Annotated in this window: 91 protein-coding genes, 1 pseudogene and 2 riboswitches (2 of these 94 cut by a window edge); of the genes and pseudogenes, 49 read left to right on the top strand and 43 right to left on the bottom strand. The window is 63.5% G+C overall.

The genetic code is table 11. The features are described from left to right. Positions 1–367, top strand: the end of a protein-coding gene (gene clpA / locus QD172_RS07995) for an ATP-dependent Clp protease ATP-binding subunit ClpA (protein ID WP_077375333.1). Its footprint begins 1898 nt before the window's first position; 367 of the gene's 2265 nt are visible here — the last part of the coding sequence; its start codon lies beyond the left edge, outside the window; it ends in the stop codon at positions 365–367. Positions 368–1026: 659 nt separating this feature from the next. On the opposite strand, the gene infA is transcribed toward clpA, so the two are convergent. From infA to aat, 3 genes are all read right to left on the bottom strand, one after another. Further along, the gene (gene infA, locus QD172_RS07990) at positions 1027–1245 is read right to left on the bottom strand and encodes a translation initiation factor IF-1 (RefSeq protein WP_024953359.1); all 219 of its coding nucleotides are present in this window, start codon (positions 1243–1245) and stop codon (positions 1027–1029) included. 351 nt (positions 1246–1596) lie between these two features. Next, positions 1597–2400 (bottom strand): arginyltransferase, encoded by an 804-nt coding sequence (locus tag QD172_RS07985; RefSeq protein ID WP_279855412.1) that lies wholly within the window; start codon positions 2398–2400, stop codon positions 1597–1599. 120 nt (positions 2401–2520) lie between these two features. Continuing rightward, on the bottom strand, positions 2521–3243 hold the full coding sequence (aat, locus tag QD172_RS07980) for a leucyl/phenylalanyl-tRNA--protein transferase (protein WP_077375328.1): 723 nt from the start codon (positions 3241–3243) through the stop codon (positions 2521–2523). Between the two features lie 400 nt (positions 3244–3643). On the opposite strand from aat, the gene QD172_RS07975 reads away from it, so the two are divergent. Then, the gene (locus QD172_RS07975; protein ID WP_279855411.1) at positions 3644–7429 is read left to right on the top strand and encodes a DNA translocase FtsK 4TM domain-containing protein; all 3786 of its coding nucleotides are present in this window, start codon (positions 3644–3646) and stop codon (positions 7427–7429) included. A 268-nt stretch (positions 7430–7697) separates the two neighbouring features. Continuing rightward, positions 7698–8294, top strand: coding sequence for an outer membrane lipoprotein chaperone LolA (gene lolA / locus QD172_RS07970; RefSeq protein WP_103751423.1), 597 nt, complete (start codon positions 7698–7700; stop codon positions 8292–8294). 73 nt (positions 8295–8367) lie between these two features. On the opposite strand, the gene QD172_RS07965 is transcribed toward lolA, so the two are convergent. Next, positions 8368–9735, bottom strand: coding sequence for a replication-associated recombination protein A (locus QD172_RS07965; protein WP_279855449.1), 1368 nt, complete (start codon positions 9733–9735; stop codon positions 8368–8370). Between the two features lie 312 nt (positions 9736–10047). Here QD172_RS07965 and QD172_RS07960 point away from each other — a divergent pair, with 312 nt between their 5' ends. The 11 genes from QD172_RS07960 (at position 10048) to QD172_RS07910 (ending at position 22663) form a co-directional block, all read left to right on the top strand. Further along, positions 10048–10596: a hemerythrin domain-containing protein gene (locus tag QD172_RS07960; RefSeq protein WP_077375707.1), complete on the top strand. Its 549-nt coding sequence runs from the start codon at positions 10048–10050 to the stop codon at positions 10594–10596. Positions 10597–10971: 375 nt separating this feature from the next. Further along, a complete protein-coding gene (locus QD172_RS07955) occupies positions 10972–12441 on the top strand; it encodes an NAD-dependent succinate-semialdehyde dehydrogenase (RefSeq protein WP_136938961.1) in 1470 nt (489 codons plus the stop codon). A gap of 75 nt (positions 12442–12516) precedes the next feature. Then, positions 12517–14007, top strand: coding sequence for an aminotransferase (locus tag QD172_RS07950; RefSeq protein WP_279855410.1), 1491 nt, complete (start codon positions 12517–12519; stop codon positions 14005–14007). A gap of 3 nt (positions 14008–14010) precedes the next feature. Then, positions 14011–15135 (top strand): pyridoxal-phosphate dependent enzyme, encoded by a 1125-nt coding sequence (locus tag QD172_RS07945; RefSeq protein WP_279855409.1) that lies wholly within the window; start codon positions 14011–14013, stop codon positions 15133–15135. A gap of 99 nt (positions 15136–15234) precedes the next feature. Further along, entirely contained in the window at positions 15235–16224 is a 990-nt protein-coding gene (locus QD172_RS07940; RefSeq protein WP_279855407.1) for a cyclodeaminase, read from the top strand. A 156-nt stretch (positions 16225–16380) separates the two neighbouring features. Then, positions 16381–17244, top strand: a complete 864-nt coding sequence (locus tag QD172_RS07935) for an HAD family phosphatase (protein ID WP_077375310.1) — start codon at positions 16381–16383, stop codon at positions 17242–17244. A 4-nt stretch (positions 17245–17248) separates the two neighbouring features. Next, positions 17249–18259, top strand: coding sequence for a DMT family transporter (locus QD172_RS07930; protein WP_279855406.1), 1011 nt, complete (start codon positions 17249–17251; stop codon positions 18257–18259). Between the two features lie 264 nt (positions 18260–18523). Next, complete coding sequence (locus QD172_RS07925; protein ID WP_077375304.1) at positions 18524–20011, top strand: SulP family inorganic anion transporter; 1488 nt, start codon at positions 18524–18526, stop codon at positions 20009–20011. A gap of 244 nt (positions 20012–20255) precedes the next feature. Continuing rightward, positions 20256–21146, top strand: a complete 891-nt coding sequence (locus QD172_RS07920) for a universal stress protein (RefSeq protein ID WP_077375301.1) — start codon at positions 20256–20258, stop codon at positions 21144–21146. Positions 21147–21434: 288 nt separating this feature from the next. Further along, on the top strand, positions 21435–21794 hold the full coding sequence (locus QD172_RS07915) for a RidA family protein (RefSeq protein ID WP_279855404.1): 360 nt from the start codon (positions 21435–21437) through the stop codon (positions 21792–21794). Positions 21795–21886: 92 nt separating this feature from the next. Then, positions 21887–22663 (top strand): hypothetical protein, encoded by a 777-nt coding sequence (locus tag QD172_RS07910; protein ID WP_279855403.1) that lies wholly within the window; start codon positions 21887–21889, stop codon positions 22661–22663. 635 nt (positions 22664–23298) lie between these two features. Here QD172_RS07910 and QD172_RS07905 read toward each other — a convergent pair. From QD172_RS07905 to QD172_RS07815, 19 genes are all read right to left on the bottom strand, one after another. After that, complete coding sequence (locus QD172_RS07905) at positions 23299–24231, bottom strand: hypothetical protein (protein WP_279855402.1); 933 nt, start codon at positions 24229–24231, stop codon at positions 23299–23301. Between the two features lie 9 nt (positions 24232–24240). Beyond that, a complete protein-coding gene (locus tag QD172_RS07900; protein ID WP_240499664.1) occupies positions 24241–24780 on the bottom strand; it encodes a heavy metal-binding domain-containing protein in 540 nt (179 codons plus the stop codon). Positions 24781–24972: 192 nt separating this feature from the next. Next, complete coding sequence (locus QD172_RS07895; RefSeq protein ID WP_279855401.1) at positions 24973–26229, bottom strand: beta-ketoacyl-ACP synthase; 1257 nt, start codon at positions 26227–26229, stop codon at positions 24973–24975. Beyond that, positions 26229–27023, bottom strand: coding sequence for a 3-oxoacyl-ACP reductase FabG (gene fabG, locus QD172_RS07890; protein WP_141392798.1), 795 nt, complete (start codon positions 27021–27023; stop codon positions 26229–26231). The genes QD172_RS07895 and fabG overlap by 1 nt, the downstream gene beginning before the upstream one ends. Beyond that, on the bottom strand, positions 27023–27655 hold the full coding sequence (locus tag QD172_RS07885; RefSeq protein WP_279855400.1) for a hypothetical protein: 633 nt from the start codon (positions 27653–27655) through the stop codon (positions 27023–27025). The genes fabG and QD172_RS07885 overlap by 1 nt, the downstream gene beginning before the upstream one ends. Further along, the gene (locus QD172_RS07880; RefSeq protein ID WP_271302139.1) at positions 27649–28950 is read right to left on the bottom strand and encodes a beta-ketoacyl-ACP synthase; all 1302 of its coding nucleotides are present in this window, start codon (positions 28948–28950) and stop codon (positions 27649–27651) included. The genes QD172_RS07885 and QD172_RS07880 overlap by 7 nt, the downstream gene beginning before the upstream one ends. A gap of 23 nt (positions 28951–28973) precedes the next feature. Next, positions 28974–29516, bottom strand: coding sequence for a DUF3261 domain-containing protein (locus tag QD172_RS07875; RefSeq protein ID WP_279855399.1), 543 nt, complete (start codon positions 29514–29516; stop codon positions 28974–28976). A gap of 373 nt (positions 29517–29889) precedes the next feature. Next, entirely contained in the window at positions 29890–31209 is a 1320-nt protein-coding gene (locus QD172_RS07870) for a tryptophan 7-halogenase (RefSeq protein WP_279855398.1), read from the bottom strand. Positions 31210–31293: 84 nt separating this feature from the next. After that, positions 31294–33702, bottom strand: a complete 2409-nt coding sequence (locus QD172_RS07865; RefSeq protein WP_279855448.1) for a hypothetical protein — start codon at positions 33700–33702, stop codon at positions 31294–31296. Next, a complete protein-coding gene (locus QD172_RS07860) occupies positions 33699–34274 on the bottom strand; it encodes a LolA-related protein (RefSeq protein ID WP_084207997.1) in 576 nt (191 codons plus the stop codon). The genes QD172_RS07865 and QD172_RS07860 overlap by 4 nt, the downstream gene beginning before the upstream one ends. After that, a complete protein-coding gene (locus QD172_RS07855; RefSeq protein ID WP_279855397.1) occupies positions 34274–34822 on the bottom strand; it encodes an acyl-CoA thioesterase in 549 nt (182 codons plus the stop codon). Before QD172_RS07855 ends, QD172_RS07860 begins: the two co-directional genes overlap by 1 nt. Then, entirely contained in the window at positions 34819–36426 is a 1608-nt protein-coding gene (locus QD172_RS07850; RefSeq protein ID WP_279855396.1) for an aromatic amino acid ammonia-lyase, read from the bottom strand. Before QD172_RS07850 ends, QD172_RS07855 begins: the two co-directional genes overlap by 4 nt. A 135-nt stretch (positions 36427–36561) precedes the next feature. After that, on the bottom strand, positions 36562–38511 hold the full coding sequence (locus tag QD172_RS07845; RefSeq protein ID WP_279855395.1) for a glycosyltransferase family 2 protein: 1950 nt from the start codon (positions 38509–38511) through the stop codon (positions 36562–36564). Further along, positions 38508–40499 carry an AMP-binding protein gene (locus QD172_RS07840; RefSeq protein WP_279855394.1) on the bottom strand — a complete coding sequence of 664 codons (1992 nt, stop codon included), beginning with the start codon at positions 40497–40499 and terminating at the stop codon, positions 38508–38510. The genes QD172_RS07845 and QD172_RS07840 overlap by 4 nt, the downstream gene beginning before the upstream one ends. Continuing rightward, positions 40499–41110: a hypothetical protein gene (locus QD172_RS07835; protein ID WP_279855393.1), complete on the bottom strand. Its 612-nt coding sequence runs from the start codon at positions 41108–41110 to the stop codon at positions 40499–40501. Before QD172_RS07835 ends, QD172_RS07840 begins: the two co-directional genes overlap by 1 nt. Next, complete coding sequence (locus QD172_RS07830) at positions 41107–41379, bottom strand: acyl carrier protein (RefSeq protein WP_240499665.1); 273 nt, start codon at positions 41377–41379, stop codon at positions 41107–41109. Before QD172_RS07830 ends, QD172_RS07835 begins: the two co-directional genes overlap by 4 nt. Then, positions 41369–41638, bottom strand: a complete 270-nt coding sequence (locus QD172_RS07825) for a phosphopantetheine-binding protein (RefSeq protein ID WP_077375262.1) — start codon at positions 41636–41638, stop codon at positions 41369–41371. The genes QD172_RS07830 and QD172_RS07825 overlap by 11 nt, the downstream gene beginning before the upstream one ends. Positions 41639–41798: 160 nt before the next feature. Continuing rightward, positions 41799–42644 carry a lysophospholipid acyltransferase family protein gene (locus tag QD172_RS07820; protein WP_141392190.1) on the bottom strand — a complete coding sequence of 282 codons (846 nt, stop codon included), beginning with the start codon at positions 42642–42644 and terminating at the stop codon, positions 41799–41801. Then, positions 42644–43351, bottom strand: a complete 708-nt coding sequence (locus QD172_RS07815; protein WP_279855391.1) for a beta-ketoacyl synthase chain length factor — start codon at positions 43349–43351, stop codon at positions 42644–42646. Before QD172_RS07815 ends, QD172_RS07820 begins: the two co-directional genes overlap by 1 nt. Positions 43352–43780: 429 nt before the next feature. Here QD172_RS07815 and QD172_RS07810 point away from each other — a divergent pair, with 429 nt between their 5' ends. Further along, positions 43781–45244 carry a TrkH family potassium uptake protein gene (locus tag QD172_RS07810; protein WP_136938958.1) on the top strand — a complete coding sequence of 488 codons (1464 nt, stop codon included), beginning with the start codon at positions 43781–43783 and terminating at the stop codon, positions 45242–45244. Between the two features lie 102 nt (positions 45245–45346). Here the strand turns inward: QD172_RS07810 and QD172_RS07805 are convergent, their stop codons facing one another. Beyond that, on the bottom strand, positions 45347–46603 hold the full coding sequence (locus tag QD172_RS07805; RefSeq protein WP_077375253.1) for a 1-acyl-sn-glycerol-3-phosphate acyltransferase: 1257 nt from the start codon (positions 46601–46603) through the stop codon (positions 45347–45349). A gap of 54 nt (positions 46604–46657) precedes the next feature. Continuing rightward, positions 46658–47578: a recombination-associated protein RdgC gene (locus QD172_RS07800; RefSeq protein ID WP_176503170.1), complete on the bottom strand. Its 921-nt coding sequence runs from the start codon at positions 47576–47578 to the stop codon at positions 46658–46660. 342 nt (positions 47579–47920) lie between these two features. Between QD172_RS07800 and QD172_RS07795 the strand changes: the two genes are divergently transcribed. The 8 genes from QD172_RS07795 (at position 47921) to rpsA (ending at position 60139) form a co-directional block, all read left to right on the top strand. Beyond that, a complete protein-coding gene (locus QD172_RS07795) occupies positions 47921–49048 on the top strand; it encodes a YHYH protein (protein WP_279855390.1) in 1128 nt (375 codons plus the stop codon). Between the two features lie 180 nt (positions 49049–49228). Then, positions 49229–49720 (top strand): thioesterase family protein, encoded by a 492-nt coding sequence (locus tag QD172_RS07790; protein ID WP_084208007.1) that lies wholly within the window; start codon positions 49229–49231, stop codon positions 49718–49720. Between the two features lie 282 nt (positions 49721–50002). Further along, the gene (gyrA, locus tag QD172_RS07785) at positions 50003–52816 is read left to right on the top strand and encodes a DNA gyrase subunit A (protein WP_279855389.1); all 2814 of its coding nucleotides are present in this window, start codon (positions 50003–50005) and stop codon (positions 52814–52816) included. Between the two features lie 58 nt (positions 52817–52874). After that, positions 52875–53969 (top strand): 3-phosphoserine/phosphohydroxythreonine transaminase, encoded by a 1095-nt coding sequence (gene serC, locus QD172_RS07780; protein ID WP_077375238.1) that lies wholly within the window; start codon positions 52875–52877, stop codon positions 53967–53969. 45 nt (positions 53970–54014) lie between these two features. Beyond that, complete coding sequence (gene pheA / locus QD172_RS07775; RefSeq protein ID WP_077375694.1) at positions 54015–55121, top strand: prephenate dehydratase; 1107 nt, start codon at positions 54015–54017, stop codon at positions 55119–55121. Between the two features lie 38 nt (positions 55122–55159). Next, on the top strand, positions 55160–57409 hold the full coding sequence (locus QD172_RS07770) for a bifunctional prephenate dehydrogenase/3-phosphoshikimate 1-carboxyvinyltransferase (protein WP_084209615.1): 2250 nt from the start codon (positions 55160–55162) through the stop codon (positions 57407–57409). Beyond that, positions 57406–58125 (top strand): (d)CMP kinase, encoded by a 720-nt coding sequence (gene cmk, locus QD172_RS07765; RefSeq protein WP_279855388.1) that lies wholly within the window; start codon positions 57406–57408, stop codon positions 58123–58125. Before QD172_RS07770 ends, cmk begins: the two co-directional genes overlap by 4 nt. A 334-nt stretch (positions 58126–58459) precedes the next feature. Then, positions 58460–60139 (top strand): 30S ribosomal protein S1, encoded by a 1680-nt coding sequence (gene rpsA / locus QD172_RS07760; RefSeq protein ID WP_279855386.1) that lies wholly within the window; start codon positions 58460–58462, stop codon positions 60137–60139. Positions 60140–60393: 254 nt separating this feature from the next. Here the strand turns inward: rpsA and QD172_RS07755 are convergent, their stop codons facing one another. The 5 genes from QD172_RS07755 to QD172_RS07735 form a co-directional block, all read right to left on the bottom strand. Next, the gene (locus QD172_RS07755; RefSeq protein WP_077375227.1) at positions 60394–60603 is read right to left on the bottom strand and encodes a hypothetical protein; all 210 of its coding nucleotides are present in this window, start codon (positions 60601–60603) and stop codon (positions 60394–60396) included. A gap of 334 nt (positions 60604–60937) precedes the next feature. Then, on the bottom strand, positions 60938–61747 hold the full coding sequence (locus QD172_RS07750; protein ID WP_084208010.1) for an RNA methyltransferase: 810 nt from the start codon (positions 61745–61747) through the stop codon (positions 60938–60940). A 312-nt stretch (positions 61748–62059) separates the two neighbouring features. Then, on the bottom strand, positions 62060–63709 hold the full coding sequence (groL, locus tag QD172_RS07745) for a chaperonin GroEL (RefSeq protein WP_065392449.1): 1650 nt from the start codon (positions 63707–63709) through the stop codon (positions 62060–62062). Between the two features lie 56 nt (positions 63710–63765). Beyond that, positions 63766–64059 (bottom strand): co-chaperone GroES, encoded by a 294-nt coding sequence (locus tag QD172_RS07740; RefSeq protein WP_043331438.1) that lies wholly within the window; start codon positions 64057–64059, stop codon positions 63766–63768. A 481-nt stretch (positions 64060–64540) separates the two neighbouring features. Continuing rightward, positions 64541–65083: an FxsA family protein gene (locus QD172_RS07735; RefSeq protein ID WP_077375219.1), complete on the bottom strand. Its 543-nt coding sequence runs from the start codon at positions 65081–65083 to the stop codon at positions 64541–64543. A gap of 565 nt (positions 65084–65648) precedes the next feature. Between QD172_RS07735 and QD172_RS07730 the strand changes: the two genes are divergently transcribed. The 6 genes from QD172_RS07730 to rsd all read left to right on the top strand — a co-directional run bounded on the left by QD172_RS07730 (position 65649) and on the right by rsd (position 72870). Then, entirely contained in the window at positions 65649–66410 is a 762-nt protein-coding gene (locus QD172_RS07730; protein WP_279855385.1) for an SDR family oxidoreductase, read from the top strand. Positions 66411–66606: 196 nt separating this feature from the next. Beyond that, positions 66607–67104, top strand: coding sequence for a peptide-methionine (R)-S-oxide reductase MsrB (msrB, locus tag QD172_RS07725; protein ID WP_176503165.1), 498 nt, complete (start codon positions 66607–66609; stop codon positions 67102–67104). A 139-nt stretch (positions 67105–67243) separates the two neighbouring features. After that, entirely contained in the window at positions 67244–69667 is a 2424-nt protein-coding gene (locus tag QD172_RS07720; protein ID WP_279855384.1) for a Tex family protein, read from the top strand. A gap of 163 nt (positions 69668–69830) precedes the next feature. Continuing rightward, positions 69831–71429, top strand: coding sequence for a glutamate--cysteine ligase (gene gshA / locus QD172_RS07715; protein WP_279855383.1), 1599 nt, complete (start codon positions 69831–69833; stop codon positions 71427–71429). Between the two features lie 260 nt (positions 71430–71689). After that, positions 71690–72250 carry a disulfide bond formation protein B gene (locus tag QD172_RS07710; RefSeq protein ID WP_077375205.1) on the top strand — a complete coding sequence of 187 codons (561 nt, stop codon included), beginning with the start codon at positions 71690–71692 and terminating at the stop codon, positions 72248–72250. Between the two features lie 125 nt (positions 72251–72375). Then, complete coding sequence (gene rsd / locus QD172_RS07705; protein ID WP_077375202.1) at positions 72376–72870, top strand: sigma D regulator; 495 nt, start codon at positions 72376–72378, stop codon at positions 72868–72870. A gap of 175 nt (positions 72871–73045) precedes the next feature. Here the strand turns inward: rsd and QD172_RS07700 are convergent, their stop codons facing one another. Both QD172_RS07700 and QD172_RS07695 read right to left on the bottom strand, forming a co-directional pair. Next, positions 73046–74437 (bottom strand): FAD-dependent oxidoreductase, encoded by a 1392-nt coding sequence (locus QD172_RS07700; protein ID WP_077375199.1) that lies wholly within the window; start codon positions 74435–74437, stop codon positions 73046–73048. Between the two features lie 254 nt (positions 74438–74691). Beyond that, a complete protein-coding gene (locus QD172_RS07695) occupies positions 74692–75348 on the bottom strand; it encodes an HAD family hydrolase (protein WP_077375196.1) in 657 nt (218 codons plus the stop codon). Positions 75349–75608: 260 nt separating this feature from the next. On the opposite strand from QD172_RS07695, the pseudogene QD172_RS07690 reads away from it, so the two are divergent. Continuing rightward, positions 75609–76082 (top strand): annotated as a pseudogene (locus QD172_RS07690) (RNA pyrophosphohydrolase); the annotation flags it as partial. Between the two features lie 193 nt (positions 76083–76275). Beyond that, positions 76276–78579, top strand: a complete 2304-nt coding sequence (ptsP, locus tag QD172_RS07685; RefSeq protein WP_084208018.1) for a phosphoenolpyruvate--protein phosphotransferase — start codon at positions 76276–76278, stop codon at positions 78577–78579. A gap of 91 nt (positions 78580–78670) precedes the next feature. Here the strand turns inward: ptsP and QD172_RS07680 are convergent, their stop codons facing one another. Continuing rightward, positions 78671–79564 carry an NRDE family protein gene (locus tag QD172_RS07680; RefSeq protein ID WP_279855382.1) on the bottom strand — a complete coding sequence of 298 codons (894 nt, stop codon included), beginning with the start codon at positions 79562–79564 and terminating at the stop codon, positions 78671–78673. A 276-nt stretch (positions 79565–79840) separates the two neighbouring features. On the opposite strand from QD172_RS07680, the gene QD172_RS07675 reads away from it, so the two are divergent. The 10 genes from QD172_RS07675 (at position 79841) to QD172_RS07630 (ending at position 92265) form a co-directional block, all read left to right on the top strand. Continuing rightward, a complete protein-coding gene (locus QD172_RS07675; protein ID WP_176493480.1) occupies positions 79841–82726 on the top strand; it encodes a response regulator in 2886 nt (961 codons plus the stop codon). A gap of 93 nt (positions 82727–82819) precedes the next feature. Beyond that, positions 82820–83602: a sulfite exporter TauE/SafE family protein gene (locus QD172_RS07670; RefSeq protein ID WP_077375183.1), complete on the top strand. Its 783-nt coding sequence runs from the start codon at positions 82820–82822 to the stop codon at positions 83600–83602. Positions 83603–83759: 157 nt separating this feature from the next. Continuing rightward, positions 83760–84563: a prolipoprotein diacylglyceryl transferase gene (lgt, locus tag QD172_RS07665; RefSeq protein ID WP_279855381.1), complete on the top strand. Its 804-nt coding sequence runs from the start codon at positions 83760–83762 to the stop codon at positions 84561–84563. A gap of 217 nt (positions 84564–84780) precedes the next feature. Next, positions 84781–85575: a thymidylate synthase gene (locus QD172_RS07660; protein WP_279855380.1), complete on the top strand. Its 795-nt coding sequence runs from the start codon at positions 84781–84783 to the stop codon at positions 85573–85575. Next, positions 85572–86123, top strand: a complete 552-nt coding sequence (locus QD172_RS07655; RefSeq protein WP_077375174.1) for a dihydrofolate reductase — start codon at positions 85572–85574, stop codon at positions 86121–86123. The genes QD172_RS07660 and QD172_RS07655 overlap by 4 nt, the downstream gene beginning before the upstream one ends. Before the next feature lie 103 nt (positions 86124–86226). Beyond that, positions 86227–87042, top strand: coding sequence for a ProQ/FINO family protein (locus QD172_RS07650; RefSeq protein ID WP_279855446.1), 816 nt, complete (start codon positions 86227–86229; stop codon positions 87040–87042). 378 nt (positions 87043–87420) lie between these two features. Further along, positions 87421–88410 carry a TRAP transporter substrate-binding protein gene (locus QD172_RS07645; RefSeq protein ID WP_077375169.1) on the top strand — a complete coding sequence of 330 codons (990 nt, stop codon included), beginning with the start codon at positions 87421–87423 and terminating at the stop codon, positions 88408–88410. A 97-nt stretch (positions 88411–88507) separates the two neighbouring features. Further along, positions 88508–89101 (top strand): TRAP transporter small permease, encoded by a 594-nt coding sequence (locus QD172_RS07640; protein ID WP_084209616.1) that lies wholly within the window; start codon positions 88508–88510, stop codon positions 89099–89101. After that, positions 89098–90483 (top strand): TRAP transporter large permease subunit, encoded by a 1386-nt coding sequence (locus tag QD172_RS07635; protein ID WP_279855379.1) that lies wholly within the window; start codon positions 89098–89100, stop codon positions 90481–90483. Before QD172_RS07640 ends, QD172_RS07635 begins: the two co-directional genes overlap by 4 nt. Before the next feature lie 753 nt (positions 90484–91236). Continuing rightward, the gene (locus QD172_RS07630; RefSeq protein ID WP_065392466.1) at positions 91237–92265 is read left to right on the top strand and encodes a porin; all 1029 of its coding nucleotides are present in this window, start codon (positions 91237–91239) and stop codon (positions 92263–92265) included. Between the two features lie 354 nt (positions 92266–92619). Here QD172_RS07630 and QD172_RS07625 read toward each other — a convergent pair whose 3' ends face one another. The 5 genes from QD172_RS07625 to edd all read right to left on the bottom strand — a co-directional run bounded on the left by QD172_RS07625 (position 92620) and on the right by edd (position 99321). Continuing rightward, positions 92620–93603 (bottom strand): carbohydrate kinase, encoded by a 984-nt coding sequence (locus QD172_RS07625; RefSeq protein ID WP_141392203.1) that lies wholly within the window; start codon positions 93601–93603, stop codon positions 92620–92622. After that, positions 93603–95285: a glucose-6-phosphate isomerase gene (pgi, locus tag QD172_RS07620; protein ID WP_279855378.1), complete on the bottom strand. Its 1683-nt coding sequence runs from the start codon at positions 95283–95285 to the stop codon at positions 93603–93605. The genes QD172_RS07625 and pgi overlap by 1 nt, the downstream gene beginning before the upstream one ends. 214 nt (positions 95286–95499) lie before the next feature. Next, positions 95500–96369 (bottom strand): D-hexose-6-phosphate mutarotase, encoded by an 870-nt coding sequence (locus QD172_RS07615; RefSeq protein ID WP_279855377.1) that lies wholly within the window; start codon positions 96367–96369, stop codon positions 95500–95502. 45 nt (positions 96370–96414) lie between these two features. Beyond that, the gene (glk, locus tag QD172_RS07610; RefSeq protein WP_279855376.1) at positions 96415–97431 is read right to left on the bottom strand and encodes a glucokinase; all 1017 of its coding nucleotides are present in this window, start codon (positions 97429–97431) and stop codon (positions 96415–96417) included. 33 nt (positions 97432–97464) lie between these two features. Then, entirely contained in the window at positions 97465–99321 is a 1857-nt protein-coding gene (edd, locus tag QD172_RS07605; RefSeq protein WP_279855375.1) for a phosphogluconate dehydratase, read from the bottom strand. Between the two features lie 376 nt (positions 99322–99697). Here edd and gap point away from each other — a divergent pair, with 376 nt between their 5' ends. The 4 genes from gap to QD172_RS07585 all read left to right on the top strand — a co-directional run bounded on the left by gap (position 99698) and on the right by QD172_RS07585 (position 105363). After that, positions 99698–100702, top strand: a complete 1005-nt coding sequence (gap, locus tag QD172_RS07600) for a type I glyceraldehyde-3-phosphate dehydrogenase (protein ID WP_077375144.1) — start codon at positions 99698–99700, stop codon at positions 100700–100702. Positions 100703–101398: 696 nt separating this feature from the next. Then, a complete protein-coding gene (locus QD172_RS07595; RefSeq protein ID WP_191237555.1) occupies positions 101399–101797 on the top strand; it encodes a hypothetical protein in 399 nt (132 codons plus the stop codon). Between the two features lie 213 nt (positions 101798–102010). Further along, positions 102011–104431 carry a diguanylate cyclase gene (locus QD172_RS07590; RefSeq protein ID WP_279855374.1) on the top strand — a complete coding sequence of 807 codons (2421 nt, stop codon included), beginning with the start codon at positions 102011–102013 and terminating at the stop codon, positions 104429–104431. 65 nt (positions 104432–104496) lie between these two features. Then, complete coding sequence (locus tag QD172_RS07585; RefSeq protein WP_136938791.1) at positions 104497–105363, top strand: dienelactone hydrolase family protein; 867 nt, start codon at positions 104497–104499, stop codon at positions 105361–105363. A gap of 107 nt (positions 105364–105470) precedes the next feature. On the opposite strand, the gene pncB is transcribed toward QD172_RS07585, so the two are convergent. Together pncB and QD172_RS07575 are read right to left on the bottom strand one after the other, a co-directional pair. Next, on the bottom strand, positions 105471–106655 hold the full coding sequence (gene pncB / locus QD172_RS07580) for a nicotinate phosphoribosyltransferase (RefSeq protein ID WP_084208033.1): 1185 nt from the start codon (positions 106653–106655) through the stop codon (positions 105471–105473). Positions 106656–106787: 132 nt separating this feature from the next. Beyond that, positions 106788–107144, bottom strand: a complete 357-nt coding sequence (locus QD172_RS07575; protein WP_279855373.1) for a DUF4190 domain-containing protein — start codon at positions 107142–107144, stop codon at positions 106788–106790. A gap of 101 nt (positions 107145–107245) precedes the next feature. On the opposite strand from QD172_RS07575, the gene QD172_RS07570 reads away from it, so the two are divergent. From QD172_RS07570 to QD172_RS07555, 4 genes are all read left to right on the top strand, one after another. After that, positions 107246–108535 carry a GNAT family N-acetyltransferase gene (locus QD172_RS07570; RefSeq protein ID WP_254696546.1) on the top strand — a complete coding sequence of 430 codons (1290 nt, stop codon included), beginning with the start codon at positions 107246–107248 and terminating at the stop codon, positions 108533–108535. A 184-nt stretch (positions 108536–108719) separates the two neighbouring features. Continuing rightward, positions 108720–110057 carry a nuclease-related domain-containing protein gene (locus tag QD172_RS07565; RefSeq protein WP_279855371.1) on the top strand — a complete coding sequence of 446 codons (1338 nt, stop codon included), beginning with the start codon at positions 108720–108722 and terminating at the stop codon, positions 110055–110057. A gap of 282 nt (positions 110058–110339) precedes the next feature. Further along, complete coding sequence (locus tag QD172_RS07560) at positions 110340–110708, top strand: phasin family protein (RefSeq protein WP_077375127.1); 369 nt, start codon at positions 110340–110342, stop codon at positions 110706–110708. A 200-nt stretch (positions 110709–110908) separates the two neighbouring features. Continuing rightward, positions 110909–111187, top strand: a complete 279-nt coding sequence (locus QD172_RS07555; protein ID WP_043331408.1) for a peptidylprolyl isomerase — start codon at positions 110909–110911, stop codon at positions 111185–111187. 130 nt (positions 111188–111317) lie between these two features. Here QD172_RS07555 and thiC read toward each other — a convergent pair whose 3' ends face one another. From thiC to QD172_RS07540, 3 genes are all read right to left on the bottom strand, one after another. Then, positions 111318–113327, bottom strand: a complete 2010-nt coding sequence (gene thiC, locus QD172_RS07550) for a phosphomethylpyrimidine synthase ThiC (RefSeq protein WP_136938788.1) — start codon at positions 113325–113327, stop codon at positions 111318–111320. Positions 113328–113453: 126 nt separating this feature from the next. After that, a riboswitch (TPP riboswitch) is annotated at positions 113454–113594 on the bottom strand. Between the two features lie 190 nt (positions 113595–113784). Continuing rightward, complete coding sequence (tenA, locus tag QD172_RS07545; protein WP_077375119.1) at positions 113785–114444, bottom strand: thiaminase II; 660 nt, start codon at positions 114442–114444, stop codon at positions 113785–113787. Between the two features lie 143 nt (positions 114445–114587). Next, positions 114588–114726: riboswitch (TPP riboswitch) on the bottom strand. A 152-nt stretch (positions 114727–114878) separates the two neighbouring features. Then, positions 114879–115343 carry the 3' portion of a TIGR04282 family arsenosugar biosynthesis glycosyltransferase gene (locus tag QD172_RS07540; RefSeq protein ID WP_279855370.1) on the bottom strand. 228 nt of this gene lie beyond the right edge of the window, so 465 of the gene's 693 nt are visible here — the last part of the coding sequence; its start codon lies off the right edge, out of view; the stop codon is at positions 114879–114881.

Here is a 115343-nt window from a genome sequence, read left to right as displayed (position 1 = left end):
GGAAGTCATCCGCAAGACATTCTCGCCGGAATTCCGCAACCGTCTGGATGGCATCATCCAGTTCGGCGCGCTGGATCTCGCCGTGGTGCGCAATGTGGTCGACAAGTTCCTGGTCGAACTGCAGGCGCAGCTGGATGAGAAACGCGTGCAGCTGGACGTGGCGGATGAAGCGCGAGACCTGCTGGCGACTCTGGGCTATGACCCGGCAATGGGGGCTCGTCCGATGGCGCGCGTCATTCAGGAGAAGCTCAAGAAGCCGTTGGCCGAGATGATCCTGTTCGGTGATCTGTCGGAGTCCGGTGGTATCGTGCATGTCACGGTCGATAACGGCGAACTGCACCTGGAGACCGAAGCTGAAATGGCCTGAGGGTCGCCCCGTCTCGTGATGTATTGATGCCCCGCAGCATCATCACAATGAACGGTCAGTGCTCAGGCACTGGCCGTTTTCTTTTGCCCGCAAGAGCGCATTTGCGCAGTGATTCCGCTCCGCCGAGGGTCAAATGCCGACAGCAGGGTCCATGGCGGAAAGGACGGCCGATGGTGCAGTCGAGAGAAGCAAGAGGGCAGGGAAGAAGAGGGAGTGGGGACGGATTACGCAGAAGGGGAAAGGTGAAAGGCGCCCACGCCAAGGCCTCTGCCGCAAGGGCAGCGTGTCATGGCAGGGGCGGGGGCATGGATGAGCCGCTTGTCCTCATGGGATGGGAGCGAAGGCCAGACGGGCGTTCGGGCTCAGGACGCATCCACGGGGCAAAGCGGCATCATCGGAATACTCTGGCGCGCACCATCGAGACGCGCCTTCAATGTCACGAGGAGTCGTGTCACGAAGGGCTGGTGGTGCGCTGTTCCGGGTCCGAGCGGGGGGATCAGGCAGGAAAGGCTTCCATGTCTGAAATGCCAGGACGGCCGGTTCAGCCAGCCGGTGTCACAGGGAGCATTGGCAAGTGGGGTGAGGGCAGATCTTGATTTGCCATGCCCCCGCAGCCTGATGCTCGATGTCGAGTGACCGGCAAGGCAGTCAGACCGTGCTCAGCGCGAACGGTAGACGATACGGCCCTTGGACAGGTCGTAGGGAGTCAGCTCAACCTTGACCTTGTCACCGGTCAGGATGCGGATGTAGTTCTTGCGCATCTTGCCGGAGATGTGTGCGGTCACGATGTGGCCGTTTTCCAGTTCTACACGGAAAGTGGTGTTCGGAAGGGTGTCGACGATGACGCCTTCCATTTCAATATGATCTTCACGCGCCATATAGGCTGATCCTCATCTGATACAGGGAGTAATGCGGTGGGTTCCGAGCCATCCGCGCACAGAAAAGTGCCGGATTCGGGACTTCGATAGGCGATATTGTGCCGCAAGGGCGGCAGCAAGGCAAAGTCGAAGCGAGATTGTACGCTCCTTGAGCGCTCGTGGGCAGGCCGCAGGAGCGATAAAATCGTATCCAGTGCCACCGACAGGTTCCGCTGGTGGCAGGGGCTGCCCCTGTCCACTCTCGAGCTCCCCTTTCGAATCCCCTCTCGAGAACCCGCTGCACCGACGTTGGGCAGCGGCACTGCCATGAGGTTCCCCATCCTTTCAGTGGCGGGAAGGCGAAGGCGGGCCCTAGGCGTCGCGCTGCAGGCTGTCACCAGTCTTGATGAGGCTCAGGGGAAGGTGAGTATCATGGAAGCTGAAGGGGATCCGGCGACGCCAATGGCTGCCATCCAGGTATTCCAGCGGTTGGAAATGCTGCTTGTAGTTCATCTTGCGGCAATCCCGTATCCAGTAGCCCAGATAAAGATGCGCCAGAGCCTCCCGGCGCGCCTGCTCTATCTGCCACAGTACGGCGTAGGTGCCGAGGGAGCGCGACTGGAAGGCTTCATCGGGGTCGTAGAAGGTGTAGATGGCGGACAGCCCATGGCTCATGCGATCCATGGCCGCGACCGCCACCAGCCTGCCATCGAGCCGGAAGCTGATCAGGCGTGCATATTCATCGCGTGACGTCAGAAAGGTACGGTATTGCTCGTGGCTTGGCGGGAACATGTCGCCATCGGCGTGACGGCTACGGATATAGTGCGCATACAGACGATAGTGTTCGGGGTCGAACAGTGCCGGGCCTTCCTCGATGGTGAGGTCGGCATTGCGCTTGAACAATTTCTTCTGGGTACGGTTGGGCGTGAAGTCGGCGATGGGGACTCGTACCGAGATGCAGGCGCGGCAATCGCCGCAGTGCGGTCGATAGAGGTGTGAGCCGCTGCGACGAAAGCCGAGCAGAGCCAGAGCATCATAGACGCCGGAGTTGGGCGCTTCCTGTGGGTCGAGGAACAGCGTGGTCGCCTGGCGTCCCTCCAGGTAGCTGCAGGCATGGGGCACGGTCAGGAAGAAGCGCAGATCGCGTTGCGGTTGTTTGGGGGTATTGCTGCTCACCTTCGCTTCATCTCCCTCACTGCATCAGTGTGGACGCCGGCAGCCCATCGTCGGTGATGACCTGCGCCAGGATGGCGGTATCGTTCCAAGGACCTGATGATCTTCACCTTGCGATATGGCTCACAGGTCTTGATTGCCGTGTTTCAAGGGCTCGGTTGTCAGTGACCACTTGCCCTCATGCCCTTCGCCAGTGGCATACTGGTCAAGATAGCTGATGAATTCGCTGCGAGCGATGCTGCAAGCCCCAAGGCTCTCCAGGTGCGGGGTGTGCATCTGGCAATCGATCAGCGGAAAGCCGCGTGCTTCAAGTTCACGGCACAACACGACCAGTGCCATCTTCGAGGCATCCGTGGTGCGAGAGAACATGGACTCACCGAAGAAGACCCGGCCACAGGCCACGCCATACAGGCCGCCTACCAGGCTGTCACCCTGCCAGACCTCGACGCTGTGAGCGTGACCCATGGCATGCAGAGCGATGTAGGCCTGCTGCATTTCTGGCAATATCCATGTGCCGGCCTGCCCCTCACGGGAAATGCTGGCACAGGCATCGATGACGCCGGTAAAGTCGCGGTCGATGCTGAAGTGGAACCCGCCATTGCGCAGGCGTTTGGCCAGACTGCGACGTACGCGCACCTCCTCGGGTCTCAGCACCATGCGCGGGTCTGGCGACCACCACAGTATCGGGTCACCCGGGCTGAACCAGGGAAAGATCCCGCGAGGGTAGGCCGCCAGCAACCACTCGGGGCTGAGGTCGCCGCCCGCGCACAGCAGGCCATCGGGGTCGCTCAGCGCTTCGCTGGCATGCGGGAAGCGTACGGGGGCAGGAGGAAGCCAGGGCAGCATGGGCAGTCTCTTGTTGGATCGTGAACAGCTCAGTGCAATGCGCTCGTGACACCTGGATGTCATGGGCAGACGTGAATCGGCAATTGTGACGTCACTGCCATCGGATGGTTATGATAACCGGCTGAAGGTACATGGAAAATCGCCCACAAGGTGCAAGGGGGATGGCGACTTGACTGCCAAGAGTGCCAGAAAGACAAGTCGGGATCAGGCGAAGCCGGAGACCCGCAGCCGCCGCGCGGCAGCAACACCGAGAAAGCGTGCCCGCCAGAAGGCGGATGCGCCAGGCTTCTTCGCTCGTCTGCGGGGCGCTTCAGCGGCCAGTAAGCCCGCGCCCCGCAAGACGCCCAGAGTCTCGGGCAAGCCCGCGAAGAAGGACACGAGCAGGAATGAACCGCGCGAGATGAGCGCGGCGGCCCTGCGCCGTGAAGAGCGCCAGGCTGAACGCGAGGAGCGCAAGGCCATCCGTGCCGAACGACGCGCGGAAGCCCAGGCTCGCCCGCCTTCACGACTGACGACCACCTTGCAGGGTGTCAGCCGTGAAGGCGTGGTCATCCTCATGCTCAGCCTGTGCGTCTTCATGCTGCTGGCGTTGTTCAGCTACGCGCCGACGGACCCCGGCTGGTCCTACAGCGGACCTGAGTCGACGACGAGCAACTGGATGGGCAGCATCGGTGCCTGGTTGTCCGACGTCCTGTATTCCCTGTTCGGTGGCAGCGCCCTGTGGTGGCCTGCCATGCTCGGTTTCGGTGCCTGGCGTCTGATGCGTCAACCCAGCACCGAGCTGGTGTGGGATCCGACCACCATCGCGGTGCGTGCCGGCGGGCTCTTCCTGTTGATCATGGCGACTTGCGTGATCGGCGATATCCAGTTCTACAGCCCTGACAGCCAGCTGACCAACGGTGCCGGCGGTATCCTCGGCAAGGGCATCGCAGGAGCGCTCACGCCCTTGATCGGCATGGGCGGCACCGTGCTGGCGTCGCTTGCCAGCTTCCTGTGTGGTTTCACGCTGTTTACCGGCATGTCGTGGCTGACGGTCATGGACGAGCTGGGCAATGGCTGCATGCGCCTTGGCGTCTGGCTGAAGGAGCGACTCAACAGTCGTCGTGATGATGAATACGATGACGAGGCGACCTATGCCGAGGAAGCGCTGACTCACGACGAGAACGATGCCGACAATGAGCCGGAGCGTGATGACGAGCGACTGAGCTGGTGGCAGCGTCTGTTGCCGCGCCGTCGAGACGAGCGTGTCGAGTGGGAAGAAGACAGCGACGAGATACTGCTTGGCGCAGCGCAGGCTGACGACACTCTGGCGGCTGAGCCACGTGGCAAGCGTCGGGTGGAACCCTCGCTTGGCGGTGACGACGATTTCGCCAATGATCGCAGCACGGATATCCCCTGGCAGACAGCCGAGACCACGCCTTCCGCCAAGGTGCCGGGGGCTGCCTACACCGAACGCATGACGGTGCAGAGTGCCACGGTCAACATCGAGGGCGTCGAGCTTGCCAGCGCCGTGCAGGCAGCCGTGGCGTCCCAGGCTGCCGCGGCCCCCAGAACGGCAGCCTCGCTCGAGAGCGCCGCAGACTCACGCGCCGATGTGACCCGCTCGCGCCTGCCGGATGCCTCTGCCATCGAAGCCGAGCGTCAGCGTCACGCCTCGGCGTCCCGTGACGCCGAGGCGTTGACGTCCGGCAGCACGCCGCCAGTCGACAGCTCGGTGAGCGAAACCGCACCGGTGACAGATTCCCGGCCAGCGAAGGAGTGGGACGCTGCGTCTGCCTTCGCACCTGCAGCGCGTCAGGACACTCGCCAGGCAGAGTCGACCTCCCGCGAAGCTGACAAGGCGCCGCAGAGCCAGGCAGACCGTGAGACTGAGGCGGCCCGCGAAGCAGAAGCGGCACGTGAGGCCGAGGCAGCGCGTGAAGCGGAAGCGGCACGTGAGGCTGAAGCAGCCCGTGAAGCCAAGGCAGTCCGTGAAGCAGAAGCGGCACGTCAGGCCCAGCACGAGGCCGAGACCTCCCGTCAGGCCGCCGCGCAGGAAGCCGAACGCGCTCACAAGGCAGCCAATCCGGCGCTTCAGCCGCCTGAGCCGCGTGATGAAGAGGATGCACCGCTACCGAGAGAGTCCTCCCTGGCAGGCGCTGCGGTCGGTGCCGGCGTGATGGCTGCCGGTGTGGCAGCAGCGGCCTCGCGCAAGGCCGTCGTCTCCTGGGATGATGCCTTCGAGGCTCCCACCGGCAAATCCACCGATGCCATACCCACCGCATCGGGTTCGGCAACTGCTGGTGCGAGCGGTGCTGGTGGCGTCTCGACGTCAACTTCGGCTCCGACACCCACACCGGCAGAACCGACGGAGCCGGCGCCACGTGCGCCAGAGCCTGAGCAGGCTTCACGAGAGCCAGCTTCTCGAGAGCTGGCCGCTCGTGAGTCGGCCGCCCCGTTGCAGCCGGCAGAGCCGCAGGTGCCGGAAGACGAGATCGAGCCGCAGCAGGCCCCCGCCAACGCGACGCCTGAGCGTCCGAGCTGGGCCTATGACGGCGATGAGTCCGGCATGGTGCCGGGTGCCGGGCGACTGGCGACGGCGGAAGATGCGCAGGAAGCGGTACGGGATCCCTCCGGGCCGACACTCTGGACCGTGGAGCACCTGCAGAGTCAGCGTCACGAGGGCTCGGATCACGAAGAGGCGCCGGAGGGCGATCTGCCACAGCTCAGCCTGCTGACGCCACCGGATGAGCAGAAGCCCAACTACAGCGAAGAAGAACTCGACCAGATGGCCGAGCTGCTGGTGGTGCGTCTGCGCGAGTACGGAGTGAAGGCCGAGGTGGCGGATGTGTGGCCGGGGCCGGTCATCACGCGCTTCGAGATCCAGCCGGCGCCGGGGGTCAAGGCCTCCAAGATCTCCAACCTGTCGACCGACCTAGCGCGTTCACTGCTGGTCAAGAGCGTGCGGGTGGTCGAGGTGATTCCGGGGCGTCCCACGGTCGGCATCGAGATCCCCAACCCCAACCGCGCCATGATCCGTCTGCGCGAAGTCTTCGACTCGGATGCCTATCAGCTGGCGGATTCGCCGGTCACGCTGGCGCTGGGTCAGGACATCGGGGGCGCACCGGTGGTGGCCAATCTGGGCAAGATGCCTCACCTGCTGGTGGCCGGTACCACCGGTTCGGGCAAGTCGGTCGGCATCAACTCGATGCTGATCTCGATGCTGCTCAAGGCCACGCCAGATGAAGTGCGCATGATCATGGTCGACCCCAAGATGCTGGAGCTGTCGGTCTATGACGGCATCCCGCACCTGCTGGCACCGGTGGTGACGGACATGAAGGAGGCCGCCAATGCCCTGCGCTGGTGTGTCGCCGAGATGGAGCGTCGCTACAAGCTGATGGCCGCCATGGGGGTGCGTAACCTGGCCGGCTTCAATGCCAAGATCGATGAAGCCGAGGCGCATGGCGCCCAGATCGCTGACCCGCTGTGGGAGCCACAGCCCTGGGAGATGCACCAGCATCCGCCGGTGCTCGCCAAGCTGCCCTACATCGTGGTGGTGATCGACGAGTTCGCCGACATGTTCATGATCGTCGGCAAGAAGGTCGAGGAGCTGATCGCACGTCTGGCCCAGAAGGCGCGTGCCGCGGGGATTCACCTGATTCTGGCCACTCAGCGCCCGTCAGTGGACGTGGTGACCGGCCTGATCAAGGCCAACATCCCGACGCGCATGGCCTTCCAGGTCTCTTCCAAGATCGACTCGCGCACCATTCTCGACCAGGGCGGTGCGGAAGATCTGCTGGGCCATGGTGACATGCTCTATCTGCCGGCCGGTGCCGGCATGCCGACGCGTGTCCACGGCGCCTTCGTCGATGATGACGAGGTGCACCGCGTGGTGGATGACTGGAAGCGTCGCGGCACGCCGGAGTATATCGAGGAGATCCTCACCGGCGGCGTGCAGGCGGATGCGCTGGCCGGGCTTGAGGCCGAAGGCGAGGACGGCGATGCCGAGCAGGATGCGCTCTACGATGAAGCGGTCGCCTATGTGGTCGAGTCGCGTCGTGCTTCCATCTCCGCCGTGCAGCGGCGCTTCAAGATCGGCTACAACCGTGCCGCGCGGCTGGTCGAGGCCATGGAAATGGCCGGTGTCGTCTCCGCGATGGGCACCAACGGCTCGCGGGAAGTGCTCGCCCCCAACCATAGCGGCTAGTGCAGCCAAGCGTTTGAGTTGAAACATGAAAGACACGAAGGGGAGCTTTTGGCTCCCCTTCGTGTCAAAGACGTCAGATCACCTGTCAGACTCGCGGCGAGACTGGCAGGCCACAACCCGAATCGCTGACATGAGGTGGATATCGCGCGTCGAGGCCTCAGGCCGCAGCCATGTCCGTCTCATTGCAAGGAGTGTCATGAATACACCGTCACGTTCTTTCGTTTCCTCATTGACCACCCGTCTGGCCAAGGGGCTGGGCGCCGCCTTGATGCTGGGCATGGCCAGCCTGCCGGCCCACGCCGATGACGCCGCCGGAGAGCGTCTTTCTCGCCTGCTGGAGCCCCTCAAGACCTATACCGCCGACTTCGATCAGCAGATTCTCGATGCCTCGGGCCAGCGTCTGCAGGAAGCCCACGGCAAGATGTGGCTGTCACGCCCGGGCAAGTTCCGCTGGAGCGTCGACGCGCCATACCGCCAGGAGGTGGTCTCCGACGGCAAGGAAGTCTATCTGCATGACCCGGATCTGGAGCAGGTCACCGTGCAGCCGCTGGATGAGCGCGTGACGCACACGCCGGCACTGCTGCTGTCCGGGCGTTCCAGCGAATTGACCGCCAACTACGATGTCGAGCGCCAGCAGCAGGGGGCCCGCGAGACCTTCACGCTGACGCCCAAGCAGGCCGACACCCTGTTTGAAAGCCTCAAGCTGACCTTCGACGGCGAGCAGCTCGACATGCTGCAGATGGCCGATTCCACCGGCCAGCGCACGGCCATCGATTTCCATGATGTCCAGTACAACCCGAGTCTGGAGGCCAGTCGCTTCGTGTTCCAGATTCCTGAAGGTGCGGATGTCATTCGCGAGCAGTGATCCGCGAGCAGTGACATGATGATCAGACGACAACGCCCGGGCCAGATGGCCCGGGCGTTGTCGTTTCTGGCGCTCACGACTGGGCGTCAGGCGTGTTCCGGTCGGCGTGGTCATCCAGCTCGCGGCGCCAGCGCTCTATCTCGGCAAAGCGCTTCTCGCCGCCATACTGGGTCGGGCGGTAGAACTGCTGTACCGGCAGTTCCTCGGGCCAGGCGTTGTGCGCCGTGCCGGCGGGATAGCCGTTGGGCTCGTTGTGGGCATAGCGATAGCCTTCGCCCATGCCCAGCTCCTTCATCAGGGTCGTCGGCGCATTGCGCAGATAGACCGGCACCCCGAAATGCGGCTGCTGGCGCACGAAGGCTCTGGCCTCCTTCCACGCCGTGTCGATGGCGTTGCTCTTGGGGGCGATGGCCAGGTGGATCGCCGCATGCGCGATGGCACGCTGGCCCTCGTAGTCGCCCAGGCGCAGATAGGCGTCCCAGGCCGCGATGGTCAGCGGCAGGGCGCGCGGGTCGGCGTTGCCCACATCCTCGGAGGCAATCGCCGCCAGCCGACGCACCACATCCAGCGGGTCCCCGCCGCCATCCATGAACCGTGCCATGTACAGAAGCGCCGCGTCGGGGCGCGAGGAGCGTACCGACTTGTGGATCGCCGACAGCAGGTCGTAATAGTCATCGCCCTGCTTGTCGAAGCTTGAGGCCTGATGGCCCAGCACGGCCTCCAGCGAGCTGTCCTCGAGTATCTCGCGCGTTCCCCCCTGGGCATCTGGCTCACGGCGCACGAAGTCGCAGGCGGTTTCCAGAAGGCCCAGGGCACGACGCGCATCTCCCGAGGCTGCTCGCGCAATCCGGGTCAGCGTCTCGCGGCTGGCGTCGATCTGACGCGTACCGAGGCCATTGACCTCATCGCGCAAGGCACGGGTCAGCACCTCGATCAGATCCTCCTCGTCCAGTGCCTTGAGCACATAGACCCGCGCCCGCGACAGCAGTGCCGAGTTGACCTCGAAGGACGGGTTCTCGGTGGTCGCGCCGATCAGCGTCAGCAGACCCGACTCCACATGCGGCAGCAGGGCGTCCTGCTGACTCTTGTTGAGGCGGTGGATCTCATCGAGAAACATCACCGTCTGGCGCTCGCTGGCCTGATGGTGGCGCGCTCGCTCCACCACCTCGCGGATGTCCTTCACGCCCGCCATCACCGCCGACAGCTGTTCAAGGTGTGCATCACAGCCGTGGGCCAGTATCTCGGCCAGCGTCGTCTTGCCGACGCCCGGCGGCCCCCACAGGATCATCGAGCGCACCACGCCGGATTCCACCATCTGGCGCAGCGGCATGTCAGGCCCGACCAGCGCCGCCTGGCCGATGTACTCTTCCAGCGAGCGCGGTCGCATGCGGTAGGCCAATGGCGCATGGGAATTCGAGGCGGTATCGGCAAAGAGATCCATCGGCGAGTCAGGCTCCGGCAGGCGTGGGCGGGGAATGCGCTCATCATGGCCGATCACGCAAGCCTGTACAAATCAGCAGGGCTGGCGCGGCCTGCCAACGGCATCAGGCCATCCGTGACTTCTTCACGGACTGTCATGTTTTCCTGACAGCATGCCTCGCGCATTCAGGCAATCCCGCCCAACGTCTAACGGGCGCTCATGGGATGTGTCCTACACTTCAGGATGACGACATTGCTACATTCGGTAGCAATGCCCGAGGCGGCAGCGCTGTCTGCCAGCATCGGCCACCTGTTCCGTCAGGAGGAGGAAGTCATGCCCAATGTGACTCAGCTGCGCCAGGACCACGCCAACATGGCGCGTCTATTGCACGTGCTCTCGCATCGCCACAGGACACTGGTCAGTGGCGAACGCCCGGACTTTCGCATGATGCGGGAAGTGGTGGATTACATTCTCGATTACATGCAGGGCTTCATCATTCCGCTGGAGCGTCAATGCACGCAGATGTTGTGCGAGCGCTCCGAGGATGCCTCACCCCTGTGTCAGCGGCTCATCCAGCAGTATCACACTCTGCACGGCCGTCTCTCCAAGCTGTCCGACAATCTCGACAGCATCCTGATGGATCAGATCATACCGATGGATCAGTTCATCCATGATCTGCGCGACTATGTCGAAGCGCATCGTGACTACCTGCGTGCCGAGCGTACCGAGCTGTTTCCGCTGATGCGGGACAATCTCAGTGATGAGGAATGGCAGCAGCTGACCGACGCCATCCCGCATGCCCGTGCAGAGCTTGAGCGTCTGCAGGAAGCCTATCCGGAACTCTACGCCGAGCTGACCGAAAGTGAGGTCGTGACCGCCTGATCCCCTGCACATGAAGGCCCTGTCGTCTCGTGAAGGTGAGGTCGCGCTCCAGAGCACTGCGCCGGAGCGCGCCCCCGTCTGACAGAAAAAAACCGTCATTTCGCCCGCCACAACAGAAAGAACGCCAAGCCTCTGGCGGGCATTCCCGAAAGTCTCCTCCCGTCACATCCCCCACACTGAAGTCACTGAAACGCGTCCTTCGCAGGCCTCGGGCTGCGCGAAGGACACTGCCCATGCAGTGCTCAGTGATGTGCATCCTTGCCGATATCCACAAGGGGCAGATCGTCTGAGTGTCCAGATGACGGCCCTTCGGCCGGGGAGAGCGCCATGAGTGTCCAGACCCTTACCCGTCAGTGGGCCAGCGCCAGCGATGGCATGGCACTGGAAGACCCGCGACTGTTTCGTCAGCTTGCCTACGTGAACGGCTGCTGGGTGCATGGTGAGGCAGGCCGTGAGGAAGCGGTCTTCGACCCCGCCACCGGCGAGCGCCTCGGTCAGGTGCCGTGGCTCGAGTCCACGCAGATCGATGCTGCCATTGCCGCGGCCGATGAGGCCCAGCGGGAATGGCGCAAGCTGCGGGCGGACCAGCGCGGCGAGCTGCTGGATGCCTGGTATGACCTCATCCGCGCCCACAAGCAGGATCTCGCCATGCTGATGACCCGTGAGCAGGGCAAGTCGCTGGACGATGCCCGTGGCGAGGTGGAATACGGCGCAAGCTTCGTTCACTGGTTCGCCGAGGAGGGCAGCCGTGCCTTCGGCGAGACCATCCCCAGTCATATCCCGAATGCCGCGTTGGGCACCGTGCGTGAACCCATCGGCGTGGCCGCGCTGATCACGCCGTGGAACTTCCCGCTGGCGATGATCACCCGCAAGGCCGCGGCTGCATTGGCCGCTGGCTGCACCGTGCTGGTCAAGCCCGCCGGCGAGACCCCGTTCTCGGCGCTGGCGCTGGCCGAGCTTGCCGAGCGCGCCGGGATTCCCGCCGGTGTCTTCAGTGTCATCACCGGCGAGGCCGCGGAAGTCTCGAAGCAGCTGTGTGATGACCCGCGTGTCGCCGGGCTCTCGTTCACCGGTTCCACCCGGGTGGGGCGTCTGCTGCTTTCCCAGTGCGCCGACAGCGTCAAGCGCGTCTCGCTGGAGCTGGGCGGCAATGCGCCCTTCATCGTCGGGCCGGACATGGACCCCGAGGAGGCGGCGCGTGCCGCCGTCGATGCCAAGTTCCAGACCTCCGGCCAGGACTGTCTCGCCGCCAATCGCATCCTGGTGCACGACAGCCTGTATGAGGATTTCCTGAGCCACTTCGTGCGTCTCATGAAGCAGCTCAAGGTCGGCAATGGACTGGTCTCGGGTATCGACATGGGGCCGCTGATCCACCGTGACGCCGTGGCCAAGGCGCAGACCATCGTCGATGACGCCGTCGAGCAGGGCGCGCGGCTGATCCACGGCGATCAGAGCATGGCCCCCGGCCCCAACTTCTTCATGCCGGTGCTGCTGGCGGATGTCACGCCGAACATGCGCGCCTGGCGCGAGGAGACCTTCTCGCCGGTGGCCGGCGTGACGGCCTGGCACGATGAGGAAGAGGTGATCGCGATGGCCAACGACACCGAATACGGCCTGGCTGCCTACGTCTACACCCACGACATTCGCCGCGTCTGGCAGCTGATGCGCGGCCTGCGCTTCGGCATGGTCTCGGTCAACTCGGTGAAGATGACCGGTGCGCCGATTCCCTTCGGCGGCGTCAAGCAATCCGGTCTCGGGCGCGAAGGGGGTCGCCAGGGGCTGGAGGAATATCTGGATATCAAGTACTACTGCCTGGGTGGGATGGAAAGCGCCTCCGGGAGTTGAGACGGACATCATTCATTGTCACGGGCGGTCAGGGCTACGGCGCGATCGCCCCTTGTGGACCATTCGGAGAGTCACATGAGCACCGATAACACCCAACGCCAGTCTGTCGGCTTCGATGACAGCATCAGCACCGACGAGCTGATTCGCCGTGACCGCAAGGTCACCTTCCATGCCTCCACCCACCTGCGTGATTTCGCCCAGGGCGATCTGCCGGGCCGCGTGATCACCGGCGGCGAAGGCATCCGCATCCGTGAGCGCGACGGGCGCGAGCTGATCGACGGCTTCGCCGGCCTTTACTGCGTCAACATCGGTTACGGGCGCACGGAAGTCGCCGATGCCATTCACGAGCAGGCCCTCAAGCTCAGCTATTACCACACCTATGTCGGCCACTCGAACGAGCCGCAGATCGCGCTGTCCGAGAAGATTCTCGAACTGGCCGGGCCTGACATGTCCAAGGTCTATTACGGCATGTCCGGCAGTGATGCCAACGAGACCCAGCTCAAGCTGGTGCGTTACTACCACAACGTGATCGGCAAGCCGGAGAAGAAGAAGGTCATCTCGCGCTGGCGCGGCTATCACGGCTCCGGCATCGCCTCAGGCTCGCTGACCGGCCTGGCGGCCTTCCATGATCACTTCGATCTGCCGATCGCCGGCATCCTGCATACCGAAGCGCCGGACTACTACCGTCGCCCCGCGGAATGCGCCGAGATGAGCGAGCGTGAATTCTCCGCCTGGTGTGCCGACAAGCTCGAGGCGATGATCCAGGCCGAAGGGCCGGAGACCATCGGCGCCTTCATCGGCGAACCGGTGCTGGGCACCGGTGGCATCGTGCCGCCGCCGGAGGGCTACTGGGAGGCCATCCAGGCCGTGCTCAAGCGTCACGACATCCTGTTGATCTGTGACGAGGTGGTGTGCGGCTTCGGGCGCATCGGCAGCCAGTTCGGCTATCAGCACTTCGGCATCAAGCCGGACCTGGTCACCATCGCCAAGGGCTTGACCAGCGCCTATCAGCCGCTGTCCGGGGTCATCGTCGGCGACCGCGTGTGGAAGGTGCTGGAGCAGGGCACCGGGGAATTCGGCCCCATCGGCCACGGCTGGACCTACTCCGGCCACGCGCTGGGCGCAGCCGCCGGTGTCGCCAACCTGGAGATCATTCGTCGTGAGGGCCTGGTGGACAACGCCCGCGATACCGGCGCCTATCTGCAGAAAGCCATGAAGGCAGCCTTCGCCGATCACCCCATCGTCGGCGACGTGCGTGGCATCGGCCTGCTGGCGGCGCTGGAGTTCTCACCGCAGCCGTCAGAGCGCAAGGCGTTCGATTCCGCACTCAAGGTCGGCCCGCGCATCTCGGCGGCGGCACTCGAGGAAGGGCTGATCGCCCGTGGCATGCCCCAGGGCGACATCCTCGGCTTCGCACCGCCGCTGGTGATCACCCCCGAGGAGATCGATGACATCATCGCCCGCGCGCGTCGCGCCGTGGACAAGGTGCATCAGGAGCTTCTCGACAACGGTGATCTGGCCTCTGGTGACCCCGCTTCTGGTGACCCCGCTTCTGGTGACAAGTAGGCCATGGCATTGACCCTGCCCCCGCTCAAGCATCCACGGGAAACGCCGCTGGCGCTGGCTGATATCCATGCCGCGCGCCAGCGGCTGTTTCATTCATCGACGGCCACCGGTGTCGAGCGTACGGCGCTGGTGCCATCCCCGGCGCTGTCGCGACGCTTCGATGCCGAGATCCTGCTCAAGCTGGAAACCCGTCAGCCCACCGGCGCCTTCAAGCTGCGTGGTGCCAGCAACCTGCTGGCGGCCGTGGCCGAGCAGACGTCGGGGGATGCCGTGACGCGCCTGGCGCGCGGCGTGACCACTGCCTCCACCGGCAATCACGGTCGGGCGCTGGCCTATGCCGCGATGCGCCGTGGCTTGAAGGCCATCATCTGTCTCTCCGAGCAGGTACCCGCCAACAAGGTACGGGCCATCGAGGCGCTGGGCGAACTGGGCGGTGCCTCCGGCGGCAGCGTCGAGGTACGCCGTGTCGGCCGCAGTCAGGACGAGGCCTTCCGGGAAGTCCATCGGCTGGTCGAGGAGGAGGGCATGCTGGCGGTGCCGCCCTTCGATGACCCGCTCATCGCGGCCGGTCAGGGCACCATCGGGCTGGAGCTGCTGGAGGATTGCCCGTCGCTTGATCACGTGCTGATCGGGCTCTCCGGCGGTGGACTGCTCGGGGGTCTCGGGGCGGCGCTCAAGGCGATTCGCCCCGAGACCCAGGTGCATGGCGTCAGCCTCACCGAGGGCGCCGCCATGTGGCACAGCCTGCAGGCGGGCGTTCCGGTGGAGGTGGAGGAGGTCGCAAGCCTCGCCGATTCACTGGGCGGCGGCATTGGCCTGGACAACCACACCACGCTGCCGCTGGTGCATCGCGTGATGGATCACCACCATCAGGTCAGCGAGCGCGCCATCGCCCGCGCCATGCTGATGCTGCTGGAGGAAGAGAAGCTTCTGGTGGAGGGCGCTGCGGTGGTCGGGCTTGCCGCGCTCGAGGCCTCGCGGCGAGGCGAGACCGACCCTGCGCTCGCGGAGTCGATCCGTGGCCAGCGCGTCGCGCTGATCATCAGCGGCAACGGCGTCAGCCTGGAAACGCTCGATCAGGCCAGAGCGCTGCTGGCAGACGCTCAGGGGCAAGGCCAGAACGCCTGAAGACACCAGAACGCCTGAAGCACCAGAACGCCTGAAGACACCAGAACGCCTGAAGACAACAGAGCGCTCGATGACACCCGAACCCCCGGAGGAGGACGCATGACGGAACCGACTCAGGACAGCATGCAAAGTTATTCACGCGAACAGATCGCCGAGGTCGTGGGGCTGGATACCACGGCACTCAAGGCCATTCGTGATGCCTTCATCGCGTTGGGGCAGGGCAAGGTGGTGCAGCCGCCGATCCTGTCGATGGCCATCGAGGAGGCCAACGGCGAAGTGGACGTCAAGACGGCCCACATCCAGGGGCTCAAGCACTTCGCGATCAAGATCAGCCCCGGCTTCTTCAACAATCCCGCCCGCGGCCTGCCGAGTCTCAATGGCCTGATGGTGGTGTTCTCCGCCGAGACGGGCCTTGCCGAGGCGCTGCTCAATGATGGCGGCTATCTGACGGCGGTGAGAACCGCGCTGGCCGGTGCCGTGGCCGCCGATGCCCTGTCTCGCCCGGACAGCAAGCGGATCGCGCTGATCGGGGCCGGTGAGCAGGCCGGCCTGCAGCTGGAGGCCTTGCGGCTGGTGCGCGACATCGAGAGTGTCGATGTCTGGGCGCGGGACAAGCAGCGTGCCGAGACCTTCGCGCGGGAGACGGAGGAGCGCCTGGGGCTGACGGTGCGCAGTCATGACAGCCTGCATGCGGTCTGCCAGAACGCCGATATCATCGTCACCGCCACCCCCTCGCGAACGCCGCTGCTGGACTACTCGATGCTGCCGGAGGGCGTGCATGTCACCGCGATGGGCTCCGACAGCCCCGAGAAGCGTGAGCTGGAAGCCGATGTGCTCCTCGAGTGCGATCATTTCGTGTGTGATACCCGCGCCCAGTCCGAGACCAACGGCGAGCTGAAAGGGCTGGAGGCCGAGCAGGCCAGATCGCGTGACGTGCATGAGCTGGGCCGTCTGCTGGCCGAGGGGCGTGATCTGCGTTCAGGCGGGTCGGCCCCGGATACCTGCATCACGGTGGCGGATCTCACCGGTACCGGCGTGCAGGATACGGCCATCGCCAGCCTGGCGCTCTCGCGGCTCGTCCGGCGTTAGTACGGGAAGTGTCGGTACGGAAAACGTCGGTACTGGCAGCGTCAGCGCTGGAGCGCCTGAATGGTGCGGCGGACTTGCCCGCAGCGTCGCCGCATGCGAGGGTCACGCAGGTGACGGCAGGAAGCCGTTGACGCCCCTTGCCACTCGGAGCCTGTCGTGACTCGTACCTCGTCCTCATCTGCCGCCCGGCCGCGTGCCCTGAGCGCTGCGCCCGATGTCGAGATCTGCCGCACACCGCTGGCGGATCTCTGCGCCGACTGTGACGCCGTGACCCTGCTGCCGCCGCTCTCGCCGCCGGAGGAGGGCCATGTGCGCCACCACTGTGCGCTGGATGCCCCGCTGGCGGTGTTCGATCTCGACGATACGCTGCTCGACGGCGACTGCACCGGCATGTGGATGCGCTGGATGGTCGCCTGTGGCTGGATCAAGGATGTCGATGCCTTCATGGCCATCGGCGAGCGCCATCAGGTGCAATACCATGCCGGCACTCTGGACATCCACGAGCACACCGGCCATCTGCTCAGCCCGCTCGTCGGGCGGCATCGTGATGAGGTGCGTCGCGAAGTCGATGATTTCGTGGAAGAAATGGTCATGCCGCGACTGCTGGAAGGTGGCATCGCGCGGCTGGCCGAGCACGGTGAGGCCGGCCATCGCACCCTGATCATCTCCGCCTCCATGCATCATCTGGTCGGGCCCATCGCCAGTCGTCTGACCGCCGATGGGGCGCTGGCCACCCATCCGGCCTTTGATGAGCAGGGCTGCTTCACCGGAGCCACCAGCGGTATCGTCACCTTCCGCGAAGGCAAGCTGGCGGCACTCGATGACTGGCTTGCGGGTGCCGAGCGTATCCATCGCACGCCGCAATCCCTGTGGGGCTATTCCGATTCCCACAATGACCTGCCCCTGCTGGAGCGGGTCGATTTCCCCCACGCCACCCAACCGGACGCACCGCTGCGCCAGCTGGCCGAAGCGCGCGGCTGGCCAGTGGTTGACTGGCGCCTGTCGCGCCTGTCGGACTGACGTCATGAACCCGCTGGCCGGGCGAGAGGCCGCCGCCCGCGCCTCGCGGCAGGCGCGGGGCGTGGCGATGACGGCCTGCGGGGTACTGTTGATCTCGCCGGACGCGCTGCTGCTGCGACTCGCCGATGTCGCCGATGGCCCGCTGGTGTTCTGGCGCGGTCTGCTGACGGCCATCGGCTTTGCACTGCTCCTGCTGGCCCTCCAGCGCGGCACTCCCGCACAGCGCATCACCAGCGCCCTGGCGCGCATGCGTGGCTGCGGACGTACCGGCGTATGGGTCGCGCTGCTGTTCACCGGCTCCACCCTGGGTTTCGTGCTCGCCAACCAATACACCCGCGCCGGCAACGTGCTGATCATCCTCGCCGCCAGTCCGCTGTTCGCGGCGCTGATGTCGCGCCTGTGGCTGGGCGAGCGTCAGCCACGCCATGTGTGGGGCGCGATTCTGGCCTCGCTGGCGGGCATCACGCTGCTGGTGCTCGACGAGGCCGGCAGCGGCACGCTCACCGGCAACCTGCTGGCGCTGGGCTGCAGCCTGTCGCTGGCCGGCAACTTCACGCTGTGTCGCACGCGCCCGGGGCATGACATGAGCCCGATGCTGACACTGTCCGGGCTGGTCACCGCGCTGTGCGGCCTGCTGGCGTGCCTGTGGAGCATGACGCAGGGCGGCGGTGACGTGCTGACGCAGCTGTGGCCTTCGCACGGTGCCGATTTCGCCCAGCGCGCCGGCTGGCTGGTGCTGCTGTGTCTGGTGCTTTCGCCGCTGGGCTTCACGCTGATCCAGCGTGGCCCGATCTATCTGCCTTCCGCGGAAGTGGCGCTGCTGATGTTGCTGGAAAGCGTGTTCGGCATCCTGTGGGTGTGGTGGGTGCTGGAAGAATCGCTCACCCCGCGTGGCTGGGCGGGCGGTGCACTGGTACTGGGCGCGATGCTCATCAAGAGTCTGATCGACCGCCGTCACCGTCAATCGGTGACGGCGAGCGCGCGTTCTGCGGATGCGTCCACCGGTCGCAGCTGATACAATCCCGCCCATCCCCGAGTTTATTCACTGTCAAATGACAGCCCTCTGGACGCCTCACGGCGACCGGAGCGAATAGCTCATGGCGCGAAGAAAGCCACAGGGCGACCGGAAACGACAGCGGCATCACGACGCAAGCCAGGCGCGAGCGGCACTGCCCCTGACGGCAGCGATGAAGATTGCCACAACCGGACGCCAGACTGACTCGACAGCGCCAGGATTCAGCACGCACACCACCTTCCCCAACCTGTTGCGGACGACTCGATGACAAGCAGCCTCAAACAGCAGTGGCTTTCCAACCTCCGGCCCGACATCCTGTCCGGCTTGGTGGTGGCATTGGCCCTGATCCCCGAAGCCATCGCCTTCTCCATCATTGCCGGTGTCGACCCCAAGGTCGGCCTGTATGCCTCCTTCTCCATCGCCGTGGTGACCGCCATCGCCGGTGGCCGTCCGGGCATGATTTCCGCCGCCACCGGTGCCATGGCACTGCTGATGGTCGACCTGGTCAAGGACCACGGCCTGGAGTACCTGCTGGCCGCCACCGTGATGACCGGCGTGATCCAGGTCATCTTCGGCTACTTCAAGCTCGGCTCCCTGATGCGCTTCGTCTCGCGCTCGGTGGTCACCGGCTTCGTCAATGCACTGGCGATCCTGATCTTCATGGCCCAGCTGCCGGAGCTGACCAACGTCACCTGGCACGTCTATGCCATGACGGCCGCGGGCCTGGGCATCATCTATCTGCTGCCGCTGGTGCCGAAGATCGGCAAGCTGCTGCCGTCGCCGCTGGTCTGCATCATCGTGCTGACCCTCTTCGCGATGGCCGTCGGTCTGGATATCCGTACCGTCGGTGACATGGGCGAGCTGCCGGACAGCCTGCCGGTGTTCCTGATTCCGGACATCCCCTTCAATCTGGACACCCTGTGGATCATCCTGCCGTACTCGCTGCCGCTGGCGGTCGTGGGCCTGCTGGAATCCCTGATGACGGCCACGCTGGTCGATGATCTGACCGATACGCCGTCCGACAAGAACCGTGAGTGCAAGGGCCAGGGCGCGGCCAACGTCGTCACCGGCTTCCTCGGCGGCATGGCGGGTTGCGCGATGATCGGTCAGACGATGATCAACGTGAAGTCCGGCGGTCGTACGCGTCTCTCCACCATGGTGGCGGGTGTCGTGCTGCTGATCCTGGTCGTGTTCCTCGGCCCGTGGGTCTCGCAGATTCCCATGGCCGCACTGGTCGCGGTGATGATCATGGTCTCCATCGGTACTTTCTCCTGGCAGTCGATCCGTGACCTCAAGAGCCACCCGATGTCCACCAACATCGTCATGCTGGGGACCGTGGCCGTGGTGGTCGCGACCCACAACCTGGCGATCGGCGTGCTGGTCGGCGTGCTGCTCTCGGCGCTGTTCTTCGCCAACAAGATCGGCCAGGTGCTGCATATCGGCAGCGACATGAATGCCGATGGTCGTACCCGCGAATACCGCGTGGTCGGTCAGGTGTTCTTCGCCTCCAGCGAGCAGTTCCAGGCCGGTTTCGACCTCAAGGAGACCGTCGAGCGTGTCGTGATCGACGTCAGCCGAGCGCACTTCTGGGACATCACCGCCATCGGCGCGCTGGATACCGTGGTGGTCAAGTTCCGTCGTGAGGGGACCGAGGTCGAGGTACGTGGCCTCAACGAGGCCAGCGCCACGCTGGTGGATCGCTTCGCGGTGCATGACAAGCCGGACGCGGTCGAGAAATTGATGGGTCACTGATCACGCACGATTGACCCCGCGCGATCGAGGCACTTCGCTTGATCGCGCCGCGTGACAAGGTCAGACGGCGGGCAGTCCTTCACGGGCTGCCCGCCGTTTGCGTTCATGGGGTCGGAAAGTGGTAATCTCGAAACAGGCCGCGCCGGCATCGCGGGGGGAATGTCACTCCTCCTTCTGCGTCGCCCCGGTCGGCACGCCATCTCCGTTGTCAGTACTTTTTGTTGTCAGCACAAGGAAGCCCGCCATGAGCCAATCCTCTGCCAGTGCCGCGACAGGCCATGACAAGGTCACCGCCTGCATTGACGGCTCCGCCTTCGCCGCCCCCGTGTGTGACGCCGCCGTCTGGGCCAGCCAGCGCCTGTCGGCACCTCTCAGCATCCTGCATGTGATCGACCGCAATGAAAGCGCCGAACCCGCCAATGGCGATCTCTCCGGCAGCATCGGTCTCGGTGCCCGGGAGCACCTGCTGGAGGAGCTCGCCACCCTCGATGAGCAGCGTGGGCGCATCGCCCAGGAGCAGGGCCGCCTGATGCTGGAAGCCGCCTGTGAGCGCGCCACCCAGGCCGGTATCACCGAACCACGCCCGCGCCAGCGCAATGGTGAGCTGGTCGAGACTCTGGCCGAGCTTGAGGACGAGATTCGCCTGCTGGTGATCGGCAAGCGCGGGGAAGGGGCGGAGCAGGCCAGTGAGCATCTCGGCTCCAATCTGGAGCGCGTGATCCGCAGCCTGCATCGTCCCGTGCTGGTAGTGCCGGGCGAGTTTCAGACGCCGACACGCGTGTTGATCGCCTTCGATGGCAGCGCCACCATCAAGCGTGCCATCGAGGTGCTGGCGGCCAGCCCCTTGCTGCAGGGCGCCGAGCTGCATCTGGTGATGGTCGGCGCGGACTCGGTGGAGCATCAGGCTCCGCTTGAGACCGCGCGTGACACCCTCCAGTCAGCGGGCTTCAACGTGCAGGCCAGCCTCAAGGCCGGTGAAGTGGAAGCCTGCCTGCGCGAATACGCCAAGGAGCACGCCATCGACATGCTGGTGATGGGCGCCTACGGCCACTCGCGCATCCGTCAGTTGCTGGTCGGCAGTACCACCACCGAGATGATCCGTAATGCCACGGTGCCGCTGCTGATCCTGCGCTAGCACGTTCAGCACACGCCCTGCCGGGCAATGAGAACGCCGCGCCTTCCCGTGTCATGTCGGGATGGTGCGGCGTCATCATTTCCGCCCCTTGGGCAGTGGCCTCAGATACGCAAGGCAGAAACTCTCACGACGACTGGAAAATACCCCGCAGGTCGCGTTGCGCCGCTCGCCGGAATCTGGAACGCTGATGGCCGCTTATCCTCATTGCGCGCCATGCCGCTGAGGGGCTTTCCCTTACGCTGGTGCGTCTTTCACCACTCCAAGAAGAACGGCACAAGGACACTCTCCATGAGCGATATCCAACGTCACGACACCAAGGCACGCATGAGCCGCGCCGTCATCCATAACAACACCATCTACCTGTGTGGTCAGGTCGCCGGGCCGGAACAACGCTTCAGTGATATCACGGACCAGGCCAACAGCATGCTCGCGCGTGTCGATGCGCTGCTGGAAGAAGTCGGCACCGACCGCGAGCACCTGCTCTCCGCCACCGTCTATCTCAAGACAATGGACGACTTCAAGACCTTCAACGACATCTGGGACACCTGGGTGCCACAAGGCCACGCCCCCGCCCGCGCCTGTGTACAAGCCGCCATGGCCAGCCCGGAATTGCTGTGTGAAATTACCGTGGTCGCTGCCGTTAAGTAACTCGCAGTATGGTTTTTCTAAGCCCGCCAGAGATTTCTCTGGCGGGTTTTTTTATAGTTTATTGTGTTTTCAGTTTTTAATGGGAGGTACGTATGGAATTTTTTTCTCGTTTATCCAGAAACCGACATTTTACTAAATTAAGTAGTATGACTTTCAGGTCACTAGAGTTTTTTGCTGGAGCGTTTTTTGGTTTTGTAATAGTTGTTTATCTAATTGGTATGTTTGTAGTGCCTTGGATTAAAGGAGGTTTAAGTTGGGACTATCTTCAGAGTGTTTGGTATAGATGGCAGGGGCTAAATGTAGGTGTTCTAGCTTTTCTATCAAGTATTATTATTTACATCTCTGCTAAGTATAGTGCTGAAGCTCAAAGGAAACGAGAGTTTGAAGCTTCTAAGGCATTTTTAAGTGAAGCTCTAAGTGAGCTTGTCAGTTTCTATAAACAGAGTGCACTCCAATATAAAAATGTGTGGGATGGCAATCATAGACTAATTGATATTGAATATCCCAATAAATATAGAGGTGTTTTTAAAGATTGCATAAGACATTCAGATCCACAAGTAAGTAAGTTTTTATGCAGTTATTTGGTTGATCTGCAAGTACATAATGCTAGGCTATCTGATGCAAGAGAGTATGCAAGAGCTAATTCTGAGTATAGTTCAGACATGTTGGCATCTAATTTTTTGTTGCTTGGAAAATTATATTCTGCTAATGATAGATTATTCGATGTTGCTAGAAATGAAGATTATGATTTATTTAGTTCCCTTACTCTGCAAGAGTATATGAGGTCCTATAGATTGCTGAGTATCGATTACAATAGAGTTGTAACTGGTGGTAATAGTCTCGAAGTATACGTGAAGAGGAGCCTATAACAGATTTAAGTTTGATTTAAAACTAACATGAATTGTTTTGATTTTTATCCTTAGCTAGCACTAGGAAGTAGCATGTCGGACTATGTGTCTTCAAGATATATACATTCTAGTTGGGATATTCAGCAAGCGCTTTCAGCATTGACTTTTTTGATGGATGAATATGAGCCAAATGAAGTATGCAGCAGATTAAATATCAGAAAACTTAAATGCTTTGAGAATACATTAATAATTTCACTGTGCAGGCCTTTTAAAACAGGAAGAGGGCGAGCGTCACTTGAGTTAGAAAAGTAGGTGTTACTCTCTCTGATGATGAGGTTTCCTTAATTGAAAGGGTGATGTGGTTAAGAGATAAAATAATAGCTCACTCAGGCGAATAAGCAATGGAGTATAGAGTTACTTCTTTTCAAGTATTCGAAGATAGTCCTATTAAATTTGTTTCTGAAGATTTCCCCGGATATCTTTATTTTGGTCAAGATGATCATAATAAAATGGACTTTCTTCTCAGAAGAGCAAGGTTATCTGTAGTGGAGCATAAGTTTAAATGCGCACAGAATTCGTATGAAATATTCGATATTGTAATGAAGAGGATTAAATAATTCATTTTAGTTTTATTGTTGTAGTTTACAGCATCAGTTTCAATAGTTTAATTTAATGATCGACTCATACCTCACCCATTCCCGATAAAACTCGTCCAATCGTTCTGTCTCGCTGAGGTGTGATGCCTCGGCGAGGCGTTCGCGTGCGTCTAGGGGCAGCATGGCGATGCGGGCGTCGAGGTCGTGGGCATGGCGGGGGTTGCGGTATTCGAGGTCCAGCCCGAGCGGGGCGGTGGCGAGGCCAACGAGGACATGGCCGTGGCGGTGGGCGATGGAGACGTGAAAGCCTGATGGCAGTGCAGGGTGATGGGGCGCCTGGCCACGTGGTGACCAGTCAGCCAGTGGCAGCACAATGCCTTGAGCAGCGGCGAGTTCACCGAGCAGCACGCGGGCGAGGTGGGATTCGGCTTCACGTTGCTGGCGACGGCGGGCCTTGGCAGATGACACGGGGGTGTCCGCGTTATCCACATCCGCATGGCGTGAGCGCAGCGAGTGGCGGCGGGGAGCCTCAGCCGAGGAGCTGGCAGAGGGAGCAGCCGAATCAGCACAAGACGTAGGCAGCACACAGGCCTCGGCCAGCCACAGGCGGGCTGGCCGAGAGGTGGCGTCAGAGCTGTCATTCGGCAAGTCGCGCACAGCGCTGCCAGTCGCGGACGCCAGGGCGGCGGCGAGGGCATGGGGATCATGCGAGATCAGCGGTTCGCCGTTGGACAAGTCGGCGCTCGGCGAACCGGTGCTCAGTGAACCAGTGCTCAGCGAACCTGTGCTCAGTGAACCAGTGCTCAGCGAACCTGTGCTCAGTGAACCAGTGCTCAGTGAAGCGGAGCCATGCGATACCGCATGCCCCAGCACCACGCAGCGGTAGGCGGGGTGATCGGTCGGGCGCGCCGCAGGAGTATCCGCCGCGCGCGCCGAGCTGCCTTCGACCGGCTCGCCTGTCTCACTCACATCCTTGCCTTCCCTGGCCGTCATGATGGCGAATCAGTTCTTCGGATGCAGGATCACCAGATCCCCGCGCAACGCGACGCCCGCGACGACATTGCCCGCGTGGCACTCGTACTTCTCGCTGCTGGAGTAGGGCACGTTGTCATAGTCGCTGCGAATGTTGATGACCGCATTGGCCCCGTATTCCCGCGCCTTTTCCTGCAACTCACGCAGCGCCGACAGGAACACCCAGCGGCAGGCCGCGGCATCGCTCTTGTTGGTCGCGTTGGTCTTCGGGTTCACACGTGCCCAGCCACGCTTCTCGATGCGCTCGTAGGGCTGCTTGTCACCGAAGAAGAAGGCCACATCCTTGCCCAGTCGCTGACTGGCCGCGGTGCTGGCCATCACCGGCATGATGGGCAGGAAGTGCTGCGTATCCCGCGCCTGTGCCGGCGCGGAGGCCAGCAGCCCGGCCGCGCCGAGCACCAGGGCGGACACCAGCACGCGTCCCCGCGACAGGCGGCCGGCCGGCGCCGTGCTGGCGTGGGCCATGGGGTGTGACGAGGAAACGAACGACTGAGCAACGGATGACGCCATCTGACACCTCTCCTGACAGGGTTTGACTGGCTCGACGCCAGGGAATATCGCCTTCATCCAGCCAACGGCGTGAGCCAATCACACCATAGACCATGCAGCGGGCGCGTATCTTGCGCCAGTTGTGACCCGCTGCAAAGTCGTCTGGTGGCGACAGTCACGCACCCAATGACCCCGAGGGCCGTGCGGGCGTCGTCAGCCCTGCCAGCGACGCAGAATCAGCGAGGTATTGATGCCGCCGAAGGCGAAGTTGTTGCTCATCACCGTATCCGTCTCGATCTCGCGGCCGCCGTCACGCAGGTAGTCCAACGTCGCGCAGCGCGGGTCGATGTCCTTGAGGTTGGCGGTGCCGTGGAACCAGCCTTCGCGCATCATCTCGATGGCGATCCAGGCTTCCAGCGCACCGCAGGCCCCCAGGGTATGGCCGGTGTAGCTCTTGAAGGCACTGATGGGCGTGCGTTCCCCGAACACGGCATGGGTGGCGTGACTCTCGGCGATGTCGCCGCGCTCGGTGGCGGTGCCATGCGCGCTGACATAGCCGATCTCGCTGGCCGAGAGGCCGGCATCGTCAAGGGCCATGCGCATCGCGGCCTCCATCATGTCGGCGTCCGGCTGGGTGACGTGGCGGCCATCGGAGTTGGTGCCGAAGCCGAGAATCTCGGCGTGGATGGTCGCGCCACGCGCCAGGGCGTGGTCCAGCTCCTCGAGGATCAGCGTGCCGGCGCCTTCGCCGATCACCAGCCCATCACGCTCGGCATCGAAGGGCCGCGGCGAGCGGTCCGGGCGGTCATTGCAGGTGCTGGTGGCGAACAGGGTGTCGAACACCGCGGCATCGGCGGCGGACAGCTCCTCGCAGCCCCCGGCGACCATCGCTATCTGGCGGCCGAAGCGAATCGCCTCATAGGCATAGCCGATGCCCTGGCTGCCGGAGGTGCAGGCGCTGGAGGTGGTGTGAATCCGCCCCTTGATGCCGAGAAAGACCCCGATGTTCACCGGGGCGGTATGCGCCATCATGCGGATGTAGGAGTTGGCGTTGAGGCCATCGGTGGAGTGGTTGATCAGCATGTTGCCGAAGTCCGCCACCGCGTCCGGCTCACCGGCGGACGCGCCGTAGGCGATGCCCATCTGGCCGCTCTCCTTGAGCGGACTGTCACTCAGTCCCGCGGCTTCAAGCGCCAGCTCGCTGGAGCGGGTCGCCAGCTGGGCCACGCGCCCCATGCTGCGCAGCGCGCGGCGGTTGTAGTGCTTGGGCAGCGCGAAATCGCTGACCGGCGCGCCGAGACGCGTGTTGAGACCCTCGTACTTGTCCCAATCCTCGATATAGCGGATGCCGGTGCGGCCCGCGGCCAGATTGGCGCGCAGGGTCGGCCAGTCATTGCCGATGGGCGAGAAACCATGCATGCCGGTGACGACGACGCGATGGCCGCGCAGCGGGGAAGAGGAGGCTGTCATCAGAACATCCCTCCGTTCACCGCGATGGTCTGGCGGGTGATGTAGCCGGCATCCTTCGAGCACAGGAAGGCCACGGTGGCGGCGACTTCCTCGGCCTCGCCCGCGCGGCGCATGGGAATCATCTTCAGCGCCTCGTCCATCTCGACCCCTTCGGTCATCTCGGTGGCGATGACCCCCGGCGCGACGGCATTCACGGTGATGCGGCGCTTGGCCAGTTCCACCGCCAGCGCCTTGACCGCGCCGATCAGCCCCGCCTTGGCGGCGGAATAGTTGACCTGACCGCGATTGCCCATCATGCCGGACACCGAGGACATCACGATGATGCGCCCCGGCTTGCGGCGACGCACCATCGGCATCGCCAGCGGCTTGACCACGTTGTAGAAGCCATCGAGGTTGGTGCGGATCACGCTGTCCCAGTCCTCATCGGTGAGCGCCGGGAAGGCGTTGTCGGCGTGGATGCCGGCATTGCAGATGACGCCGTAGTAGCAGCCGTGGGCCTCGACATCGGCCTCCAGCGCGCTGCGTGCGGCCTCGCGGTCGGCGACATCGAAGCTCAGGATGCGCGATTCACCGCCCAGGGCGCTGATCTCACGCGCGACCTCCTCGGCGGCATCACGGCGCGAGCGGCAATGCAGCACCAGATTGTAGCCTTCGCGGGCCAGACGCAGCGCGATGGCGCGGCCGATGCCACGGCTGGAGCCGGTGACCAGAATCCACTCGCGCGTCTCATTGGCAGCGGCGGCACCCTGGTTGTCAGCAGGGGAAGTTCGAGTAGCGGGAGGTGTGACAGACATCAGACATTACCTTGCGGTGCGGCACCGGCAGCATCCTGCTGACCGGGTGAGTGTTCTGGTGAGCGCCCCTGTGGGCCTGCTTCAGGGCTTCCTTCCTCCGACACGGCAGACGCCACGGCCTGGGCGGGCGGCTCGAAGACGTTCACGCCGGCACGGGCGACCTGCGTGCCGTGCTCGTCGCTGAGGGTGGCCTTGAAGGCGCCCAGGCCGTTGTCGGCGCGATAGTCGAGCTGCACGTCTATCTGCCAGCGTTGCCCGCAGGCGAAGGCGGGCAGTTCGCTCTCATAGCGGCGGCTGCCGAGCAGAAACCCGACACGGGGTGACTGGCCTGTGCGCGCGGCCTGCAGGCCCGACCAGGCGGCGATGGCCTGGGCCATCCACTCGAGCCCGACCCAGGCGGGAATCACGGCCTGGCCAGCGCCGTCCAGCTCCGCGAACAGATCCTCGGGCGAGGGGCGCACGCTCGCGCTGAGCGAGTGCTCGTCACAGGCCAGCACCTCATCCAGCAGGCACATGCCTGCCTCGTGTGGCACATAGGGGCCGATGGCGCAGGGCATGACGGGATAGCCCCCGTCACGGGAAGACGTGCCGTCGGGCAGCGGCGTGGCGGGGGTAGCGGTCGGGGTCAGCATGCAGAGGACTCCGGGTCGGTGGCGTGACGTTCCAGTATCAGCGAGATGTTGTTGCCGCCGAAGGCGAAGGCATTGCTCATCACTCTGAGCGGCGGGGTCTCGGGGCGGTCACGATAGACGATGTTGAGCGCGGGCAATGACGGGTCCAGTGCCTCACGCGGGGTGGCGTGCGGCGGCAGGCGACCATGTTCCAGCGTCAGCCAGCAGAAGGCGGCTTCCAGTGCCCCGCAGGCCCCCAGCGTATGGCCGGTGAGGGCCTTGGTGGAACTGACGGCGGGCGGACGGTTTGCGGCCTCGTCGCCATCGGGACCGAACAGGCGGCTGATGGCGAGGCTTTCCATGGCGTCATTGAGCGGCGTGGCCGTGCCGTGCAGGTTGATGTAGTCGATCTCGCCGGGGGCGCGGCCGGCGCTGGCGAGCGCGCCACGCATCGCGGCCTCGGCACCGCTGCCATCCGGGCAGGGCGCGGAGATGTGATGGGCATCGCTGGATTCGCCGACGCCGGTCAGCTGCACGCCACCGTGCTCCGGCGTGACCACGAACAGCACCGCGGCCTCGCCCAGATTGATGCCGTCGCGCGCGGCGCCCAGCGGCTGGCTTTGCTGGCGGCTGACGGCCTCCAGACTCATGAAGCCCTTCACCGTCATGTGGCACAGGCTGTCGGCCCCACCGGCGATCACCGCATCACACTGCCCGGAGGCCAGCAGACGCCGTGCGCTGGCCAGGGCCTTGGCGCTGGAGGTGCAGGCGGTGGAGAGGGTGTAGACCGGCCCGCGCGCGCCGCTCAACCAGGCCACGCACTCGGCGGGCGCGCCCAGTTCCTGACGGCGGTATTCAAAGCTCTCCGGCCAGCTGTCGGCGCTCGGCGTGCCCTGGGCGACGGCGGCGCGCTGGGCGTCCATCGCGGCTTCCGTCTCACCGATACCGGAGGTACTGGTGCCCAGCACCACGCCGATGCGCTCCGGCGCGATGCCCTGGCGCTTGAGGGCCTCAAGCTCCGGTGTCAGCTGCTCAAGCGCGGTGGCCAGCAGTCGGTTGTTGCGTGAGCGCAGCGGGGCCGGCCAGTCGCTGTCATCCACCAGCCGCGCGGTGACACGGCCCAGTGACAGCGGCGTGCCGGGACTGAAGTCATCACTGACGCGCAGGCCGCGACTGGCGCTGAACAGCGCACTGCTGATCAGCCCGTGGTCGGCGCCCAGCGGACAGACGATACCGGGCCGAGACAGACGGCATGGGCTGCGAGGGGTGAGGCCATGGCGGGTATCAGGTGCCTCGGGTGTGACGGGTTCAGTCATGCGGGGAAGCTTCCGGTGAGTCGTCAGGGGCTGGGGGAAGACAGGGGATCTAGCATCATCTGCATCTCGGTGGCCGGGTCCCGCAGGATCACGCGGCCTTCGGCGTCGCGGGTCAGCTCGGCCATGCGCTCGCCATCGCGCAGGATGAGGCGCTGCGCGGCCTGGTGAGGCGTGTCCCACTCGCCGTGCTGCACCAGTTGCCAGGCGCTGCCGGCAAAGGCGTCATCGATCGCGGCCTGTGGCCAGTGGACCCAGGCGATGCGACGGGCCAGCCAGTCGGCGGTGAAGGGCAGCTTGTCGAGTACCTCGGGGCGGGCCTTCTCGAAGCGGCTGCCATCGGCGTCATGCACCAGTGTCAGCAGTCGCTGGCCCTGCACGCTGAGCAGCACCAGCCGCATGGCCTCGGGCGATTGGCGCAGCACGCCGATGAGGGGCGGCAGGTCGCGAGCCTCGTCCTCAGCGGCGTCTGCTGCCGCGCGATTCTCGCTGGCCTCACTCTTGTTACGCTCAACGCGCAGAATCAGACGTTGGGTGCTGCTCTCCTGCAGGCTCGTCAGGGCCGGCATCGGGCTCTCGGCGCTGAGCGGACCGGGCACGAGCAGGCTGCAGCCGCTCAACAGCAGGCTGGTCGCCAGCAGCAGCCCGACAGAACACTTTCTGAAAGAGCGCAGTCCGACGGATCGCCGCCCGACTGTACGCAGTCCGACAGAACACTTTCTGAAAGAGCGCAGTCCGACGGATCGCCGCCCGACTGTACGCAGTCCGACGGATCGCCGCCCGACTGAGATGGCATGAGGCGAGAGACGCATGGATATCATGACGATACTTTACCTTTTCTGGCGTCATTCTGCCGCGTGCCGGCCGTTGAGAGAGCGCTTGCGGCGGGCTCGCAGGTTTCCGGTTGCGTCGCCTGCGCTGCCGAGAGCGTGGCCAGTGCGGTCAGGCGACGACGACTGGCGCTGCCGAGAGCGTGGCCAGTGCGGTCAGGCGACGACGACTGGCGCTGACGAAGGGATTGGCCTCGTCCCAGGCGTAGCCGGCGAGGACCGAACTGATCATCTGGCGAATGCGGTCCGGCGAGCGAGGATGATAGATGATGTCGGTCAGGCGGCTGTCGTACCAGGCGGTGACGAACTCGCGGAACACCTCGATGCCACGCCGCAATGGCAGCTCGTATTCGCGGGCCCAGTCCGGGCGCTGCTCATCGCGGGTCGCGGTCAGTTCACGCGCGACCAGCGGTGCGGCACGCAGGGCGGATTCCAGTGCGATGGTCACGCCGGAGGAGAACACCGGGTCCAGAAACTCACCGGCATTGCCGAGCAGCGCATAGCCCGGGCCATGCAGGCGGCTGACATCGGCGCTGTAACCGCCCAGCGACTGCACGGCATTGGCGGGCGTGGCATCGCGCAGCAGCTCCGCCAGGCGCGGTTCTTCCATCACCCACTGCCACAGGCGTGTCTGCGCATCGTCCTCGGCGGCAGGCTCGATCAGCTCACGCGGGCCGACCACGCCCAGCGAGGCGCGGCCATTGGCGAAGGGAATCAGCCAGTACCAGACATCCGGATGCCCCGGGTGCGAGGCGATCAGGATAGTGTCGCGACGATAGCCCTCGGCGGGCGGCGCGAGGTCGGCGATGCCATCGTGGACATGGCCGAACAGCGCCATGCGCGGCTCCAGACGCGGATCACGCTCAAGCGATTCGAGCCGCGCCAGCACGCGCCCATAGCCGCTGGCATCCAGCACGAAGGCGGCCTGAAGCTCGCGGCCATCGGCCAACGTGAGACGCGGCCCCTGAGCCTGAGCATGGCCAGCGGGGTCACTCTGCGTGGGGCGAGCGGGAGTGAAACCCGTGACGGTGACGCCGAATTCGACCTCGGCCCCCGCCGCCCGTGCGCCTTCGATCAGACGCTGGTCAAAGTCGGCGCGCTCCACCTGCCAGGTGGTGCCGGGGCCGTCGCTGAACTTGTCGCGGAAGTCGATCACGCGATGCTCGCCGCGGCGGGTGAAGGCCGCACCGGTCTTGCGCTGATAGCCTCCGGCGGCGGCGGCCTCCATCAGGCCACAGGCCTCCAGATGCTGCATGCAGCGCGGCAGCAGGCTCTCGCCGATGGAGAAGCGCGGGAAGTGGCTGCGCTCCAGCACGCGTACCGCATGGCCGGCGCGCGCCAGCCAGGCCGCCGCCGCCGCCCCGGCAGGTCCGGCGCCGATGATGATGACTTCCTTGCGTGGTGGGTTGTTGCTGCGATCTGCCGATTCCATGGCATCGTCCCCTGTCGTTGTCGTTATGTGTTCATGACGGCATTCGTGTTCCCGCCTCCGTCTGGCCCGCGTGACGAGATCGCCTCAACTGCGGGCGAAGGGCACCAGGCACCAGGTGGCCGTCAGCCCCAGCAGGCAGGCCAGCCCCAGTGCGGCCAATGCCGGTGTCTGACTGAAACTCAACAATCCGAAGGCTAGCAGGCTGGAGGCACATGACAGCGAGATCGCCAGCAGACTGGCCTGCGAGGCGCGGCTGGCGGTGTCTCCGCTCCTGTCTTTTTCTGCGCTGCGCGCAGGATGCTCGGCACAGAAGATGCCGGCACTACTTTTTTCTGCGCTGCGCGCAGGATGCTCGGCACAGAAGATACCCGCATCCAGGCCAATCCCCAGTACCAGCAGCAGGCCCAGCAGGTGGAACAGGTTGAGGCCGACGCCCGCCAGCGTCAGGGCCGCCAGTGTCAGTACCAGTCCGCCCAGCGGCGGCAGCAGGGCGCGCCAGGTGCTGCGGCGATAGCGCAGCGCCAGCAGCAGGCTGATCACCACCACCGCAGCGCTGACCAGCCAGGCCATTTCGCTGCGAATGCTGCCGAGCGTCGTCGAAAGCCTGGCGACCTGATCGACGTACTCGAGGCCGTCATCGCCTGCCGCGAGGCGTGCCAGGGCGGCGCTACCCTCGGCCGTGACGTCACCAAAGCGCACGATGCCGATGGCGGCAGTGCGTGAGTCGAGCCACAGTCGCTGGCCCATCTCGCCGGCGGGCAGCGTGACCCAGTCGGCCGGACGCAACGGATGGGCGCTTTCGATGGCCTGCTCGGCACGTTTCACCAGCGCGGCGGGCAGGCCCGCCTGGCGAAGCACCTGGGGCAGCAGGGTGCGGGTGCGCTCACGCATGGCGCCGAGGTTGGCCTGCTGCTGGGCAAGCGTCGGCAGTTGCTGGGCGAGGCTCGCCCAGTGCCCCAGTTGCTGCTGGGCATTCAGCTGCTGGAAGGTGTCTTCCAGTGCCTGCAGGCGCGTGAGCAGCGCGGCGTCATCCTCGGCCTGCACGATCAGGTAGCGCAGGCCGTCCGGTTCGGCGAGCAGGCGCTGCACCTCGCGTTGCTCATCGATCAGTGACGCAGGCGAGGGGTTGAGCTGAGTGAGACGGTCATCGCTGCGCAGTCCGTAGAGGCTGGCCAGCGCGGCCAGCAGCAGCAGACCCAGCGCCTGCCAGCTGCGCCTGCCGGGAAGTACGCGTGCCAGCCATCCTGCAGCGCGGGCAGCGGGAGAATCCTCGCGGGTGGCATCCGCCGGCAGTGGCAGTTGCGGCAGCCACAGGCGCACGCTCAGCCAGGCGCCGAGCAAGCCGAGTGCCGCGAACATGCCCATCTGGCGCAGGCCGGGCATCGGCGTCAGGGTGATGGCCAGATAGGCGGCGAGGCTGGAGCACAGGCCCAATGTCAGGCCCGGCCACAGCGCGGCGAGTCCGCCGCGACCGTCTGTCGTCGCCAGGCGGCGCATGCATTCCAGATGCAGCACGTAATCGATGGAGATGCCGATCAGGCTGGCGCCGAAGGCCAGCGTCAGCACATGCAGGCTGCCGAAGGCCCACCAGGTCAGCGGCAGCGCGAACAGCACGCCCGTGGCCACCGGCACCAGCAGCAACGGCAGCCGTCGCGGGGTGCGGAACACCGCCCACAGCAACAGCAGCACGCCGATCAGCGAGCCAAGTCCGATGGTCGACATCTCCTGTCTGGCCTGCTGCGCCCCGGCACTGGCATGGAAGACCAGCCCGGAGCGCAGCAGCCTGACGTCGGGGTAGTCGGCCTTCACGCCATTCACGGCCTGTTCCAGCGCCTGCTGGTCACCCATCGCGTAGGCGCTGCCGGTGAGGGTGGCGCTAATCAGACGGTAACCGTTGCCAGGCTGCTCACCGCTTGACGTCGGCGCGCGCAGCAACAGCTGGCCGCCGGACAGCGACAGGTTGGCGGGTGTCAGCCAGTCCTGCCAGGCGCCGGCGAGACCGAAGGGGTCATGGATCAGGTCGCGCTGGCCGCCGGGCTGGAACAGCTGCCTGAGGGCGCGCGCCTGCCACTGCTCGTCACTCAGCTCGGCAAGTCGCGGGGCGATCAGGGCCGGCTGGACCTCGGCCGGCAGGCGCAGGCTGGCGAGGCTCTTGCCGTCATCCAGCGTCGCGAGGGGGGCGAGCGCCTGACGCAGCGCCTGGGCGGCGGCGTCACGCTGTTTGAGTGACGCGGCGCTGGCATCGCGTGCGCCGACCAGCATCACCAGCCGGTTGGCGGTGTCCTCCAGCGATTCGGCGCGCGCCGCCAACGGGCTGCGTTCCTGCGCTGGCAGCATGGCGGTGATGCGGGTGTCGATGGCGCCTCGCCATGGGCTCTGCGGGGCGAGCTTCCCGGCCAGCAGCACCGCGCACAGCAGCAGCACGCCGGCCCACAGCCAGCGCCAGGCGGCGCGATCCAGCCCCGTATCATGCGAGTCGCCGCGCCCTGTCATTCGGGGCACTGATCGCGCGGTGTCAGGGTCAGGGCAAGACGGTCACCGTCGCCGCTGGTGAGGGTCAGGTGGTCAAGCCAGCTGCCACCCTCGATCTCGAGGTGTTCGATGGCCTCGGCCAGACGGGCATCACGCGGTGTCAGGCTGGCCTGCCAGTCATCCGCGCTGCCGGTGAGCTGGAGCGTGAAGTGCTCCTCGAGCGCCTGCCAGTCGCCGTGGAAGAAGTTGACCAACAGCTCCGCCATCGCCTGCTGGTCGGCGGGCAGCGGCTCGCCGTCCGGGCCTTCGCTGGCATTCGGGCGCATCTCGAGACGGTCCTCGATGGGGGAGGTGGTTTCCCACACCAGGCCTTCGGGCGCGTTCGGATCCCCGATCAGATGGAACTGGCCACGACTCTTGAGCTGTGCGCCGACATCCTCGAGCCAGCGGGTCTGCTGGAAATCACCGCAGACAGGAGCGGTGCGCGCCAGCTGTTGCGTCAGGGCGCGGGCGTCGAATTCGGCGGCGCTGGCCCCGAAGGCACTGGCAGTCAGCAGCAGGGCAGTGGCGGCAATGGCAAGGCGTGACGTCATCACGGCGTTCCTCGTGTCGGGGGCGGGGTGGCAGGCGCGTCCTCGTCGCCTGCCTGTGACGGGCTGGTCTGTGACTGGCTGGCCTGCCAGGCGGCCAGCCGCTCGCTGAGCGCAGGCGGCGAGGCCAGCAGCATCTCACCATCCGCGAGTCCGACGGCGACCTGCACGCTATGGCCACGGGTCAGGCGCTTGCCGCTCTCGACATCGCGGATCACGTAATCGAGCTTGAGGCGGTTTTCCCACTCGCGCAGGCGCGCGGTGACGGCGATGCGCTGGCCGAAGCGCGCCGGGCCCGCGTAGCGCAGGCGCAGGTCGATCACCGGCCAGGCATAGCCTGACTCGCGCATCTGCGAGTAGTTGTAGTCGAGCATGTCGAGCAGCTTGCAGCGGGCGATCTCGAGATAGCGCACGTAATGGCCGTGCCAGGCGACTTCCATCATGTCGACGTCGTGGAAGGGCACTTCCATTTCCACCGTGGCGCTGGGCATCGGCGTTTCGGCGGGCTGGTTCATGGCGTTTTTCTCGCTCAGGGCTGTTTTCTCGATCATGCGTTGGCCTCGTCTGCGCTCAGGGCCCAGTGGCGCTCACGGATGCGTGCGCAAAGCAGGCGCAGGTCGGCTTCCAGGCCGCGATCTTCCTCGAGCGGGGCGATGTCCTCGCGCAGCTCGCTGACGAAGGCCGCCAGACTCGGCGGCGTGGCGCTGTGGCCAGCGATGGCGGCGCGTTGCTCACAGCCCTGTGCGGCGGCGTGCAGGGTGGCGGCGGCGACCTGCTCGACCAGCGCCAGCACGCGCAGGGCATCCCGCGCGGCGATGGTGCCCATGCTGACCTTGTCCTGATTGTGGCATTCGGTGGAGCGCGAGAAGACGCTGGCCGGCATGGTCAGCTTGAGGGCTTCCGCCGTCCAGGCCGAGGCACCGATCTGCACCGCCTTGTAGCCATGGTTGAGCGGCGCGCGCTCCGGCGTGGCACCACTGAGATTGCTGGGCAGGCCACGGTTATAGCGGCTGTCGACCAGCAGGGCCAGCTGGCGGTCGAGCAGGTCGGCCAGGTTGGCGACCGCCGTCTTGAGGCTATCCATCACCATCGCCACATGGCCGCCGTAGAAGTGGCCGCCGTGGAGGATCTTGCCGGCCTCGACATCGATCAGCGGGTTGTCGTTGGCGCTGTTGAGCTCGGTCTCCAGGAAGCGGCGCCACCAGTCGAGACTGTCCTCGACCACGCCGATGACGTGGGGCGCGCAGCGCGTCGAGTAGCGGTCCTGCAGGCGCGGTGAGTTGATCGGTGTGGCATCGACCTCCGGTGCCGCCGGGTGGGCCAGATCTTCGCGCAGCCACTGCGCCACGCGGGCCTGACCGGGATGCGGCTTGGCGGCGAACAGGTCGGCATCGAAGTGGTAGGGATTGCCTTCCAGCGCCTGCACGCTGAGCGCGGTGATGCGCGCACTCAGACGGCTGAGGTAGCAGGTGCGACCGAAGGCCAGCGCGGCGAGGGCCGTCATCACGGCGGTGCCGTTCATCAGCGCCAGGCCTTCCTTGGGGCGCAGCACATAGGGTGTCAGGCCGTGCTGGGCGAAGACGTCAGCGGTCGGGCGCAGCGCATGGGGCTGGCCTGCGCCGGGGCGCACCCACACCTCGCGCTCGCCACACAGCACGGCGGCGAGATAGGACAGCGGAGTGAGATCGCCACTGGCGCCCACCGAGCCTTCCTCGGGGATGCGCGGCAGGATGTCGTGGTCGAGCAGCCAGACAAGGCGTTCCAGCAGCGCCAGGCTGACCCCGGAGACACCACGGCACAGCGAGACGAGGCGCACCATCACCACCGCGCGGCTGCTGACTACGTCAAGGTCCGCGCCCATGCCACAGCCGTGGAAGGTGTAGAGGTGGCGTGGCAGGGCCTCGAGGTCTTCCGCGCCTTGCACGGCGCGGGTCACGGAATCGCCGTAGCCGGTGGTGACGCCGTAGACCACGCCTTCCTCCTCCAGCAGGCGTTCCAGCAGGGCGGGGCCTGCCTCGATGCGCGCTCGGAAGGCAAGCGCATCACTCAGACGTACGCCACACCGGCCCTCGGCGACGTCGATCAGCTGCTCGAGGGTGATATCACTGCCGTCGAGCGTCAGCGCCGGGGCAGTGGTTGAGACGGGATATGACATGACGAGGTACCTGAAAGCCGAGAGCCTGAAAGACGGACAACTGAATCTGAACCTGAACCTGAATCTGAGCCTGAGCTTGATCCTGAATCTGAACCTGAAACTGAAACAGAGAAAGACGGGGTGACGCGCCAGCCGTCAGGTCACTCGCTCGGACCCCGAGGCACCTTCGCTAGAGGTCGGGACGTCGGGCGCCTGGTGCCAGAAGTCGAAGAAGTTGAACCATTGCAGCGGGTGGCGTCTGACACGCGCCTCGAGATGACCGGCATGGCGCTGCATGGCCTGCTCAATCCATGCCTCGCGGGTGCTGCGCTTGACGGCGCGGCTGTCATCGAAGGGCGCGAAATCGACCCGGAAGCGGGGATTGGCACCGCCCTGCTCGCGCACGCAGCTCAGGGTGTAGACGTGACAGCGCAGCAGCGCCGCCAGCATGAAGGGGCCCACGGGGAAGGGCGCAGGTTGATCGAGGAAGTCGCAGTGCTGGACACGGGCGCGGGTGACGGCGCTCTGTTCCACGCTCTCCCGCTCGCTTCCCCCCGCGTTTTCCCGTTCTGCCGCCACGCTTTCGGGGGGAATCGGCACGCGGTCCGCGGCGATGACCACGAAGCCACCGCGATTGACGCGGTCACCCAGCGCCATGGCGGTGGCGGGGGTGATCTCGCTGACCTCGATCATCTGCGGCGGCTTGCGACCGGTGGCCTGTTCCAGCAACTGGTTGAACTTCTCGGCGTGACGCGTGTGCACCAGCGCGCACAGGTCGATGTCGTGGCGCTCGCCGATGGCATTGATCACATCCAGATTGCCGTGGTGGGCGACGAGGATGATGCCGCCCTCGCCACGCAGCGCGGCATCGCGCAGGTCTTCCGGGCCGGTGCCGGTCAGCGAGGTGAGCGGAATCTCGCCGCTCCAGGCCGAGACCTTGTCCATGATCGCCTCACCGAACTGCATGAAGTGGGCGAAGCTTCTGGCCCACAGGCGCACGCCGCCAAGTCCGGGCTCCAGGCGTCTGAGGTAATCGAAGGAGGCACGTCGCGCCACGCCGCGCAGCAGGAAATACCACATCAGCACCGGGAACAGCGCGATGCGAAACGGCCAGGCCCCGAGCCGACGGCGGATCGTCACCATCAGCCGCATGCCGCTCAATGAGCCGGTTTCGGACAGGCGGGCCCAGTGATTGGGCGCGACGCTGTCGTCGGCGGTCTGTGCTGCACGGTCTTCGCCATCTGTCAGTGCGTCATCTTGAGCGTGGGCGGTTTGCCGCTTGCCGCCTCGGCGGCTCAGCGTGCGCCAGGCCAGTGTCGGCGAGCGCAGCAGCATGCCGCAGAACAGACGGGTATGCATGGCGCTGATCAACAGGTTGTCGTGGCCGGGGCGGAAGTGGCTGACGCCTCCGGTGGGGTAGCTGACACGCACCGGCAGGTTGGCCACCTCGCCCCCGGCCCAGTACCAGCGCACCAGTACCTCGGTGTCGAAGGACATGCGATCGCCACAGTCATTGCGCGCCAACAGGCGATTGGTGGCGGCCAGCGGGTAGAGGCGCACGCCGCACATGGTGTCGCGGATGGCCAGCGACAGGGTGTTGATCCATACCCAGACATGTGAGGCGTAGCGACCGTAGAAGCGGATGCGCGGCACGCTGGCATCGTATTCGGGATAGCCGATCTGCAGGCAGTCGGGATTGTCCTGCATGCCCTTCAGGAAGGCGGGCAGGTCACTGACATCGTGCTGGCCATCGGCGTCCACCTGCAGGGCATGGGTGAAGCCGAGCTGCTCGGCAGCCTGCAGGCCACTGCGCACCGCCGCTCCCTTGCCGCCATTGTGCGTGCGACGCACCAGGTGATGGCCCTCGGCCGCCAGCTGATCGAGTACCTCGGCGCAGGGGGCACTGCAGCCATCATCCACCAGCACGATGGGCAGGCCGAGCGGTGCCAGGCCCGCACAGACGCCGGCGATGGTGGCGGGGTGATCGTAGACCGGGATCACCACGCAGGCGCGCAGGGCGTTGCTCTGTTCAGGAGCGCTCTGGCGAGAGAGATGCTGCTCAGAATCGTGCTGCGAGTCGCTCACAGGCGCAGGGGATTGGCTCATGACGCCTCCGAGGTGGAATGGGGGGATGGGGTGGCCGCGGGCCCGTCGTCGCGGGCGACGTCCGGAGCATGCGGCTGACCATGACGCAGCCGTCCACTGGCATGCAGGCCTGCGCGGGATTCCAGCCGGAAGTCGAGCCGCAGGCCCTGGGCGTCTTCCAGCAGGTGAGTGCTCAGCGTGAAGCGCATGCCGGGCAGCAGCAGGTTGGAGAACTTGAGGCGTTCCAGGCGCAGGAAGGGCGCATCGTCCATGCCTACGCCGTTCACCCGCAGTGTCCTGCCTTGCTCGCGTGCCCACTTGAGCATCACCACACCCGGCACCAGCGGTTGGGCGGCGAAGTGGCCGTCGAGATAGACCAGACCATCAGGCACCTCGGCTTCCAGGGTGCTCTGCTGTGGCCCGCTTGAGGTGTCCCCCAGCCAGCGTGGCAGGCGCGGATCATCGAGATCGGCGAACAGCCGCGCGATGGAGTCCGCGGTGAACTTGCCCTGGGCATTGAGCGGCAGGCGCGTGACGAAGCGCCAGTAGCGCGGCAGGGCGATGCGCTCGAAGCCCGGCATCAGCGCGCGGCGCAGGCGGGCGATCAGATCGCGGCGGCTGGCGTGATCCTGCGGCAGCGCGCACTCATCCATCACCACCACTGCGCCCAGGCGATGCTCACGCGTGGGCATCGGCAGGCAACGCACTTCAAGCACCTCCGCTTGCTCGCTCAGGCAGCGCTCCACCGCGCTCAACGAGACCCGCTTGCCGGCCAGCTTGACCAGCCGATCACTGCGCCCCAGCAGCTGAAAGCGTGGCGCCGCGTTCCGTGCGTCGTCACCCTCTGCCGCGTCCTCCACCAGCGCCGCCTTGTCGGCCTGTTGCCACCACTGATCAGGCGCTGCCAGAAATGGCGAGCGCACCGCGAAGTCCGGCGAGAAGGTGATCTCCACTGCCGGCAGCGGCGTCCAGTGGGCTGTCTCTTGCTGGCGGCGCCGGGCGATGCCGCCCGTCTCGGTGCTGCCGTAGAGTTCGATCACCGGTGCCTTAAGGCTGGCCTCGGCATGACGGGCAGCCTCTGCCGGCAGCGGAGCGCCCGAAGAAAAGACCCGCAATACCTGACCGAGTTCCGCCAGAGGGACGGCGGATGGCGTCTGTTCATCGGTCTGTGGCAGACGCGCCAGCTGGGCCGGAGAGCTGACCAGCTGGCAGCGATGACCAAGCCCGGAAAGCTGAGCGATGGCGGCGGCCAGCTGCTCCGGGTAGTGGCAGGCTTCGCTCAGGAACGGCACGCCTTCGCTGAGCGGACGCAGCAGCGAGACCAGCAGGCCGTAGATGTGCTGATGGCTGACCTGACTGAGGCTGACGGTGTCCGGCGTGGACGCCAGGGCTGTATCAGGGCCTGTCGCCAGCGGCCATAGCGCGCGATGCACGGCCAGTTCGGCCTCGAGCTGGTCGAAGCGCTTGGCGATGCGCAGTGGCTCGCCGGTGGAGCCGGAGGTGCAAAGCTCCAGTGCGATGCGTGCGGCATCGGGCGTGGTGTCCGGTCGTACAGGGGCAGGTGCAGAAGCCGTCGCGGCAGTACCTGCAGGGTCGGGCTGTCCCGGTGGCCAGCCATCGGCGGTGGTCTCGGGGAGCTGGCCGGCGCTGTCGCCCGCCAGACGTGCCAGGGTCTCGGGGCGGTCATCTCCCGGCAGGATCGCCCGCATGCCGCGTTCCCACAGCGCCAGCAGCTGTACGCAGGCGCCCAGCGTGGTGGGCTGGAACAGCACCCAGCGTGCGCCGGGCTGGCGGGCGTCGTGATCACCGGGCAGGCAGTCCAGCCAGTGATGCCAGGCGTCCACGCGCGCCATCAGTTCGGCACGCGTCAATGCGCGCAGTGGGTGACCGGGGATGGCCAGCCAGCAGGCCGGCGCCTCGGGTGACTGTTCGGCGAGTTGACGCCAGACATGCTGCGTCAACAGCGACGTGACCGGCGTATCCGGGCTGACGGGAGATGAGTCAGGCATCAGGTGTGTGAACTCCGCAGGCGACGGCGAACCAGCCATTCACCGCCGAACAGGAGGCCCATCAGCACATAGCTGATCAGGCCGTTGTAGAGCGTCCAGGTCGCCAGGTCGGCATGCAGGGCCGTCCAGCCGGCGATGCTGGCATTGAAGAGGAAGAAGGCACACCACACCCGGGTGACCTGGCGGGTGTAGCGCACGCCGGCAGGGGGCAGGTCGGGTTCCTTGAGGCGTGCGAGGCGCTCGATCACCGGCATGCCGCGCCACAGGCTGGTGGCGAAGACGCTGAGCATGGCCAGATTGACCAGTACCGGATAGGCCCGCAGCCCGAGTTCGGCCTCGCTCGCCACGCTGATGCCCACCAGCAGGGCGGCCAGACCCAGGCGCAGTGCCGGATGCAGCGGCAGGCGCTGGATCAGCAGGGCGCCGAACAGGATCAAGGCCCACACCCAGGGCGACGAGTGTCCACTGACCGCGCCGCTGTCTGCGGTGAGGCGCGACAGCAGGGCGTAGACCAGCAGTGGCCAGCCAAGAGCGGCCACGATGGCCAGCACGCCGAGCAGCACCCTGCTCAGTGCGGGGCGCGTGCGGCTGTCAGGGGACGACGGCGTCATGCCTGACGCTGTGTCAGCTGTTCGACGGCGGTGACCACATCGTTGAGCGTGCGCACGCTCTTGAAGTCGTTGGCGTCGATGCGTCGGCCGGTGAACTTCTTGAGCTCGACCACCAGGTCCACGGCATCGATGCTGTCGATGTCGAGATCCTCGTAGAGGCGCGCCTCGGGGTGGATGTCAGCGGCCTCGATCTCGAACAGCTCGATCAGGGTGCTGCGGACATGGGCGTAGATCTCCTCGCGGGAGGGGGTCGGTTGATCAGCGCTCACGACGGGCCTCCACCATCTCGCGCAGCGCGTTGAGGCTGGCGAAGTGGGCCCGGGTGTCCTCGGATTCGGCATCCAGGGTGATGCCGTAGCGCTTCTGCAGCGCGAGGCCCAGCTCCAGGGCGTCAATCGAATCCAGTCCCAGGCCGTCCACGAACAGCGGCTCATCGGCGACGATGTCGTCCGGGGTGATGTCTTCAAGCTCCAGCGTATCGATGATCAGCTGCTTGAGTTCCAGTTCCAGCGAGGTGGTATCACTCATGGGAAATCCTCTCTCTAGCGCGTCAGGGTCGTTGATCCATGGATCAGCGATGATGTCGGGGGTCAGTCATTCAATAACGGCAGATATGCCATCTGGATGAATCTGCGGCATGCCTTCGTGACATGTCTGCCACTCATGCCTGGCCTTCCTGCACAGACTTTCATGCCTGATGGGGGCTGTCAGGCTCCGCGATGGCCTGCTGGAAACGCTCGAGCTGCGTGGCGAAGGTGCCCGCCAGCTGGCGGGTCAGTTCGCGGGCATCCCGGGACAGCGGCGCCTCCGGCTCATCCTGCTCCTGTGTACGGGAGACCTCGGGGGCCATGTCCGGCAGTACCTTGAGATTGAGCATCACGCGCTGCGCGGGGATGTGGTACCAGGGCTCGCCCTTGGTCAGCGTGCTGGGCTGGCAGTCGATCAGCACCGGGGTGATGTCACAGGGCGTGCGCAGGGCGATGTTGGCGGCGCCGCGACGGAACTTCAGGGCGCGGCCCGGCACGCTGCGCGTCCCCTCGGGAAACAGGATCAGGGCGTTGCCCTTGGCCAGGCTCTCGCGGGCGGCATCCAGCACGCCCTGTGGCTCGTTGTTGGTGATATAGCCGGCGGCGCGGATCGGGCCGCGAGTGAACGGGTTGCGGGCCAGACGCCCCTTGACCACGCAGTCGGCGTGGGGGATCAGCGCGATCAGGAAGACCACGTCGATCAGTGTGGGGTGATTGGCCAGCACCAGCAGCCCCGGGCGCTGCAGACGCTGACAGTCGTGCAGACGGTAGTCGAGCACACCCAGGCCGCGCATCAGCTGGAGGAAGCCGCGCATGGCGTGATGGATGATGCGGCGCGCCAGGCGCTGGCGGCGTTCGCCATCGCGCATGCTCACTGTCAGCAGGGGCAGCAGCCCCCCCAGCAGCAGGCCACCCAGCCCGAAGACGCTGAAGCTGATGGCGGTGGCGATGCCACGCCACAGGCGCCCGAGGGGGGAGGATAGGCCGAAGGCACGATGAGACGTCATCACTGCGGCGCGGCGTCAGTGGCGGGAGGAGGGTTCAGTTGCCAGGCCTGCCGGCGACAGACGAGCGGTGTCTGTCCGGCGGCTTCCAGCCACTCGATCACCTCGATGGGGGTCGGGGCGTGGCGGGCCGGCTCCTCGGCGTCGACTGGCAATGCGGCGAGCCGCGGGGCCTCAGGCGAGGTGCGGCTCACGCGCATGGCGACGGCACTGGCATGCTCGGGATAGTCGCCGTGGTGCTGGAAGGCCTCTGGCGCGGCGATATCGGAGAACAGCACGATGACTTCCTCCCGCTCCCCCAGATAGCCGAGCGCTTCGCTCATCAGTGCATCGAACTCGTCACCGCAGGCGGCGAGCGCCTCGAGCGGCTGATGGGACTGACGCGTGATCGAGTACATGCCAAGGATGGCGTTGTGCACCGAGAGCGAGAAGCGTGCGGGTGACAAGGCTTCCTGCGGCTGGGTGGCCGAGTCGAGCAGGGCAAGTATCTTGCTGGTGTCGCCATGTCGGGAGGCGTGGATGATCGGCAGATCGCCCTCAGGGTCGAGGGTGAACAGCAGCTTGCAGCATGCCTGCCCGACCGGACTCAGTCGGCGGCGCAGCATCGCCGGTACCTGTTCGGCACGCGGGGAGGGGGTGATGTCGGTGCGACCGTCGTGGGTCGTGCGTGTCGCACTCGCCTGCCAGGCTCGCCAATCAGTCAGACGCATGAGGTTCCTGTCCGTGAACGCATCGTTGCCATATTGGAGCCTCAGTGTACCGCAGGGGAAACGGCCAGCCCAAGCCAGCGGCCCATCAGGCCGACCGTTGGCGCTCTGGTGGACAAATGCCCGGTGCCGCCCGAGTGAGACGTCGCGGACCCGGCGCCTCGCACCACCGCGCGCTGGGCGCCTTGCGGGCATGAGCACTGGACTGCCCGCGATGACGGTGTAAGGTGTCGCTTCAGCGAGCCAGAGGCCGAGGGCCTGAGGGCGATGGGAGCGCCGGCAGCGGGGGCGTGTGCGCCTGCCGGGCGGTCCTGTCATGCCTTCTGGTGGTCATAACGAAGGGTGAGGATGGGGAATGAAGCCGATCATGCGTGAGGCAACGTCATGAGCACGCCGAGGGAGGCGAGAGCGGGGGGCCACGGTGCCGCCTTGATGCGCCGTCTGCAGGTGACGGAGTGGCTGCCGGTGGTCCGGGTGCTCGGCCTGCTGCTGTGCGTGGTGGCGGTGATGATGCTGGTGCCGCTGCTGCTGTTGCTGGAAGAGGGCGATGCGGATGCATGGGCCTTCGCGATATCGCTGGGCATCACGCTGGGGTCGGCTCTGGTGATGCTGCTGGTCTCGCACCAGGTGGAGCTGCAGCTCAAGCCCCGCGCGATGTTCGTGCTGACGACCCTGAGCTGGGTGCTGGTGTCAGCCTACTCGAGCCTGCCCTTGATCTTCGGCGCGACCCACCTGGGCGTCACCGATGCCGTCTTCGAGTCGGTCTCGGCGATCACCACCACCGGCTCGACCGTGCTGACCCACATCGAAGGACTGTCGGATGGCCTGAAGCTGTGGCGGGGCCTGATGCAGTGGGTGGGGGGGATCGGCATCATCGTGATGGCCATCGCGATCCTGCCGTTCCTGAAGGTGGGTGGCATGCGTCTGTTCCAGACCGAATCCTCGGACTGGTCCGACAAGGTGCTGCCACGTGCCGGGGGTGTCGCCAAGGCGATCGGGCTGGTCTACGTGGGGCTGACGCTGCTGGCGATCCTGAGCTACTGGCTGGGGGGCATGCTGCCGCTGGATGCCGTGGTGCATGGCATGACTTCGCTGGCCACGGGGGGGTTCGCCAACTACGACAGCTCGATGGGCATCTATTCCGATCGCCCGCATCTGCTGTGGATGGCTTCCGCCTTCATGCTGCTGGGGGCGCTGCCCTTCGTGCTGTTCATCCGCGCCTGGCAGGACAGTGCCGGGGTGATGTGGTGCGACGCCCAGGTGCGCGGCTTCCTGCGTTTGCTGGGCTGGGTGATCGCGGCGCTGACGCTCTATCGCGTCGTGCTGGGGGAGGACCTCTTCACGGCGCTGACCCAGGTGACCTTCAATGTCATGTCGGTGGTGACCACCACGGGCTATGCCAGCGATGACTACAGTGCCTGGGGGCCCTTCGCGGTGGTGGCCTTCTTCTATCTGACCTTCGTCGGGGGCTGCAGCGGCTCCACCAGCGGGGGCATGAAGATCTTCCGCCTGCAGATCGGCCTGATCATGCTCGGCAATCACCTGCGCTCGCTGATCCATGCCAACGGGGTCTTCTCCCAGCGCTACAACGGGCGCGCCTTGCCGGATGAAGTGGTGCGCGCGGTCATCGCCTTCTCGTTCTTCTTCTTCATCACCATCGGCGGGCTGGCACTGGCGCTGTCATTGATCGGGCTGGATCTGGTGACCGCCGTGACCGGTGCCGTGACCGCCGTCACCAACGTTGGCCCCGGGCTTGGGGACATCATCGGCCCGGCCGGCAACTTCGCACCGCTGCCTGACAGCGCCAAATGGCTGCTGTGCATCGGCATGCTGATGGGGCGCCTCGAGATCCTGACCGTGCTGGTGCTGTTCTCGCCCAGCTTCTGGCGCAAGTAGGCGCTCGCCGGCAGCAGGCTGCATGAAGCGGCCAGACACGACAACGCCACCGTCGCAGGACGGTGGCGTTGTCGTGTCCAGGGAGATATCCCGTGAGCGTGATCAGTCGGTGGCGGTGGCCTCGGCGGCGTCCAGCTTCTCGTCGAGATCGATGGACAGGCCTTCACGATTGAGGATCGGGTTGGCGTACTGCACCAGCCACCAGTCCCTGAGCTCACTCGGCACGCCGGCGAGACGGTTCTCGAACACGGCGCGCTCGGCACCACTGATGGCGGAGACATCCAGCGCGGCGGCCAGGCGTGGCTCGTCGCGCAGCTGCGGACGGCTGGCGGCCAGCTTCTCGAGGGCCAGCTGGTGGCTCGGGTAGAGGGTGTAGTGCTGGAGTACCTGGCGGTCGACTTCGGCGACCACGTCGTCCGGAGTGGCGAAATCACCCTTGAGCGGCTCGCCGAACACCAGCTTGACGCGCCCCTTGTGACCGCTGATACCGGCGGCGATCGACTGGATGTCCTCGTACTGCACCTTCTCGTAGCGCCCTTCATTGGCGATGGCCGCCAGTTCGCGCGCCTTCTGCAGATCGCAGGGGTCGAATTCGTAGCTGATGGACACCGGCACGATGTTGAGCTCGCTGACGCTCTCGCTGAAGGGGCGTGTCTTGTCGGCGGTGCGGGCCGCCATGGTCAGCATCTTGATGATGGCGCTTTCGGTGCCGTCACGGCCATCCTTGGCACGCCCTTCCCGCTGGGCCAGCCAGATGGAGTGCCGATCGTGGATCAAGGAGTGACGAATATAGCCCGACAGTGACTGGTAGGCCGCCAGCATCGCGCGCTTGCCCTTGGCGGAGCGCGGCACGATGAAGCTCTTGTTGAGGCGCATCAGGTCGGTGACGAAGGGCTTCTGCAGCAGGTTGTCGCCGATGGCGATGCGCACCGTGTCGCGGCCGTGACGATAGAGCGCGTAGTTGACGAAGGCCGGGTCCAGCGAGATGTCGCGATGGTTGGACAGGAACAGATACGGCGTGTCTTCCGACAGCCGCTCGAGTCCCACCGTCTCGAAACTGGTGGTGGTGGTATGGATCATGCGCGCCATGTAGCTGGCGATGCGGGTCTGGAAACTGGCCACGTCCTTCACGCCCATCATCTCGCGCTTGATGGCCAGGCGAGCGATCTGGCGCGCCAGCCACGGGAAGCGCTGGGTCAGTCCCGGCAGGCGGAAGCGAGTCAGGGTGTCGAGCAGTTCGCGGTCCTGCTCGAGGCGCACCAGTACCTCACTTACCTCGTGATCGTGGTAGGGGCGAATCCTGGCGAACGGGTCCTGTTCGTCAGGCGTGGCAGGCTTGGGCGTTGCTGTGTCAGTCATCGACGCACGTCATCCGGATTGTCATTCTTGAGAAGAGAAGAAAGGGGGTGGCGCTCAGCTTCCCGGCTGAGCTTCGCCGCCCAGCCAGGCGGTCATCTGCTCGATCACGCCGGAGAGCACCTGGGCCATCAGCGCGAAGTCGGTCTCCAGTCGCAGGATGGGGTCTTCACCATCCTCCTGGGCATTGGCTTCATCGATGACGGCATCGGCGAACTTGAGGCTCTTGAGCGCCATGTCCTCGCCGAGGATCAACGCGACGCGGCCCTCGACTTCCAGTGCCAGCTTGCTGACCACGCGGCCCAGAGTGAGCGCCGTCTGGATTTCCTCGCCGTCGAGGTCGAACTGACGGGCGCGCAGCACGCCATCCTCGCCGCCCGGCGCCTTGAGCTCGACCTGATCACCGACGATGAGGTCATCTGGGCGCGAGGCCACGTCCTTCAGCCAGGTGGTCATCACCTGGGAGGGCGGCTGCGCGACGGCCAGCGGCGTGACCTTGAGCGAGCCGAGCGTCTGGCGCAGCAGGTCGAGGACTTCCTCGGCACGTTTGGCATTCGAGGCGTTGACGGCGATCAGCCCGCGACGGCTGTCCCACCACAGGTCAGTGCGCGAGGAGCGTGTGAAGGCGCGTGGCAGCAGCTCCTCGTAGATCTGCTCCTTGAGGGTCAGCTTCTCGCGGCGACGCAGCGGACGACCTTCCGCCGTCTCGCGCTCGGCGACTCGCTCCTCGAGTTCTTCCTTGACCACGGCAGTGGGCAGGACACGTTCCTGACGCAGTGCGCTGATCAGATAATGGCCCTGGATCTCGTGGACCAGCATGTCGCTGTTGCGACCGCCCGGTGCCACCCAGCCGATACGCTTGGCTTCGACGCCGGTGACCGGGCGGAAGACATGCTCCGGCAGGGCGTCGGCGAGACGACCCTCTTCCAGCGGTGCGCTATCGTGCAGGCGATACAGTTGCAGGTTCTTGAACCACATGCGACCAGTCCTTGAGTCCGGTGAACGGGGGCTGCCCGTCTGAATGGCGCATATTATGGCGAAACTCATGCGGCGGGTCATCCGCCGTGGACGTGACCCTGCGTCACACTGCGGTTGCCGGCCATCGCGCGCGAGCGCAAAGACATACTGTGTGCACGCTGTGGCGCTAGTCTGAGATCGACCTGGCGGTTTGCGGTCTGGCGGTTTGCGGTATCGCCCGATAGATATCGACCCGCAGGCATCGACCATGAGATTTGAGACGCGGAGGGCGGCAGAGTGATCGACGACGGTGTTATGAAGACTGCTGTGGGGACTGCTGTGGGGACTGCTGAGGAGACGGTTGTGGCGGCTTTTGTGAAGAGCAGAGCGTCGGGCGCGAGCGCGCTGAAACGGGCACGGCCGCTGACGCTGGCGGCGCTGACCCTGCTGCTGTTCGGCTGCAGCGGGGAGGATGACGCGCACGACAGGGCGGCCAGCACGGCGGCGGCCAGTGCAACGGTCACGAAAGAGACAGTCGTTGCAGAGGAAGCCACTGACGGCGAACCTGCCCCGGCGGCGGTTGGACTGGATCCTGAGATGTTTGCTGCGGGCGCGATCGTCGGTGAGGTCGAGACCGTCGACTGCACCTTGAGCGGCGGCACGCAGACGACCTGCTATCAGTTCCGCGTGGCCGGTGCGCCCGCGGACCCGGAAACCTCGCCGGAGGGGCCTTTCTGCCCGCCCAATATCCATTCCGGTGAGGAGGAAGGCGGCACCTGGATGGATGGCGAGGGCACCCTCTATCAGGTGGACGGCGAGTTCATCAAGAATCTGGCCACTCTCTATCAGGACAAGGAGTGGCAGATGTACGACGTCAACACGGGGGAGATCACCGTGATCGATGGCGCGCGTGGCTGCGAGGTGGCGGGGAACCCGAACCCCATCGAAGGCTTCGACAACTTCTGTCTCGAGTGTCCGCTGGAGGAACTGGGCGGCGGCATCGAGAAGACTGTCGTGATCCCCAAGGTGCCGGTACCGGCCGCCGAGCCGACCTCGCTGGCCGGCCGCGCCAACACCGGCGTGGCGCTCAATGGCGTGCTGTTCGGCCCGCCGGCACCGCTGGAGCTGATCCTGAGCTCTCACACCCTGGGGGTGCTCGATGATTGTGGCGCGCATGCCAATCCGCATGAGGGCTATCACTATCACACCGCCACCGGCTGCTCCGAGATCGGCATTCAGGAGGATGGCCATTCGCCGATGATCGGCTATGCGCTGGATGGCTATGCCATCTATGCCAGAGAGGACAAGGACGGCAATGTTCCCGCTGACCTGGATGACTGTGGCGGCGAGACGGACCCGGTGCGTGGCTATCACTATCACGCCTCCGCGCCGGGGGTTAACCAGATCTTCGGCTGTTTCATGGGCGAGAAGGGGCACTTCCTCGACGAGGAGGGAGGCGAGAGGCCGCCGCAGGGCCCGCCCGGCGAGTAGCCGTCCTGCAGGTCTGGACGTGAAGGGCATCGCCCGTGGCAGAACCCGCCGCCTTGTCAGGATGGCGTGCAGGGCAGGCGCCATCATTCAACCAAGCGTTTGTTTTTCTGCTCGTGCCCGGCCTAAGATCTGATGACGAGGGCCGAGCAGGCTCATCCGTTTCCCGCACAGGAGGCAAGGATGCAACAGGACAGCCGTCAACAGGACGCCGCCGATGAGACCGCCGGCACTTTCAGTCGCACGACACTGACGGTGCGAGGTTATCACCTGGATGGCTATGGGCACGTCAACAACGCCCGGTATCTGGAGTTCTACGAAGAAGGGCGCTGGGAGTTCATGCTCGCGCATCTGGACCTTGCGGACCTCAAGCGCGAGGGCATCGCGATGGTGGCGGTCAATGTCAATCTGGACTGGCATTATCCGGCCACCGTGCATGATGAGCTGGTGATCACCACGCGACTCGCTCGGGTCGGGCGGCGCAAGATGATCATGCATCAGGAGATCCATCTGGGCGAGACGCGCATGGGCGAGGTGCATCCGCGCTCCGGCGCACTGGTCTCCCGCGCGGATTTCACCTTCGTGCTGATGAATACCCAGACCGGACGGGCCATGCCGCTGGAGGGAGAAATCGGCACGCTGCTGGTATCATTGCTGTCGCCCGAGCCGCAATGAGCGCTGTCAGCGACAGGGGCGCGGCAGTGGGCCGCGTGCCCTTGAGGCCGTACTACCGTACTGACATCCGTTTGCGGGCTCGTGTGAGCTGCTAGGTGAGCGCGCAAGTGATATAATCCCGCCACTTCGGTGCCGCGGAGCTGGCACCCCGTGTCCGCTTCACGCCACTGCCGCGCTGCAGTAGCGACCGAAACCTGATGCTGCCCGAAATACGGTTGCTGCCCCGAAACATTGTCGCTGCCGCAGTGGCGCCAACAGTTGAGTTCAAGGATTTGACGAATCATGGGTGAGATCGCCAGAGAGATACTGCCAGTCAACATCGAGGACGAGCTCAAACAGTCGTATCTCGATTACGCGATGAGCGTCATCATCGGGCGTGCCTTGCCGGATGTCCGCGATGGCCTCAAACCGGTTCACCGTCGCGTGCTGTTCGCGATGCACGAACTGAACAATGACTGGAACAAGGCCTACAAGAAATCCGCCCGTGTCGTCGGCGATGTGATCGGTAAATACCACCCGCACGGTGACAGTGCGGTCTATGACACCATCGTCCGCATGGCCCAGCACTTCTCCATGCGTTATGTGCTGGTGGATGGTCAGGGCAACTTCGGTTCCATCGATGGCGACAGCGCCGCGGCGATGCGTTACACCGAGGTGCGCATGGCGCGCCTGGCGCACGAGCTGCTGGCCGACCTCGAGAAGGACACCGTCGACTGGGTCGACAACTATGACGGCACCGAGCGCATTCCTGCCGTGCTGCCGACCAAGACCCCGAACCTGCTGGTCAACGGCTCCTCCGGTATCGCCGTGGGCATGGCCACCAACATCCCGCCGCACAACATGGGCGAGGTCATCGATGGCTGTCTGGCGCTGATCGACAACGGCGACCTGACCATCGATGAGCTGATGGAATACATCCCGGGGCCGGACTTCCCGACCGCGGGCATCATCAACGGCCGTGCCGGCATCCTCGATGCCTATCGCACCGGCCGTGGTCGCATCTATGTGCGTGCCGTGCACACCATCGAGCACCACGACAAGAGCGGTCGTGACCACATCATCATCACTGAGCTTCCCTACCAGGTGAACAAGGCGCGTCTGATCGAGAAGATCGCCGAACTGGTCAAGGACAAGAAGATCGAGGGCATCGCCGAGCTGCGTGACGAGTCCGACAAGGACGGTCTGCGCGTGGTCATCGAGACCAAGCGTGGCGAATCCGGTGAAGTGGTCGTCAACAACCTCTTCTCCCAGACCCAGCTCGAGACCGTGTTCGGCATCAACATGGTCGCGCTGCACGAAGGTCAACCGAAGATCCTGAATCTCAAGCAGATTCTGGAATCCTTCGTGCGTCACCGTCGTGAAGTCGTCACCCGTCGTACGCTGTTCGAACTCAAGAAGGCGCGCGAACGCGGCCACATTCTTGAAGGTCTGGCGGTGGCGATCTCGAACATCGATGAGGTGATCGAGCTGATCAAGGGCTCGCCGAGTGCGGCGGAAGCCAAGGAAAAGCTGATCGATCGTGAATGGCAGCCGGGTCAGGTGGTCGAGATGCTCGAGCGCGCCGGTGCCACTTCCTGCCGTCCGGAAGACCTGCCGGAAGGTCTGGGGCTGTCTGAAGATGCCAGGCATTATCGTCTGTCGCCGGCCCAGGCTCAGGCCATCCTCGAGCTGCGCCTGCATCGCCTGACCGGTCTCGAGACCGAGAAGCTGCTGGCCGAGTACTCCTCCATCCTCGAGCGCATCGCCGAGCTGATGGAGATCCTGTCCTCTGCCGATCGCCTGATGGAGGTCATCCGCGAAGAGCTGCGTGAAGTGCGCGCCCAGTACGCCGATGAGCGTCGCACCGAGATCATGACCAGCCGTCGCGACCTGACCATCGAAGACCTCATCAACGAGGAAGACATGGTGGTGACGGTCTCGCGCAGCGGTTATGCCAAGACCCAGCCGCTGTCTGACTACCAGGCCCAGAAGCGCGGTGGCCGTGGCAAGTCGGCGACCGCGATGAAGGACGAGGATGTCATCGAGCACCTGCTGGTCGCCTCGACCCATGACACCGTGCTGCTGTTCTCCAACAAGGGCAAGGTGTACTGGCTCAAGGTCTACGAGATGCCGCAGGCCTCGCGTGGTTCGCGTGGCAAGCCGCTGGTCAACCTGATTCCGCTGGCGGAAGGTGAGTGGGTGACCACCATCCTGCCGGTGCGTGATTACGCCGCCGACAGCTACATCTTCTTCGCCACGGCCAACGGCACGGTCAAGCGTACGACGCTGAGCCAGTTCTCGCGTCCGCGCAGCGTCGGTCTGATCGCGCTGGACATCGAGGAAGGCGACCGTCTGATCGGCGCCGATATCACTTCCGGCTCCGACCACGTCATGCTGCTGTCGTCCAACGGCAAGGCGATCCGCTTCGAGGAGCAGAACGTGCGTGTCATGGGCCGTACCGCTCGCGGTGTGCGCGGCATGCGTCTGATCGGCGATGCTCAGGTCATCAGTCTGATCATCCCGCGCACCACGGCCATCGATGACAACGAGGCTGACCTCGATGATTCGCTGGATGTGACGGCGGATGGCGTCGAGAGCGCTGATGTGGCAGCCACTGATGTCGCGACGGATGAAGGCGTCGCGACCGGTGAGGTGCCGCAGTGCTACATCCTGACGGCCTCGGCCAATGGCTATGGCAAGCGTACGCGCCTGGAAGAGTTCCCGCTGCGTGGCCGCGGTGGCCAGGGCGTGATCGCGATGCAGACCAGCGAGCGCAACGGCGATCTGGTCAGCGCGGTTCAGGTCAGCGACAACGATGAACTGATGCTGATCACCGACCGCGGCACCCTGGTGCGGACCCGTGTGGCCGAGGTGTCCATCACCTCGCGCAACACTCAGGGCGTGACCCTGATCCGCACGGCGGAAGAGGAGCGACTGGTGACCACGGTGCGTGTCGACGAGCCGGAAGATGTCGTGGTGATCGACGAAGACGGTACGGTCGCTCACGACGTCGAGGGTCAGGAAGAAGGCAAGAAGGACGCGCTGAGCACCGATGAACAGGTGCAGGCGGGAGACGCTGCCGAGTCGACGGATACCCCGCCGACAGACGTGGAATAAGACGCTGGATTGCGACCGCCTTCGGGGCGGTCGCTTCACTTTCGGGAATTAAGACGACATGACACGCAAGTTCAATTTCTGCGCCGGTCCTGCTGCACTGCCGACCGCTGTCCTGGAACGCGCACGCGCCGAGATGCTGGATTATCAGGGCCGCGGACTGTCCGTCATGGAGATGAGTCATCGCTCCGACGACTTCGTGGCCATCGCCGAGAAGGCCGAGGCGGATCTGCGCGAACTGCTCGACATTCCGTCCCACTATCGCGTGCTGTTCATGCAGGGCGGCGCTTCCACCCAGTTCGCGGGGGTGCCTCTGAACCTGCTGGGCGAGGGTGGCAGCGCCAACTATCTGTATACCGGTATCTGGGGCAAGAAGGCGATCAAGGAAGCCGAGCATCTGGCTGTGGGCAGCCATGTGGCCGCCTCCAGCGAGAGCAATGGCCTGATTGCCGTGCCGCGTCAGAATGCGATCCAGCTCTCGGGTGATGTGGGCTATCTGCATTACACCGCCAACGAGACCATCGGCGGCCTCGAGTTCGACTACATTCCCGAGGTGGCAGCGGATGGCGTGCCGCTGGTGTGTGACATGTCGTCTTCCATCCTGTCGGGGCCGCTGGATGTCAGCCGTTTCGGTGTCATCTATGCCGGTGCCCAGAAGAACATCGGTCCGGCGGGTCTGACGCTGGTCATCGTGCGTGAAGATCTGCTCGAGCGTGCGCGCAAGGACTGCCCGACCATGCTGAACTGGAAGACGGCCGCCGAGGCGGGCTCCATGTTCAACACCCCGCCGACCTATGCCTGGTATCTCTCAGGCCTGGTGTTCGAGTGGCTGAAGGATGAAGTCGGGGGGCTCGATGCCATGAATGCGATCAATGATCGCAAGGCGCAGGCACTTTATGCGGCCATCGACGGCAACGACTTCTACTCCAATCCGATCGTCACCGAGAACCGTTCACGCATGAACGTGCCGTTCGTGCTGGCCGATGATCGTCTCGACAAGACCTTCCTTGCCGAGTCCGAGGCGGCGGGTCTGCTCAATCTGGCCGGTCACCGCAGTGTCGGTGGCATGCGTGCCAGTCTCTACAACGCCGTGCCGGAAGCTGCCGTCACTGCGCTGGTGGACTTCATGGGCGACTTCGCGCGTCGTCACGGCTAAGGGAGAGGTGAGATGACGGATTCCAAGCAGAATCCTGCGCCGCAGGTGGCTGCCAAGGCGGTCACGCTGGACGAGCTGCGTCAGCGCATCGATACCATCGACAGCGAGCTGCTGCGCCTGATCAGCGAGCGGGCGGGCTGTGCGCAGCAGGTTGCCGAGGTCAAGATGGCGGCCGGCGACGTGGGCGAGGATGGCCAGGTGCAGTTCTATCGTCCTGAGCGTGAAGCCCAGGTGTTGCGCCGTATCATGGCCGACAACCCCGGCCCGCTGAAGGGCGAGGAGATGGCGCGTCTGTTCCGCGAGATCATGTCCGCCTGTCTGGCGCTGGAGCAGCCGATTCGTCTGGCCTATCTCGGCCCGGAAGGGACCTTTACCCAGCAGGCCGCGCTCAAGCACTTCGGTGACAGCGCCGTGACCAAGCCGATGGCCGCCATCGACGAGGTATTCCGCGAAGTGGAAGCCGGCGCGGTGCAGTACGGCGTGGTGCCGGTGGAAAACTCCACCGAGGGCGTCATCAATCACACGCTGGATTCGTTCATGGGCTCGCAGCTCAAGATCTCCGGCGAAGTGGTGCTGCGCATTCACCATCACCTGCTGGTGGGCCCGAATACGCGTCGCGAGAAGATCTCGCGCATCTATTCCCACGCCCAGTCGCTGGCCCAGTGCCGCAAGTGGCTGGATGCCCACTTCCCGCACGCCGAGCGCATCGCGGTGTCCTCGAATGCCGAGGCCGCGCGTCAGGTGCGCACCGAGTGGCACAGTGCGGCGATTGCCGGTGACATGGCGGCCAAGCTCTATGAGCTGGAGAAGGTCGAGGAGAAGATCGAGGACAGCCCCGACAACTCCACGCGTTTCCTGATCATCGGCGACAGCTCGGTGCCGGCGTCCGGTGATGACAAGACGTCCATCGTGGTGGCGATGCGCAACCAGCCGGGGGCGCTGCATGACCTGCTGGCACCGTTCCACCGCCACCAGATCGATCTGACCCGTGTCGAGACGCGGCCGTCGCGCTCGGGTGCCTGGAACTATGTCTTCTTCATCGACTTCCGTGGCCACCGTGATGATCCGCTCATCACGGAGACGCTGGAAGAGCTGCGTCAGTGCGCGGCGGACGTCAAAGTGCTCGGGTCCTACCCGGTCGGTGTGCTGTGAGCGAGTCGGAACAGGCAGTGACTGGCGCGGCGGCGGACATGCTGTCCTCGGAGCGGCTGGCCGGCGAGCGGCGTATCCTGCTGGTCGGGCTGGGGTTGATCGGTGGCTCGCTTGCCGCCGCATTGCGTGCGGCGGGTCATCGCGGCGAGATTCTCGCCTGTGATCGGGATTCCAACGAGATCTGCCTCGGTCAGCGCATGAAGCTGATCGATGGCGGCAGTACTCAGCTGGCTGGGCTGGTGCCCGGCGCCTCGCTGGTGGTGCTGTGCGTGCCGGTGATGGCGATGAAGGGCGTGATGGCGGAGATCGCACCGCTGCTGGACGATGATGCGGTGGTCACCGATGTCGGCAGCACCAAGGGGGCGATCCGCGACGCGGCGATCGGCGTGTTCGGTCACATGCCGCCGAATCTGGTGCTCGGGCATCCGATCGCCGGTTCCGAGAAGAGCGGGGTGGCGGCGTCCAATCCCGAGCTCTATCGCGATCACAAGGTGATTCTGACACCGGAACCGGACAGTGACCCCGAGGCCGTGGCACGCGTGGCCGCCATGTGGTCGGTGTGTGGTGCTCAGCTGCTGGACATGAGCGTGGCACGCCACGACGAGGTCCTGGCACGCACCAGCCATCTGCCGCATCTGCTGGCGTTCTCGCTGGTGGACAGCCTGGCGCGTCAGGATGAGCGCCTGGAGATCTTCCGCTACGCGGCGGGCGGTTTCCGCGACTTCACGCGTATCGCGGGCAGTGACCCGGTGATGTGGCGTGACGTCTATCTGGCCAACCGCGATGCGGTGCTGGAGGCGCTGGATGAATTCGAGGCCGGGGTAGCGCGAGTGCGTGCTGCCGTGACCGCGGGCGATGGCGAGGCGATGCTGGGGATATTCACCCGCGCCAGCCACGCTCGACACTACTTCAATACCCTATTGAAACAGACGAGTTATCAGACAATGGAACAGCAGAACGTGCGGTACCGTGCACTGCCGGGTGGGCAGGTTCAGGGGCGCATTCGTGTGCCGGGTGACAAGTCCATGTCACATCGCTCCATCATGCTGGGCGCGCTGGCCAACGGCGTGACCGAGGTCGAGGGCTTCCTCGAGGGTGAAGACAGCCTGGCCACGCTGCAGGCCTTCCGCGACATGGGCGTGGTCATCGAAGGCCCGCATCAGGGTCGTGTGACCATTCATGGCGTGGGCCTCAACGGCCTGAAGCAGCCGCCGGGCCCGCTGTATGTCGGCAACTCCGGCACCGCGATGCGTCTGTTTGCCGGCCTGCTGGCCGGTCAGGCCTTCGATACCGAGCTGACCGGTGATGCCTCGCTGACCAAGCGCCCGATGGACCGCGTCGCCAACCCGCTGCGCGAGATGGGCGCGGTGATCGATACCGCCGAGAATGGCCGTCCGCCGCTGCGTATCCACGGTGGTCAGCCGCTCAAGGGGATCCGCTACGAGATGCCGATGGCGTCCGCTCAGGTCAAGTCCTGCCTGCTGCTGGCCGGTCTCTACGCCGAAGGCGAGACCCGCGCCATCGAGCCGGCACCGACGCGTGATCACACCGAGCGCATGCTCAACGGCTTCGGCTACAAGGTCGAGCGTCAGGGCGCCGAGGCATGGCTGACCGGTGGTGGCAGCCTCGAGGCCTGCCCGATCGACGTGCCGGCCGACATCTCCTCCGCGACCTTCTTCCTGGTCGCCGCGGCCATCACGCCGGGTGCCGATCTGGTGCTGGAGCACGTCGGCATCAACCCGACGCGCATCGGCGTGATCAACATCCTCAAGGCGATGGGTGCCGATCTGAGCATCTCCAACGAGCGTGAAGTCGGCGGTGAGCCGGTGGCGGACCTGCACATCCGCTATGCGCCGCTCAAGGGGATCGACATCCCGGAAGATCAGGTCCCGCTGGCCATCGACGAGTTCCCGGCGCTGTTCATCGCGGCGGCCAATGCCGAGGGCATGACCCGCCTGCGTGGCGCCGAGGAGCTGCGCGTCAAGGAGTCCGACCGCATCCAGGTGATGGCGGACGGTCTGGCGCAGATCGGTGTCGAGCACGAAGTCGTCGCCGACGGTATCGACATCCGTGGCGGTGCCTACGGTGGCGGTCTGGTCGACAGTCACGGTGACCACCGTATCGCGATGGCCTTCAGCGTGGCGGCGCTGCGTGCGCAGGGCGAAATCCTGATCGATGATTGTGCCAATGTCGCGACCTCCTTCCCGAACTTCGTGGCGCTGGCCAGTGAAGTCGGCATGCAGGTCGAGAACCTCGGTGCCGTGGCACCCGGACAGGAGGCGTCATGAGTGGTGAAGCGACTCCGCATCACAGCCAGGTGAGCGATGAGCCGGTGCTGACCCTCGATGGCCCCGGCGGGGCCGGCAAGGGCACCATCAGCCGTCTGGTCGCGGCGAGCCTGGGCTGGCACCTGCTGGACTCCGGTGCGCTGTATCGCCTGACGGCTCTGGCCGCCGAGCGTCACGGTGTGGCCTTGGAGGACGAGTCCGCGGTGGCCACCATCGCCGAGCACCTCGACGTCCAGTTCGATGCCGAGGGGGATGCCACTCGCGTGATTCTCGAGGGTGAAGACGTCACGCGTGACATCCGTCTCGAGACGGTCGGCAACAACGCCTCCATCATCGCGGCCCAGCCGCGCGTGCGCACCGCACTGCTGGCACGTCAGCGTGCCTTCGCGCGTGCGCCGGGCCTGGTGGCCGACGGTCGCGACATGGGCACGGTGGTCTTCACCGAGGCGCCGCTCAAGATCTTCCTCACCGCCTCGGCCGAGGAACGTGCCCGCAGACGTCATGCCCAGTTGCAGGAAGCGGGTGTGGATGCTAATATTCCGAGCCTTTTGACAGAAATACAGGCGCGCGATGCACGCGACATGGGCCGGGCAGTCGCCCCGCTCAAGCCGGCAGATGATGGCGTGATCCTCGATACGACGGATCTCGACATCGAGCAGGTGGTCGAGCGCATCCAGCAGCTGCTGGTCGAGTATGGCCTGGTGGCGGAACGCTGAAACGGCATGTCCGTGGCCTTCATCGGCAAGCGTACCTGTTGTGTCAGGACAATCGATTGATAGCCTGCTGTTGCATCAAGGCCTTCGGGCCGGGCAGTGGCAGGCTTCGCTCGCTCTGCGAGCGGAGACGCAGGACAAGGCACGACCCAGATGACACTGCGGTGTCATCAACCCCCCGGCCAGGTGTCATGGGGTGCATCGGCGGCAAGCGGAAAGCCGGTGTATCTCGAACCAGCGTCAACGCCCCCGGGGATATGTAGATATGGCCCGTGCTTGCTGGTGGTACGGAGACTGCGGTGCAAGCCGCCCCAAACGTTGATCATGTAGGAATACCATGAGCGAGAGCTTTGCTGATTTATTTGAACAGTCACTCCAGGACATCAACATGGAGCCGGGCGCAATCGTGTCCGCTACCATCGTCGATATCGATGGCGACTGGATCACTGTCAATGCCGGTCTGAAATCTGAAGGTCAGATTCCGTCTGAACAGTTCCGTGACGAAAGTGGCCAGCTGTCCATCAGCATCGGCGACGAAGTCATGGTCGCGCTGGAAGCCGTCGAAGATGGCTTCGGTGAGACCCGCCTGTCCCGCGAGAAGGCCAAGCGTGCCGAAGCGTGGAAAGAGCTGGAAGCCGCCTTCGAGAAGGACGAGATCGTCAAGGGCGTGATCAACGGCAAGGTCAAAGGTGGCTTTACCGTCGACATCAACACCATCCGTGCCTTCCTGCCGGGTTCTCTGGTCGATGTCCGCCCTGTGCGCGACACCGCCCACCTCGAGAACAAGGAACTGGACTTCAAGGTCATCAAGCTCGACGCCAAGCGCAACAACGTTGTCGTGTCTCGTCGTGCCGTCCTCGAAGCCGAGAACAGCGCTGAGCGTGAAGCCCTCCTGGCCACTCTGCAGGAAGGTCAGCAGATTCAGGGTATCGTCAAGAACCTGACCGACTACGGCGCCTTCGTCGACCTCGGCGGCGTTGACGGCCTGCTGCACATCACCGACATGGCCTGGAAGCGCATCAAGCATCCGTCCGAGATCGTTGCTGTCGGCGACGAGATCAACGTCAAGGTGCTGAAGTTCGACCGCGAGCGCAACCGTGTGTCTCTGGGTCTCAAGCAGCTGGGTGAAGATCCGTGGGTCAACATCAAGGCTCGCTACCCGGAAGGCGCCAAGATCAACGCACGCGTCACCAACCTCACCGACTACGGCTGCTTCGCCGAGCTGGAAGAGGGCGTCGAAGGTCTGGTCCACGTGTCCGAAATGGATTGGACCAACAAGAACATCCACCCGTCCAAGGTCGTCAATGTCGGCGATGACGTGGAAGTGATGATTCTGGACATCGACGAAGAGCGTCGTCGTATCTCCCTGGGTATCAAGCAGTGCACCACCAACCCGTGGGAAGACTTCAGCGGCAAGCACAACAAGGGCGACCGTGTCTCCGGTACCATCAAGTCAATCACTGACTTCGGTATCTTCATCGGTCTGGATGGCGGCATCGACGGCCTGGTTCACCTGTCTGACATCTCCTGGAACGAAGCTGGCGAAGAAGCCGTGCGTCGTTACAAGAAGGGTGAAGAAGCTGAAGCGGTCATCCTGTCCATCGATCCGGAACGTGAGCGCATCTCTCTGGGCATCAAGCAGCTCGAGAGCGATCCGGTCTCTGAATACCTGGCCGTCAACGACAAGGGCGCCATCGTGTCCGGTCGTGTTGTCGACATCGACGCCAAGGAAGTTCAGGTCGAGCTGGCCACTGACGTCATCGCCATCCTGAAGGCGTCTGAAATCAGCGCTGATCGTGTCGAAGACGCACGCAACGTCCTGAGCGTCGGCGATGCTGTCGAAGCCAAGATCGTCGGTGTGGATCGCAAGAGCCGCCTGATCAACCTGTCCGTCAAGTCCAAGGACCAGGTGGAAGCACCGCGTCGCGATGCTGCCAAGCCGCGTACCCAGGAAGTCGAGAGCAACGGCCCGACGACCATCGGTGACCTGATCAAGCAGCAGCTGGGTCAGGAGTGATCCCGAGACATTCCGCCTCCTCGTGAGGCGGGATGTCCGGATCCACGCTGAGGTGACATGCCTCTGGTTGCCACCTCAGCGTCTCCGAATCGGTATCCTGCACATGACGCATGTCATGCGCAGGAACGAAAAAAACCGCCACCCTTCGGGGTGGCGGTTTTTTTGTGTTCAGAGATCGTGTCCGGGAAGTGCGGAGATCGTGTCTGGAAAGTGCAGAGATCGTGCCTGTGCACCCTGTCCTCGCTGTGCGGACGTTACCGGTTGATTCCGCTGGCGAGAGAATGCCCGGAGTCCACGCGCTGACTGTTCTGGGCGAGAAGCTGCATCTGGCGCAGGGAGATGGTGCAGTAGAGGCTGCGGTACTGTGCCGGCTGCTCCGTCGGGTCGATCTGATGCAGGCGCTTTTCCAGTTGCTGGATGTCGCGGGCCAGTTGCTGAGGGCTGAGAGAGGCTGTCTGAGTCATGGTGGGCGCTCCTTGAGTTCAATGAACATCATTGCAAGGGTCAGGCGTGACGCCTCTCGTGGCGAGCTGTCGCGCGCTCATCGGGAGTCTTTGCCTGAGGTGGCGGCAGGGGCGGCGGGGTCTGCGTGACCCTGCCACCTTCCGTCGCGAGTCATCGTCGTGACCACTACAGTCTGGACGATGTTCAAGCGTGCGCCTTGATCCATGTCAGGACGATGACGTCGAGCTGACAGTCTGCCTGTGGAATTGGCGGGGCGGGTCAGCAGACCAAGTACCAGTCGTTGCCGGCCCCATCGTCTCTTGATTGGCCCATCCCCGCCCAGCCCTGCGTGGTCTAGTCGTTCTCGCTCTGATCGGGCTTGGTGGCTTCAGCGGCGGCGGTCTGGCGTTCCAGGTTGGCCAGCATGCCGCGCAGGATGGACAGCTCACGGCGGGTCGGTTCAGCGCGGGCAAACAGTGCACGCAAGCGCTCTTCGGTCTGTGAGTGCGGTTGATTGAGGAAGCCGGAACCGCGCAGGGCACGGCCGAGGTGCTCGTGGAAGTGGCCGAGCTGCTCGCGGGTCGGCAGCTGGTCATCCTCACGACGCGCGACCGGAGCCTCGCTGGTTGGCTCCAGGGTGCGACGCCAGGCGCTGCGACACTCGTGGGCGAGTACCTGTACGGCCTGGGAGACATTGAGGATGCCGTAGTCGGGGTTGGTGGGGATGGACACCTGGTGCGTGCAGCAGCCGATCTCCTCGTTGGTCAGCCCGAAGCGTTCACGGCCGAACACTAGCGCCACCTTGCCATCCTGGGCGGTATCGATGACGCGCGCGGCCATCTCGCTCGGCTCATCGAAGTGAGGCAGCGGCAGACTGCGCAGGCGGGCACTGGCACCGATGACCAGCTGGCAGTCATTGACGGCGTCTTCGAGACGCTCGACCACGCGGGCGTTTTCCAGAAGCTCCGCGGCGCCGCTGGCCATGCGTGTGGCTTCCTCATCGGGGAAGCAGCGCGGGTTGACCAGCACCAGGTCCTTGATGCCCATGGTCAGGATGGCGCGAGCGGTAGCGCCGATATTGCCGGGATGGAAGGTCTGCACCAGCACGACACGCACATTGTCGAGGGTGGCAGGGCTCGAGGCAGAGCTGGAGGTATCAGTCATGAGAAGAAGATCCTGGGCAAGCGAGGCGCGCGGCCTGAGCGGTTGTCGTCATTGATCGTGGGCGTCAATGCGCTGCTAGCCTCGTGCACTGCCAGCGTCATGCACTGTCATCACGAAGAGGCAATGTCTCAGGTCGCCGCAAAAAAGTGGCGCCTAGTGTAGCGTGACGGGCGAGTGGAGTCAGGTAGCGGCCTGCGCCGTGCAAGCGAGGCATGTCACGGCGGGAAGCGTGAATGTCAGGCATGAAAAAACCGCCCCTGCTTGCGCAGGAGCGGTTCGGGTCACGACGGGTGAGTCGTGGGGGAGGCTGGCTTACATCATGCCGCCCATGCCACCCATTCCGCCCATGCCACCCATGTCGCCGCCGCCGGCAGCTGCCTTGTCTTCCGGGTCTTCGGCGATCATGCATTCGGTGGTGATCATCAGGCCGCCGATGGAGGCTGCGGACTGCAGGGCAGAGCGCGTCACCTTGGCCGGGTCCAGCACGCCCATCTCGAACATGTCGCCGTAGACACCGGTGGAGGCGTTGTAACCGTAGTTGCCTTCACCTGCCTTGACGTTGTTCAGCACGACGGAGGCTTCTTCGCCAGCGTTGGTGACGATCTGACGCAGCGGCGCTTCCATGGCGCGCAGCGCGATGGCGATACCGTGAGTCTGGTCTTCGTTGTCGCCTTTCAGCTCGGTCAGCTGGTTGAGGACGCGAACCAGGGCGGTACCACCGCCAGGCACGACACCTTCCTCGACGGCTGCACGAGTGGAGTGCAGGGCGTCTTCGACGCGAGCCTTCTTCTCTTTCATCTCGACTTCGGTAGCAGCACCGACGCGGATGACGGCAACACCGCCGGCCAGCTTGGCGACACGCTCCTGCAGCTTCTCGCGGTCGTAGTCAGAGGAGGTTTCCTCGATCTGCGCGCGGATCTGGGAGACACGAGCTTCGATATCGCCTTCGTTGCCGGCGCCATCGATGATGGTGGTGTTTTCCTTGGACATGGTCACGCGCTTGGCGGTGCCCAGGTGGTCCAGGTTGGCCTGCTCGAGGTTGAGGCCGACTTCTTCGGAAATCACGGTGCCGCCGGTCAGGACAGCGATGTCCTGCAGCATGGCCTTACGACGATCACCGAAGCCCGGCGCCTTGACGGCCGCGACCTTGACGATACCGCGCATGGTGTTGACGACCAGAGTCGCCAGCGCTTCGCCTTCGATGTCTTCGGCGACGATCGCCAGCGGCTTGCCGGACTTGGCGACGCCTTCCAGCACCGGCAGCAGTTCGCGGATGTTGGAGATCTTCTTGTCGACCAGCAGGATGTACGGGTCTTCGAGCTCGACCGCCATGGTGTCCTGGTTGGTGACGAAGTACGGAGACAGGTAGCCACGGTCGAACTGCATGCCTTCGACGACTTCCAGCTCGTCTTCGAAGCCACGGCCTTCATCGACGGTGATGACGCCTTCCTTGCCGACTTTCTCCATCGCTTCCGCGATGATCTCGCCGATGCGAGAGTCGCCATTGGCGGAGATGGTACCGACCTGGGCGATGGCCTTGGTGTCGGTGCACGGCACGGACAGCTCACGCACGGCCTTGACGGCTTCGATGACGGCCTTGTCGATGCCGCGCTTCAGGTCCATCGGGTTCATGCCGGCGGTCACGCCCTTCAGGCCTTCATTGACGATGGACTGAGCCAGCACGGTGGCGGTGGTGGTGCCGTCACCCGCGACGTCGGAAGTCTTGGAAGCGACTTCCTTGACCATCTGGGCGCCCATGTTCTCGAAGCGATCCTTCAGCTCGATTTCCTTGGCGACGGACACACCGTCCTTGGTCACGGTCGGTGCGCCGAAGGATTTTTCCAGCACCACGTTGCGGCCTTTCGGGCCGAGGGTAGTCTTGACGGCATCCGCCAGGACATTGACACCACGCGCCATGCGCTTGCGAGCATCATCGGAGAAACGAACGTCTTTTGCAGCCATTGTTATCTCTACCTTTAATCAGTAAGTCGTAGCATTTAAACCGGAAACGCTGGAAATCAGCCTTCCACCACGGCGAGGATGTCGCTCTCGCTCATGATCAGCACTTCTTCGCCGTCGATCTTCTGCTTCTCGACGCCGTAGCCATCCTTGAAGATGACGGTGTCGCCGACTTTCACGTCAAGCGGGCGAACTTCACCGTTCTCGAGGATGCGGCCGTTGCCGGCGGCAAGAATTTCACCGCGCGTCGGCTTTTCCTGAGCGCTGCCGGGCAGAACGATGCCACCTGCAGTTTTCTGTTCTTCTTCCACGCGACGGACCACGACGCGATCGTGCAAGGGACGGATGTTCATTGCTCACGTTCTCCTGATGGTAAATCCCGCCATCTGCCGGTCTTTGCCGGCACGTCTGGCGTTCAATGGGGTTGCCTACCGAGTGTTGGGCCTCGCAGAGGCGAGGCCGTTATCCATTGCACCGCTTTTATGGTGGCGAGAGGACAGCTTTCAAGTAGGCGAACATAAAAAAATTTCAAATCTCGTCATCAACTGCGTCGCCTGAAAGGCACGCACTTGAGGTGCCGACTATCCCGATGCACTACTGTGAGTTGAATCAAGCAGTTGAGTGTATCTGAGCCATACGCCTCTGGCATGTGGACGCCCGACGGTGAATGACGTCCATTGGTACTAGGTGTCAGCGATGAGGCGCGTTGCACAGCGCGGCCATGCATGGCAACGAAAAGCCCGGCAGGGGAGATGGGCTCCCGTACCGGGCTTAGATCATCATCATGCAGTGGGGGCTCGTCGGGCTCTTTGCCTGTCGAGGCGCGATGCCGGCCTACAGACGTGGCTCATCGCGGCTGATGTAGTCGCCTTCCAGCGGCTGCCCACCCTTGTCACCGCTATTGGCGCGGCCTGATTCGCGCTGTGGCTCCTCCTGCTGGGCAGTGCCGTGATCCGTGGACTGCCAGTTGCCGGAGTGCGTCTGACGTGACTGACTCTGTGCGGAGAAGCGACCCTTGAAGAAGCGTGCGATGACGTTGTTGCCGCTCAGGCCTCGGGTCAGCAGTCCACGCGAGGCCGGCAGCAGGCAGAGCAGCCCCAGGCCATCCGAGAGAAATCCCGGTGCCATGAGCAGCGCGCCACCGAAGATCAGCGCCGCGCCTTCCATCAGTTCACCGGAGGGCATCTCGCCACGTTGCAGGCGCTCCTGGGCACGCATCAATGTCGCGCGACCTTCGCGTCGAATCAGATGCAGGCCCACGGCGCCGGTGATCAGTACCAGTGCCAGCGTCGGCAACAGCCCTATCTGGCTGCCAAGACTGAACAGCACCACGAAATCCAATAACCCGAACAGGGTAATCACTAGCAGTATGGGCATCGTCTCTCCCGAATCCGGTAAATGGCAGCTTGCACCAATGCGTCAAGGGTAAACCAGCAGCAGGATGGGGAACAGTCGAATCGGTGTCATGAAAGGCTCATGCCGGCCGACGTGGATGGCTGGCGCTGGTGGTAGAGCGGTGCCATGCTGGATGTTGCAGTGCACAATGACAGCGAGTGATACCGTGTCAGGCGCGACGGATGTCTCAAGTGTCCGAAGGTGGCAACGATACGCCTGACCAGGCGGGCCCCATGGCGGCCGGAAGCAGCATGGGCACGCCGCATCAGCACCCGCCTGCAGGCCGCTACGTTGATGACGAGACCGGTTGCGTTGGCCGGTTGGGCCAGCGTTGAGGCAGGACACGTCGCAATCTGTTGCACTGCGTCATGCAGATTCACCGTGAGCCTGCAGCGTTCGTCATCCGTGACAGCTCCAGTCACGGTGGCACACGCGGATGGACGCGGTGCGGGACACTCGACACATTGATCGTGACGCTCGTACGGCATGCGGGCCTCGCACCCGGCAGGCATTTCTCACTGTCGGCAGACAACCTGGGAGACGGGACATGAAGCTTGACGACAAGGTCATCGCGATTACGGGCGGCGCTCGTGGGCTGGGGCTGGCCATGGCGCGACATCTGGGTGAGAAGGGCGCCGTGCTGGCGCTGCTGGATATCGAACAGGGCGGTCTGGATGACGCTGTCTCGAGCCTGGAAGCGGCGGGCATCAAGGCGCAGGGGTTCGTGACCGACGTCGCGGACGAGGCCTCCGTCACGCAAACCTTCTCTGCCATCAAGGCGGCGCTGGGCCCGGTGAGTGGTCTGGTCAACAATGCCGGCATTACCCGAGATGGTCTGCTGATCAAGGCGCGTGATGGAGTCGTGGAGAAGACCATGTCGCTGTCCAGCTGGCAGCAGGTCATCGATGTCAATCTGACCGGTGTCTTCCTGTGCACGCGTGAAGCCGCCAGTCAGATGATCGAGGCCGGTCAGCCGGGCGTGATCGTCAACATCTCCAGCATCTCGCGCGCCGGCAACATGGGGCAGAGCAATTACACCGCAGCCAAGGCGGGTGTCGCCGCGATGAGCGTCACCTGGGCCAAGGAGCTGGCGCGCTACAAGATTCGTGTCGGTGCCGTGGCACCGGGCTTCATCGCCACTGAAATGACCGCCGGCATGAAGCCGGAGATGCTCGACAAGATCAAGAGTGGCATCCCGATGCGTGATCTGGGACGTCCGGAAGACATCGCGGGCAGCGTGGCCTTCATCTTCGACAATGATTACTTCACGGGGCGCGTGATCGAATGTGATGGCGGTCTGCGTATCTGAGCCGATGTCTCCTGCCTGACGTCATGCCTCCCTCTGTGAATGCGCAAGCCCCCATGCCGGATCTGCCGATATGGGGGCTTTTTCGTGCATGCGAGAGAGTCGACTTGCGTGCGAGGGCCAAGGTGACATGCATCCAACGAGGCGTGCCGTGCGTAATCCCGGTATCACGGTTCATATCGGATAAAGGAGATTCGTCATGCAACGTCGCCAATTCATGGGGCTTGTATTGGGTGGCGGTGCGATGTTGGCACTGCCGGGACTGGCTGCCGCTCGCCCGGAGCTTGAGCTGGAGCGCTCGCCGGACATTGCCGAGCTCGTGCTGGATGACGACGAGTGGCGCGCACGCCTGAGTGCAGAGCAGTATCGCGTGCTGCGCGAGGAAGGCACCGAGCGCTCAGGCTCCAGCGCGCTCAACAAGGAAGCGCGTGACGGTGAGTACCGCTGTGCCGGCTGTGACCTTGCGCTGTTCACCTCGCGCACCAAGTTCGAGTCCGGCACTGGCTGGCCGAGTTTCTTCGACCATATCGAAGGGCATCTGTTGACCAAGACGGACTACGGGCTGGTGTGGCCGCGTACCGAATATCACTGCGCACGCTGCGGAGGGCATCAGGGACACGTGTTCGAGGACGGCCCCAGGCCCACGGGATTGCGCTGGTGCAACAATGGGGTGGCGCTGCGTTTCGTGCCGGCCTGAGGGGGCCTGTGAAGCTAAAGCAATCCACGGGCTTTGTGGTAACGTGACGGCATCGTGATGCAGGCGGCCCGGTCGACTCAGCGACCGGGCCGCCTGCGTCTTGTCACCAGAATCATAGTCGTGAAGGGATCGATGTTTCATGGACGCTACCGCAACTGACGCCACTACCGCTCGCCCTGCACCGACGCTGTCGCCTGCTGCTACCGCTCGCCGTATCCAGCAGGCGCTGGCGGCGGAGCTGGACGTGCGTGAAGAACAGATCACCGCGACGGTGGAGCTGCTGGATGGCGGCGCCACCGTGCCCTTCATCTCGCGTTACCGCAAGGAGGCGACCGGCGGGCTGGATGACACCCAGATGCGTCTTCTGGAAGAGCGCCTGCGCTACCTGCGTGAGCTGGAAGAGCGCCGTCAGGTGGTACTCGAATCCATTGCCGAGCAGAGCAAGCTGACCGCGAGTCTCGAGCGCGACGTGCTGGCTGCCGACAGCAAGCAGCGTCTGGAAGACCTCTACCTGCCGTATCGCAAGAAGCGTCGTACCAAGGCCCAGATTGCCCGTGAGGCGGGTCTTGAGCCGCTGGCGGATGCCTTGCTTGGCGACCCGACGCTCGTGCCGGAAGACGAGGCGGCTGGCTTCGTCGATGCCGACAAGGACGTGGCCGACCCCAAGGCGGCACTGGATGGGGCCAAGCAGATTCTGATGGAGCGTTTCGCGGAAGACGCCGCGCTTGTCGGTCGTCTGCGTCAGCGTCTGTGGGATGACGGTATCCTCAGTGCCCGGGTGATGAAGGGCAAGGAACAGGAAGGCACCAAGTTCTCCGATTACTTCGAGCACGACGAGCCGCTGCACAAGGCACCGTCGCATCGCGCGCTGGCCATGCTGCGGGGTCGCAATGAAGGCGTGCTGAGCCTCGCGCTCAAGCTGGAAGGCGAGGACGAGTTGCCGCGGCACCCGATGGAGGGTGCCATCGCGGCGCATTTCTCCCTCGAGGACCAGGGGCGCGCCGCGGATCGCTGGCTGAAGGAGGTGGTGCGCTGGACCTGGCGGGTCAAGCTCTATACCCATCTGGAAAGCGAGCTGATCGGCCGCCTGCGTGAGCGTGCCGAGCAGGAGGCCATCCAGGTCTTCGCCGACAACCTGAAGGATCTGCTGCTGGCAGCCCCGGCGGGGCCCAAGGCCACCCTGGGGCTGGACCCGGGCCTGCGTACCGGCGTCAAGGTCGCGGTGGTGGACGCCACCGGCAAGTATGTCGATCAGGCCACCCTCTACCCGCATGCGCCTCACAATCGTTGGGATGCCTCGGTGGCGGAGCTGGTCAGGCTGGTCGAGCGTCATGATGTCGAGCTGATCGCCATCGGCAACGGGACCGCATCACGCGAGACCGACAAGCTGGCCGCCGACGTGCTGACCCGCCTGTCCGGGCGTCGCCTGCAGAAGGTGATGGTCAACGAGGCAGGGGCGTCCATCTACTCCGCCTCGGAATATGCCGCGCGTGAGTTCCCGGATCTGGACGTGACCATTCGTGGCGCGGTCTCCATTGCCCGTCGCCTGCAGGACCCGCTCGGCGAGCTGGTCAAGATCGAGCCCAAGTCCATCGGGGTCGGCCAGTATCAGCATGATGTCAGTCAGGTGCAGCTGGGGCGCAGTCTGGAGGCGGTGGTCGAGGACTGCGTCAATGGCGTCGGTGTCGATCTCAACATGGCGTCCAGTGCGCTGCTGTCACGCGTCGCGGGGCTGAATACCACGCTTGCCGAGAACATCGTCGCGCATCGTGATGCCAATGGCCGCTTCGCCTCGCGCAAGGAGCTTCTGAAGGTCAGTCGGCTCGGGCCACGTACCTTCGAGCAGTGCGCCGGCTTCCTGCGTATCGCCGAGGGTGAGAACCCGCTGGATGCCAGCGCCGTTCACCCTGAGGCCTACCCGCTGGTCGAGCGTATCGCCAAGGCGCATGGCCGTGAGCTACCCAGCCTGCTGGGCGACAGCAGCTTCCTGCGCAGCGTGAAGCCTGCCGAGTTCACGGATGATCACTTCGGGTTGCCGACAGTCACGGACATCCTGCGGGAGCTGGACAAGCCGGGGCGCGACCCGCGTCCTGAATTCCGCTTCGCCGAGTTCAAGGAAGGGGTCGAGACGCTCAAGGATCTCGAACCGGGCATGAAACTTGAAGGTGTCGTGACCAACGTCACCCATTTCGGGGCCTTCGTGGACATCGGTGTGCATCAGGATGGCCTGGTACACATCTCTGCTCTGTCGCAAAAGTATGTTGCCGACCCGCGTGAGGTGGTGAAGGCCGGTGACATCGTCAGCGTCAAGGTGATGGAGGTCGACATACCGCGTGGACGCATCGCGCTGAGCATGCGCATGAGCGATACTCCCGGTGAAAAAGGCGCGGGAGGCGAGGCGCGACGCGGGGGCGAGGGCAATCGTGGAGGGCGCTCCCAGACCGGCGGTGGCCGTCAGGAACGAGGCGGTCGCGGCAGCGGCTCCAGTGCAGGAGGCGGCGCGGCACCCGCCAACAATGCCATGGCAGCGGCCCTGCTCAATGCACGCAAGTCGAAATCATAAGCCTTGAAAGCATTTTTTACGCGCCCATAATGTGGGCATACTGACTGACGCGAACGGTGGATGCCGTTCGCGTCTTGCATGGCATCCGGTGCAGTCCGCGGGCCATGGTCATCCAACTCGACCGGAGAGGCTGGGCTTCTCCCCATGCGAAAGGGTCAATACCTTGTCCGAGCAACTCGCGTCCGCCATTGCGCGACTCAAGGCCCCCGCCCGTCAGGGACTCTTCGGGCGTCTGCGCCGTGGCATCGAGAAAGAAGGCCTCAGGGTCGACGCCGACGGCCGCATCAGCCAGACCCCGCACCCGCGTGCTCTGGGGTCCAAGCTGACTCACCCGTACATCACCACGGATTATTCCGAGTCGCTGCTCGAGTACATCACGCCAGTCTTCTCGCGTCCCAAGGATTCCCTGGAGTTTCTGGCGGACCTGCATCGTTTCAGCTATCGCAATCTGGGGGATGAGCTGATCTGGCCGGCCAGCATGCCGCCGAGGCTGAACGGCAATGACAGCGTGCCGATCGCGGATTATGGCACCTCCAACACCGGCACCATGAAGCATGTCTACCGCAAGGGACTGGATGTGCGCTACGGGCGCATCATGCAGTCCATTGCCGGTATCCATTACAACTTCTCGCTGCCGGATGATTTCTGGACGCTGCTTCAGAAGATGGAGAATGCCGAAGGCGAGGATGCGCGTGACTTCCGCTCGCGCCGCTACTTCGAGCTGATCCGCAACTTCCGTCGCCATAGCTGGATTCTGCTCTATCTGTTCGGCGCCTCGCCGGGGATCGACGAAAGCTTCCTGGATGGCGGCAATGATGACCGCCTCAAGCGTCAGGCCGACCGCAGTCTGGTCTCGGCCTATGCCACCAGCCTGCGCATGTCGGACCTGGGCTACCAGAACAAGGTCCAGGCGCAGCTCAAGATCTGCTTCAACTCGCTGGACAACTTCGTCGGGACGCTGCGTCACGCCATCGTCACGCCGTGGAAGGACTACGAGAAGCTGGGGGTGAAGCAGGCTGATGGCAGCTGGTCGCAGCTCTCCAGCAACATCCTGCAGATCGAGAACGAGTACTACTCCGACATCCGTCCCAAGCGTGTCACCCGGCACAACGAGACGCCCAGTCAGGCGCTGGAAGGCCGGGGCGTCGAATACATCGAGGTGCGCTGTCTGGATCTCAATCCCTTCCTGCCGGTGGGGATCGACGAGACGCAGATCCGCTTCCTCGATACCTTCCTGATCTGGTGTCTGCTGACCGAGAGCCCATGGATCGATGACGAGGAATGCGCCAACCTTGACGACAGCAAGCGACGCGTCGTGGAGGCGGGACGTGACCCCGAGCTGACCCTGAACGTCAAGGGTGAGGAGCGGCGTCTGCGTGAACTGGCCGCCAACGTGATGGATGAGCTTGGCGAAGTGGCAAGCCTGCTGGACGAGAATCACAAGTCAGGCAGTGAGCATCGCGATGCGCTGGCGGCACTCGCGCCGCGCTTCGACGATGCCCAGACCACGCCCTCGGGCCGTCTGCTGACCAGCATGCTCGACAACGGCAGCAACTTCGTCGATGAAGTGATGGCACTGGCCAAGGGGCAGGCCGAGCAGTTCAAGACGGAGCCGATGGAGCGTGCACGTGGCTACCTGCTGGATCAACTGGTCGAGACTTCCCTGCAGCAACAGGGCGATATCGAGGCCGGCGACCATCAGGACTTCGATACCTTCATGGCCGAATACTTTGCCTCGGCGCATGCCACGCAACCGGCCTGACTCGTCGATGCAACGCCGATTCATGTTCAGGTCATCCCTGCGCGGCATGATAGGCATCCATCGCTGATCGCGGCGACACCGGCCATCGCGACATCATCGGCGCCTCAGACTTGAGGCGCCGATGATGTCTCTGGCCCATGCGTGCGTCCTGGCCAGGCAATGACGCCACGCATGCTCTGAGGTGGTCATGGAGAGATGTCTTCGTGATCGCGCCATTTCTCACCAATGACTCCAGTGGAGTCGGACGGCAAGGACAGCAAATGACACACGCGGACAATCAATCAGGACAACAGCCGACACGCCAGGGTGGGGGTCTCGCCTGTCTGGCGCGCTGGAGCGGGCGTCAGTGGTGCCTGCTGGGGGCGCTGGGGTGCGCGTTGCTGCTCGGTGTCGCCTTCGTGCTGCAGTTTGCCTTCGGTCTGGCACCGTGTTCGCTGTGCATCTTCCAGCGCGTGGCGGTGGCCGTGGCAGGCGTCTTCTTCCTGCTGGGTGCCGTGCATGGACCGGGGCGTATCGGTACCCGCGTCTATGCGCTGGGTGCGCTGGCGGGCAGTGTGGGTGCCATCGTGCTGGCCGGTCGTCATGTCTGGCTGCAATCCCTTCCGCCGGATCAGGTGCCGGCCTGTGGCCCGGGCCTCAACTACATGCTGGAAGTGCTGCCGGTATGGGACGTGATCACCCAGGTGCTCAATGCCTCCGGTGAATGCGCGCAGATCAGTGCCCAGTGGCTGGGGCTCTCGATCCCTCAGTGGTCGTTGATCGGCTTCTGTGCTCTGGCACTGGTACCGCTGGCCATGCTGTGGAGCAGCTTCCGGCGTTGAGGGCATGACACCTGCCACCATGGTGGGGGGTTGGCAGCGTCCGTCGCATGGAGGATAGTGGGTTGACAGCGGGGTGAGCACCTGATGTCAGCCCCACCGTTCGGGTCATGCCAGAGGAGGCGCCCATGCTGGAGGAATGCACCACTGCGGCGGAACGCTTTCGTGGCGTTCATCAGTTGGTTGATCGCTGGCTGGATCAGCGACGCGAGATGCTGGTCTGCTTCATGGATCTGCACGAGGCCTGCGTCAATGATCTCGAGCAGCTCGACATGACACGCGTCAATCGCTTCATCGAGCTGTTGATGGATTACATCTCGGCGGGCCATTTCGAAGTCTATCCTCAGCTCAAGGAAGAGGGGCGTGTCTTCGAGGACACCCAGGCTCTGGCCGCTGCCGAGAAATTGATGCTGCGTCTGGAGCCCTCGACGGAGCTGGTACTGTCCTTCGATGAGGACTTCTCGAGTCCGACCCGCTGCCAGCACTACCGCACACGCCTGCCCGAGTGGCTGGCCCGTCTTCAGGAGGGGCTGACGGAGCGCTTCGCGCTGGAAGATCAACTGATTCAGCGCCTGCATGCGGTACACGAGCCACTGGCTCACTCGCGGCAACCCGTGGCATGAGCGAATGACTCAGGCAGACATGCTGTCCGCCTGAGTACTGAGTACTGAGTACTGAGTGCCAGCCGCCGTCAGTGGCAACACGAAAAAGCCCCCGTCAGCAGATGCTGGCGGGGGCTTTTCGTTCGGCTCGACTTCCTTCAGTTCACCTGCGCGGCGGTTGGCGCCGCGCGGCGTATCACATCAGGGAAGAGGCTTCCGGGCGTTCGAGTTCGGTCAGCTCGATCTCGCCGGTGAGCAGGTCACGCTCGAAGGCATCCTTGTCGATGTTGAAACCAAGGAATTCCTGAGCGAGATACATGTCCTTCTCGGCGTTGCCCAGACAGCTGGTGCCACCCGGTGACGGCGTCATGTTGAAGACGATGCCGGTGCCCGGATTGATCTTGGCTTCGCCCATCACGAGCTTCTGCTTGCTCTTGTCGATCAGCTGCGGGCGCACGCCGCCGAAGCCCTTGGCGAAGCTGACATCCTTGACGTCCAGGCTCGGGACGATCTTCTTGATGTCGCCGTGGAACAGGCGCTCACGCAGTACCGGCACCTCGAACATGAAGTTCTTGAAGATGTAGTTGCGGATGTCACGCACCTTCATCAGGTCCCACAGGGCCTTGACGACGTTGCGGTCCATGCGCAGTACCTTGAGGAACTCCCAGAAGGTCTTGCCGTTGTAGCGCTCCAGCAGCGGCAGCATCAGAGCGGTCGGCCCGAAGCGGGTCTTGCCTTCCACCAGCACGTCCGGGTCGCCGTGGACGGCGGCGAACGGCAGGTTCTCGTTCTGGATGGTGTAGACCTTGCCGTTGAGCACCTTCGGCGTGAAGTAGAAGGAGCCAGCCATCGGCAGGCAGGACTTGTCCAGTCCGTAGCCCATCTTGTGGGCGAACAGCAGGGAGTGACCACCGGCGCTGACCACGACATAGCGTGCGCTGAGCTCGCCCTTGTCGGTCTTGACCTTGTAGACGTCACCTTCCTTGCGGATGTCTTCCACGGCGGTCGAGAGGCGAACGTCGAAGTTCATGCCTTTCTCGGCCGCTGCCTTCTCGCCTTCGCTGACGAAGGCCTCCGACAGGGTGGTGTAGTTGACGGCGGTGTATTCGTCGGTGGAACCCAGCGCGACGATTTCCTCGTCCGGACGGCGACCTTCCACGACCTTCGGCTCAAGCTCGGCGATGTCATCACGCTCGAGCAGCTTCAGATTCGGGAACAGTGGCTTGAAGGTCTCGAAGCGCTTGCGCAGGAACTGGCATTCCTTGGCGCCGACCGCCAGTACCATCTTCGGGTACTTGTAGACGATGTGATCGCGCTCACTCTCGCTGAGCTTGGTGGCGAAGTTGACCACCATGCCTGCGGTGCGCTTGGTCACGCGCGCCTTCTCGACCGTGTAGTTGGTCTCGATGTCGCCGCAGTGGATGGTCTGGGAGTTGTTGCGACCGTGCGAGTTGACGATCGCGACATGGTCGTATTTTTCCACCAGGCCGACCGACGAGAGGTCGGTGTAGCGGGCGAGTTCATAGAGAAGGGCGGTGCCGGACACGCCGCCACCCACAATCAGGACATCGTATGTCGTTGAGGACATGGCTGCTCACGCTCAGAGTTGGTGAGGGACATCCCCCGGCACCCGACCGGGCTACCGGGGGCCGTCCTGCCGTGACGGGGCATGCCTCGTCAGGCTCGACGGTTCGATGGACACACATTATAGACACATCGGACGCGAAATGATTCAGCAAATAAGGTCGACTTTATGGTGAATGCCTGTAGCCACATGAAAACCTTATAGATGAAGCTGCATTCCCTTATAGGTCGATTATTTGTTTTAAAATCAATGGCTTATCAGTCGCGCAGTGAGATGATGCGCCATCCGCGCTGCTGGGCGGTCGCCAACAGTTGCTCATCCGGGTCCACTGCAATGGCAGTATCGACACGCTCGAGCAGCGGAAGATCATTGATGGAGTCACTATAGAAGGTGCTGCCATCCAGGGTGTGATCACGCTCGGCAAGCCAGGCTTCGAGGCGAGTGACCTTGCCGCCCTGGAAGCTGGGAACTCCGTCGACGCGGCCGGTGTAGCGCCCGTCGATGATCTCGGGCTCGATGGCGATCAGGTCATCCACGCCAAGGCGCTCGGCGATGGGGGCAGTGATGAAGCGGTTGGTGGCGGTGATGATCAGCAGCGTATCGCCGCGTGCACGGTGACGCGCCAGCAGCTCTTCTGCCCGTGCCAGAATGATGGGCTCGATCTTGGCGGCCATGAACTGCTGGTGCCAGGCGGCGAGTTGTTCCGGACTGTTCTCGGCCAGCGGCTTGAGTGAGAAGGCCAGGTACTCGTGAATGTCCAGTTCACCACTCTGATAGAGCTGGAAATAGCGCTCGTTGGCTTCACGGTAGGTGTCAGCGTCGACAGCGCCTTGTTCAACCAGGAACTCGCCCCAGGCGTGATCGCTGTCCCCGGCGATCAGGGTATTGTCGAGATCAAAGATGGCCAGACTCACGGAGAACTCCTTGCTCAGCCCAGCCGTTGGCGTGGGCGACGGACGCAGACAGAGGGGCGCGGCAAGGTCGCCGGCCCAGTGTTTGCGCGGGTGTACGGGGGCCAACGGAGGATTTCCGAAGGCGGTGTTGCAGTGCAATACGGTGAAGGGGGTCGATTATTGCAGACGTGCCTGGCCTTTCACACCGCCAAACCGCGTATTGAAGCGCTTTCAGCCTTTGTGGAAGAATGGTTTCAATTAACGAATCAAAGGTGACATCCGTGATCGACGCTGACGGCTTTCGCCCCAACGTTGGCATCATCATTGCCAACTGTGAGGGCCAGCTGCTCTGGGCGCGCCGGGTAGGACAGAATGCGTGGCAGTTTCCGCAAGGGGGCATCAAGCCAAACGAGACACCGCAACAGGCGTTGTATCGTGAACTCGAGGAAGAGATCGGCCTCAAGGCCGAGGACGTCGAGATACTGGCCTGTACCCGAGGATGGCTGCGCTACCGGTTGCCCAGACGCATGGTGAGAACGCACTCCCGACCGATCTGCATCGGTCAGAAACAGAAGTGGTTCCTGTTGCAGATCCGCTGTCAGGACAACCGCGTGAGTGTGGATTCCACGCCCAAGCCGGAGTTCGATGGTTGGCGGTGGGTCAGTTACTGGTATCCGCTGGGTCAGGTCGTGGCCTTCAAGCGCGAGGTCTACCGGCGCGCGTTGCGTGAACTGGCACCGCGTCTGCAACGACTGGTGGATTCGCAGGGCAACCTGCCGCTCTCGGCGGTGCAAGGCAACATGCCCTGCAGCGAGGACAAGGTCGCCATCAGGCCGACGGGAAATGATCGCCACATCCCCGATTGAGGTCGGGCTCATCATCTGCAACGTGCGCGTCCGGGCCAGGAACCCTGTTTCCTCGTGAGGCGCGTCATGCTCGAGGTACACCATGCTTGAGGTATTGCGGCGTATCGTTCAGGAGGTCAATGGCGCGCGTTCACTCGACGCGGCGCTGGCGACGATGGTGTTGCGCATTCGCAAGGCCATGAAGACGGATGTCTGTTCCGTCTACCTTCTGGCGCCCGAGACGGACCGATTCGTGCTCAAGGACACCATTGGCCTGCGCTCGTCTTCCGTGGGACAGGTCAGCATGGCGCGCGGTGAAGGGCTGGTGGGCATGGTGGCGCTCAGAGAGGAGCCGCTCAACCTCGAGGATGCCCCGGCGCATCCCCAGTTCCGGTATTTCGAGGAAACCGGCGAGGAGCGCTTCTCCAGCTTCCTGGGCGTCCCCATCATCCATCAGCGCCGCGTGCTCGGCGTACTGGTCATCCAGCAGCACGAGAAGCGTCGTTTCGATGAGGGCGAAGAAGCCTTTCTTGTCACGCTGGGCGCGCAGCTGGCGGGTGTGCTGGCGCATGCGTTGGCGACCGGGGCACTGGGCAAGCTGGCCGGGACCAGCGGCCAGGCGACCTTCAAGGGAGTCGCCGGGTCTCCCGGCGTCGTCATCGGCAAGGCCTTCGTGCTCTCTCCGCCGGCGGATCTGGACTCGGTGCCGGACCTCATTCCCACCGACATCGACTTCGAGATCGCTCGCCTGAAGGAGGCGATCAACGCCGTGCGCGAGGAAATCCGTGTCGCGGCAGAGCGTCTGGCCAGTCGTATCTCCACTCAGGAGCATGCGCTGTTCGAGGTCTACCAGCAGATGCTGGGCGACGCGGCGCTGGGCCAGGAGGTCGAGAAGCGTATCCGGGAAGGGCAGTGGGCGCCTGCGGCACTGGCCGATATCGTGCGCCGGCATGTTCAGTATCTCGAGCGCGTGGATGATGACTATCTGCGTGAGCGCGCCGCGGATATCCGCGATCTTGGCCGGCGGGTGCTCGCGCATCTGCAGGAGGAGGGCGACAGCGGCCCGATCGAGTACCCCGAGAACACCATCCTGATCGGCCATGAGATCAGCCCGGCGACACTGGGCGAGGTACCGCGGGAGCGGCTCAAGGGGCTGGTGGCGGTCAGCGGATCCAGCACCTCCCACGTCGCCATCCTGGCGCGGGCCATGGGAATTCCGACCGTGCTCGGGATGGTGGACCTGCCGCTGTCACGCCTGGGTGGCGCGCCGGTGATCCTCGATGGCCATCGCGGTCGTCTGGTGGTGCGTCCGGAGCATGAGCTCAGCGTGCATTATTCGCGGCTGATCGCCGAGGAGCAGGCGCTGAGCGTGCTGCTGGAGCAGGAGCAGGATCTGCCGAGCGTGACGCCTGATGGCCATGTGATGCCATTGATGGTCAATACCGGCCTGGCGCTGGATGCCGTGGCCTCGCTCAAGACCCGGGTTGGCGGCGTGGGGCTCTACCGCACGGAAGTGCCCTTCATGATGAATGATCGCTTCCCCAGCGAGCAGGAGCAGGCACGACTCTACCGTGAGCAGCTGGCCGGTTTTGCCCCTCTGCCTGTCACCATGCGTACGCTGGATATCGGGGGCGACAAGGATCTTCCCTATTTCCCCATCAAGGAGGCCAACCCCTTCCTTGGCTGGCGCGGCATACGCGTGACACTGGATCACCCGGAAGTCCTGATGGTGCAGCTGCGTGCCATGCTGCGCGCCGCCGAGGGCCTGGACAATCTGCGTATCATGTTGCCGATGGTCTCGGGGATCGAGGAGGTGGATGCCGCGCTGGCGCTGGTCAATCGTGCCTTGATCGAGCTGGCGGAAGACGGTGTCAACGTCTCACGGCCCAGCGTCGGCGTGATGATCGAGGTGCCGGCGGCCCTCTATCAGCTGGAAGCGCTCGCGACCCGGGTCGACTTCTTCTCGGTGGGGTCCAACGACCTCACCCAGTACCTGCTGGCGGTGGACCGCAACAACCCACGAGTGGCGAGTCTCTATGATGCGTGTCACCCGGCGGTATTGCGCGCGCTGGCGCGCCTGGCGGAAGAATCGAAAGCGCTGGGCATGCCGGTGAGCGTCTGCGGTGAGCTGGCCGGTGACCCTGCCGGCGCCTTGCTGCTGCTGGGAATGGGCTTTGATGGTCTGTCGATGAATGCGCCCAGCCTGCCACGTGTCCGTGCCGCCATTCGCCGCGTGTCGTTGGCGGCAGCCCAGGGGCTGGTCAGCGAGGTCCTGTGTCAGCCGACGGCCAATCAGGTGCATGGCCTGCTGCTGGAGCGCATGCAGGCATGGGAGCTGGCGCATCTGTTGCCACCGCGTGACCACACGCCGGATGCCAGTGCGGTCCAGGCGGCAGTCTCTCGTTAGCGACTTGCAGGCAGGATCGCAGACCTGCGCTCCTGCCTCGGGTGGCGTCCTCTCGCTGGCCTTCCTTCAAGACGTCCCCTGCAGGCAATCGTCAGCTCAGATGCCATTCCCGTGTCGCTTCCTCCTGGAGGTGCGACACGGCCTTGCGATGAGCGACGCACTGGCCTTGTGGTGAAAAGCGGCGCTCATGCAGTGTCAGTGAGGCCCGCTTGTCATCTCGCTGCCAGCGCACCAGGGTGGCAGCGCGGGTGCCGTACTCGGGGCTGGTGATGAAGGGGCTGGACAGCAGGGCTTCCCGCTCAAGCGCCAGGCCGGTGGCCGGCAACTGTGCCGTCGGCGGCCGCCATCCATCCTGCAGGATACCCAGACAGGCATCGTCATCGTGCATGACCGCAGACGCCTTCAGCGCGGCAAGGCGCTGTCTGAGTCGCCGCTGCTTTGGCCATTCATTGTCCGGGTGACCATTGGACAGGCTATGCAGCCCAGGGGGGAGTCGGATCAGCTGGCTGCCGTCGGGCCCATGATGGAGTCGCCAGAGAGTCCGGCCATCGCAGACCAGCAAATTGCACCAGTCAAGTGCGCTCAAGCTCAGGGGTTCGCAGTGCTCGGGAGAGTCCGCCGCGAGCCTTGCCATGACGGTCTCGCCAGCGCTCAGGGCCTCCAGCCAGTCCCCAAGCGACAGGGTGGAGGCATTGGCCACCGCCTGTCGCACGGCGGCCGTGACCAGCTGACCGCGACTGATGGTGGCTGCAAGGGAGGGGCGGTCCAGCTGGCGGACATTGGTCAGCGTCGCCAGGGCGCCGGCCCGGTGCATGACCAGCCATCCCCCTCCTGCCACCAGATCACGACCACCACACAGGGCGGTATCCGGCCAGCGGCACAGGCCAGTGGTCGCACGGGCATGAAACTCGTCGCGGTTGCCCAGCAGCGTGAGGCAGTGACCTGTCGTGGCATCTGGCTGCCAATCGAATGCCATCAGGCACATGGCGAGACTCCGAAAGAGGGTGGGCGAGGTTCCCGGGGATCAGGATGTGACAGGTGTCGCGCCGGGAACATGACGCCCGTCAGTGGCTTGCGTATGCTGCAGTCTTGTGGCGAACGGGCCGACGATCTGCCGTGACGTCGGGCTACGGGCTACGGGCTGCATGGCTCGATGCGACCCGATCGTACTGCTGCGGCAATGTCACGCCACGTCACGAATCGCTGCACCCATGCCCGATGGTTTTTGCTGTCAGGTCCATCTACAGGATGCTCCCAGACCATGTTCTCGCGCCGTCCTCCCCCTGTCGAGCCAGCGTCACGCTCGCCCGAGGCTGAATCTTCCCAAGCGGAGGCTCCCCCGACGGGAGCGTCCGGCGTCACCGGCGACGCCACTCGTCTCGAGGATGGCGGCAGTGCGGGGAACCGCAGTGAGAGCAGCCCCAGTGGACTGGAATCGGTATGGCGGCGCATGAGTCGCCTGACGGTGGGCCCGCTGCTGCTCGCCGAGCTGGCAGTGGCGCTCAGCTGTCTGGTCGGGGCCTGGGTCACCTGGGACAGCGAGCGGCACAAGCTCGTGGACAGCGCCCTGGGCGAGCTTCGCCAGCAGCATTCGCTGGCCACTGCCTTGGTGAATGAGCGCTTCGAGGCGCAGCAGCGTCGTCTGCAGATTCTGGCGCGCTACACGCGTCGCCATCTCGACCATGCCGGGGACGAGGCGGATTCGTCATTGAATGAGCTGGTGTTGACCGAGGAAGGTCAGCTGTTCCGGCCGATCACGCGTGGCGGCGCTGCCTTGTACGGAGAGTTTCACCGCGCATTGGATGAGCAGGATCACGACGTGGCGCGACGCCTGATCCGGATGCAATGGCTGTTGTCGGATCTGTATTCCACGGACCCATTGATCTCGCGACTGTTCGTCAGTCTCGACAACAGCATGATCATGCTCTACCCCTGGTTCAACGTGCTGGATGCCTTCTCACCGGGCACCAGGCTCCTTCCCTACACCGATGTCACACCTGCCACTCAGCGCCAGCTGGCCAGCAGCTCGGACAACGGCGCGCCGCGGGTCGTCTGGCTGCCGCCACATCCCGGTCCGGCGGGCCTGCCTCAGATCACCGCGCTGGTCGAGGTGGAACTCAACGCGGGACAGAAGGTCCATGTCGGGCTGGATCTCGCGGTCCCCCAGATGGAATCTCGCTTGCTGCTGCCTGGTCAGGGCCGCACGGCCCCCTATTGGCTGATCGGTCAGGACCTGGAAGTGTGGGCGGCCAGCAGCAATACGCGTGACCCTCGGCCGCGACGCCTGCCCGATGACGTGGCCCAGGCGGTGGACGGCGGTCTGCGTGGCGCTACCTTGCTGCCAGGACCTGCGGCGCGTGCCGTCGTCTGGGACACCTTGCCCGTCAATGGCTGGCGACTGGTGGCGCGGCGCGATCTTGACGTGCCGGGCGAGATGCCATTGCTGTCATTGCTGCTGGGCAGCGCCGGTGCCTTGCTGCTGGTCTTCGCGGTGAGCATGCTGATTCTGCAATGGCGCCTGCGTCGCCTTGATCAGCGCCTGGGGCAGCCACTGGAATGGTTGGCACGCCAGAGCGTGCGGCTCGAGCAGGGGCAGGTCATGGAGGAGTATCCCGTCTCGGCCCATCAGGCGTATCCGGCCGACGAGATTCTGCGCCGTCACCGTGCTGCCGTGGCACTGCTGCGCCGTGGTCGTGGCCACGAACTGGATGCCTTGCCACTGCCTGCCTTCGTGATGCGTCATGGCCTGCTGGCGATGGCCAATCCTGCCTTCGAGAAGCTGTTCGGGCTGGTGCTACATGAAGCGCTGGGGCGCTCGGTCGGGAGTCTGCTGATGCTGGAGCCCAACCCGAGCGTACCCAACAGTCGAGAATTGCGCGTCCATGATGCCGAGGGCCGCATGCGGCGCATGCGTCTCGAGCTGTGCCGTTTCAACAACGACCCCGCTCAGGTGCTGGGCGTGATGATTGATGAATCAGAACATGATCAGGCCAGCCAGCAGTTGCTGGTCGCACGCGACAGGGCGCGCGAGGAAGCCCGCCTCAAGAGTGACTATCTGGACATGCTGCACGCCGAGTTGACGCCTCCCTTGCAGGGATTGGTGCGCAAGCTGGGGCAGTTGCGTCGCGAGCGTCATTTGGAGGATGCCGAGCTGAGCCTGCTGCAGGGGCGTCTCGATAGCGTGGCACAGCTGCTGAATGTGCTGACGGAGCGCGACGATGTCGTGCGCACGCCGCTGGAGGAGAATCTGTTCACGCCGGCCGAGGCGCTGGGAGCGCTGCTCAATGACATGCAGCAGCGCTACCACGACGTGGGACTGCCCTTCGAGTGGCAGCTGGGCGCGCTGCCTGCATTGCTGCGTGGCGATGTACGGCGTCTGGCGCAGCTCTTCGAGCATCTGTCGGAAGATGGTTGTCGACGCGCGAGCGCGGGTCGGCATCGCGTGTTCGTCGAGGTGGTGGACGCCGAGGGTGCGTCGTCGCTGGCCGGTGGCCCGACGGGAGCTGGCCTGAGGGACACGGAGACAGGGGGTCAATGCTGGCTGAGGCTTGAGCTTCACGATCACTGTGGCCTCGATGTCGGGCGCAATGCCCCTTCCTCGCTGTTGATGGCTCGTCGTCTGGTGGAGGAGCTCGGCGGGCGCTACCGACAGCATGAGACGCAAGGGGAGGAGGTGCTGGAGATCCTGGTGCCGTTGTCCTGGCCGGACAATCCTGTCGAAACTCGCATTCTGGTCGTCGATGATGGTCCGGTGAACGCCATGCTGGCGCGCACGGTGCTCGGCCGCCAGGGGTTGGTGGTGGATACGGCGAGCAGTGGAGAAGATGCGCTGGCCGCGCGCGAGCGCCATTTCTACGACCTGGTGTTCATGGATATCTTCATGCCCGGCATGGATGGCGTCAGCGTTACCCGGAATTGGCGCGAACAGGAGGCTGGGGCCGGCAGTGACAGGCGTAGCGTGATCATTGCCCTAACGGCCAATGCCAGCGAGGCGGACCGCGAGCGTTTCTTTGCGGCAGGTCTGGATGATTATCTTGGCAAGCCCTATCGTCCTCAGGCGTTGATCGACAAGGTTCGCAAATGGCTGCCTCGGGCCACGATGAAGGCACCGGGAGCAGAAGGTGGCGTGACGGGTGATGGGGTCTGAGTTGGCAAAGGTGAGCGATGAGCCATCGGTTCATGGCCTCAACCCGGCCCTTTGACAGAGGTTCTCGATGAAGACAGGTGCAAGGAGTGGGGCATGTGGTGGTGGTATCCCGTGTTGGGGGCCGTGGCGGGTCTGATCGCCGGCCTGTTCGGTATCGGTGGCGGGCTGGTCATCGTGCCGGTGCTGGCGGCAGCCTTTGCGCTGCAAGGTGTCGCCACTGATGTCTTGATGCATCTGGCGATAGGTACCTCACTGGCGACCATCGTGGTGACCTCGCTGTCATCGGCGCGTGCGCATCATGAGCGTGGCGCCGTGCGTCTGGACTGGCTCAAGCGCCTGCTGCCCGGACTGGTGGTGGGAACCGCGCTGGGGGTGGTGCTGGCGGGCGGACTGAGCAGCGAGATGCTCAAGCTGCTGTTCGGTGGCTTCGTGCTGCTGGTCGCCGTCAAGATGGGACTGGATCTCAAGGTGGGTCAGCTGGCGCAGGCGCCGGGGCGTGCCGGGCAGTTTCTTGGCGGTGGCACCGTCGGGGTGGTATCCGCGCTCTTCGGGATCGGAGGGGGGACGGTGATGGTGCCGATGTTGACCAGCTGGCAGGCGCGCATGACCGAGGCGGTCGGGACGGCGGCCGCGGCCGGGTTTCCCATCGCCTTGGTGGCAGCGCTGACCAATATCGCGGTGGGCTGGCACGCCCCGGGCTTGCCGGAGCATGCCATCGGCTATGTGCATTGGGTTGCCTGGCTCGGCATCGTGCTGGTGTCGGTGCCCTTCGCGCGAGTGGGCGCACGGCTGGCCCATGCGTTGCCGGCGCTGTTGCTCAAGCGGTTGTTCGCGTTGATTCTCGTGATCGTGGGGCTGCGCTTTCTCGTCTCGTGAGACATCTCGGCATGTCCGCTTTGCGGGGAAGGGCTGCTAGGTGGCGTTCATGCGCGAGCTGTTACCCTTCGTCACCTGACCGGTAGCGCATCGGATTGATGGCGAAAGACTTGCGACTGGCGTCAGTCGTGCCGACTTATTCATTCAAGGTTTTCTCATGTTGCAATATCCTCAGATCGACCCCGTGGCGTTGGCATTGGGGCCTTTCAAGATTCACTGGTATGGATTGATGTACGTGATCGGCTTCGCGGCGGCCTGGGGGCTGGCGCGTGCCCGGCGCGGACGGGTCGGCCTGAGTCAGGATGCCGTGGGAGACCTGATCTTCTTCGGTGCGTTGGGCGTGGTGCTGGGTGGGCGCCTGGGGTATGCGCTCTTCTACGGCTTCGACAAGTTGCTGGCGGACCCGGTGTGGATCTTCAAGGTCTGGGATGGCGGCATGAGCTTCCATGGCGGCCTGCTGGGTGTGTTGATCGCCATGCTGGTGTTCGCGCGTCGTCACCAGCTGACCTTCTTCCAGCTGACTGACTTCATCGCGCCGATGGTACCGATCGGCCTCGGCGCAGGGCGCCTGGGCAACTTCATCAACCAGGAGCTGCCGGGGCGTATCACCGATGTCTCATGGGGCATGATCTATCCGCTCTACGGGCCGGAGCCACGCCATCCCTCTCAGCTCTATCAGTTCGCGCTGGAAGGCGTCGCGTTGTTCGCGATCCTGTGGTTCGCCTCGCGTGAGCCGCGCCAGAAGGGGTTGATCTCCGGTCTGTTCCTGCTCTGCTACGGCAGTTTCCGTTTCATCACCGAGTTCTTCCGCCAACCGGATTCCCAGCTCGGCTTCATCGCCTTCGACTGGCTGACCATGGGGCAGCTGCTGTCGCTGCCGATGGTGCTGTTCGGGTTGCTGCTGATGGCATGGTCGCGTGGTCAGGACGTGGCGCAGCCGCCGCTGCCTCGCGCATCCTGAGGTGGGAATGCAGGTGTGATTACAGGGGGCAATCGGTGTAAACTGGCCCCCTGCCAGATACGCAAGAACGCGGCCATCGGGCCGCGTTCTTGCGTATCTGGCAGCGTAAAATATCGTCAAGTGAACGATTCGAATTCATGAAGAGGCTGGTGCAGGGCCGATCCCCCGGATCCGCTCGCCGAGCCAGCCTCTGATCCGCCGTACGGACCCGCTGCCCATGCAACCCTATCTCGATCTGATGCGCCACGTGCTGGAAAACGGCACGCAAAAGGGCGACCGCACCGGTACCGGTACCTTGAGTGTCTTCGGTCACCAGATGCGTTTCGATCTGGCCGAAGGCTTTCCGCTGGTCACCACCAAGAAACTGCACCTGCGCTCGATCATCCACGAGCTGCTGTGGTTCTTGAAAGGCGACACCAACATCGCCTATCTCAAGGAAAATGGCGTGCGTATCTGGGATGAGTGGGCCGATGAGAATGGCGACCTCGGGCCGGTCTATGGCTACCAGTGGCGCAGCTGGCCGAATCCGAAAGGCGGCAGCGTGGATCAGATCACGCATCTGATCGAGCAGATCAAGACCAACCCGGACTCGCGCCGTCTGATGGTCTCGGCCTGGAATCCGGCGCTGGTGGATGAGATGGCCCTGCCGCCGTGTCATGCCCTGTTCCAGTTCTATGTCGCCGAGGGTCGGCTGTCCTGCCAGCTCTATCAGCGCAGCGCCGACATCTTCCTCGGCGTGCCGTTCAACATCGCCAGCTATGCGCTGTTGACCCAGATGATCGCTCAGGTCTGTGGCCTCAAGCCGGGGGAGTTCATTCATACCCTCGGCGATGCCCACCTCTACAGCAATCATCTGGAGCAGGCGCGTGAGCAGCTGACGCGCGAGCCGCTGGCCCTGTCGACGCTCAAGCTGAATCCGGACGTGACGGATCTGTTCGACTTCACCTTCGATGACATCGCCATCGAAGGCTATGAATCCCATCCGCATATCAAGGCGCAGGTGGCCGTATGAGTGACAAGGAATTTTCTCCGCTGAGTGCCGCCGCCGAGACCGTGGTCCCGGTGGCGATGATCGCCGCCATGTCGGTCAATCGCGTGATCGGTGTCGACAACAATCTGCCCTGGTACCTGCCGGAAGACCTGAAGTTCTTCAAGCATGCGACCCAGGGCAAGCCGGTGATCATGGGGCGCAAGACCTTTGCCTCCATCGGCAAGCCGCTGCCCAATCGACTCAATATCATCGTCACGCGTGACAGCGAGTTCCACCACGATGGCGTACGGGTCTGTCACGATCTGGCGGCGGCGCTCAACATGGCGGATCACCATGCGATGATCGAAGGTGTGGACGAGATCATGGTGATCGGGGGTGGACTGATCTATGCACAGGCACTGCCCGTCGCCACGCGTCTGTACCTGACCGAGGTAGCGGTCGAGATCGAAGGCGATGCGCACTTCCCGGAGCTTGGTGCTGACTGGGAAGAAGCTCAGCGTGTGCCGGGAGAAAGTGGTGAAGGCCTGCCTGCCTATGACTTCGTGCGCTATGAGCGCAGGGACGACTAGCGCTTGCGCCTGCCAGCGGGAACTTTACAGTCAGCAGGTACTGACACAGACTGGTGCCAAACGGAACTGCCCATAGCGTGCAAGGGAGGCTCAGGCCTTGACGATGGATCGCCTCGAAGCGCTGTACTCTGCGCTTGAACATGAAGCCGACACCCAGCGACAGCAGCGTGACGGAGAGCGTCAGGCTCGTCTGGCGCTGGAATCGGATAATGCCCAGCTACGCGAGACGCTGGCCGCGCTGCGCCAGCAGATGCAGGAGCAGCAGGCGCAGCTGACCGGGCTGAGCGAGGCCTTGATGGCGCGTGATGCCGAGCTGCGCGAGTTGCGCGAACGCAGCGCACAGTCGCCCGCGTCACAGCCGGTGGAGGATGCGCGCCCCAGTGCTGCGCAGGTGGAAGCTGCCGCGGAGCAGCTGGCCTCCGCGAGCGAGTCACCCTATGTTGTCTCGGGGGAGACCGCTGACGCCGAGTCTGTACCGTCGCCAGCAATGCCTGACGACGCGCCAGTCGAATCCGCTGGCTCTGACGAGACACCGGACCAGGCAACGCCGCCGTCGCCCCAGGCGCTGCTCAAGCAATGGTACAAGCGCTATCCGGATACCTTCTTCAAGGGCCACACCCGTCCCTTGAAGATCGGCATCCATGTCGAGTTGCTGGAGAACGAGCCCTGGGACGAGAAGCTCGTGCGCCGCGCCCTGGCGGGCTACGTTCACTTGCCACGTTACCTGAAGGCCGTTCGTGCCGGCACGCAGCGGGTCGATCTTGAAGGTCAGTCTGTGGGCGCCGTCACGGAAGACGAGGCATTGCATGCACGTCAGCAACTCGCGGAGCTGACTCGTCAGCAGAAGGAGCGTGAGGAGCAGGCTGCCAGCCAGCGCATCAGCCACAAGCTGAGTGAATTGATGACCAAGCACCGCTAGCGATGTGCCGTGCAGGCAGGCCCCATGGCCAGCCCGCACTGTCACCTTGATCGTCAGTGTTGAGAGCCCCTGTGCGGATTGCCGCACAGGGGCTCTGTCGTTGGTGGGTGGAAATCCGCACATCGGGCCGGCGCTGTCGGCAAGTCCACTCATGTCGCGAAGAAGGGTTTTCGCCACAGGTATCTGAATTCAATCGAAAAAACTGGGAATGTGCTGCTCATGGCGCGGTACTCGCTATACCCAGGTGTCCCTGCTCGCGCTCATGTCTGGCGTTGCGACTCGCGCTCATGCCGAGTGTCGTGATGCAGCACACGCCAGGCGGGATGATCAACAGATGACCAAACCCCAATAACAACCAAGATTCCGAGAGGAACTGCCATGCGCCTTTTCAAGCCTGCCCTGACAGCCCTGAGTGCCGCCATTCTGATGGCCTCGACCGCTGTCATGGCCGACCCTATCACCATCAAGTTCTCTCACGTCGTCGCGGAAAACACCCCCAAGGGGCAGATGGGCAAGAAGTTCCAGGAGCTGGTCGCAGAGCGACTGGGGGATCAGGTGGCCGTTGAGCTCTATCCCAGCTCCCAGCTCTATGGGGATGACAAGGTGCTGGAAGCCATGCTGCTGGGCGATGTCCAGCTGGCGGCTCCGTCACTCTCCAAGTTCCAGAAATACACGGATCAGCTGCAGGTCTTCGATCTGCCGTTCCTGTTCAAGGACATGGAAGCGGTGGAGCGTTTCCAGAGCAGCGAGACAGGCCAATCCTTGCTGACGGCGCTGGAGCCCAAGGGGCTGGTCGGACTCGGGTATCTGCACAACGGCATGAAGCAGCTCTCCGCGTCCTCACCGCTCACGGTGCCAGATGATGCGGATGGCAAGAAATTCCGCATCATGACCTCTGACGTGCTCGAGGCGCAGTTCGATGCGCTGGACGCCGTCTCGCTGAAGAAGCCGTTCTCCGAAGTCTTCATCCTGCTGCAGACCAAGGCCATCGACGGTCAGGAAAATACCTACTCCAATATCTATTCCCAGAAGTTCTTTGAAGTGCAGCCTTACATCACCGAATCCAATCACGGCGTGCTGGATTACATGGTGGTGTCCTCGGCACGCTTCTGGAATGGGCTTCCGGAGGAGGTGCGTGGCGAGGTCAAGTCAGCGCTGGATGAAGCCATCGCCTATGGCAATGAGCTGTCCCAGGCCAAGAATCTCGAGGCCAAGCAGGCCATCATCGACTCCGGTCAGAGCGAGATCATCACGCTGGACGATGCGCAGCGCCAGCAGTGGGTGGATGCGATGAAGCCGGTGTGGGGTGAATTCGCCGATGATATCGGTCAGGACATCATCGATGCCGCTCAGGATGCCAATCGCTGAGACGTGCAGGCTGACAATCACTTGCCTCGCCGGGAGACGCGACATTTCCGTCCTCTCGTGCGAGGCAAGTCTCCATGAAGGGCATGAGGACATTGCCATGAAACTTGGATGGCTACACAAGGCAGAAGAGACGCTGTTCTCGCTGCTGCTGGTGGCGATGGTATTGCTGGTCTTCGTCGAGGTGGTGCTGCGTTTCGTCTTCAATACCGGTATCAGCTGGTCCCAGGAAGCCACTCTCTATCTGGCCGGCTGGTTCGTGCTGATCGGCGTGTCGTGGGGCGTCAAGCAGGGCGCGCACATCGGTGTGGATGTCGTGGTGAAGATGCTGCCACTGATCTGGCAGCGGGTGGCTACCCTGGCCGCGCTGGTCATCTGCATGGCGTACTGCGTGATGCTGCTGGTCGGCAGTTACGAATATCTGTCCTTGATGCAGATGATCGGTATCGAACTCGAGGATATCGCGATACCCAAGTGGTATGCCCTGACGATTCTGCCCATCGCGATGCTGCTGCTGATGCTGCGCTTCGCGGTATTGGGCTGGAAGGTGATACGCGGAGATGCCAGCGGTTTCGGCTTTCACGACGAAGGCGAGGACAGCATGCACCTGGTGCAGCCGGCTGACTCGGTCATTGGTGACAGCTCCGATGGTGCTGGTGGTAAACGTGACAGTGATCAGGAACCCAGACGATGACCATAGCCACTCTGTTCGCGCTGCTGTTCGGTGGCATCTTTCTCGGCATGCCGATCGCCTTTGCGCTCGGATTTTCCAGTGTCACGACGATACTGCTGTTTTCAAGTGATTCGCTGGGCTCGGTCGCCATCAAGCTGTTTGAAGCCCTGTCGCATCACTACACCTTGCTGGCGATTCCCTTCTTCATTCTTTCCAGCACCTTCCTTTCGACGGGAGGCGTGGCGCGCCGCCTGATCACCTTCGCGACCGATGCCATCGGCCATGTCCGTGGCGGGCTTGCGATGGCCTCGGTGCTGGCTTGCATGCTGTTTGCCGCCGTCTCGGGGTCCTCTCCGGCCACGGTCGCGGCGATTGGCTCCATCGTGATCGCGGGAATGGTGCGTCAGGGCTACAGCGAATCCTTCGCGGCCGGGGTGATCACCAATGCCGGTACCCTGGGGATCTTGATTCCTCCCTCCATTGTGATGCTGGTGTACTCCGCGGCCACGGAGGTCTCGGCGGCCAAGATGTTCATGGCGGGCCTGATCCCCGGGCTGTTGATGGGCGGCATCCTGATGGTGGCCATCTATATCGCTGCCCGAATCAAGAAACTGCCTTCACAGCCGTTCCCGGGTCTCAGGACGCTGGCTCGTTCGGGGCTGGTCGCGATGGGCGGGCTGATGTTGATCTTCATCGTGCTGGGCTCGATCTACGGCGGGGTGGCCAGCCCCACCGAGGCGGCGGCGGTCGCGACGGTCTACGCCTGGTTCATCGCAGTGGTGGGCTATCGCGACATGGGGCCCTTGAAGGACGTGCCATGGCGCAGAGGCAACGAAGCATGGGCCAGGGCCGGGTTGCGTGCTCTCTGGCAGGTGCCGGCAGGCCTGGTGGGCTCATTCTCGGACCAGGAGGTCAAGAAGGTGGTGCTGGATGGTGCGCGCGTCTCGATGATGCTGCTGTTCATCATCGCCAACGCGATGCTGTTCGCCCATGTGCTGACCACTGAACGCATTCCTCACACCATCGCCGAGACCATCATCGGCTGGGGGCTGCCAGCCTGGGGATTCCTGATCGTGATGAATCTGCTGCTGCTGGCGGCGGGCAACTTCATGGAGCCCTCGGCCATCCTGCTGATCATGGCCCCGATCCTGTTTCCCATCGCGACGCAGCTGGGCATCGATCCGATCCATCTCGGCATCATCATGGTGGTCAACATGGAGATCGGCATGCTGACGCCACCAGTGGGGCTCAACCTGTTCGTCACCGCGGGTATCACCGGCAAGCCGATGACCTGGGTCATTCGTGCCGCACTCCCGTGGCTGTTGTTGTTGCTGCTGTTCCTGGTATTGATCACCTATGTCCCGTCGATCTCACTCTTCCTGCCCAACTGGCTAAGCCAATGATGGCGCCATGCTCCATCGCGGTTTTGAGGCGACGGGAATGTGGAAACTTCGTGCAGGCGACATGTCGATCCTGCGCTATCCCTCACCAGAGTCGCGACGTGAGGTACTGCCGTCAGTGATGCTCTGACCAGCGGCATTCAGCCTGATCATGATCAGGCCACCATGGACTACCCCGGTCACTCCATCGAGTGATCGGGGTTTCATCACGTCAAGGTCATCGGAGGAAAGCGGTGAGTCGTTGAAGAAGACACCGAAAATTGACTGCCATGTCATTTTTCACCGAGGCGCGTCCATGCTCGTTTTCCTTTCGATTCCAGAGATTTGCACGATGGCATGCAAGGGGAATGATGAGCTTCCAATGGCGTGAGATGACAAAGAATTCATCGGCTCAGTGCATGCTACTTTTGTCTTGCATGTCATGGCTGAGGCAAGTGTGTCTTCGCTCTGACTGCCGGGAAATCAGCGAACGTCAAAACCCTCGAGAAAACCCATGGTTGTCATGAATCCTTCATTCTTCCGCTCTAGAGTGTTGGCACGCCAGACAATTGACCGGCGTATTGGTTCAGGACCAGTGATCGAAAACAGTGTTTTTTTCTGTTGCACATCCTGAAAGCCCGGTATATGGTTTCCCTGCGAGCATTGGATAATAACAAGGCCACAGGGTTTTAGAGGCGTCATCAAGCGCCCGGAACCTCGGCCACTGCCACCGGCAGACACGATCGAACAGTTAACGCTAGTTAAGGAACTATCGCGATGAAAAAGACACTTCTGGCTACTGCCATCGCCGGCGCTGCTGCCCTGGCTGCTACCTCCGCTTCCGCTGCAACCGTCTACAATCAAGACGGCACCAAGCTGGACATCTACGGCAACGTTCAGCTGGCATACTCCTATGTCGACCAGCTCGGCGGTGACCCGGAAAGTGAACTGGGCGACAACGGTTCTACCTTCGGTGCCAAGGGTGAGCACAAGATCAACGACGACATCGTCGGTTACTTCAAGGCCGAGTGGGAATACGACGCTGATGAATCCAAGGGCGGCGGCAACGGCCTGAACGATGGCGACCAGTCCTACGTCGGTGCCAAGGGTTCCTTCGGTGACGCGCGTATCGGTTCCTGGGATCAGCTGATGGACGACTGGATCCAGGATCCGATCTCCAACAACGAATACTTCGATCTGACTGATTCCAGCACCCAGATCGACGGTGACAGCCAGACTCGTGAAGGCAACAAGCTGCAGTACATGTCTCCGGTCATGGGCGGCCTGCAGTTCGCTGTCGGTTCCAACTTCGAAGGCGACGGTGAAGACGAGAACGTCACTGATTCCAATCAGGCGTCCTTCTTCGCAGGTGCCAAGTACACCGTCGGCGGTTTCTCCATCGCTGGTGTGTATGACAACCTCGACCAGTTCGAAGCCACCAACGGCAGTGACATCGGCGACCAGTACGGTATCACCGGTCAGTACACCGTTGACGCCCTGCGCATCGCCGTCAAGGCTGAGCGCTTCGCGGGTGAAGAAGATGACACCGACGTTGATTACTACGGTATCGGCGCACGTTACGGCTACGGCATGGGCGACGTCTACGGCGGCTACCAGTACGTCGACGCTGAAGATGCTTCCACCGTGGCTTCCGAAAATGGCGGCGACGACAGCTTCAACGAATTCAACCTGGGTGTGACTTACAACATTTCTTCCGCGATGTACACCTACATTGAATACGCCCAGTACGATCGCTCTGGCGACGCTGGTGACGGCGCTGCAGTCGGCATCTACTACGGCTTCTAAGACGCTCTCAAACGTCTAGCAAGCTAACGAAAGCCGGTCCCTCGGGGCCGGCTTTTTTACGTCTGATAGGTGCCGACTTGAGACGGAGATTACGTGGCTTTCTGCTGCGCTTCGCAGGCATATTTGTTGTTGGTTGGTCTTGGCCAAAAGACGCAGGGCTGTCATGACATCTGGCATGTGTACGTAGAACATGTACTCAAGACATGTACTCAAGACATGTACTCAGAATATGAACCAGGAACTTGAACTCAGAAAACCAAAAGCCCCGCTGATCATCAGATCAGCGGGGCTTTTACGTGCGCATCTCAAGATTGTCGCTGGCTCTGGGGTGGCCAGTGACGTCACTCGGTCCGCTCACTGCATGGCAGTGAGGTCTTCTCGAGTCGGTAGCGCGGCATAGGCACCAGGGCGAGTCACGGCAAAGGCGCCGCAGGCTGCTGCACGCTCAAGCGCAGCCTGAAGATGGCTCTCCTCCTCGCACCAGTCATGCAGCAGGGCTGCATCCACGCCGGCTTCGCTGAGCGCCGAGAGGAAGCCGCCGATGAAGGCATCACCGCCGGCCGTGGTGTCGATGGCCTTGACCACCGGCGGCGTGATGCTGACGGTCCTGGTCTCGCCGCTCTGCTTGCGCACCAGTGCGCGGATGGTGCCCGGGCCGTCGGTCAGCACGATCAGGCGGACGCCGGCCTGCAGGCGTGCCTGCAGCCAATCGGACTCTTGCTGGCCGTCAGTGAGTGCCTCGACCTCTTCCTGGGAAAGCTTGAGGATATCGGCGTTGTCCAGCAGGCGAGTGACCAGTGACACGTCGACCTGCTGATTCGGCCACAGGTTGTGACGCAGATTGGCATCCACGCTGACCAGGGAGCCAGCAGCACGTGCGCGAGACGCCAGCACGAAGCTGGTGTCCGCGATACCGGCGTCGGTCAGGCTGTTGCTGCACAGATGGAAGATGGCGGGTTGAGCGAACAGTTCCGGGCCTGCATGTTCCGGACGAAACAGCAGGTCAGCTGCCGGCGGACGATAGAAGTCGAAGCGACGCTCGCCATCCTCGTCGCGCGAGACGAAGGCCAGCGCGGTGCGTGCCTCGCTGGTGCGCTTGACGTGATCCAGGCGTACGCCATGGGTGGCCAGTTCGTCGTGCAGGAAGTCACCGAAGCTGTCCTGGCCCAGCATGCCCACGAAGTGGCTGGGCAGCCCGAGACGTGCGCAGGCCACGGCGACATTGGCGGGCGCACCACCAGCGTAGGGCGTGAAGGTTTCCTGCTCGACGGCCTGGCCGCCGAGCTTGTTGGACAGCATGTCGACGAGCGCTTCGCCGAATGCGATTACCGGAGTCATCAGGAGGTTGCTCCCTTGGTGGTGGCCGTCGGGGCCTTCTTGCTTGATTTGGTGCTGGTCACGCCTGTCTCTGGCTGCATGCTGTCTCCTGCGGCCGGGAAGTGCTTGCGTACCAGTGCCAGCAGGCCCTGGGTGGAGGGATCGAAGGCCTGGACGTCAGTATCGATGCGTGCGCTGATCTCGCCTGCGATGCGCTTGCCGAGCTGCACGCCCCACTGGTCGAAGGAGTTGATGTTCCAGATCACGCCCTGCACGAAGACCTTGTGCTCATAGAGAGCGATCAGCGCCCCCAGGTTGCGCGGTGTCAGCTCATCAAGCAGCAGCGTGCTCGAGGGACGGTTGCCCGGGCAATTGTAATGCGGGTCGAGGTTGCTGCCATCCTGGCTGCCTTCCATGAAGGCATTGGCCTGGGCCAGCATGTTGGTGATCAGTGCGAAGTGGTGCTCTTCGGTACCCGGCTCCGGCTTCAGGGAAGCGATGAAGTCGATGGGAACGTAGCGAGTTCCCTGGTGCAGCAGCTGGAAGAAGGCATGCTGACCGTTGGAACCGGTCTCGCCCCACACGATCGGGCCGGTCTTGTAGTCGACAGGACGCCCGAAGATGTCCACCGACTTGCCATTCGATTCCATGTCGAGCTGCTGCAGGAAGGCGGGCAGCTGATGCAAGGCTTGATCGTAGGGCACGATGGCCTGGGTCTCGGCACCCATGAAGTTGATGTACCAGATACCGATGAGGGCCATCAGGACCGGCATGTTCTCGCCCAGCGGCGCTTCGATGAAGTGCTGGTCCATCTCATAGGCGCCTTCCAGCAGTTCCATGAAGCCGTCATAGCCGATGGAGAGGGCGATCGGCAGACCGATGGATGACCACATGGAATAGCGGCCCCCGACCCAGGCCCAGAATTCGAAGACGTTCTCTTCGCGGATGCCGAATTCCTTGGCCGCCTTGCGGTTGGTGGAGGCCGCGACGAAGTGGGCGCCGACGTCGGCATCCTGACCTGCCTGCTCCAGGAACCAGCGACGTGCTGACTTCGCATTGAGCAGGGTTTCCTGCGTGGAGAAGGTCTTGGTGGAGACGATGAACAGGGTCGTGGCCGGATCGAGGCGCTTGAGCACCTTCTGGATGTGGTTGCCATCCACGTTGGAGACGAAGTGGAAGTTCAGCTCCGGATGACGATGCTTGAGCAGGGCGCGGCAGGCCATGTTGGGGCCGAGGTCGGAGCCTCCGATGCCGATGTTGACGACATCGCGGATGCGTTGTCCGTCATAGCCTTTCCATTCGCCACTGCGCACGCTTTCGCAGAAGGCGCGGATCTGCTCGCGAGTGCTGTGGATCTCCGGCATCACGTCCTTGCCGTCAACGATGACCGGCGTATTGGACTGGCTGCGCAGGGCCGTGTGAAGGACGGGGCGATTCTCGGTCACGTTGATGATGTCACCCGAGAACATCTGGGAGCGACGCTGAACGAGGGCGGAGTGGTCTGCCAGCTCGATCAGTGCCTTCATCACCTCGTCGGAAATGTGGTGCTTGGAATAGTCGAGGAACAGGCCGCCGACCCGGAGACTCATCTTCTCGAAGCGCTTGGGGTCCGCGGCAAAGTAGTCGCGAATACGGTCGTTGCGGGTTACCTCGCCTAGCCGGGTCAGCGCCTGCCAGGAAACACTACGGGTCAATTGCAGCATGGAAGTGTCCATCGTATGGGTTGTGGATAGCTTGTGTCGCCAGTCTGCAGTCCGTCGCTGACCAGCGCGCCTTGAGCTGACGAATGACGCTGGCAGGCGTGGCATGACACGATTCAGTGCCATGGAAAGGCGCCTGCCGATGATTGCCTGCTGATCGCCGCTCGGTAGCCACCTGTCAGTGGGAAGCTGACAGGTGGTGTATGGATCGTGAGTGTCACCCTTCCTGTTTGAGAGGGGAGATGTGCTGTACCAGCAGATGTTGCGCGCCCGGCGGCAGCCAGACGGGGTCAAGGCGGGTACAGGCAGTCTCGACACACAGGAAGCCACGGGCGTTCTCGACGCTGGTATCGGCCGGTGGTGCATCGCCCGGGTGCCAGACGACCGTGGAGTCGGAGCCCTGCTTTGCAATGCGCAGTCTGCGCTGGCCATCCTCGAGCACCTGGACCTGGCTTGACTGGTAGATGCGATCCAGCGGGCCGCGAATGCCCAGCTCGCCTTGCTGATCAAGGCGCGAGAAGTCCTGACGCTTGTCCAGATAGCTGGCGCCGGCGAGGCCGGTGACGCGGCACTGGAAGGCATCTTCCACGGCAAAGTAGGTATGCAGGGCGCCGGTCATCTTGACCGGGTCCTCGCCGCGATTTTCCGTGATCAGCTCCACCTTCAGGAAGTGGCGACCCGCGAAGATGACGACGCGAGGCGAGAGTGCCGCGTGCAGGGAAGATTGCGGAGAGGCGTGGATCTCGACGCCTTCCTCCTCGTCTTCCTCTACCGCGTCGATGCGCCACTCGGCCTTGCGCGCCGGGCCATGCAGCTCTGTCTCGCCCTCAGGATACTCGTCAGCGAACCAGGGCCAGCACAGCGGAATGCCACCACGAATGCTGCCCGGAGGCGCCGCCGGTGTCTCGGTGACCCACAGCCAGGGGCGCTGGGAGGCTGGCTGGTAATGCAGCACCTGGGCGCCCTGGTGGCAGACGACCAGCTCGCCCCAGGCGCGGTTGAGGATCAGGAGCATGCGGCCTTGCCATTCGCAGGTACGTTGGCCGCTCGTGGCATCCACCAGTGCGCGCAGACTTTCAGGAATCATCTCGAGCTTCCTCGACGGTTCAGGAGCGTGGCCGACGGCATCGCGTCAGGCCACCTCTTCATTGTGCAGTGCCTCGGCGGCCCCCAGCAGACCGGTCCACGGCGCGGTCACCACCCAGGTAGGGATCGCGGCATTGTAACGGCTCATGCGGTTCTTGTCGGCGAAGGCGCGGCGAAAATCGCTTTGCCTGAGCAGGTCAAGGTTGCGCGGCAGGACGCCGCCGCAGAGATACACGCCGCCACGTGCGCCGAGTGCCAGGGCAAGATCCCCGGCCACGTCTCCCAGAATCTTCATGAAGCGCAGCACGGCATCGCAAGCCAGGCTGTCCTTGGGTTGCCCGAGCGCATCGCGGGCATGGGCGGCCTGGCTGACGTCCGCAGCGCTTTCGAGCGGAGTCGGCAGGCCGCGCAGTTCGCCCAGCGCCCGGTAGATCTCGAGCATTCCCTGGCCACAGAGCAGGCGTTCCACCGAGACTCTGCCGTGCCAGCGCCGGAAGATCTTCAGCAGCGCATCCTCGAGTGCATCGGTGGGGGCAAAGCTGACATGCCCACCTTCGGTAGCCAGCGGAATCCAGTTGTGGGTGCCATGTACCAGACCCGCGACACCCAGCCCTGTTCCCGGGCCCATGATCAGACGGGGGGCGGCATCATTGCCCGCTCCTTCCGTGAGTTCCTCACCGATGGGCAGTCGCTCATCGGGCTCGATGTGCGGCACGCCCAGTGCCATGGCGGTGAAGTCATTGAGGCACTTGAAGCGTGTCAGGCCCAAGGATTCGCGCACGTCGCTCTTGGCGAATGACCAATGGTTGTTGGTCATGCTGACCTGCTCCTCATGGACCGGGCAGGCAAAGGCGAGGCAGGCCTCCTTGGGTTGTTCGTCAGGGGCAAGCCCCAGTCTCTGGTAGTAGGCCTGGACGGCCTCCACGAGTCCGGAATGCTCGGCGCAGGCCAGCGTGTGGATGTCATGGAGGGTGTGGCTGCCCGGCTGGACAAGCGCCAGCCGGGCATTGGTGCCACCAATGTCGCCTACCAAGGCAAAGCGGCTCGGTGTCTCACGAGTCATCGTGTGGCGTCCTCAGTCGACTTGCGTGGCTGCTCAGTGGGTATTGCGGTCGTGGCCGCTGCCGGGCTGGTCGCCGTAGCCTGCGAAGCTGGAGGCACCTTCTTCGGCGCCACCGACCAGGGAGCGCATCCCGGAGAACAGCTCACGGCCCAGGCCATGGTGGTAGCTGTCACGGGAGATGCCTTCGGCCTCACGAGCCTGCCATTCGCCTTCCTCGACCAGGGCTTCCAGTGTGCCGGCGTTGGCATCCAGACGAACGACATCGCCTTCGCGCAGTCGTGCCAGCGGGCCACCGTCCAGCGCTTCCGGGGTCATGTGGATGGCGGCCGGCACCTTGCCGGAGGCACCGGACATGCGGCCATCCGTCACCAGCGCGACCTTGAAGCCGCGGTCCTGCAGGATACCGAGATAGGGCGTCAGCTTGTGCAGTTCCGGCATGCCGTTGGCGCGCGGACCCTGATAGCGGACCACGGCGACCATGTCCTGTTCCAGCTCGCCGGCCTCGAAGGCGGCCTTGAGCTCGTCCTGATCGCTGAACAGCTTCACGGGGGCTTCGACGAGGCGGTGCTCTTCCTTGACGGCGGAGACCTTGATCACGCCACGCCCCAGATTGCCTTCGAGCACGGTCAGGCCGCCTGTCGGCGCGAACGGATTGGCGACCGGACGCAGCACGTCCTCGTCGAGGCTGTCGGTGGGGCCATCCTTCCAGACCAGCTTGCCGTTCTCGAGGAAGGGCTCACGCACGTAGCCGGCCAGGGTGCCACCGTCCTGGGTGGTGATGTCGTGCAGCAGTCCCGCCTTGAGCAGCTCGCGAATCAGGAAGCTCATGCCACCGGCTGCCTGGAAGTGGTTGATGTCAGCCTGACCGTTGGGATAGATGCGCGTCAGGCTGGGGACCACGGCGGAAAGCTCGGTGAAGTCATCCCAGGTGATGGTCACGCCTGCCGCACCCGCCATCGCGACCAGATGCAGGGTGTGGTTGGTGGAGCCGCCGGAGGCCAGCAGGCCGACCATGGCGTTGACGATGGCGCGAGCGTCGATCTGGCGATAGAAGGGACGATAGTCCCCGCCGACTTCGCTGTTGCGGATGGTCTGCTCGGCAGCGTGACGGGTCAGGGCGTCGCGCAGCGGGGTGCCCGGATTGACGAAGGAGGCGCCCGGCAGGTGCAGGCCCATCATTTCGATCATCAGCTGGTTGGAGTTGGCGGTGCCATAGAAGGTGCAGGTGCCCGGGCTGTGGTAGGAGGCGGACTCGGCTTCCAGCAGCGCGTCGCGGCCTACCTTGCCTTCGGCGAACAGCTGACGTACCCGCGCCTTCTCGTTGTTGGGCAGGCCGGAGGGCATCGGGCCCGCGGGCACGAACAGGCTCGGCAGGTGACCGAAGCGCGCCGCGGCGATGAACAGGCCCGGCACGATCTTGTCGCAGACACCCAGGAACAGGGCGCCGTCGAACATGTTGTGTGACAGGCCGATGGCGGCGGCCATGGCGATCAGGTCGCGGGAGAACAATGACAGTTCCATGCCCGGCTGCCCCTGGGTCACGCCATCACACATCGCGGGTACGCCGCCGGCGAACTGGGCCGTGGACCCCATCGCCTGCACCGCTTCCTTGATGATGCGCGGGTAATCCTCGAATGGCTGGTGCGCGGACAACATGTCGTTATATGACGAAATAATGCCGAGGTTGGCCGAGTTCATCAGCTTGAGGCGATTCTTGTCGGTCTCACCGCAGGCAGCGAAGCCGTGCGCCAGGTTGCCGCAGGAGAGTTCGGAACGATGGACGCCACGGCGTTGCTGGCTTTCCATCAGTTGCTCATAGGCAGCACGACGTTCGCTGGAGCGATCAATGATGCGCTGAGTCACGCGCTCGACGGTCGGATTGACGGACATGCTCTTACCTCATGGGTCAGGCGGCGCAGGGCGCCGAGGCTGGCGAAGAAATGGGGGCTTCCCGTGCATCGGGCGTGCCTGTCTAGGGCGACGCTAGCCAGTGACGGCGGCACTGTAAAGTCTGGAGTCTCGGCCATCCTGCCGAGAGCAGGCTACAGTAGCGCGTCACGTTGCTCAGGAAACGCATTTGTTCGAAATATTCGGTAAACTTAACAAAAAAACTGCTTGAAGACTGGACGACTTTCGGCCAAATTAACGTAAAAGCGTGTAGGATACTTTCATGAGCCACGTTGGTCTGCCCGGGATGCGCCAAGTCTTCCCGAGCAGTGAAGCCATGTGCCAACCTGCACCTGCCATACGCCACAGGAGTTGAGTCATGACATTACGCGTCGCCATCAACGGTTTTGGTCGCATCGGTCGCAACGTGCTGCGTGCGCTGTATGAAGGCCAATACAATGATCGCATTCAGGTCGTTGCCATCAACGATCTGGGAGATCCGAAGCTCAACGCTCATCTGTTGAGCCGCGACACCGTGCATGGTCGTTTCGCCGAGACGGTCTCTCATGACGAAGAGAACCTGTTCGTCGGTGAAGACAAGATTCGTATCCTGGCGGAACGCGATCCGGCCAAACTGCCGTGGTCCAGCCTGAATGTTGACCTGGTGATGGAATGCACGGGTCTGTTCACCAAGCGTGCCGCTGCCGCCAAGCATATCGAAGCCGGCGCCAAGCGTGTGCTGATCTCCGCGCCGAGCGGTGATGCCGATGCCACCATCGTGTTCGGTGTCAACGAAGACACGCTGAAGGCGGAGCATCAGGTCGTGTCCAACGCGTCCTGCACCACCAACTGCCTGGCACCGGTCGCCAAGGCGCTGAACGACGAAGTCGGCATCGAGAACGGTCTGATGACCACCATCCATGCCTACACCAACGATCAGAACCTGTCGGATGTCTACCACTCCGACCCGTACCGTGCCCGCAGTGCCACGCACTCCATGATTCCGACCAAGACCGGTGCCGCGGCAGCCGTGGGCCTGGTGCTGCCGGAACTCAATGGCAAGCTGGACGGTCTGGCGATTCGCGTGCCGGTGATCAATGTCTCGCTGGTCGATCTGACCTTCACGGCCTCTCGCGATACCTCCATCGAAGAGATCAATGCCATCGTGACCAAGGCTGCCGAAGGCTCCAGCGTGCTGGCCGTCAACGAGCTGCCGCTGGTGTCCATCGACTTCAACCACGATGCGCATTCCTCCACCTTCGACAGCAACCACACTCGCGTCAGCGAAGGGCGTCTGGTCAAGGTCATGGCGTGGTACGACAACGAATGGGGCTTCTCCAATCGCATGCTCGACACCGCACTGGCCATGCAGGCCGCCAAGTAAGATGACTCAAGGCCTCGCCTGAGGTTCCCTGAAGAGGCCATCTCTTCAGGCTGGCACAGGTGAGGTCTCAGAATTCGGAGCCCTGTCAGTAACTCGACAGGCTCCCCCCAGGTGAGGACGAGTGGCCCGAGGATTCTCGCGTCGCGCTCAGGCTCCACGGACAAGGCAATGTCACTCGTCCCCTCTCAATCGTGTGTCGGTCAGGGTTGGCGCCAAGACCGGCTTCGATGCTGCTCGGAATGACATCGCGTCATCCACTCTTTGAACCTCCCAGTCATGGGAGGTTTTTTTTCGCCTGAATCTCGAGATGAGGGCTTGCCTCGCGATGCTCGTCCTCCAGGCATTCGTGTCTTCGTTTGGCATCATTCGCGTGGGGCATGAGAGACAGAGATTACAAAGATGGCGACACTCTCTGAAGTTGGTCGGCATAACGTGCGGTGAAAAGTGCCGAATGGCAGGCAATGTGCCGCTTTCTTGTGGGTGGTGTCGGTGTGATTAGCGAAACTACGAACATGTGTTACACTTTGCTCTTGACATGCGCCGTGTACGTCGCTCGTGAGCGCGGGTGGCATGTCAGATCATGCAGGCACGCTTTCGTCCTGCGAATGTTCATGTACTGGGGCAATGCAGGGAAGGTATTGCCACACTGCCGCTGTTCTCGGCAGATCTCTTGACTTCCAAAGCAGGCTGTCTCAGATGCACGATGCCATTCGCGAAGCCCACGAACTGATCGGTGCGACGCTGCGCGATCCCGGGACACAACGTCAGGGACGCGTGGTCGGCATGGATCTCGGGCGTGAGCAGCCGGCCATCTATGTTCTCTGGCAGGAGAGTGCCGCCGCAGAGCGCATTGACATGACGCCGGATGACTTTCGTTCATTGCTGGAACACTCCCGCGCCCGTGGTGGTGAGCGGCAGGAAACTGCCACGCGACGTCACGCTACCGGGGCGGCGCAGAGGCGAGCCAAGGCGCCCTCTGCGGCGAGCCGAGTGCGCAAGGATGTCGCCCGCGACGGCGCCCCGCATGACACGGTCAGCGAGCCGGATACCCTGCAGGCTGATGCCATGGTCGGTGCACGTACCGCACAAGGCTAGCACCTTCCGCTCTGACCCCTTCACGCCCGACCCGGACTCTGTTCCGGGTCGGGCGTTTTCGTGCTGCCCATCGAGATTGTCAGTCCGGAGGCGGCATGGGCCTGCCTGCCCTTGACGGTGACGTGCCCTCCAGCGTTGGCGTGACGCGCTGGTCTTGCGCGGGGTGATGACGCACTCTGAGGGGCGACGTCTGACCCAAAGGGGAGTCTCACATTGCTGGAATCGTTCTCAGATGCCCGCCTGCTGCACCATTACCATGCCGTCGCAGGGGATGTCCTGTTCATGTTGAGCGCGGACGGCCAGCGCTTCCTTACCCTGAATCCTGCAGTGGAGCGTCTGCTCGGGTATGGCGAGCGCGACTTCCTCAAGCATCCCGAACTGTGGTTCTCCCTGATCGTGGCGGCAGATCGTCAGCGAGTCAGAGACTTCCGGGCCTCCGGTGCTCCTGCCGGGTCGATGACCTATCGCATCAGGGATCGCAGTGGACACGGCGTGCTGGTGGAGGAAACACTCTGGCGCTCCGGCGCGAATCACCCGGTCTGCGGTCGAGTCGTCGATATCTCCCTACGAGAACAGGCACTTGCCCACGAGCGGCAGCAGCTTCAGGCTTATCGCATGATGCTGATGCGCAGCAGAGACCCCATGGCCATGCTGGAGGTGAGAGGGTCCTCCCTGTACCTGCATGAGGCGAATCCGGCATGGCACCTCTACCATGACGCCGCCATGGCACATGCGGGACAGACCCTGGAGCGGGTGTATCACTCCCACGTCATGCATTGTCTGGAAGGAGCCGGGACCTTGCAGTGTGACGTCAGCCTGAGCTTGCCACGTGGCGATTGCCGTCTTTCCGTCCAGCTGGTGAATCTGGGTCGGACGCAGCAAGGAGACTCGCCTCGAGTCGCCGTGATGGTGCGTGACATCAGCGCGACTCACCACCGGTTGGAGCAGGCGGTCAATCAACGTCAGCGGTTGATGACTCAGCTCAATGACACCCCGGGGGTGCGCTATTGTGCGCGAGGCCCCTGGCCACTGGAGGAGCTGCAATCCATCTCCTCCGGCGTCGAGATGCTGGCGGGCCTGTCGCGGGACCTGCTGCTGGCCAGCCCGCGAATCTGGCAGTCACGCATCTGCGAGGATGACCTGGCGGAATGTCAGGCACGCTTTCAGGAGGCCGTCGACTCGCGCAGTGCCAGCGTCAGCCTGCGTTACTCCTTCCGCCATGTGGATGGCCGCCAATGCTATCTGCAGGATGACATGCACCTCTACTATGCGGCCGGAGGCGCCGTCAGAGAGGTGTTGGGGCAACTGAGTGACATCAGTGAAAGCGAGGCTCACCGACGCCAGCTGGAGTATCTGATACAGCAGATGCCGGGCATGGTGTTTCAATGCCGGCTCAGCCGGGAGGATGAGTTCACCTATACCTATCTATCGCCGGTCGCCCATCAACTGCTGGGAGAGGAAGTTGACGCGACACTTGAGGATGCCTCGCGCTTCCTGTCGCATCTCAATGATCAGGAGCGGCAAAGACTGCTTGAATCGGCACGCGCCAGTGCCGAAACCCAGTCGCCCTGGGAGCCGGATATCTACTATGAGCATCCAGATGGGGAAACCCGGCGGCTGGCCTGCGTGGCCTTGCCCCAACCGATGGACCCCATCGATGGCAGCGTGACATGGAATGGTTACTGTGACGACATCACGGCGCGCCATCACATCGAGCGGGCGCTGCGTCAGAGCGAGGAGCGCTATCGATTCATTCTCGATTCCGTCAGCGACATGGTCAGCATTGAAGGCAGTGACGGGATCTGTCAGTACATCAGTCCATCCGTCGAGAGGCTTTGCGGGTTTGGCGTGAATGACATCGAGGGCAGCGAGATCAAGCTGCTGATTCATCCGGATGACAGAGATCGCGTCGCCAGGAAGGTCCATCGTTCCGCCTGTCTTGGAGAGGTCTTTCGTGTCGACTTCCGAATTCTCCACAAGCAGGGCCATACGCTGTGGTTCGAATCCATCTCCACGCCCTCGATGGACCCCAAGACCGGCCGCTATCTTCGGATTCTGTCGGTCTCGCGCAATATCAATGAACGCAAGCTGATCGAACAGCGGCGCGAGCATGAAGCCATGACGGACGCGATGACCGGTGCCATGACCCGCAGCTGCTTCCTCTCCATGCTGGATACGTTGCTGGTATCCGCCTCGCGGGACCAGATTGCCCTGGTCCTGTTCGATGTGGATCACTTCAAGCGGGTCAATGACAGCTTCGGTCATGCCGCCGGGGACCAGTTGTTGAGTGGGTTGGGCGGCATCTGTCAGCAGCAATTGCGGCGCAATGACTATTTCGGGCGATTGGGGGGCGAGGAATTCGGCATCTTGCTGGCTGATGCCGGGGTCGCCACCGCTGTTGGCATGGCAGAGCGTCTGCGTCAGAAGATTGCCGGCATGACCTTCGCGTTCATGCAGCAGGAGCTGTTGTGTACCGTGAGTCTCGGCGTCGCCACGCCGCTGCCCGGGGAGAGCCGTGACGACTTCCTGCATCGTGCTGACATGGCGCTTTACAGTGCCAAGCGGAGTGGTCGTAACCGGGTGGTAGTGGCATCAAGCTCGGTGAGCGAGGACAATCGGGAGGAAGGGATGTGACCGCGACACGACAGTGGGCACGTTCCATCATTCTGTACTCTGTCAATCTGCACAAGGAGTGGGCGATGCGTATGTTACGTGGCTGGTGCGCCGGAAGTCTGTTGTTTGCACAATCGGTGCTGTCCGCGGGGCAGGCATTGGCGGCCGATGATGGCACCCTCGTCGACCGCCTCGAAGGGCCGCAGGTCGTCACCGAGGTCGTGACCTATCGTGCCAATGGTGAGGAGCATGTCGGGCTGATCGCGCGTGATGCCAAGGCCAAGGGGCGTCGTCCCGGCATACTGCTGGTCCATGAGTGGTGGGGGCTCAACAGTTATGCTCGCAAGCGCGCGGAGCAGCTGGCGGGGCTCGGCTATGTCGTGATGGCGGTAGACATGTACGGTGAAGGCCGCACGGCGGAGCATCCCGAGGATGCCAAGGCCTTCTCGTCGGCGGTGATGAGTGACTGGCCGAAGGCCGAATCCAGCTTCAATTCGGCGCTGGCGGTGCTGCGTTCTCGCCCCGAGGTGGATGGTGACCGCCTTGCGGCCATCGGCTATTGCTTCGGGGGAGGTGTCGTGTTGAACATGGCGCTTTCCGGCGCTCCGCTCAAGGCTGTCGTCAGCTTCCACGGCAGCCCTGGAATCGCCGTCGAGAATCCCGAGCCCTTCGCCGGACGCGTCGTGATCCAGAATGGCGAGGCGGATTCTCTGGTATCGCAGCAAGGATTGGACACGCTGCTGTCTACCTTTGAATCCCTCGGTACGCGGACGACCCTGATCCAGTATCCGGGGGCGAAGCATGCGTTCACTAATCCGGAGTCGGATGCCAAGGCCGCCAGGTACGACCTCCCGCTCGGCTATGATGCGTCGGCGGATGCTGCCTCCTGGCAGGTCATGCTCAATCTGTTCAATGGCGTGTTCAAGTCACCGAAGACCCAGCCGCAGACGTGAGCAGGTTGTCGTGACGCCGAATGCGTGACCTACATGAAGAAGCCCGTTCAGGCATCATCCTGAACGGGCTTCTTCATTGCTGGGTGACGGTGTCAGGGGCGAACGCGTCAGTCTGCCGTCTGATCCAGCTCCTTGAGCGAGAGCACCTGATGCGCGAGACGGATCATGTCCGGATCACCCGTATGCTTGCTGGACACATCCGACAGCTTGATCACCGGCACCCAATCCTGACCCTCGGGCCGGGCTTCCGTCATCTTGATGACCATGTTCATCGGCTGGGGGCCGACGTCATTGGTGAAATTGGTGCCGATCCCGAACGACATGCCGATACGACCGGCACAATAGCGCACGATACGGTCAACCTTGTCGGTATCCAGACCATCCGAGAAGATGATCGTCTTGGTCTTGGGGTCAATGCCCAGCGACTCATAGTGGCGAATGGTCGCTTCGGCAAACTCGATGGGATCACCGCTGTCGTGCCGTACCCCATCAAACAGCTTGGCGAACTTCTTGTCGAAGCTTCTGAAGAAGGCACGACTGGTAAAGGTATCCGAGAGAGCGATCCCCAGATCACCCCGGTAGACCTTCACCCAGTTTTCCAGCGCCAGGATGTTGGCCATCTTGAATCCGAAGCGCGCTGCATGAAACATGAACCACTCGTGAGCATGCGTCCCGATGGGCTTGGTGCCATGACGCTGGGCCATGTGGACATTGCTGGTGCCGATGAAGCAGCCACGGCCCTGTTCCTTGAGGGCGGCCACTACCTGATCATGGACCGCATAGGAATGGCGACGACGCGTCCCGAACTCGGCGACACGTACCCCCAGACGCTTGTAGTGCTCGATCTTGGTCAGCGTACTGTCACGCACGCTCTTGTCGCTGTCACGCTGATCGCCACCAAGGCGGTACCAGAGCTCACTGATCATCGCCATCAGCGGGACTTCCCACAGGATGGTGCGGTACCAGTAGCCCTCGATATGCACCTCAAGCTCCTCACCCGACTGGGTGATGGTGATTTCCGCGGGATCGAAGCGAAAGCCGGCAAGAAAGTCACGATAGGTGGGGTCGAGGAAGGGGCACTGTTGCTCCAGAAACTCCTTTTCCTCAGCACTCAGCGCCAGGCGTGCCATGTCATCCACGGCCGCGCGCAGTGCTTCGCCGAATCCCGGGGGGAAGGCATGCTGGCCCCGGTTGATGAAGGCGTAACGGGTGCGTGCGTAGGGAAACAGTTTCACCACCGCGTTCTGCATGGTGAACTTGTAGAAATCATTATCGAGAATCGAGTGCAGCATCGAGGCTCGCTCAGGTATGAGGCGGCTCACAGGAGCCGGAATCGCTGGCGGGAGCACACCAGGTGCTCAAGGCGGCAGGGTGTCCCGCTGGCATGAAAATCGGGGGGCAGGCTGAAGGAGGGCCGTCCTGCGTCAGCTGCTGAACGCCATGATACCGAACATGGTGAGCATCATGCCGCCGAACATCAGCAGACCCGCCAATGACAACGCGATGAGCAGGTAGCCCAGTATGAGGCCGGCCAGCGCCCAGCTATCGCCGGCATCACCGCGCCGGCGAATCTGTCGGCGGGCGAGATGACCGCAGACGATGCCACCCAATGCCGCGGGTGCCAGCAGACAGCCCAGCACGCTCAGGGCAAAGGAGGCCAGTGCCATGGCATTGGTCTCGGCGCGGGTTTCCTGCGCAGAGGGAGTGGTGGGACGCTCGGTAGCCGTCGCCGTATCGCGCGTGGGCTCAGGCTTGTCGGCGGGAGGCGATGTATCAGTCATGGCAGTCTCATTGTCTTGCATCATGGCGACACACTAGCATGTCCTGGGGCAGGCGGCATATCGGCCGGGCGGCAGGGTAGGCATCTTCAGAGGAGAGCAGGGTGAGCGAGCACCGGGAAGCAGGGCATCAGGAGAGTGATGCGTCGCGAAGGCAGATCGGGACTGAGGCCACTGACAGACGTGGCGCGAACTGGCAGCTGGACGTGCTCTCGTCGATCAGCGCTGTCACGCCCGCAGAATGGGATGCGCTGGCGGGAAAAGAGTATCCCTTTCTGCAACATGCCTATCTTCGTGCACTGGAAGACAGCGGCGCGGCCTGCGCGTCTACGGGCTGGTACCCGGCGCACTTGCTGGTGCGTGACGAGTCAGGACGGCTTGTCGCCGGCTTGCTGCGCTATCTCAAGCTGCACTCGCGGGGCGAGTATGTCTTTGATCAGCAATGGGCCGAGGCGCTGGAGCAGGCCGGTGGGCGTTATTATCCCAAGCAGCTGTCGGCAGTTCCCTTCACGCCGAGCGCTGGTCCGCGGCTGGTCCTGGCCTCATCGGAGACGGGAGGCCCTTCCCGCCGAGCGCTGCTTGCCTGGTTGTGGCCCAGGCTTCAGGCCGGCGTGGCACCCGCCGTCGACGCAGGCGGGCCCTTGCGACGCTTTGAGCACAGTGGCTTTCATCTGTTGTTCGCGGATCTTGACGAGTGCCGCGACTGGCAAGCCGTCAGTCCGCAGCTGATGCTGCGTGGTGGCATGCAGTATCACTGGCAGTCGCGAGGTGAGCGAGACTTCGATGAGTGGCTGGGCAGTCTGCGCTCCAAGCGACGCAAGGAGATCCGCCGCGAGCGCCGCAAGGTGCTCGAGCAGGGCATCACCCTCGCGCGTCTCAGCGGTGAAGCCATTGGTGAGAGCGATCTCGAAGCTTTCCATCGCTGTTACTGCATGACCTATCTGGAGCGCGGACAACGGCCCTACCTGACACTGGCGTTCTTTCAGCGCTTAAGGCGCAGCATGCCCGAACAGCTGCTGCTGGTGCAGGCGCGTGATGAACATGGCGATCCTGTGGCGGCTGCGTTGTGCCTTGTCGGTGCCGATTGCCTCTATGGGCGCTGGTGGGGCAGTGAAGTGCAGGCGGACTGCCTGCATTTCGAGGTCTGCTATTACCAGGGGCTGGAGTTCTGCCTTGAGCGGGGACTGACGCGCTTTGATCCGGGCACACAGGGTGAGCACAAGATCAGCCGCGGCTTCTCGGCCTATGACACCTGGTCATTGCACTGGCTGGTACATCCCGGACTGCAGTCAGCCGTGGCTGACGCGCTTGAGGAGGAAGCGCGCTGGTTGAGCGGGGCGCGACGCCAGGTGGAGGCGATGCTGCCCTATCATCAGCAGCCTGATCTATCCTGAAGGTCTGTCCTGAAGCGCTATTCTTAAGGTCTGTCCTGAAGCGCTATCCTCAAGATCTGCCCTGTACCCGTTTCTCCCCTGCTTGTTCCCCCTGGCTGGATGCCCTGACAGGTAGCAGGTGGCAGAGATGGCACTGCGATGACTACACTGAAAACATCTTAATGTTCTAAATTTAGAGGCTCCCATGCTGCTCAAGGATTGTGACTCCAGGGAGTATGACGTTCTGGTACTTGAGGTGTTGGCGCAGAATGCCACCTTGAGTACACAGGAGCGCCAGCAGGTTCTGAGGATGCTGCGAGGCGTTCGAGCGCATCAGGAGCGTCGTCGCTCGCTCGCCCGATTCCTGAACACCCTGTTCGAGTCGCGCGATGACTGGGTCGTGCTGCATGACCTGCGCCTGGAAGGGGATGAGGGCGTGATCGAGCTGGATCACGTGTTGATCAATCGCCTCATGCAATTCTGGGTACTGGATGCGTCCTGCTTTGATCTCCCGCTGACGATCTCGCCATTTGGCGAGCTGAGCGCGCACCAGGGCCCCTCTGTCGAGCAAGGCGCTTCCGTCGGGCAGGGCTCATTGGAAGATACCGGGGAGGTCGTTCAGAGCGGTGATGAGTTGCGGTTGACGCCATCACCGCTGCTGGCACTCAAGGAACAGCAGCAGTGCTTTCGCCGCTGGCTGGAGAGCTCAGGTCTCCTGCCTTCCAGACTCGGGATGGTGCTGCAGCCACAATTGACGCATCGGTTGGTCATTGCCGCCGAGGAACAGGTCAGCCGGCCTCCCGAAGATATTCTGGACAGTCGAGCGCTGGTGGACCTGCGCGGGTTGTCCGAAGAATGCCTCAATCTCGGGAGCGGGGCGGCCTCCGTCGCCCGCATGCGTGATTTCACCCACCGGATCGACCCGCGTCGTCTGAGGCGTCTCGGTCGTGCCATCCTGGCGCAGCATGGCCCATCACGGGTCGACTGGGCGTCGCGACTCGGCTTGTCAGAACATGCCACCATGGCCATCCATCCCGATGAGCAGACGGCCTACGCCTGGGCGCCACCCCAGGACCCATCCGCTTCCCCCTCGGTGGCCCCCGTGCGTGATGACGCCATCCCTACTTCAAGCGGGAATGACGCTCCTCAGGTCACGCCTCGTGAGGAGGGGCCAACACCTTCCGAGACTCGCCGGGCCACTCCTCCAAAGGCCATCTCATCCTCTTTCCAGACACTGATGTCCGGCATGACGCAGACCATGCCCTCGTCCACGTGCCACGGCTTGCAGGCTCAGGACTGGCAGCCTTCAGTTTCTGACGTGAGGCTGCAGGGCGTGTCTTCCGCTGGCGCGAAAGCCTCTGACGTGTCGCACGGCCATCGTGGCATGGGGTCTGGCCATGATGAGATGCAATACCTGCAGCCACGTTGTGATGAGTGTCGTCGCTGGTTGTCCAAGGCCAGTGTGGCGTTATGTCGTAGCGAGGGTCAGCGCGAATTGCTGGGTGACAGGATGTTGTGCCAGCGATGTCGTGCGAGCGACTGAAATCTTCATGTCATTCAGGGGCTTGGCGTCTCTGGGCAAGAGGGCAGTCAGCCTGGAAGCAGACTCGCAGGGCAAGGTGGTTGATCAATATTGCGCTCCTGATGTTGCAGTGCAGCAAGAGGTGGCTTATGCTGCACTGCAGCGAGGATGGAACCTGTCGAGAATGCTGGCTTGCAGTGAGATCTCGACCTCATGGCTCACAAGCTTGGTTCAGTCCTGGTAGCCAACGGAGCAAAGCTCCGCTTCATTTTCCGTGTGATGCCAAACCCTGGAGGGTGCCCCATGTTCAACACCAATCTTGAGAAGACCACTCAGCAGTTCGACGACATGTTCTTCGCTCCGCTGCGTGCTTTCAGCGCCCTGAGCCTCGATTACAGCGAGAAGCTGGTCAGCGCTCAGATGGATCTGACCAAGTCCTACGTTGACACCTCCATGGCGCAGGCGCGTTCCATGCTCGAGATCAAGGACAGCGAAGGCCTGAAGAACTTCGTCAAGGAACAGCAGGAGACGGTCAAGTCTCTGGGCGAGAAGCTTCAGAACGACACCCAGAAGGTGGTCGAGCTGAACCAGGAATACGCCAAGAAAGGTCAGGAACTGGCAGAGAACAATGCCAAGTCCGCCTCCGAGGCCATGCAGAAAGTCGCCAAGTAAGCGACTGCTGCCGACGCTCTCAGGCGAGCGTCCTCAACGCCCATCCGGTCTTCCGGGTGGGCGTTCGCGCGTCTGAGGCATCGCTGGGGAGGTGGGGAGGCGCGCGACGCTAGCGGCGAGCGTCGCCTTGGGCCACAATGTGCTGCCACGCCGCCGGTGATTGCCGGCGGCATTTATTCGATCAGTGACAGGTGATAGACATGGCACAGGCCACAGCGCGTCATATTCTCGTTTCCAGCGAAGAACAGTGTGCAGCTCTCAAGACCGAAATCGAGAACGGCCGCGATTTCGCTGATGCCGCTCGCGAGCACTCCTCCTGCCCGTCCGGTCGCAGTGGCGGTGACCTGGGCGCCTTCGGCCCGGGCATGATGGTCAAGGAATTCGACGAAGTCGTGTTCAGCGCACCGATCAACACCGTGCAGGGCCCGGTGAAGACCCAGTTCGGTTATCACCTGCTGGAAGTCACCAGCCGCACGTGATCTCTGGATCACGCTCATGACACGTCATGAGCGGTTGGCAGCAGGCCATTGAAAACGCCCCGACCAGTGATGGTCGGGGCGTTTTTCGTGCGGCTCAGCACGTCAGCCTTTCGTGCGCCAATCCCTCTACCTATACCTCCTGATAGAGCTGGCTGCCTTCGCGCTTGAACTTGTCAGCCTGCTCCTGCATGCCGGCCATCACGCTGTCGGCGTCACCGGTCAGGCCGTGTTCGTTGGCGTAGTCGCGGACTTCCTGGGTGATCTTCATCGAGCAGAACTTCGGCCCGCACATGGAGCAGAAGTGGGCGACCTTGGCCGAATCCTTGGGCAGCGTCTCGTCGTGGAAACTGCGCGCGGTGTCCGGGTCAAGGCCCAGATTGAACTGGTCTTCCCAGCGGAACTCGAAGCGTGCCTTGGAGAGTGCATTGTCACGACGTTGCGCGCCCGGATGCCCCTTGGCCAGATCCGCGGCATGCGCGGCGATCTTGTAGGTGATGATGCCAGTCTTGACGTCGTCCTTGTTGGGCAGGCCCAGGTGCTCCTTGGGGGTCACGTAGCAGAGCATGGCGCAGCCGAACCAGCCGATCATCGCGGCACCGATACCGGAGGTGATGTGGTCGTAGCCCGGGGCGATGTCGGTGGTCAGCGGGCCGAGGGTGTAGAAGGGCGCCTCGTCGCACTCGCTGAGCTGCTTGTCCATGTTCTCCTTGATCAGGTGCATCGGCACGTGACCCGGACCTTCGATCATGACCTGGACATCGTGCTGCCAGGCGATCTTCGTCAGCTCGCCGAGCGTCTCGAGTTCGCCGAACTGGGCGGCGTCATTGGCATCGGCCACCGAGCCCGGGCGCAGGCCATCGCCCAGTGACAGGCTGATGTCGTAGGCCTTGCAGATCTCGCAGATGTCCTCGAAATGGCGATAGAGGAAGCTTTCCTCGTGATGCGCCAGACACCACTTGGCCATGATCGAGCCGCCGCGCGAGACGATGCCGGTCACGCGGCTGGCGGTCAGCGGCACATAGCGCAGCAGGACGCCGGCGTGGATGGTGAAGTAGTCGACGCCTTGCTCGGCCTGCTCGATCAGCGTGTCGCGGAAGATCTCCCAGTCGAGATTCTCGGCCACGCCATCGACCTTCTCCAGCGCCTGATAGATCGGCACCGTGCCGATGGGCACGGGAGAGTTGCGCAGAATCCATTCACGTGTCTCGTGGATGTTGGCGCCGGTCGAGAGATCCATCACGGTGTCGGAGCCCCAGCGGATCGCCCAGGTCATCTTGTCGACCTCTTCCTCGATGGAGGAGGTGACCGCCGAGTTGCCCAGGTTGCCGTTGACCTTCACCAGGAAGTTGCGGCCGATGATCATCGGCTCGCTTTCCGGGTGATTGATGTTGGCGGGAATGATGGCGCGGCCACGCGCGACTTCCTCACGCACGAATTCGGCGGTGATCTCGTCAGGCAGGTTGGCGCCGAAGCTGTGACCCGGGTGCTGGTGGCCCAGAATGCTCTCGACGGAGTCGCTGCCCTGATATTCCTCACGCAGCGCGATACGACGCTGATTCTCACGAATCGCGATGTACTCCATCTCCGGCGTGATGATGCCCTGGCGCGCATAGTGCAGCTGGGTGACATTCTTGCCCGGCAGGGCACGACGCGGGCGGTGGTCCAGCTCGAAACGCAGGGACGACAGGCGCAGGTCGGCCTGGCGCACGCGACCATATTCGCTGCTCAGCTGATTGAGCTGTTCGGTATCGCCGCGTTCCTCGATCCACTTCTCGCGCAGTGGCGCCAGCCCGCGACGAATGTCGATCTCGACCGCCGGGTCGGTGTAGGGACCGGAGGTATCGTAGACGACGATCGGCGGATTCTCTTCCAGACCGCTGGAGGTCTGGGTCGGCGAGCAGCCGATCTCGCGCATGGGCACGCGGATGTCCGGGCGAGAGCCTTCGATGTAGATCTTGCGCGAGCCGCTCAGCGGCGCGATGGCGGCGGCGTCGACGCGGGCTTCGCTGGCGAGATGGCGACTGCCATCCTTGCGACCGGCACGTGCGCGCGCCTTCGGCGCAGCCTCAGGTTGGGGGGCGAGCGACGGTTCGGCGGCGTTGGTGGCTTGCGGATCTTGAGTCGTGGGGGTAGTGCTCATGCAGGTCTCCTCAAAGGGCGACGTCACGGCAGACGTCATCATGGGAAGACCGTGCGCAGGGAGAGGATGGCCATCGCCGACTCCTTGCCAACAGGTGGCCCGGGAGCGAGGCGGCCGCGGGCAGCGGCTGACCATCAGCTTGATTCCTACGCCGGTCCTAACCGGTTCAGGTTCCACGGGACCCCTTGCTGGCAGCCTCGCCCATTTGGCGGCGAGGTGATGCATGCAGGATCTCAGCCGGTTCCACCGGCACCCCGTCAAGCGTGCTCAGAATTCAATGCGGGCATGACCTGTGCTGAGCGTTGTGCTGGCCCAGGTCATCGTGCTCGCATTCAGGCTCTGATGGCCTGTGGTGTGTCTGGATGATTGGCGAGAGGACCACGTCCCCAGGCCGATGAAAATCGGTGTGTTTTCCGTTCGCGCAGGCGCGGCCTGTCAGGCGACGGCCTGCCACGGATCAGTCGCGATCAAGGCCCATCTGCCAGAAGTCGATCTCGAGACGTGTCGCATCGCGGAAGACATCCACCAGTTCGCCCAGCCGGCGCTCCGAGACCTCCGAGAGCCGAGCGTCCAGCCATTCACGTTCGGCGTCCACCGCTTCCTTGAAGTCATCGCTGGAGTACATCGCGATCCAGTCCGCGTACGGATTGTCCTCTATCTCGGTGGTGTCCTGGTCCAGCAGCCACTCGGCGATCTCGCCGTAGCCGATCAGGCAGGGCGCGAGCGCCACGTGCAGATCGAGCAGGTCGCCGCGCTGGCCGCAATCCAGTACGTAACGGGTATAGGCCAGGGTGGCGCGGGATTCCGGCAGCTCACTCAGGTCATCCTCGCTGATGCCCCACTCGCTGCAGTAGCCGATATGCAGGTCGAGCTCGGTATTGAGAATGGTGTCGAGACTGGCCGTGGCCTGACGCAGCTCCGCGAGGGTGCGGCTCTTGTAGGCGGCAAGCGCCCAGGCGCGCGCGAAGTGGATCAGGAACAGGTAGTCCTGCTGCAGGTAATGGCGGAAGGACTCCTCTGGCAGACGACCTTCCCCGAGCTGGCGAACGAAGTCATGCTCGAGATAGTCGCGCCATTCCTCGGCGCAGGCACTGGTCAGGTCTGAAAAGCTGGGCATCGACGCATCCCTCGGTGAGCGTGCTGCCAATCCGTGATGGAGTGGCAAAGGTCTGGCTCGAGCGTGGTCAGGTCCGGCAATCTGCAGGGAAAAAGCGGGGGGAGGTGCGGCGTTCACCTGGAAGAGGTGAAGATGATGTGCGGCAACACTTCGCGCTTGATCCCTACGCCGGTACTAACCGGATCAGGTTCGGCGGGATCGTCATTCACGCACCTCGATGCAAGGCCTCGAACAGTGCGAATGACATCTCAGCCGGTCTTACCGGCACCCCGTCAAGCTGTGACTCAGACGTCACGATATCTCGAGTGTAACAGTCCTGCGGTGCAGGAAAAGCCTCTGCCGCCCTAAAACCCATGCGACTTTGGGAGGCCTTCTGCGATGCTGATAGGGCTTCCTGCGATGCGGGAAGCGTGTCATGCGCTGCAGGAAAGATGTCATGCAGGCTGACAGGAGGAGAGGTTCGCCATCAGGGCTGGGAAGTGTCGCCTCAGGCGCACCAGGTCGTGAGGCTCATCGACATCCCAGCTGACAGGCAGGCAACCGACGCTTCTGCCTGCCTGAGCCAGTAGTGCAAGAGTCTCCCGGCTCACGTCGGCATGGCTCCAGTGATCCAGCTGGAAGGCCGCCGGGCAGGCTGCTTTCAGGCCAATCAATCCGTATCCCCCGTCTTCGCTGGGCTGCAGCACCGCATCATGGTCATGCAGGTACCGCGCCGCCTCGCGCAGACGTTGACTGTCCAATGCGGGCAGGTCAGAGCCCATCAGCAGCACGGGGCCTGCGGGCAGGTGGCGCAGCATGGCCTGATGCATGCGCTCCCCAAGCCCACCCTGTGGCTGTGCCTCGAGCGTGATCCGCCTGCCATGTGCCGCCATGCTCTCTGCACGCAACTGATCCTCAAG

It is taken from the genome of Cobetia sp. 10Alg 146, assembly GCF_029846385.1.
GTDB lineage: Bacteria > Pseudomonadota > Gammaproteobacteria > Pseudomonadales > Halomonadaceae > Cobetia > Cobetia marina.
This window is presented reverse-complemented; position numbering and strand designations above follow the sequence as displayed.

What these genes read in the sequence shown, in the direction of transcription:
- QD172_RS07650 (WP_279855446.1), top strand. Translation starts at nt 86,227, where the DNA reads ATGGATCGCCTCGAAGCGCTGTACTCTGCGCTTGAACATGAAGCCGAC.
- gyrA (WP_279855389.1), top strand. Translation starts at nt 50,003, where the DNA reads ATGGGTGAGATCGCCAGAGAGATACTGCCAGTCAACATCGAGGACGAG.
- QD172_RS07860 (WP_084207997.1), bottom strand. Translation starts at nt 34,274, where the DNA reads ATGACGTCACGCCTTGCCATTGCCGCCACTGCCCTGCTGCTGACTGCC.
- QD172_RS07755 (WP_077375227.1), bottom strand. Translation starts at nt 60,603, where the DNA reads ATGACTCAGACAGCCTCTCTCAGCCCTCAGCAACTGGCCCGCGACATC.
- QD172_RS07770 (WP_084209615.1), top strand. Translation starts at nt 55,160, where the DNA reads ATGCTGTCCTCGGAGCGGCTGGCCGGCGAGCGGCGTATCCTGCTGGTC.
- QD172_RS07965 (WP_279855449.1), bottom strand. Translation starts at nt 9,735, where the DNA reads ATGGATCTCTTTGCCGATACCGCCTCGAATTCCCATGCGCCATTGGCC.
- QD172_RS07950 (WP_279855410.1), top strand. Translation starts at nt 12,517, where the DNA reads ATGAGCACCGATAACACCCAACGCCAGTCTGTCGGCTTCGATGACAGC.
- QD172_RS07675 (WP_176493480.1), top strand. Translation starts at nt 79,841, where the DNA reads ATGTTCTCGCGCCGTCCTCCCCCTGTCGAGCCAGCGTCACGCTCGCCC.
- QD172_RS07930 (WP_279855406.1), top strand. Translation starts at nt 17,249, where the DNA reads ATGAACCCGCTGGCCGGGCGAGAGGCCGCCGCCCGCGCCTCGCGGCAG.
- QD172_RS07895 (WP_279855401.1), bottom strand. Translation starts at nt 26,229, where the DNA reads ATGACAGCCTCCTCTTCCCCGCTGCGCGGCCATCGCGTCGTCGTCACC.
- QD172_RS07835 (WP_279855393.1), bottom strand. Translation starts at nt 41,110, where the DNA reads ATGACGCCGTCGTCCCCTGACAGCCGCACGCGCCCCGCACTGAGCAGG.
- QD172_RS07615 (WP_279855377.1), bottom strand. Translation starts at nt 96,369, where the DNA reads ATGATTCCTGAAAGTCTGCGCGCACTGGTGGATGCCACGAGCGGCCAA.
- QD172_RS07555 (WP_043331408.1), top strand. Translation starts at nt 110,909, where the DNA reads ATGGCACAGGCCACAGCGCGTCATATTCTCGTTTCCAGCGAAGAACAG.
- QD172_RS07825 (WP_077375262.1), bottom strand. Translation starts at nt 41,638, where the DNA reads ATGAGTGATACCACCTCGCTGGAACTGGAACTCAAGCAGCTGATCATC.
- QD172_RS07655 (WP_077375174.1), top strand. Translation starts at nt 85,572, where the DNA reads ATGAGTGACAAGGAATTTTCTCCGCTGAGTGCCGCCGCCGAGACCGTG.
- QD172_RS07800 (WP_176503170.1), bottom strand. Translation starts at nt 47,578, where the DNA reads ATGTGGTTCAAGAACCTGCAACTGTATCGCCTGCACGATAGCGCACCG.
- QD172_RS07560 (WP_077375127.1), top strand. Translation starts at nt 110,340, where the DNA reads ATGTTCAACACCAATCTTGAGAAGACCACTCAGCAGTTCGACGACATG.
- gap (WP_077375144.1), top strand. Translation starts at nt 99,698, where the DNA reads ATGACATTACGCGTCGCCATCAACGGTTTTGGTCGCATCGGTCGCAAC.
- QD172_RS07945 (WP_279855409.1), top strand. Translation starts at nt 14,011, where the DNA reads ATGGCATTGACCCTGCCCCCGCTCAAGCATCCACGGGAAACGCCGCTG.
- QD172_RS07815 (WP_279855391.1), bottom strand. Translation starts at nt 43,351, where the DNA reads ATGCGTCTGACTGATTGGCGAGCCTGGCAGGCGAGTGCGACACGCACG.
- QD172_RS07905 (WP_279855402.1), bottom strand. Translation starts at nt 24,231, where the DNA reads ATGACGGCCAGGGAAGGCAAGGATGTGAGTGAGACAGGCGAGCCGGTC.
- pncB (WP_084208033.1), bottom strand. Translation starts at nt 106,655, where the DNA reads ATGCTGCACTCGATTCTCGATAATGATTTCTACAAGTTCACCATGCAG.
- QD172_RS07820 (WP_141392190.1), bottom strand. Translation starts at nt 42,644, where the DNA reads ATGACGTCTCATCGTGCCTTCGGCCTATCCTCCCCCCTCGGGCGCCTG.
- QD172_RS07660 (WP_279855380.1), top strand. Translation starts at nt 84,781, where the DNA reads ATGCAACCCTATCTCGATCTGATGCGCCACGTGCTGGAAAACGGCACG.
- QD172_RS07910 (WP_279855403.1), top strand. Translation starts at nt 21,887, where the DNA reads ATGGAATTTTTTTCTCGTTTATCCAGAAACCGACATTTTACTAAATTA.
- QD172_RS07940 (WP_279855407.1), top strand. Translation starts at nt 15,235, where the DNA reads ATGACGGAACCGACTCAGGACAGCATGCAAAGTTATTCACGCGAACAG.
- QD172_RS07875 (WP_279855399.1), bottom strand. Translation starts at nt 29,516, where the DNA reads ATGCCGGCCCTGACGAGCCTGCAGGAGAGCAGCACCCAACGTCTGATT.
- QD172_RS07595 (WP_191237555.1), top strand. Translation starts at nt 101,399, where the DNA reads ATGCACGATGCCATTCGCGAAGCCCACGAACTGATCGGTGCGACGCTG.
- serC (WP_077375238.1), top strand. Translation starts at nt 52,875, where the DNA reads ATGACACGCAAGTTCAATTTCTGCGCCGGTCCTGCTGCACTGCCGACC.
- cmk (WP_279855388.1), top strand. Translation starts at nt 57,406, where the DNA reads ATGAGTGGTGAAGCGACTCCGCATCACAGCCAGGTGAGCGATGAGCCG.
- rsd (WP_077375202.1), top strand. Translation starts at nt 72,376, where the DNA reads ATGCTGGAGGAATGCACCACTGCGGCGGAACGCTTTCGTGGCGTTCAT.
- QD172_RS07565 (WP_279855371.1), top strand. Translation starts at nt 108,720, where the DNA reads ATGCTGCTCAAGGATTGTGACTCCAGGGAGTATGACGTTCTGGTACTT.
- QD172_RS07575 (WP_279855373.1), bottom strand. Translation starts at nt 107,144, where the DNA reads ATGACTGATACATCGCCTCCCGCCGACAAGCCTGAGCCCACGCGCGAT.
- QD172_RS07720 (WP_279855384.1), top strand. Translation starts at nt 67,244, where the DNA reads ATGGACGCTACCGCAACTGACGCCACTACCGCTCGCCCTGCACCGACG.
- msrB (WP_176503165.1), top strand. Translation starts at nt 66,607, where the DNA reads ATGCAACGTCGCCAATTCATGGGGCTTGTATTGGGTGGCGGTGCGATG.
- QD172_RS07870 (WP_279855398.1), bottom strand. Translation starts at nt 31,209, where the DNA reads ATGGAATCGGCAGATCGCAGCAACAACCCACCACGCAAGGAAGTCATC.
- QD172_RS07740 (WP_043331438.1), bottom strand. Translation starts at nt 64,059, where the DNA reads ATGAACATCCGTCCCTTGCACGATCGCGTCGTGGTCCGTCGCGTGGAA.
- pgi (WP_279855378.1), bottom strand. Translation starts at nt 95,285, where the DNA reads ATGCTGCAATTGACCCGTAGTGTTTCCTGGCAGGCGCTGACCCGGCTA.
- groL (WP_065392449.1), bottom strand. Translation starts at nt 63,709, where the DNA reads ATGGCTGCAAAAGACGTTCGTTTCTCCGATGATGCTCGCAAGCGCATG.
- QD172_RS07790 (WP_084208007.1), top strand. Translation starts at nt 49,229, where the DNA reads ATGCAACAGGACAGCCGTCAACAGGACGCCGCCGATGAGACCGCCGGC.
- QD172_RS07625 (WP_141392203.1), bottom strand. Translation starts at nt 93,603, where the DNA reads ATGACTCCGGTAATCGCATTCGGCGAAGCGCTCGTCGACATGCTGTCC.
- lgt (WP_279855381.1), top strand. Translation starts at nt 83,760, where the DNA reads ATGTTGCAATATCCTCAGATCGACCCCGTGGCGTTGGCATTGGGGCCT.
- ptsP (WP_084208018.1), top strand. Translation starts at nt 76,276, where the DNA reads ATGCTTGAGGTATTGCGGCGTATCGTTCAGGAGGTCAATGGCGCGCGT.
- QD172_RS07900 (WP_240499664.1), bottom strand. Translation starts at nt 24,780, where the DNA reads ATGGCGTCATCCGTTGCTCAGTCGTTCGTTTCCTCGTCACACCCCATG.
- QD172_RS07955 (WP_136938961.1), top strand. Translation starts at nt 10,972, where the DNA reads ATGGCACTGGAAGACCCGCGACTGTTTCGTCAGCTTGCCTACGTGAAC.
- fabG (WP_141392798.1), bottom strand. Translation starts at nt 27,023, where the DNA reads ATGTCTGTCACACCTCCCGCTACTCGAACTTCCCCTGCTGACAACCAG.
- tenA (WP_077375119.1), bottom strand. Translation starts at nt 114,444, where the DNA reads ATGCCCAGCTTTTCAGACCTGACCAGTGCCTGCGCCGAGGAATGGCGC.
- QD172_RS07750 (WP_084208010.1), bottom strand. Translation starts at nt 61,747, where the DNA reads ATGACTGATACCTCCAGCTCTGCCTCGAGCCCTGCCACCCTCGACAAT.
- infA (WP_024953359.1), bottom strand. Translation starts at nt 1,245, where the DNA reads ATGGCGCGTGAAGATCATATTGAAATGGAAGGCGTCATCGTCGACACC.
- QD172_RS07640 (WP_084209616.1), top strand. Translation starts at nt 88,508, where the DNA reads ATGAAACTTGGATGGCTACACAAGGCAGAAGAGACGCTGTTCTCGCTG.
- QD172_RS07645 (WP_077375169.1), top strand. Translation starts at nt 87,421, where the DNA reads ATGCGCCTTTTCAAGCCTGCCCTGACAGCCCTGAGTGCCGCCATTCTG.
- QD172_RS07630 (WP_065392466.1), top strand. Translation starts at nt 91,237, where the DNA reads ATGAAAAAGACACTTCTGGCTACTGCCATCGCCGGCGCTGCTGCCCTG.
- QD172_RS07700 (WP_077375199.1), bottom strand. Translation starts at nt 74,437, where the DNA reads ATGTCCTCAACGACATACGATGTCCTGATTGTGGGTGGCGGCGTGTCC.
- QD172_RS07810 (WP_136938958.1), top strand. Translation starts at nt 43,781, where the DNA reads ATGCGCCGTCTGCAGGTGACGGAGTGGCTGCCGGTGGTCCGGGTGCTC.
- QD172_RS07710 (WP_077375205.1), top strand. Translation starts at nt 71,690, where the DNA reads ATGACACACGCGGACAATCAATCAGGACAACAGCCGACACGCCAGGGT.
- QD172_RS07730 (WP_279855385.1), top strand. Translation starts at nt 65,649, where the DNA reads ATGAAGCTTGACGACAAGGTCATCGCGATTACGGGCGGCGCTCGTGGG.
- QD172_RS07960 (WP_077375707.1), top strand. Translation starts at nt 10,048, where the DNA reads ATGCCCAATGTGACTCAGCTGCGCCAGGACCACGCCAACATGGCGCGT.
- edd (WP_279855375.1), bottom strand. Translation starts at nt 99,321, where the DNA reads ATGTCCGTCAATCCGACCGTCGAGCGCGTGACTCAGCGCATCATTGAT.
- lolA (WP_103751423.1), top strand. Translation starts at nt 7,698, where the DNA reads ATGCTGGGCATGGCCAGCCTGCCGGCCCACGCCGATGACGCCGCCGGA.
- QD172_RS07850 (WP_279855396.1), bottom strand. Translation starts at nt 36,426, where the DNA reads ATGTCATATCCCGTCTCAACCACTGCCCCGGCGCTGACGCTCGACGGC.
- QD172_RS07680 (WP_279855382.1), bottom strand. Translation starts at nt 79,564, where the DNA reads ATGTGCCTGATGGCATTCGATTGGCAGCCAGATGCCACGACAGGTCAC.
- QD172_RS07865 (WP_279855448.1), bottom strand. Translation starts at nt 33,702, where the DNA reads ATGACAGGGCGCGGCGACTCGCATGATACGGGGCTGGATCGCGCCGCC.
- rpsA (WP_279855386.1), top strand. Translation starts at nt 58,460, where the DNA reads ATGAGCGAGAGCTTTGCTGATTTATTTGAACAGTCACTCCAGGACATC.
- QD172_RS07805 (WP_077375253.1), bottom strand. Translation starts at nt 46,603, where the DNA reads ATGACTGACACAGCAACGCCCAAGCCTGCCACGCCTGACGAACAGGAC.
- glk (WP_279855376.1), bottom strand. Translation starts at nt 97,431, where the DNA reads ATGACTCGTGAGACACCGAGCCGCTTTGCCTTGGTAGGCGACATTGGT.
- QD172_RS07915 (WP_279855404.1), top strand. Translation starts at nt 21,435, where the DNA reads ATGAGCGATATCCAACGTCACGACACCAAGGCACGCATGAGCCGCGCC.
- QD172_RS07920 (WP_077375301.1), top strand. Translation starts at nt 20,256, where the DNA reads ATGAGCCAATCCTCTGCCAGTGCCGCGACAGGCCATGACAAGGTCACC.
- QD172_RS07735 (WP_077375219.1), bottom strand. Translation starts at nt 65,083, where the DNA reads ATGCCCATACTGCTAGTGATTACCCTGTTCGGGTTATTGGATTTCGTG.
- aat (WP_077375328.1), bottom strand. Translation starts at nt 3,243, where the DNA reads ATGCTGCCCTGGCTTCCTCCTGCCCCCGTACGCTTCCCGCATGCCAGC.
- QD172_RS07975 (WP_279855411.1), top strand. Translation starts at nt 3,644, where the DNA reads ATGAGCGCGGCGGCCCTGCGCCGTGAAGAGCGCCAGGCTGAACGCGAG.
- QD172_RS07880 (WP_271302139.1), bottom strand. Translation starts at nt 28,950, where the DNA reads ATGACTGAACCCGTCACACCCGAGGCACCTGATACCCGCCATGGCCTC.
- QD172_RS07855 (WP_279855397.1), bottom strand. Translation starts at nt 34,822, where the DNA reads ATGATCGAGAAAACAGCCCTGAGCGAGAAAAACGCCATGAACCAGCCC.
- QD172_RS07845 (WP_279855395.1), bottom strand. Translation starts at nt 38,511, where the DNA reads ATGAGCCAATCCCCTGCGCCTGTGAGCGACTCGCAGCACGATTCTGAG.
- thiC (WP_136938788.1), bottom strand. Translation starts at nt 113,327, where the DNA reads ATGAGCACTACCCCCACGACTCAAGATCCGCAAGCCACCAACGCCGCC.
- QD172_RS07585 (WP_136938791.1), top strand. Translation starts at nt 104,497, where the DNA reads ATGCGTATGTTACGTGGCTGGTGCGCCGGAAGTCTGTTGTTTGCACAA.
- QD172_RS07670 (WP_077375183.1), top strand. Translation starts at nt 82,820, where the DNA reads ATGTGGTGGTGGTATCCCGTGTTGGGGGCCGTGGCGGGTCTGATCGCC.
- QD172_RS07840 (WP_279855394.1), bottom strand. Translation starts at nt 40,499, where the DNA reads ATGCCTGACTCATCTCCCGTCAGCCCGGATACGCCGGTCACGTCGCTG.
- QD172_RS07635 (WP_279855379.1), top strand. Translation starts at nt 89,098, where the DNA reads ATGACCATAGCCACTCTGTTCGCGCTGCTGTTCGGTGGCATCTTTCTC.
- QD172_RS07885 (WP_279855400.1), bottom strand. Translation starts at nt 27,655, where the DNA reads ATGCTGACCCCGACCGCTACCCCCGCCACGCCGCTGCCCGACGGCACG.
- QD172_RS07925 (WP_077375304.1), top strand. Translation starts at nt 18,524, where the DNA reads ATGACAAGCAGCCTCAAACAGCAGTGGCTTTCCAACCTCCGGCCCGAC.